This is a genomic window from Lysobacter sp. H23M47, from assembly GCF_015209765.1.
Taxonomy (GTDB): Bacteria; Pseudomonadota; Gammaproteobacteria; order Xanthomonadales; family Xanthomonadaceae; genus Novilysobacter; species Novilysobacter avium.
Window position 1 is genome coordinate 2,280,653 of record NZ_CP063658.1, and the last position, 115,343, is coordinate 2,395,995.

A 115,343-nucleotide genomic window follows, 5' to 3' on the forward strand; every position below is an offset into this window, starting at 1 on the left:
CGAGCCTTATCCGCCGCTGCCGCAGACCGACGACAACCCGGACATCCTGCATGTCACGCGGACCTGGGCCTTCCTTGCCGGCGGCGAGCTGGTGGATCGGTGACGCCTGCGCTCAGCCTCGGTGTTTTTCCGCGCGCAGCGCTTTCTGCTCGCTGATCGTCAGTGCTACCTGGTTGCGCAGGTACGCCGGCTCGACCCGCTCGGGCGCGAGCGCCTCACCGCGCAGCCACATTCTTGCCGCCAGCCGTGCGACATCGCCGGCGCGCGGGAGTGAGTCCGCATCGACCGCCGCCAGCTGTGCCGACAGGCGCGTGCGCAGCGCGCCCTCGGCGGCGACGAAGCCGGTACCGGCACCCAGCCAGCCGGCGTCGCCATCGGGCAGCGTAACCGCATCGGGGGCCAGCACGGCCTCGCTGCCGATCAGGACCGCGTCGCCGTCGTGCACGCGAAACGCCCCCACGTAAACCTCGCCCATGCGCGCATCAATCGACGCCAGCACGCGATGGGCGACACCCTCCTCTACTTGGTCTGCCCTTGGTTGGTCGGGATGGTGGTCAGCGCGGACCGCGCCCACGGCGAGGGCGGCAAGCGTCGATACGGGCAGTATCGGACGGTCCAGCGCCAGGGCGATGCCCTGCCCGATCGCGATCGCCAGCCGCACGCCGGTAAAGGCGCCCGGGCCCCGCCCGACCGCAATAGCGTCCAGTTGCGCGCGGGCGATACCCGCCTCCGCGAGCACCGCATCCGCCCACGGCAGCGCGAGCTCGGCATGGCGACGCGGGGCGATCTCGAAACGCTCAAGCACCTCGCCGTCGACCCACAGCGCGACCGAGCACGCCTCAGTGGCCAGCTCAAACGCCAGCAGTTTCACAGCAGCATCCCCGTCTCCTGCGCCGCGGCCGGCGCGGACGCCGTTTCGCCTGGCTGACTGTCATGGAAGAAAGACTGCACGTCCGCAATCTGCCGCGTGCGTGGCAAGGGCGGCAGGGAATCGAGAAACACCTTGCCGTAGCTTTTGGCCACCAGCCGCGGATCACACAGCACGAGCACGCCGCGATCGGTCTCGCTGCGGATCAGGCGCCCGGCGCCCTGCTTGAGTGCGATCACCGCCTGCGGCAGCTGCTCGTCGCGGAACGGATTGCCGCCGGCGCGCCGGATCGCCTCCAGCCGGGCCTCGAACACCGGATCGTCCGGCGCGCCGAAGGGCAGCTTGTCAATGACCACCACGCTGAGCGTATCGCCGGCGACATCCACGCCCTCGCGGAAGCTGGCCGCACCCAGCAACACGCCATTACCCGAAGCGCGGAAGCGCTCCAGCAAGGTGGAGCGCGGCGCTTCGCCCTGGACGAACAACGGCCATGGCCCGTTTCGCAGCAGGTCGGCCACTTCGCGCAACGCGCGGTGCGAGGCGAACAGCACGAACGCCCGGCCACCGGAGGCTTCCAGCACGGGCCGGATCGCGGACACGAGTGATTCGGTGTAGTGCCGGGCCGACGGCTCGGGCAGGCCGGGCGGCAGGTAGCACAGCGCCTGTTGCGCCCAGTCGAAGGGGCTGGGGGCAAGCAGCGTGGCCGGTTCGCGCAGGCCGAGCTTGATCGCGTAGTGCTCGAAGCGTCCGCCGATGGCCAGTGTCGCGGAGGTAAAAACCCAGGCCGCATGCGAGCGCGCGCGGTGCTGCGCCAAGGGGCCGGCCACGTCCAGCGGGGTGCGGCTGAGGCGGAAGCCGCGCGCGGTCAGCTCATACCACAACACGCTGGGCGCATCATCGGCGTTCAGCGGTGCGCGGTCATCGGGATCGGCGGGAGCGATGGCGTCGTCGCCTTCATTGGCGGGAAGCGGTGGAACCGTTTCCTCGAAGGGGTCGAAGTCGGCATCCGGCACCGCGTGGACGTCCGCGGCCGCATCGGCCCCGCCGCGCCAGCGCATCAGGCGCATCTCGAACTCGCGGGCGCGCGCCGTGCAGCTGTCCAAGCCCGGGGCAGCTTCGCGCAAGGGCAGCAGCGCAGCGTGCAGGGCACGCAGCGCCTCCAGCAACGCATCCAGCCCGGCCTCGGCGACGGGGTCTTCGGCGGCACGCAGGCGGGTACCGCGCACCGGCAGATCATCCATGGCGGCACGCAGTCCGCGCACGGCCTGTTCCAACGCGCGCGCCGGCTCCTGCAACACCGCCAGCGCAGCAGGAACCTGCCTGCATTCGGCCAGCGCGTCGCGGGCCAGCTCGACCAGCGGCCGGGCGCTGAGCGCATCGCCGAAAAACTGCGCGGCCAGCTCGGGCAACTGGTGGGCCTCGTCGACCACGAAGGCCTGCGCACCGGGCAGGATCTCGCCGAAACCTTCCTGTTTCAAAGCCAGGTCGGCGAGCAGCAAGTGGTGATTGACGACCACCAGATCCGCCGCCTGGGCGCGCTGACGCGCCTGGACGACAAAGCACTCGGAGAAAAACGGGCACTCGCTGCCCAGGCAGTTGTCCGCGGTCGAGGTGACCTGCGGCAGCAGCGGCGAGTCATCGGGCAGGGTCTCCAGCTCGGCCAGATCGCCCATCCGGGTTCGCCCGGCCCACGCGACGATGCGCTGGAACTGCGCGGCCGTCTCCCGGTTCGCGAACCGGCCCTCGCCCTTGGCCTGTTCCAGGCGGTAGTGGCACAGGTAGTTCGAGCGCCCTTTCAGCAGGGCCGTCTTCAGGCCGATGCCCAGCGCCTCGCGCACCCGGGGCAGGTCGCGGTGGTAGAGCTGGTCCTGCAGGGCGCGCGTGCCCGTGGAGACGATGGTCTTCTGCCCCGACAGGATCGCCGGCACCAGATAGGCGAAGGTCTTGCCGGTGCCGGTGCCGGCCTCCGCCAACAGGACGCCGCGGGTATCGAACGCGTGCGCAATCGCGGCGGCGAGGTCCTGCTGCGCCTCGCGCGGAGCAAACGCGGGGATGTTGCCAGCCAGGTCGCCGCCCTCGCTGAGCGCGGCGCGTGCGGCCTGACCGAGGCGGCTGGAGGCGGCGCTCATCTCAGTACCGTGGCGGTGCGGCAACGGTGCACGCGTCACGGCTGGCCTCAGCCTCGGCGAGGGCGTCGCCGTCCGCCGGGTTTGCGTGCAGGACCTGGACCACGGTCTCCCAATGGCGCCGGCAGTGCGGGCCAGCCTGGGCGCCGACGGCGGCGGCGCGGCGCGCCATGCGTTCCGCGGTGGCCAGGTCACGCTGCAGGATCGCGTTCTCGGCGCGGGCCTGCAGCAGTTCGGCATCGTCGGGATGGGTGTCCAGCGCAAGGTCCAGTTGTCGCGCGTTTTCCGCCAGGCGATCCGGTGCACGCAGGTCGCCGAGGTCCTCCTTGAGTCCGGCGATATTTCCATCGCTGAGCGGCCGCACCACCAGCTCGCGGCTGTCCGCAACACCAGCGTGGTCGATGGCTGCGATCATCGCCGCCGGATTGAAAGTGGCGGCGGCCGGCGTTGGCGCAGGCGGCGCCGAGGCGCAGGCCGACAGCAGCAGGAGCGCCATCGCGGCGCCGGACCCGGAACGGCTCATGGCGAATCCTGCGGCTCGGTATCGGTGTCTTGCGAGTCGTTGCGACGGCCACTGCCAAAGCCGAACCACTCCCGCCAGCCTCCGCGGCTACCGGATTCCCCGGCGGAGGGTGCGGCTTCGGCTGGCATTTCAGGTGCCGCCGGCCGGCAGGGCATGTAGGCCGGTGCATAACCGTTGGCGAAGGCGAAACGGCTCGCACCCGGGCAGCTGGCATCACTCACATTGCTTCCGCTGACCCACTGCCAGTCGATCCCTTCATCGCCCACCTTGAGCGGCGCGCTGGGCAGCAGCTTGAACAGGTTGGACCACACCCGCATGCCGCCGGTAGCGCCGAACAACCCGGTGGCCTCGTTCTGGTCGTTACCGACCCAGACCACGGCGAGGTGGTCGCCGGTGTATCCCGCAAACCAGCTGTCCCGACCGTCGTTACTGGTGCCGGTCTTGCCCGCGGCGTTCAGGTGGCCAAGGCCGTCCGCCACCAGCTGCCGGCCGGTGCCGGCGGTGACCGCCCGTTGCAGTGCGATGGTGACCAGACGCGCGAATACCATGTCACCTTCCTGCGCCGCGTCGGGACGATCGTCATAACGGTTGAGCGCCTTGCCCTCGGTGTCGAGCACGCCGCGCACCGAGTGCAGCGGCTGGATCTCGCCCCCGGACGCGAGGAACTGGTAAAGCTGGGCCATCGCATAGGGACTCTGGTCGAGCGATCCCAGGATCAACGCCGGATTCGGCTCTGCGGTGATGCCGGCAAGCGTGTGCACCAGCTCGGCGATGCGTGCCGGCGCGACCTGCATGCCCACGCGGACGGTCGCCTGGTTGTAGGAACGCGCGAGGGCATCGATCAGACGAACAGTGCCGTGACTGCGGCCATCCGAGTTGCCCGGCGTCCAGCGCTTGCCGTTGCCAAGGATCACGGTGACCGGTGAGTCATCCACCCAGCTGGCCAGCGACCATTGCTGTGGACTGGCCAGCGCCAGCAGGTAGACAAAGGGCTTGAGCAGCGAGCCAACCGGCCGCTGCGCCTCGACCGCGCGGTTGAAGCCCGGCTGCGCGGGGGTGCCGCTGCCGACCACCGCCAGCACGTCGCCGTGCTCGACGTCCGTGACCACCACACCGGCCTGCAACGCGGGCCTGTTCTTCCCCTCCAGCCCTTTCAGCGTCTTGATCACCGCGCCTTCGGCGTACGCCTGCGCCGAGGGCGCCATGGCGGTCATCACGCTCAGCCCGGCGCCGGCGAGGGCTTCGGAGGAATAGTCGCGGGCGAGTTGGCGCCTGACCAGGTCGACATACGCCGGGAAACGGTTGGCCGAGGTGCGTCCCGGATCGGTGCTGATTCCCAGCGGTGCCTCTTGTGCGCGCGCGTGTTCGGCGGCATCGATCAGAGTGGACTCAAGCATCCTGTCGAGGACGAAATTGCGCCGCTGCGTCGCCCGCTCCGGGTTGCGTCGCGGGTCGTAGTAGGACGGGCCGCGCACGATGCCGATCAGCAATGCGATCTGCTCGGTGTTGAGGTCGGCCAGGTCCCGCCCGAACCAGAACTCGGATGCCGCGGCCATGCCGTGGATGGCCTGGGCCCCGCGCTGACCCATGTAGACCTGGTTGAAGTAGGCCTCCAGGATCAGCCGCTTGTCGTAGCGCGCCTCCATCAGCAGCGCGTAGATGATCTCGTTGAACTTGCGGGTGTAGGTCTGTTCGCGGCCGATGCCCAGCAGGCCGCTGCGGGCCAGTTGCTGGGTGAGCGTGCTGGCGCCCTGGCGCGCTTCACCGGAGCGCATGTTGATCCACGCAGCCCGCACGATGCCCGACAGGTCGATGCCGTGATGGCTGGCGAAGTCGCGGTCCTCCACGGCCTGCAGGCCCGTGACCAGCAACTCGGGCACCTCGTCCAGCTGGACCAGGCGGCGCTCTTCCTGCTTCTGCCCGTACAAGGTGGCGATGCGGGCGGGATCGAGTCGCAGCCGGGGCGGCGCGCCCTTGCCGCCGGTCGCCTCGAGCTTCGCTACCCGGCCGCGGCCCAGGGTGAGCTGCGCCATCCGGGGGGCAACCGCCCCGTCGACGTCATTGAAGCCACGACTCGAGATTTTCCAGTTCGCGTCGTCGTGGAGGTACGTGCCTGGACGCACACCATCGCCGGCGTGGTAGCCCGCGGCGCGAAGCTCGACTTCCAGCGTGCCGGCATCCATCGCCACGCCCGGGGCCAGCTCCAGTGGACGGCCGTACACGCGGGTGGGCAATTGCCAGCGCAACTGATCAAAGCGCTGCCCGACCTCGTGGTTGAGGTAGAGCGAGTAGGGAATCAGGAAGCCCAGGCCCAGCCCGATGGTGGCCAGAATCGCCGTGGACAGCAGGCGCGGCCAGCGCGGCCCGGGCGAATCGCCCTGTTCAACATCGTCTTCGTCGTAATCGATTCGGGCCACGGCATGGGACAATGACAGGGCTGCGCCCTCACAGACCCGAGTCTAACGCAGCCGGAGCGGACGGCCCTGTGGGTCCGCGCCGGCCGATTCGTTGCAGGTTCAGCGCCCGACCGGACGATGGCCGCACGGATGTCCCTCACCAACGGAGTTGCAAGATGCCGATATCGCGGGCCGAACTGCGGTTCCTGTTCAACCGTGGCAGCGGCCTGCTCCAGCGCGGCCTGACCAGCCTGCGCACGCGCGGCCTGCGGGCGTCGGTGAGCCGGGCGATCACCCAGCTCCAGCCGGTTCCGAAGGCGCAGCGGGCCGCGTTGTATCTGCCCGAGCAATCCCTCGCCGCACCTGCTCGCGTCCCCGCGAGCGCGCGCCCTTTTGCGAGCGTCATCGTCCCGGTCTTCAACCAGCTCGAGCACACCCTGGGGTGCCTGCGTGCGCTGGCCGCATATCCGCCAAGCATGGAAATAGAGATCATCGTTGTCGACGACGGCAGCAGCGATGACAGCGGCACGGTTTTGCCGGTCATCGAGGGACTGCGCTACCACCGGCGTGCGGACAACCAGGGATTCATCGCGGCCTGCAATGACGGTGCGTCATTGGCCCAGGGCGAGTTCCTCGTATTTCTCAACAACGACACCGTGCCGCAGCCCGGCTGGCTGGACAGCCTGCTGGGCACCTTCGAGCAGTTCCCCGATACGGGCCTTGCCGGCGCGCAACTGGTCTATCCCGATGGTCGTCTTCAGGAAGCTGGCGGAATCGTCTTCGCCGATGGCAGCGGCTGGAACTACGGGCGCTTTGAGGCGCCTGACGCGCCGCGGCATGCCTTTGTGCGGGAAGCAGACTATTGCTCCGGCGCGGCCATCGCCATCCGTCGATCACTGTTCGCGAAGTTGGGGGGGTTCGACCCGCGCTACGCGCCCGCCTACTTCGAAGACACCGACCTGGCGTTTGCCGTGCGCGATGCGGGCCTGAAAGCCCGCTACCAGCCGGCGTCGCGGGTTGTCCATCTGGAGGGCGTCAGCGGCGGTACCGATGTACGCCATGGCCCGAAGGCCTACCAGGTGCGCAACCAAGCGACGTTTGCGGAAAAGTGGCGGGCGGCGTTGGCGTTGCAGCCTGCGTCGGGCACTGATGCGGATCGTGCTGCGACCCATCGTGGCAACAGCACCCTTTTGATCATTGATGCCTTGACTCCCCAGCCCGATCGCGACTCGAGTTCACTACGTCTGTTCAACCTGATGCTGATGCTGCGCGAGGAAGGCGCGCATGTCGTGTTCCTCCCCGCCGACCGTGGCCACGCGGGGGACTACACGCGGGAGATGCAGCAGCTGGGCATTGAAGTCTGGTACGCCCCCTTCGCGCAGCCACTGCCCATCTGGCTGCGCAAGCACGGCCCACGCTTCGACAGCGTGCTGGTTTGCCGTCATTACGTGATGCGTGAGGTGCTGCCGCTCCTGCGCCGGCACGCGCCGCAGGCGCGGGTGATTTTGGACACGGTGGATCTGCACTACCTGCGCGAGCAGCGTGGCGCCGAACTGGCCAACGATCCGGCGCGCGCCCGCGCCGCGTTGCGCACGCGGCGCAGTGAGCTGGACGTGATCGCCCGCAGCGATGCCACCTTCGTGGTCAGCGAGGTGGAGCGGGACCTGTTGGCCAACGAGCTGCCCGGGAGCCCGGTGGAGGTGCTGTCCAACCTGCACCGGATGGGCGGCGAGGGCCTGCCGTTTGAGCAGCGCCGCGACCTGATGTTCGTCGGTGGTTTCCGCCATCCGCCCAACGTCGATGCGGCGTGCTGGTTCGTCGACGAGGTGTGGCCGTTGCTGCGCGAGCAGGAGCCGGAGCTGCAGTTCCACTGCATCGGCGGCGATGTGCCGCCGGAGGTGCAGGCGTTGTCGACGCGGCCGGGGGTGATCGTGCACGGTCACGTTCCCGACCTGACGCCGCTGCTGGCCGGGGTGCGCCTGACCGTGGCGCCGCTGCGCTACGGCGCCGGCGTCAAGGGCAAGGTGAACCAGCCGATGGCCCACGGCCAACCGGTGGTCGCGACCGCGTGCGCGATCGAGGGCATGCACCTGCGGCCGGGTGTTGACGTGCTGGTCGCCGATGACGCCGCGGGGTTCGCCGCCGCGGTGCTTCGTGTGTACCGGGAGCCCGACCTGTGGCAGCAGCTGGCACGCAATGGTCGGGAGAATATCCAGCGCCATTTCTCGCTGGATGCCGGACGCGCGGTGGTGCGTCGCGTGCTGCTCGGACGTGGCTGACGCATCCACGCGCTAGCGCGGCGGCAGCGAGGCGCGCTCCAGCCGGCGCGAAAACGCCTCCAGTCCCTCGGCGGAGGGATCCAGCGAACGGGCCATGCCCAGCGCGCGCCGTGCCATCTGCAGGTCGCCGGCCCCCACGCGCTCGTCGCCCACCGCGATCCAGCGCAGCGCCAGCTGGCGACGGGACGCCTGCACGCTGTTCTCCTCACCTTCCAGCACCGCGTAGGCATCCAGGCATCCGCCTGCGGTGGCCAGTTGGTTGCGCCGCAGGGCCGTCACGAAGCACGCGTGCGCCGCCGGCCGCAGGCGTCGCGTCATCGCGATCACGTCCGGGTCATCGGCTGCGATGGCGCGGGCGGTGCGCAGCTTGTCGTAGGCGCTGTCGCCGGGCGGCGAGAGCAGGTCGCCGCGCGTCTCGGCAGCCGCGGCGGCCTCGAGCAGTTCGCGCACACGCTTCTTCCGTTGCACCGGCGGCAGGCCACTTTCCAGTCGCGCCTGCAGCAAACGGGTCTGCGCCAGGTGCTCGTTGGCCTCGATCACCGCCGGGGCGTCCGGCGCGATGGCCGCGGCGGCACCGAGCTCCTGTTGCGCTTCGCGGATCCGGAAATCGGCGGCGTGGCGCTGGCTCAGCGCCGCGTGGGCATTGGCGACCCGCAACCGACCGCGCGCGGCCGCCTCGTTGCCGGGCTGGATTGCGGCGACCATGTCGTAGCCCTCCAGCGCACGCTCCAGGCGCGCCCGCCGCAGGTCCGCGTCGGCTTTTTGCAGGCGCTGGTCGACCCGGCCGGCCAACAGGGAGACCACCCGCGGCAGGTCGATATGGCCCGGATCCAGCTCGCTTGCGCGCTCCACCATGGTCGCGGCAGCGAGCAGGTCGCCGGCCTCGCCCGCCTGGCTGGCCCTCTGCAGCAGGTCCGACAGCGCATCCTCGCGTCCTTCCAGGGCACCCACGTCATTGGGTCGCAAGGCCAGCGCCTTCTGGTAGAGCGGGAGCGCCGCGTCATCGTCGCCGTCGAGCCGGCCCGCGGCGCGCGCGGCATCGGCGCGACGCACCAGTCGCTCGACGTCAACGGCGCTGTCGCGGGTGAGCTCCAGCCGGGCGGCGATTCCGTCGATGGCCGCGCGCGGCATCGCCAGTTCGCGTGCCAGTTGCAGCGAGGCGCGCGCGTCATCCAGCCTGCCGGCCTCGATTTGCGCTTCGGCACGAGCAAGCGCCGCCTCGCCGACCTGCAGCAATCCCTCGCGGGTGTCGCCCCGATCCGGATCCAGCGCCAGCGCGGCCTCGTAGAGCTCGCGTGCGCCGCGGCCGTCGGGCCGGCTCAGCTCGCCGGCCTGCAACGCGCGCGCGGCATCGGATTGCAGTTGCTGGATGCGGGTATCGGGCCAGATCGCCTCCGAGATCGGCTTGTGCCACCACAACAAAGCCGCGGCGAGGAGAGCGCTCAGCGCCAGCGAGCCCCAGCGCCGCGCGCCACGGTCGCGCGGGTCAGCAGCGGCGCGCATGCTCCACTCCCGGCACGGCGCCCAGCTTGCCCAGCAGCTGCGTCAGCTGGTCGAAATCCTCGACCTTGACGCGCATGCGGATGCGCATCCGGTTGTGCTGCGAATCGCTGCGGATGCCGCCCATGTTGACGTTGGCCTGGGCGATGACGTTGGTCACCTCCTTCAGCAGCCACTTGCGGTCCACCGCCAGCACTTCGATGTCGACCTCGTAGCCGCCGCTGGCACCCCACTCCACCGTGAGCACCCGGTCGGGATCCTTGTCGGCCAGGCGTTGCAGTGTCGCGCAGCCTTGCCGGTGGACCGTCACCCCGCGCCCCCGGGTCAGGTAACCGGCGATCGGCTCCCCCGGCAGGGGCTGGCAGCAGCGTGCGGGTTGCACCAGCAGGTTGCCCAGGCCCTGCACCGTGAAGTCGCGCGCCTTGCTGGCCGAGCGTCGCCGCGGGCGCTGCGTCGCGGGCGCAGTTCCGGTCACCGCAGGAGCGCTCTGCGCACGCTGATGGTCCTGCAGCAAGCGGCCCACCTGATGCGGCCCGACGTCTCCCAGTCCCACCAGAACGTACAGCTCGCCGTCGCTGGCCAGGCTGAAACGCTCGCGCGCCGGCGCGAGGTCCGTACCCAGCAGGCCCATCCGGCGCAGTTCCTTGTCCAGCAACTCCCTGCCGGCGGTTTCGTTGCGCTCCCGGTCCAGGCGGTGGAACCAGTTGCGGACCTTCTCCCGTGAGCGGCTGCTGGCGAGGAAACCGTTGGATTCGATGAGCCAGTCGCGCCGCGGCTCGCCCGTCTTGGCGGTCATGATCTCGACCCGGTCCCCGCTGTGCAGGCGGTGGTCCAGCGGCACGATCCGCCCGTCCACCTTGGCGCCACGGCAGCGATGACCGACCTCGGTATGCACCCGGTAGGCGAAATCCAGCGGGGTGGAGCCGGCCGGCAGGTCGATCACCTCGCCCTTGGGCGTCAGCACGTAGACGCGGTCCTCAACCAGTTCGGTATCCAGCTCGCGCGCCAGCGCCGCATCGTCGGCGCCGCCTTCATCGGCCTGCTCCAGCAGCTTGCGCATCCAGGCGATCTTGCGGTCAAACGCCGCATCTCCGCCGGAGCCTTCCTTGTAGCGCCAATGCGCGGCGACGCCGAGTTCCGCCTGGCGATGCATCTCCACGGTGCGGATCTGCACTTCCAGGGTCTTGCCTTCCGGCCCGATCACGGCCGTATGCAGGGAACGGTAATCGTTGCGCTTGGGCCGGGCGATGTAGTCGTCGAACTCGCTGGGGATCGGAGTCCATGTGGCGTGCACGACCCCCAGCGCGGCGTAGCAGGCGGCGACGTCGTCCACCAGGATGCGCACCGCGCGCAGGTCGTAGAGTTCGCTGATCGGCGCCTGTTTGCGCTGCATCTTCTTCCAGATGCTGTAGATGTGCTTGGGCCGGCCGGCGATGTCGGCCGCAAGACCCTGCGCGTCCAGCGCCTCGCGCAGGGTCTGCTGGACCTGCTCGATGTAGCGCTCGCGGTCGCCGCGCTTCTCGTCCAGCAGGCGGGCGATCTGGCGGTAGGTATCGGGATGCAGGTAGCGGAAGGCGAGGTCCTCCAGCTCCCACTTCAGCTGCCAGATGCCCAGCCGGTTGGCCAGTGGTGCGTGGATGTCGCGGGCCAGGGTCGCCAGCGCGAGGCGTCGCTCCTCCGGCAGGCTGGCGGCCTGCTGCATCCGCGCCAGCTGGCGTGCCAGCAGGATCGGCACCACCCGCATGTCGCGGACGATCGCCAGCAACAGCCGGCGCAGGCCCTCGCTGCCGCTGCGACCCTGCTGCTCGGCGTGCAGGACCCACACCTGGGCGGAGGCGCGCTGGCCGTCCAGCAGCGTCGCGATGGACGGGTGTTCCGCCTCGAACTTCGGCCCCAGCGCGGCCAGCAACTGCGGGTAGGTGTGCAGAATCGCGGCGGCCAGGCTGTCGCTGTCGGCGTCCAGACGCTGCAACGCGCGCAACATCCCGCGGACGACGTCCGCCGGGTCGCGCGGCTCATCGGCGACGTTCGGCGATGTATCCGCTGCGTCCCGCAGGCGTTGCAGCAACGGCGCGGCAATGGCCTCCGCCGGAGGCTCGTCGAGCAGCGCGCGCAACGCATCGACCGGGCCGGCGCGCGGCCCGATGGCTGCCGTCGGACCGGCGGTGGCCGGGGAGGAGCGCGCGGGCGGCTTCATTGCAGTGCTTCGTATCGACCTGGAGGACTGACTACACTATCGACCAACCGTCTGCAGGAACAGCCCATGTACGCCATCCTTCGCGCCCCACGCCTGGTTCCACTCGTTTTTGCCACCGCGATGCTTATGGCCTCTGCCGCCATGGCGCAGGAACCGGCACGCATTGAGCAGCAGATGACTCCCGAGCAGTTCCGCGCGGCTGGCCTGGACCGGCTGGACGCCGCGCAACTGGCCAACCTCAACGATTGGCTGAACCGGACCATGGATATCGAGGTGACCAAGGCCGCTAAAGCCGCCGAGGAGAAGGTCAACCGCTGGAACCTCGGATTTGGCGGCAGCGCCGCGCGCGAGCCGGTGGAGGCACGGTTGCAGGGCGCATTCAACGGATTCGGCAAGGGACGCAGCTTCGCCCTCGACAACGGCCAGGTCTGGCGCCAGACCGACGATTCGACCCTGTACGGCGTGAAGCTCGACAACCCGCAGATCCGGATCACCCCGAGCCTGGTCGGCACCGCCTGGTATATGCAGGTTGAGGGATACGGCAGCCGGGCCAAGGTCGAGCGCACCCAGTAAGCCTCACCCGCGCAGCCGGGCCAGCTGCGCGGCCAGTTTCTTGGCCGAGACGCCGCGTGTGCCCAGTTCCTGGGCGAACAGCGACACCCGCAACTCCTCCAGCTGCCAGCGCAGCGCCTGCCATCCGGATTGCCCCAGGTCACCGCGCGCGGCAGCCTCTGCCAGCGCATCGCTGAACGGCGTCAACTCCAGCATGCGCGCCTGGTCGCGGGTGGGATCGCGCAGCGCGCGCTCGCCGCGCAAGGCCAGCGCCTTGAGGTAGCGCGGGTACTCCTTGAGCACGTCGGCCGGCACGTCGCGCAGGAAGCCCGCTGGCGTCAACGCGGCCAATTGCGCACGCATGTCGTCGAGATTGCCGCTGGCCCACCCCATCAGGGGCGACTCCAGGCTGGCGCGGGCGTGCGAGACCGCGGTCAGGATCTCCTCGGCCTGCTGCAGACGCCCCATGGCCTCGCCGAACAGTGCCTTGGCGACCTCGGCACGACGTGCCTCGAATGCCGCCGGATCGCGGATGCCGGCGACGTCGTTGGCCACCAGGGCGGCGAAGGCGCCATCGACGAGATCCGCGCGCAGACGATCGCCTTCCGGCGGCGCCTGCGTGCGCGGGGCGGCGGCCTCGATCGCGGCGTACAGCAATCCGACCTTGGCCGACACCGGCAGCTGCTTGCGCGCCTGCTTGCGTGCGTCACCCAGGGTCAGCCACAGGAGCCTGCGGACGCCGCCGGGATGCGCGCGCTCGGCCTTCGCGCGGTCCGCGTGGACCTGCAGCGAGACGCTGTCGCCGTCATCGTGCAGCGCCGGGAACGCCGGCATCCCCGCGACCCCCGGAACGCTGGCGGGGATCGGTTCGTCGGGAAAGCGCACCAGGCCGCGCTGACCCATGCCTTTGGCTGCGCGTGCGGCAAAAGCCCTGGCCGCGCGCTCGCCGAAGCGGGAACGGAGCTCCTGCAGGTCGCGCGACTCGGCCAGCACCACGTCGGCACCACGCTGGCGCTCGTCCTCAGCGTCCAAAAGGCGCAGGTTGACGCGCAGGTGCGGCTCAAGGACCGACTCGTCGAGTTCACCGGCCTCCAGCGCGCTGCCGGTGACCTTGCCGAGGAAGCGCGCGAGCACCTCCGTCATCGGCGCGTCCTGTGGTTCGGGGAACGCCTCGTGGAAGGCCCGCGCAAAATCCGGCGCGGGCACGTAGTTGCGCCGCTGCGCCTTCGGCAGGCCCCGGATCAGCGCGGTCGCCTTGTCTTCCACCAGCCCCGGCACCAGCCATCCCAAGCGCACCGGATCGAGTGCATTGAGCAGGTGCAGCGGCACCGACACGGTCATACCGTCGTCGAGCGCGCCCGGCTCGAAGCGGTAGCTGACCGCCAATTGCACGCTGCCCAGCGCGATTGATGACGGGAAGCGGCGACCGTCGGTGCTCTCGCCGACCATCAGGTCATCCAACGTCCACTCCAGCGCGGCTTTCTGCGGGGCGGGCAGGCGGGCGTACCAGGCATCCAGTGCCTGCGCGTTGTGGACGTCGGCGGGCAGCCGCTGCAGGTACCACTCGGCCATCCACGCCTCATCCACCACCAGCCCGGCGCGACGCTGCTTGGCTTCCTCCTCCAGCGCCTTCTCCAGGGTCGCCAGGTTGCGCTGCAGGAACACGCTGCGGGTGTTGATCTCACCGGTCACCAGGGCGTCGCGGGCGAAGATCACCCGGCTCTCCTCCGGATACAACGCCCCGTAATGAACCGGGCGCTTGGGCGCGAGCACCAGGCCGAACAGGCTGACCTGCTCGCTGCCCAGCACCTTGCCCTGCGAGCGCGCCCAGCGCGGATCGTGATGGCGGCGCGCAAGCAGGTGCGGCAATTCCTCGATGACCCAGTCCGGCTCGATCGCGGCGTTGGTCATCGCCCACAGCTGGGCGGTATCCAGCAGCGTCGCCGACAACACCCACGGCGGCGGTCGCCGCGCCAGCGCCGATCCGGGAAACAGCTGGAAGCGGCGGCCGCGCGGGCCTTCGTAACCGCCGGACTTGCGATCAACGACCTTGCGCTCGCCCGGCTTGGTCGTCGCCGCAGGCTGTGGCGCGTCGGCCGGTTTGATGCGGTGACCGATCTGGGTTGGCAGGCCGGCGATGAGGGCTCGGTGCAAGAGCGCATAGGCGCCGCGGCCCAGGCGTTTCGCTTCACCCTCAGTTGTCGGCGCCACCTGGCCGTCCCCTGCCGTGGCCGGCTGGTCAACCGGCGGGCGGCCGCCGCGGCGACGTCGCCTCGCGCGCGGCGCCGGTGTGGACGCTGGCACCGCGGTCTTGTCCTTGCCTCCGGTGCCGCCGGCGGCGACAGCCGACGCGCCCGGATCCCAGTCCAGTTCGACCGCCATCAACTTAAGCTGGCGGTGCAGTTCGCGCCACTCGCGCATGCGCAGGAAGCCGAGGAAGTGCTTCTCGCACCAGCGTCGGAGCTGCGACTGGGTGGACGCCTCATGCGCGTCCTGGTAGGCGTCCCAGAGCTTGAGGATGCCGGCGAACTCGGACGCCGGATCGGCGAACAGCGCATGCGCGTTGTCCGCCGCCGCGCGCTGGTCGGCCGGGCGCTCGCGCGGGTCCTGGATGCCCAGGAAGGAGGCAATCGCGAGCATCTCGCGCATGCAGCCGTGGGCGTTGGCGGCCACCAGCATCCGCGCCAGCTTCACGTCCACCGGCATACGCGCCATCAGCCGGCCGATCGCGGTCAGCTTGCGCTTCTCATCGACCGCGCCCAGCTCGGCCAGTTGCTGCCAGCCGTCGGCAATCGCGCGCGTATCGGGTGGCTCCAGGAACGGGAACTGCTCGATGTCGCCCAGGCCCAGCGACAGCATCCGCAGGATCACGCCGGCCAGCGCGGCGCGGTGGATCTCCGGGTCGGTGTATTCCGGACGCGACTCGAAGTCCGCCTCGCTGTAGAGCCGGTAGCAGATGCCGTCTGACACCCGCCCGCAACGACCCTTGCGCTGGTTGGCGCTGGCCTGGCTGATGGGCTCGATGTGCAGCCGGTCCAGTTTGCTGCGCGGGCTGTAGCGCTTGACCCGTGCCAGCCCCGGATCGACCACGTAGCCGATCCGCGGCACGGTCAGCGAGGTCTCGGCGACGTTGGTGGCCAGCACGATGCGGCGCTGGGTCCCGGGCTTGAACACCCGGTCCTGGTCGCGCACCGAAAGGCGCGCGTACAGCGGCAGCACCTCGGTGTGCCGATACTTTCGCGCCTCCAGCGCCCGGTGGGCGTCACGGATCTCGCGCTCGCCGGGCAGGAACACCAGCACGTCGCCACGCGGATCCTCGCGGCTGATCTCATCGCAGGCGGCGACGATTCCGTCATTGATCGTGCGTTCGCCGTCGCGCGCCGCGGCGCCATCATCGGTCTCGCCGCCGCCTTCCAGCGGCCGGTAACGCACCGACACCGGATACCCGCGCCCTTCGACATCGACCACCGGCGCGTTGTCGAAATGCGCCGAGAACCGCGCGGTGTCGATCGTCGCCGAGGTCACGATGACCTTCAGGTCCGGCCGCTTGCGCAGCAGCTGCTTGAGATACCCCAGCAGGAAGTCGATGTTGAGGCTGCGCTCATGCGCCTCGTCGATCAGGATCGTGTCGTAGCGCGACAGCCAGCGATCCGACTGGATCTCCGCCAGCAGGATGCCGTCGGTCATGAACTTGATCGCGGTGTCGTCGCCGACGTTCTCGCTGAAGCGGACCTGGAAGCCGACGGTGGTGCCCAGTGGCGTGTTGAGTTCTTCGGCGACGCGCTTGGCCACCGCGCGCGCGGCAATCCGTCGCGGCTGGGTGCAGCCGATCATGCCCGCCGCCCCGCGCCCTGCCGCCAGACACAGCTTGGGCAACTGGGTGGTCTTGCCCGAGCCCGTCTCGCCGGCGACCACGATCACCTGGTGCCTGCCGATCAGCTCGACGATGCGCTCGGCCTGGCTGGCAATCGGCAGAGACGGGTCGACCGGTGCGCGCGGCAGGGTTGCGGCCCGCGCCTCGCGGCGGGTGATCGAGTCCTTCAGCGCATCCTCAAAACGCGCCTGCAGCGCCGCATCGGCCGGGGCATTGCGCCAGCGCGACCACAGGCCATGCAAGCGCCCGCGATCACGCGTCAGCGCGTCGTCGATGTTGCGACGCGCGGCATCCAGCCCGGCACCGTCGGGGCTGCGCGGTCGTGACGCGGCGTTGCCATGGGAGTTGCTACGGTTCATCGGGTTGATTCAAAGAAACAGCGCATTGGTGTGTCACCCGATGCGCCATTGTCATCGCACTTGTCGATCAAAGGAGAACCTCCATGGCCAAGACAGCACCGGCTGCAACAAAAAAATCCACCGACTCCAAAGCCAAGGGCAAGGACAGCGGGACGCGTCCCAGCCCGGTGGCATCGCCGGCCAAGGGTTCCGGGGCTCCGCCTGTGGATATCGGGATGAGCAGCACCGATCGCAAGAACGTCGCCGACGGCCTCTCCCACTTCCTCGCCGACGCCTACACGCTGTACCTGAAGACGCACAACTTCCACTGGAACGTCACCGGCCCGATGTTCAACACGCTGCACGTGATGTTCGAGACCCAGTATGCCGAGCAGTGGGTGGCGCTGGACGAGATCGCCGAGCGCATCCGCGCGCTGGGCTTCAACGCCCCGGGCTCCTACAAGGAGTTCACCAAGCTCTCCTCGATCCGCGAAGAGCCGGGCCTGGCGGATACCGCCGACTGGCGGGAGATGGTGCGCCAGCTCACGGTCGGCAATGAGGCAGTCTGCAGGACCGCCCGCTCGGTGCTCACCACCGCCGATGACGCCAGCGACGATCCGACCGTCGACCTGCTGACCCAGCGCCTGCATACCCACGAGAAGTACGCCTGGATGCTGCGCTCGCTTCTGCAGTAGACGCAGCAGCTGAAGATCAGCCCCCGGTCGCGTTGGAAGCGCCGGGGGCATTTTTTTTGGTTCTTCCCGCATCGGATGGGAAAGTGCGGCCCCAGCCGTGTGGCCTGAGCGGCTGGGCACCGGGAGTGAATGCCCTTGGTGCGAATGTCCCCCGGCACCGATGAGACCGGTGCCTCCTCCTTTATTTCGCGCCAAGGGCATTCACTCCCGTCCTCGCAGCATCGCGATGGTCCCCGGTGCCGCCGGCACCTGCGTGTGCGGCCTGCAGACCTTCGGGGCGAAATAAAGGAGGAGGACCCGCCGCAGGCGGGGGCCGGAGGACATTCGCCCCGAAGGTCTGCAGGCCGCGGTCAAGGGGTCAGCGCGAGACTGCCACTTGCTACCCTGTGCGCCATGAACGACGCCGCCCTCGACCTGCTCCGCACCACCTTTGGACACCCCGATTTCCGCGGCGAGCAGGCCGCGATCATTGACTGCCTGGTCAAGGGCGACGACGCTCTGGTGCTGATGCCGACCGGCGGCGGCAAGTCGTTGTGCTACCAGTTGCCGGCGTTGCTGCGCGAGGGCTGCGGGATCGTCGTCTCACCGCTGATCGCGCTGATGCAGGACCAGGTCGAAGCGCTGCTCCAGCTCGGCGTGCGCGCCGCCTACCTTAACTCGACCCTGGACGCGGCCACCGCCGCCGACGTGGAGCGCCGCTTGCTCGACGGCGAGCTGGACCTGCTGTACGTCGCTCCCGAGCGCCTGCTCTCGGGGCGCTGCATGAACCTGATCGACCGCGCCCATGACGTCGGCGGGATCGCCCTGTTCGCCATCGATGAGGCGCATTGCGTCTCCCAGTGGGGGCATGATTTCCGCCGCGAGTACCGCGAGCTGACCGTGCTCCACGAGCGCTGGCCCGACGTTCCTCGCATCGCCCTGACCGCGACCGCGGACGAGCCGACCCGGCTGGAGATCGCCGAGCGCCTGGCGCTGGAAGATGCGCGCAAGTTCGTCAGCTCCTTCGACCGTCCCAACATCCGCTATCGGGTGGCGCAGAAGGACGGCAGCGGCCAGCGCGCGCTGCTCGACTTCCTTGCCGGCCACTGCGGCGAGAGCGGCATCGTCTACGCCTTCTCGCGCAAGCGCGTGGAGAAAACCGCCGAGCAGCTGTGCGAGGCCGGCGTCAACGCGCTCGCCTACCACGCCGGAATGCCGGCCGAGGTCCGTGCGGCCAACCAGCGCCGATTCCTGCAGGAGGACGGCATCGTGATGGTCGCCACGATCGCCTTCGGCATGGGCATCGACAAGCCGGATGTGCGCTTCGTCGCCCACGTCGACCTGCCCAAGTCGGTCGAGGGCTACTACCAGGAGACCGGCCGCGCCGGCCGCGATGGCCAGCCCGCCGAGGCCTGGCTCAATTACGGGCTGGGCGACGTGGTCAACCTGAGCATGCTGATCAAGCAGGGCGATGCCAGCGAGGAGCGCAAGCTGCTGGAGCTGCGCAAGCTGGACGCGCTGCTGGGCTACTGCGAGTCAACCCAGTGTCGGCGCCAGGCCTTGCTGGGCTGGTTCGCCGAGGAGCATCCCGGCAACTGCGGCAACTGCGACAACTGCCTGCAGCCGCCGGAGAGCTGGGACGGCACCGAGGTCGCGCGCAAGGCGCTGTCGTGCGTGTTCCGCACTGGCCAGCGGTTCGGCGCGGGGCACGTCATTGATGTGCTTCGCGGCGTGCCAACCGACAAGGTCGCCCAGCACGGCCACGACAAGCTCAGCACCTGGGGCATCGGCACCCATCTGGACACGCGCCAGTGGAGCAGCGTGTTCCGCCAGCTGGTCGCATCCGGCCTGCTGGCGGCCAATCACGAGCGCCACGGCGCCCTGTACCTGACCAGCAAGGCCGGCCCGGTGCTGAAGGGCGAGCAGACCCTGCGCCTGCGCCGCGATGCGCCCAGGCCGGCGGGCCGCCGCGGGCGCACCGGCTCGGCACCACCGCCGATGGACCTGGCGCCCGAAGCGGCCAGCCGTTTCCGTTCCCTGCGCGGCTGGCGCGCGGAATTGGCCAAGGAGCAGAACGTGCCGGCCTATGTGATCTTCCACGACGCCACCTTGCGCGAAATCGCGGAGAGCGATCCGGCCGATCTGGACGAGTTGGGCCGGATCGCCGGTATCGGCAGCAGCAAGCTGGAGCGTTACGGCGAGGCGGTGCTGCAGCAACTGCTGGATTGCGACGTCGCCTGACGGCTCGCGCTTTCAGCTCGAGGGCGTGTCGCCCTCGCCCGCTTCACCGGATGCGGCATCGACCCGTCCGATGTGATGCACATGCACGTCGCGCTGCGGAAACGGAATCTCGATCCCCGCCTCGTGCAACGCCGTCGTCAGTGCGACAAACAGGCTGTGCGTGGCCGCGCGGCGGTCGTCGATCTGGGCCACATAGAAACGCACCTCGAACTCCAGCGCGCTGTCGCCCAGGCTGGTGAACAGCACATCGGGCGCCGGGGACCGCAGGACCTTGGGATCCGCCGCCGCCACACTCTCCATCACCGCGCGCGCCTTGCGCAGATCACTGCCGTAGCCGATTCCCACCTTCAACACCACCCGGGTGATCGGACTGGTCAGCGTCCAGTTCTGCACCGTGTCGGTGATGAAGGCCTTGTTGGGCACGAGCACCTCGAAATTGTCGAAATCGGTGATGGTGATGGAACGCATCTTGATGCGGCTGACGGTACCGGTGGTGTGATTGATGGTGACCACGTCGCCCACCCGAACGGGACGCTCGAACAGGATGATCAGCCCGGAAACAAAGTTGGCGACGATCTCCTGCAGGCCAAAGCCCAGTCCCACGCCCAGCGCCGCCACGACCCACTGGAGTTTCGACCAGTCCAGACCGATGCGCTGGAGCGCGATGACCAGACCGATCGCGGTGATCACGTAGCGCGCGATGGTCGCGATCGCGTAGCGCGTCCCGGAATCAACGCGGGCGCTCGGCAGCAGCATGATCTCCAGGAAGCCGGGCAGGTTGCGCGCCGCGATGGCCGTCAGTCCCACTATCAACAGGCTTATCAGCACGTCACTCAGTGTGACTGCGACAACGCTCTCGCCAATGCCCTCAACCACTCGCGACCACAACACGACATCGTTGAACACGTTGAGCGCCGGGATCATCTCCCGCCACAGCCCCACAATCAGCACCGCCAGCGCGACGCCGAATGCGGCACGCAACAGCGCCCGCGTCTGCTGGTTGACGGTCACCGCGTCGATCTCGGGCTGCTGGTTCTGCAGTGCCAACACCTCGCTGCCGTCCTGACCGTCCTCGCCGCCTGTCGCCGCCCGTGCCTCGGCCAATGCCCGGGCATGAACCGAGTCGGCCTGGAGGTACGCGGCGCGGCGGCTGGCCACCATCACTCCACGTATGACGATGTAGTAAACGATGACCACCGCCAGGATGATCCAGCCTGAAGTAAACAATCGCGACTGCACCTCTCTGGCACTGGTGTAGTAGCCGACCGCGGCAAGCACGGCGAAGACCACTGGAACCGCCACCAGGACGCGCGCCCAGCCTGCGGATACGCGCCGGATCCATGCCCCTGGCGCGCGCATGGTGGTGGGAGCGCCATCGGAGGGTCGCAGTAGCCGGTACAGGAACCACGCCGACGCCAGCGATCCCACCATGAAGCCGAGGCGACCGATGCCATCGATCAGTTCCGGGTCTCCACTGGCGTCCGTCATCCCGGTCAGCACGGCCGTTGGGGCGATCATCAGCAGGAGCATCCGCAGCGCCCGCGCCAGCCGCTTGGTGCCCTGCGGACCCCAGTGGAAATGGGCGACAAACAGACCCTTCGGGCGGCACATGTCAATGAACAGGCCCAGCATCAACCAAAGCAGCGCCAGGCTGAGCAGGCCCTGGCCGAGGAAGCTCGCGAAACCGCCGCCGGACCAGCCGAGGAACCAGCCAACGGTTGCCACGGCAAAAGGCCACGCCAGAGCGAGCAGGAACGTTGCAGCCCAGGCCAGCAGTGTGGTGCCGAAGTTGTCATCCCGGTGACCGACGGATCTCGCCAGCCGCGGCAAGGCGGCTTGCAGTCGCCCACGTGCGCCGAACAACGCGGCCACTGTCAGCAGCATCAACAGCAGCCGCACCGGATGGGCGCGCAGCGCGGCAAGCAGTGCCCGCGGCATCGCGGACCAGTTGGAGGGCGCGAGCAGCCAGCCAACGCCGACGCCCAGTTGCTGCAGCCAGTCATCGCCCAAGGGAGCCGTGCTGGGCAGCCACAAGAGGCGCTTGTCGAGCACCCCATGCAGTTGCTCGCTGGCACTCAGCAGTTCTGCATCAATCGCGTTGTTTTCCGATAGCGCGTCGATCAGCTGTTGCTGGACGTCTGCCATGTCGGCCACTCCGGCGCGGCGGTGCTCGACGAGTTGCTCCAGCAGATGCTCCCGGGCGTCGATGGTCGCGATGCTCACCCGTTGCCCGTCGGACGCCGGCAAGTCGCGAAGCGCCTGCTGGGTCTTGAAATGGAGTACGCGCAGGTCGACGAGCGTCCGGTTCCGCTCCCCCATCCGCCGCTTGATCTGCTCGCCGCTGACCAGGCTCGTCTGCAGGCTGCGCAGCAATCTCGCCGCATCGTCGCTGATCGCACCGATGGCGAGAATCTGATCGGCGTTCCTGCGCGCCTCGACGGCGTCGTCGAGCAGCATCCTCGATCGACGTTGTTCATCACGGGCACGATCCAATCGCTGGACCAGTTGCGAGGTCTCCGTTCGCAACGCAACGCTATCGCGGGCCAGCTCGCGTATCTCCGCCGGCTGGCCCGCCAGGCTTAGTTCGAACTCGCGCGCGCGCGCCGCGTCCGCCTCCACCTGCTGCCTGCGCCTGCTCACCAGCCGCGCATCCAGCTCTTCGATGGCCGCGTCCACCTCGTTGGCGCGACGCTCCACCAGCTCATGCTGGGCGGTCGCAATCGACTTGCGCGTCGGCAGGCTGGACAACTCCTGCTCGATCATCTCGATGCGCGCGGACAGTTCCTCGCGGGCAGCCTCCTGCCGCACCCTGGTGGCCTCCGCCAGCAAGGGGGATGCGGTGGCGGCGACGGGGGTCGGGGCACGATCAAGCTGCGTGCGCAATTCGCCCAGTTCGGCGCGGGCTTCCGCTGGACGGCTCTCCATCGCGCGCAACTGCTCGGCGAGCTTGCGTTGCCTGCCGTGCAATGACACCGATTCGGTCTGCAGTGCTGCCAATCGCAGCTGCGTTGCCACTGGATCCGCGTCTTCCGGCAAAGCGTCAAGCTGGGGTGGCATTGCGGACTGTGCACTCAACGCGGCGATGGTCTCCGGCGCAGACTGCAGCCCGGCGGCATACTCCGCCGCGCTCCTGCGCGCCACCTCCGCGGCCTCTGCTCGCGAAGCGGCGGCACGGAGTTGTTCAAGCACAAGCTCGCGCTCGGTGGTGGAAAGATCCGTCCGGGTTTCAATGACGTCGATCCGGCTGGCGAGATCCGCGGCGCCGATGCCGGCGATCGCGTCAGTCGACTCCAATGCGGGCGTGTCCACCTGCGCGATCGCCGCGGTCGACGCGAGCGCCAGGACCAGCCAACAAGCCAGTCCGGGCCAGATTGTCCTCCCGCAAAAGCGTTTGGCGATGGCGGCGACCTGCCTCATGAGCGAGTGCGGCGTGCGCCGGATGCGCCCCATGAGGAGCACGAACAGGGATCGAATTTCGCCCGGTCGAAAACACGAGCGACCATTGACGCAATTGAATCGGCGTTGATGAACTGCCTGAGGCTCAGCATCTGTCGCCCCCGGCGATCAGTGACAACCCGCCAATGCGGGCGATCCACCATAGCGCCAACGTGGAGAACGCGGCGCCAATACCAGCGGAAGTCGGCGTGCACAACAGAAGAGAGATATGGGCCGTGATGGATTCGAACCATCGACCAGCGGATTAAAAGTCCGATGCTCTACCGACTGAGCTAACGGCCCACAGGCCCCGACGTTGCGCCGGGGGCGTGAATTCTAACGCAAGTACGCGGAGCTGTGCGAAGCCGCTTCATCCGCAGCGTCGATGTTCCGTGTCCAGGTTCAGGCGTAGCGAGTCGGGTCGGCGATGCCGGCGGCGGCAAAGCCATCCGCGCGCAAGCGGCACGCGTCGCAGTGGCCACACGCCCGGCCTTCGCCGTCTGCCAGGTAGCACGACACCGTCCCGGCAAAATCGACACCCAGCCGCGCGCCTTCGCGGGCGATGTCCGCCTTGCTCAGGTGCTGCAGCGGCGCGTGCACGCGGATGCCGGCGCCTTCCACGCCTGCCTTCGTCGCCAGGTTGGCGAGGCGCTCGAAGGCGTTGATGAACTCGGGACGGCAATCCGGATAGCCCGAATAATCGACCGCGTTGACACCGCAGAACAGGTCGGACGATCCCAGGACTTCCGCCCAGCCCAGCGCCACCGACAGCATGATGGTGTTGCGTGCGGGGACGTAGGTCACCGGAATGGCATCGTCGCCTGCGACCTCGTCCAGCGGCACGTCGATGTCGTCGGTCAACGCCGACCCGCCGATGCTGCGCAGATCGATGCGCACCGTCTTGTGCGCGATCGCCCCCTGCTGCGCCGCCACGCGCGCCGCTGCCTCCAGCTCCGACGTGTGGCGCTGCCCGTAGTCCACGCTCAATGCGTACGGAGCGAAGCCCTGCTCGCGCGCCATCGCCATGACGACCGCCGAATCCATGCCGCCGGAGACCAGGACGACTGCTTTCTTCTTGTCTGGTGACCCGTGCATGTCAGCGCCCCGGCTCGTCATCCCAGAGGATCTTGTGCAACTGGAGCTGGAAGCGGACCGGCAGCCGGTCGGCGACGATCCAGTCCGCCAGATCGCGCGCACTGACCTGGTTGAAGCTGGGTGAGAACATGACGTCGCAGATCGCGGTCAGGCCATGCTCGTCGATCACCCCGCGCGCCCAGTCGTAGTCCTCGCGCGAGCAGATCACGAACTTGACCTGGTCATTCGCAGTGAGCTGGCCGATGTTGCTCCAAAGGTTGCGCGAGACCTCCGCCGATCCGGGCGTCTTCAGGTCCAGTACGCGCGACACGCGGGTATCGACCGGACTGATGTCGATCGAGCCGGAGGTCTCCAGCGATACCTCATAACCGCCATCGCACAGGCGCTCCAGCAAACCAATGCAACGCTTCTGCGCGAGCGGCTCGCCACCGGTAACACAGACATGGCGCACCCCATGCCGCGCGACCTCGGCCAGGATCGCGTCGAACTCCCACCACTGCCCGCCATGGAACGCATACGCGGTGTCGCAGTATTGGCAGCGCAGCGGGCAACCGGTCAGGCGCACGAACACGGTCGGCCAGCCGATGCTGCGCGACTCGCCCTGCAGGGACAGGAAAATCTCGGTCAGGCGCAGGCGATCAGGCGCCAGTACGCCCGCCGCGGAGGTAACAGGGTTCATGCCACCATTTTAGCCGACGCGGCTCCTTGCCGTGCCGACTTGCCTAGCGCAGGCGGCCCAGTTGGATCGCGCCCAGCCGGTCGGTGGCGATGCGCGCGGCATCGCTGCCGGCGAATCGTGTCGTCACCTCGGTCAGGGTGCGCTCGGCGGCGTCCTCATCGCCCTGCCCGTATTGGGCCAGGCCGACCTTCAGCAATGCGCCGGGCGCCTTGTCGTGGGTCGGATAGCGATCCAGCAGGGTCTTGAACTGGGTTACGGCCAACTTGTAGTTCTGGGTGACGTAGTAGCTCTCGCCCAGCCAGTACAGCGCGTTGGGCGCGTATACACCTTCCGGATAGTGACCCAGGAAGGAGTGGAACAGGCGCGCGGACTCGACGTATTCGCCGTTCTTCAACGCGTTGAAGGCGGTCTCGTAGGCCTCGCGCTCGTCGGCACCCATCGCCAGCGTGCCGGCATCGCCATGCACGCTCGGCGCGCGCTCGACGACAGGATTTGCGGGCGGTGTTGGCGGTGCATCGGAGCCGACCGCCGCCGCAGGCCGCGGTGCCGCGCCGCCGCCCTCCAGATCCTCCAGGCGCTGGTCCATATCGAGGAACTGCGCCCGGCTGTTGTCCTTGAGCTGCCCCAGCGAGTGATTGAGCTCCTCGACCTGGGAGCGCAGGGACGTGACCTCTTCTTTGAGCATGTTCACCTGCCGCAGCAGGTCGACAGTCGCGTCATTGTTGCCGGCCTGCTGTTCCAGCACTCCAACCCGTTCGGCCAGGCTCATGCGCTGGGCCGAAACAGGTGCGGCGGCCACCAGGGCCGCCGCTGCAACCAGCGATGTCGCAATTGTGATGGACAATTTGCGCATCATCATCGTTACCTTTTACTTGGCGGTGTAGATGATCTCGACGCGACGGTTCTTGGCCCAGCAATCTTCGTTGGACGCCGTGCAGACCGGGCGCTCTTCGCCGTAGCTGACCACGTTCTGCTGGCCGCCCGAACCACCGTTGGCCTGGATCGCGGAGGAAACCGAATTGCCGCGGCGCTCGCCCAGGCCCATGTTGTATTCACGGCTGCCGCGCTCGTCGGCGTGGCCTTCCAGGGTCATGCGCGAGGACGGACGGTCACGCAGATACTTGGCGTGGCAACCCACCAGGGCCTGGAACTCCGGACGCAGGGCGTCGCGGTCCAGGTCAAAGTAGACCACCCGCTGGCGCAGGCAGGAGTCAGTGTCCAGATCGTTGGGACCGTAGACGCCGGCGGCGGTGCCCGGAGTGGTCTGCGCGCCGGGGGCGGTGGTGCCGGTATCGACCGGAGGGGTTTCCTTGACCTTCTTGGAGCAGCCGATGGCGGCTGCACACAGCAGTGCGACCATCAGGACACGGGTGGTGTTGTTCATGGTTGTTTCCTCGTCTTGGCGGAATGGGAGGGTGGAACGATGGAGCGGAGCGGTGGTAGAAACACTGGAACGGAACGGTTGAGCTGGAAACGGTCCAACGGGTACTGCACGGCCAGCGACGCCCACTGATCAGGACGGCATCACTGCGGTTTCCGGTATGGACCCCAGGCCGGTTCACGTACATCGCCATCGGCCAGCACCAGGCGCTGACGCACGCGGCCGTCGGACGACACCGCATAGAGCACACCCCGGGTGCCTTCCCGCGCAGCATAGATGATCATCGCGCCGTTGGGTGCGAAATCAGGCGACTCATCCAGCGAGCCCGGTGACAGCGTGCTCCAGCGCGGCGAACCGAGACTGGAGTCGGCCATGGCGATGCGGTAGGTATTGCCCGCGCCTTGCGCGGTGGCGAGCTTCTTGCCGTCGAAGGACAGCGACGGGCTGGCGTTGTAGGTGCCCTGGAACGTGACCCGGCTCGCGCTGCCACCACCGGCGGCGACCTTGTAGATCTGCGGATTGCCGCCGCGGTCGGAGGTGAAGTAGATCTCGCTGCCGTCCGCGCTCCACTCCGGCTCGGTGTCGATGCCGAAGTGGTTGGTCAACTGGTTGAGCGCCTTGCTGCCCAGATCCATCACGTAGATTTCGGGGTTACCGCTGCGCGACAGGGTGAGCGCCAGGCGGCGGCCATCCGGGGAGAAGGCCGGAGCACTGTTGATGCCGCGGAACTTGGACACCACCTCGCGGCTGCCGGTGCTGATGTTCTGGATGTAGATCGCCGAGTTGCCGCTCTCGAAGCTGACGTAGGCCAGACGGTTGCCGTCCGGGCTCCAGCTGGGCGAGAGCAGCGGCTCGGGCGAGCTCACCACGGTCTGCGGGTTGTACCCGTCAGAGTCGGCGACCATCAGCGAATAGCTGGTGGAACGGCCCAGGCCCTTGGCGGTGATGTAGGCGATGCGGGTGAAGAAGGCGCCCGGCACCCCGAGGATCTTCTCGTAGACCGCATCGGCAATCTGGTGCGACACGTCGCGCATCGCAGTGCCGCGCGCGGTCATGGCAAAGCCGAGCAGGCGCTGCTGGCTGGCGACGTCGAACAGTTCGTACTCGACCCGGTCGCCACCGCTGGCATCCACCACGCGGCCAACGAGCAGGTAGTCCTGGTTGAGCGCGCGCCAGGTCGGGTAATTCACCTCGCTGCCGCGGGTCGGCCGCTCGACCAGATCGGCCTCGCGCAGGGTGCGGAACTGGCCGGAACGATTGAGGTCGGCGGCGATCACCGCCGCGACGTCGGTCTCGGGTGCCGCACCACTGCCCTGGTAGGGCATCGGAACGATGGCGATCGGCAGGGCCGACGCGCTGCCGCCGACGATATCCAGCTCCAGGCCGCGTTGCTGCGCCATCGTTGAGAAGGGCAGCACGAGCAGGAAAGCCAGGATCGCGAACAGCGCAGGCAGTCTCGGGGTGATTCGTTTCATTCGGCAAGTCCCGTGGTGAGGCTGAAGGTGTACCAGCATCCGTGTGAACGCTTTCTCAAAGCTGAACGCGCGAAGCGGGCGAACGCGGAGGAAACTAGCGGTCGGCGGCCTGGAAATTGAGCGTCAGGGTGCGCGCGAAGACCGATTCAAAGCCGGTATACGGCAGCGGTTGCGCCTTGAGGACAGCGGCCTCGATCGAGCGCCTGCCCTGTTCATCGTAGGCGCACGGCGACGACACTTTCGCGCTCGTCACCTCGCCACCGCGCAGTTGCTTGATGACGATCGTGCATTTGGAACCCAGTGGCACGGTTTCCGGACGCGTCCATTTGGACACGATCGCCTGTTGCAGGGCCGCCGCATATTGCGATTCCAGACCGGTATCGCGACCGTTGTTGCCCGGCGGCGGGCTGGCGCTTGACTCGCCGCTGCTCTCGGCGCTGCGGCTGGCAGTACGCGCCTGCGCATCGGCGACCTGTTTGAGTCTCTGCTCGGCCAGCTTGATCTCGCGTTCGGCCTCGGCGCGCTTGCGCTTGATTTCGGCGAGCTTCTTCTCGCGCTCCTCGTTTTCCCTGGCTTCCTTGGCCTGCTCGGCCAGCCGGCGCTTGCGCTCGGCCTCCTGCTGGCGCTCGCGCTCGGTCAGGTCGACCTGGGCCTGGCGGCGCTTTTCTTCCTGCAGTTTCTTCTCGTCCGATGGCGTGGGCGTCGGTGTGGCGACCACTTCGGCCTGCTCGGTAGTATCGGGCTTGGGGATGAAGTCCTGCGGCTGCGATTGCGGCGGGGTCGGCGAATCCTCCGGGACCGGCGAGGGCAGCGGCTGCGGTTGCGGCGTCGGCGCAGGAGACGGCTCGACGGGCTCGTCAACAGGCTCATCGATCGGTTCGGGCAGCGGCTGCGCCGGCTCCGGGCGATCCTCGAGCACGCTCTGCATGGCAGCGGAGAGCGCGTTGGCATCCACCAGGTCGGCTTCCACCGGCGCACCTGCGGCCGACTGTGGCGCAGCGCTGCGCGTCCAGAGCATGCCGGCGAACATCGCGGCGAACAGGATCACGTGCAGGACGATCGCCAGCACGATGGCCTGTTGGGTGTCGGCGCGCGTTTCCCTCACTTTGGCGGAGTCTCCGCCTGCCGGGTCAGCAGGGAGACGCGTGGCACGTTGGCCGACTGCAGCAGTGCCATCGCATTGAGCACCACCTCGTAGTTGGCCGCGCGATCACCGGCCACGTACACCGGCACATCGGGGTTGTTGTTGACGAACGCGGCGACGCGGGCAGTGAGTTCCTCGGGCTGCATCGCTTCCTGCGGCGCGCCCTGCAGGGTCAGGAAATAGTTGCCTTCGGCGTCCACGCTGACCACCACCGGCTCCTGCTTCTGCGCCAGGCTCTTGGCGTTGGAACGAGGCAACTCCACGCCCACGCCCAGGTTCATCAGCGGCGCGGTGACCATGAAGATGATCAGCAGCACCAGCATCACGTCGATGTAGGGGACCACGTTGATCTCGGCCTTGAGCTGGCGCTTGCGGCGTCGTCGGTAGGGGGCGGACATAGGGGGTTTCCGGGTTCTTGGGGCGGCGGAAGGTCAGGACCGGCGGGGGCGCGCATGGGTGCGGCGCGCGCCGTCGATCACTCCTGCGGCACCTGGCGCTCCAGGATCGAGGAGAACTCCTCGGAGAACGCGTCGTAACGCACGGCAATGCGCTCGACCTTGGTCGCGAAGCGGTTGTACGCCCACACCGCCGGGATCGCCGCAAACAGGCCCATCGCGGTCGCGATCAGCGCCTCGGAGATGCCCGGGGCGACGCTGGCGATGGTCGCCTCGGTGACGTTGGCCAGGCCCTGGAACGAGATCATGATTCCCCAGACGGTGCCGAACAGGCCAACGTAGGGCGCGATTGAACCGACGTTGGCGAGGAACTCCAGGTTGCGCTCCAGACCGTCCAGTTCGCGCGCGCTGGCCACGCGCATGCCGCGCTGGGCGGTTTCCAGTTGCATGCGGGTATCGGCGACCCGTCGCTGGCGGGAGAACTCGCGGAAGCCGCTCTCGAAGATCGACTCCATGCCGCCGGTGTCGCGGTTGCGGCTGGTCGCGCCGGCGTAGAGCTTGCTCAGTTCGGTCCCCGACCAGAAGCGCTCCTCGAAGGTCTCGGCCTCGCGCTCGGCGCGGCTGAGCACCTTGGTCTTGCGGAAGATGATCACCCACGAGGCGATCGAGGCGCCCAACAACAACACCATCACCAGTTGCACCGGCAGGGAGGCATGCAGGATCAGCTGCAGGATATCCAGCCCGCCGTCGCTGGTGATCGCCGGCGGCAGCGTCGCGGCCAGGTTGGTGCTCGCGTTGGCGGCCTCCTCGGGCAGGGGTTCGACGGCGGTGGCGGCCTGCATCAGGCTCAGCATTGGGGTCATGCCTGGATCTCCGGTGCCCGGTGCGGGGCGAAATGGCTGTGCGTTGAGTTGGGAGTAAAAGCGTGTCTGTACATCTGTCGCGGAATTTCCGGGCAGTCAGCCTGCCGGAACCTGTTGCGCCTGCAACGCCTCCAGCAGTGGCGAGGGGATCGCCCGTGGCCGGAAGCCGCCGGCATCCAGCGCGGCGATCCGTACCGTCGCGGTCAGCAGCAGGCGGCCTTCGCAGCGCACCTCCTGTACGAACACCGCGCTGGCGCGGCGGCATTCCTGCAACCCGACGCCGACCTGCAGGACGTCGTCGAGCCGCGCCGGCTTGAGGAAATCCATCTCCATCGCCCGGACTGCGAACACCAGACCATGCTCATGGCGCAGGAGTTCCTGACCGTAGCCCTGGTCGCGCATCCACTCGCTGCGCGCCCGCTCCAGGAAGGCGACGTAGCGCGCGTGGTAGACCACGCCACCAGCGTCGGTATCTTCCCAGTAAACACGGACGGGGAGGCTGAACGCAGGCATAGCGAAGGACTCCAGTGACATGCGGTGGGAACGGACCGGTTACTGGCCAGGAGAACCCGGCATGGCATCGCCGGAAACCGGGTCGTCGAAGAGCTCGCCCACCGGCGAGCGTGGGGTCAGGCCGATGTGGCGGTAAGCCTTGGGCGATGCGATGCGGCCGCGGGCGGTCCGGATCAGGTAGCCCTGCTGGATCAGGTAGGGCTCGATGACATCTTCCAGCGTACCTCGCTCCTCGCTGAGCGCGGCGGCGAGCGATTCCACCCCGACCGGGCCGCCATCGAAGGACTGGATGATGGTGCGCAGCAGGCGGCGGTCCAGCTCATCGAAGCCTTCCGGGTCGACCTTCAGCATCTCCATGGCGGCGATCGCGGTGGCATGGTCGATGATGCCGCCGGCGCGCACCTGGGCGAAGTCGCGTACGCGCCGCAGCAGGCGGTTGGCAATGCGCGGCGTGCCCCGCGAGCGCCGGGCGATCTCCGCCGCGCCTTCGGGCGCGCACGCGATGTCGAGTATTCCGGCCGAGCGCCGCACGATCCGGGTCAACTCCTCCGGGCTGTAGAACTCCAGCCGCTGGACGATGCCGAAGCGGTCGCGAAGGGGCGCAGTCAGCAGGCCGGCGCGGGTCGTCGCGCCGATCAGGGTGAACGGCGGCAGGTCGAGCTTGATCGAGCGCGCAGCGGGACCCTCGCCGATCATGATGTCGAGTTGGTAGTCCTCCATCGCCGGGTACAGGACCTCCTCGATCGCCGGCGACAGGCGATGGATCTCATCAACGAACAGCACGTCAAACGGTTGCAGGTTGGTCAGCAGCGCGGCCAGGTCACCGGCCTTCTCGATCACCGGGCCGGAGGTCTGGCGCAGGCCGACGCCCAGCTCGTTGGCGATGACGTGGCTCAGGGTGGTCTTGCCCAGGCCGGGCGGTCCGAAGATCAGGACGTGGTCGAGCGCCTCGCCACGCCCCTTGGCTGCCTCGATATAGATCTTCATCTGCTCGCGGACGGGCACCTGGCCCAGGTACTCGTCCAGCCGCCGGGGCCGGATCGAGGTCTCGAGGGCTTCGTCCTCGGAGGTGGCGTCGGCGGCGATGATGCGGTCCTCGTTCATCGCGCTATGGTCGCATGGTGCGCGGCGCCCGGCATGGGTCGCTCACTGACGGAACATGCGCACAGAGAACACCGCGCCAGGCAGTCAGATCTCCACCTGCGAGCCAAGCTCGACCAGCCGGTTGCCCGGGATGCGGAAGAACCCGGTCGCCGGCGCGGCATTGCGGTGCATGAAGGCGAACAGTTTGTCCCGCCACACCGGCATGCCTCCACGCGCTGCGGCCACCACCGTCTCGTGACTGGCGAAGTAGGTCGTCTCCATCGGATCGAAGGCGATGCCGTCTTCCTGATCGCACGATCGCATCAGCGCCAGCGGCACGTCCGGGGTTTCCATGAACCCGAAGCGCACCACCACGCGATAGAAATCATCGCCGATGGCGTCGATCTGCAGGCGCGCCTCACTGGGGGCGTAAGGCACCTTCAACGTGTCCACTGTCAGGAACACGTTGCGCTCGTGCAGCACCTTGTTGTGCTTGAGGTTATGCAGCAGCGCATGCGGGGCCACGCCCTTCTCGGCGGTCAGGAACACCGCCGTGCCCGGCACCCGCACCGGTGGCGCCAGCATGAGGCCGGGCAGGAAGCTTTCCAGCTGGATGCCGCCCTTCTGCATCTCCTCGCGCAGCAGCTCGCGACCGCGGCGCCAGGTGCGCAGCAGGGTGAACAGCACGATGCCGAGCGCCAGCGGGAACCAGCCGCCCTGCATGATCTTGGCGCCATTGGCGATCACGAAACCGATGTCGCCGATGATGAAGACCACGCACAGGGGCAGCACCCACCGGCGCAGGCTCTTCCACGTGGCCTGGGCGACGATCGCCAGCAACAGGGTGTCTATCAGCATCGTGCCCGACACCGACACGCCGTAGGCGGTCGCCAGCGATGACGAGTTGCCGAACGCCAGCACCAGGGCGATCACCACCACCATCATTCCCCAGTTCACCGCGGGGATGTAGATCTGGCCGATCGTGTCGCGTGAGGTGTGCTTGGTGTGCATCCGCGGGATGTAACCCAGCTGCATCGCCTGGCGGGTGACCGAGAACGCGCCGGTGATGACCGACTGCGATGCGATCACCGTGGCCATGGTCGCCAGCACCACCATCGGCATCCGCGCCCACTCCGGCACGCCCACGTAGAACGGGTTGCGGATCGCGGCCGGATCCTCCAGCACCAGCGCGCCCTGGCCCAGGTAGTTGATCACCAGCGCCGGCAGCACGAACCAGTACCACGCGTAGCGGATCGGCTTGGCACCGAAGTGACCCATGTCGGTATAGATCGCCTCGCCACCGGTCACCGCCAGCACCACCGCGCCGAGGATGAAGATGCCGTGCCAGTGGTGGACCGCAAAGAACTCCACCGCCCACATGGGATTGACCGCGTGCAGCACCTGCGGCGCGTGGGTGATGTTGAGGATCCCAAGCGCGGCCAATGACAGAAACCAGATCCCGGTGATCGGCCCGAACACCTTGCCCACGCGCCCGCTGCCAAAACGCTGGCTGGCAAACAGCGCCACCAGCACGACCACGGTCAGCGGAACCACCCAGGCCCCGAACTCGGGGGCAATGACCTCCAGCCCTTCCAGCGCGGACAGCACCGAGATGGCCGGAGTGATGACCCCGTCGCCAAAAAACAGCGCCGCGCCGAACACGCCCAGGATGCCGACGCCGTAGGCCGACCGCGAGCCTTTGGGCAGGGTGCGCTGGGCCAGTGCCATCAGCGCCATGATGCCGCCCTCGCCCTCGTTGTCGGCGCGCATGATGATGGTCACGTACTTGACCGTGACCACCAGCATCAGCGCCCAGAACACCAGCGAAAGCACGCCCAGCACGGTGTCGTGGTTGGCGGTCAAGCCGTAATGCGGACTGAAGGCCTCGCGCAGGGTGTACAGCGGGCTGGTGCCGATGTCGCCGAAGACGACACCGATCGCGCCCAGCATCAATCCCGCCAGGCCGGCTTTTCCGTGGCCCGCAGCATCGCCACGGGTGCCGTTGCGCGGAACGGGAATCTTGGGTGTCGACATGGGGCGGTCGGGTCAGGTCTGGAGCGTTGGAAACTTCACGCTCAACGAAGCGCGGACTGTAACGCCTTGCGGATGATGGCGGCGGCGTCGTCTGCCGCGCCGGGGGAAGCGTCACGCACCATACGCGCAGCTTCGGCCGGTTTGTAGCCCAGTTGCTGCAAGGCAATGACCGCCTCGCTCTGCGGATCGCGGGGAATGTCGGAGGGCGACAGGATCACGCCCTCCCCGCCCATGTCGCCGGCGCGGTCGCGCAGTTCGACAACCATGCGCTCTGCAGTCTTCTTGCCGATGCCGGGGATGCGGCACAAGGCAGCCACGTCGCTGGCCTGCACGGTGCGGACGAAATCGTCGACGCTGATGCCCGACAGGATCGCCAGCGCGATCTTCGCGCCGATGCCCTTGACCTTCTGCACCTCCCGGAACAGCTGGCGCTCGGAATCGCGCAGGAAGCCGTACAACGACACGCTGTCCTCCTTCTGCGCGTAGTGGGTGAACAGCGAGACTTCCCGGCCCAGCTCGGGCAGGTCGTAGAAGGTGCTCATCGGCGCCTCCAGCTCGTAGCCCACGCCATTGACGTCGACCACCAGCCAGGGCGGCTGCTTGTGGATGACGTTGCCTTTCAGTCTGCCGATCATGTGCCGCGTCTCCGTAACTGGGTCACCGCCAGCCCGGTGCGGGCCGCGGTGGCACTCATGTGCGCGTGGGTCAGGGCGACCGCCAGCGCGTCGGCGGCGTCCGCCTGCAGCTTCATCGCCGACAGGTTCAGCAGCAGCCGGACCATGTGCTGAACCTGCAGCTTGTCCGCCGCGCCCTTGCCGACCAGCGACTGCTTGATCACCCGCGGCGCGTATTCGCTGATCGCCAGCTTGCGCCGCACCACCGTCGCCATCGCCGCGCCGCGCGCGTGGCCAAGCTTGAGCGCGGACATTGCCGACTTGTCCATGAACACCGTCTCGATGGCGACCTGATGCGGTTGCCACTGGTCGAGTACGCGCTCCAGGCCTTCGCAGAGAAGCCCCAGCCGCGCCGGGAAGTCCGGCGCCGACAGCAGTTTGAGCGCCTCGCAGTGCACGTAACGGCAGCGCCCGTCGCTGCCCACGTCGATCACCCCGATCCCCGTCCACTGGGAACCGGGATCAATGCCCAGGATGCGGATCACGTCGCCGGCCCGCGCCCTCAGGCGTAGGCGTCCAGGCCGAGGTCGGCGTTGGAGTAGACGTTCTGCACATCGTCGAGGTCTTCCAGCCAGGCCAGCAGCTTGACCACCTGCTCGGCCACGTCGCCCTCCACGGCGATGTCGTTGTCGGCGCGCCAGGTCACCTCGGCGTGGCCGGGCGGATGACCGGCGTCCACCATCGCCTGCTTGACCGCCTCATAGGCGTCCTGGGTGGTGAACACCTCGATCGCGCCGTCCTCGGGGTAGACCACGACATCGTCCGCGCCCGCCTCGATGGCCGCGTTGGTGATGCCGTCCTCGTCGGCATTGGCCGCGTAGGTCAGCACGCCCAGCTTGTTGAACATGAAGGCGACCGAGCCGTCGGTGCCCAGGTTGCCGCCGAACTTGCCGAAGGCGTGGCGCACGTCGGCCACGGTGCGGACCTTGTTGTCGGTCAGGCAGTCGACTATCACTGCGACTCCGCCGGGCGCGTAGCCCTCGTAGCGGATTTCCTCGTAGTTGACGCCTTCCAGCTCGCCGGTTGCCTTCTTGACCGCGCGCTCGACGACGTCCTTGGTCATGTTGGCGCTGTAGGCCTTCTCGATGGCCGAGCGCAGGCGCGGATTGCTGGTCGGGTCGCCCCCGCCGGCACGCGCGGCGACCGAAATCTCGCGGATGAGCTTGGTGAAGATCTTGCCGCGCTTGGCGTCCGAGGCGTTCTTGCGACCCTCGATTGACGGTCCCCTACCCATGTGCAGTGTCCAATTGAGTGAACGGTGACAGCCGGATACTTTACTCCAACCAGTGAAGCCGGGCCGCCGGTGGGCGAACTCTGTCGGCCCGCCCCAATGGGCTTGGCACCTCATCGGCCATGGTCGAAGCGACCGCTGCGCAGGAACGCGATGACCTGGCGCGACACGGGCGCGGAGAGCAGCATGCCGCTGTGGCTGGTCGGCAACACGATGTGATCCGCCAGCCCCGGTACCCGGGTCTCCGCGATCGCCACGGTGCCGTCGCTGGAGCCGCCGAAGTCGCCAAAGAAACGTCCGAGACCGCGACCCGAGTTGCCGGCCACCATGCCCAGCTCTGCGTCGCCGTCCCACGCCTGGCAGCCCCGGCGCAACAACCGCGCGCTGCGGCCCAGAAAGCGTCGAAGCACCGGCAGTTGCGCGATCCCTGTGGCCGCCGCGCTGCCGGCCAGCGGCGTGCCCAGACAGACGACGCGCCGCACCGGCAAGCCCGGCTCGCGCTCCAGTGCGCGCACGGCGATCAGCCCGCCGAGGCTGTGGGCGACGATGTCCGCCGGTTCGCGCAAGGCCTCCGCCAGCTCGGGGACGGCCCGTGCGGGGCCGCCGCCAACGGTGTCATAACCGAAAAATTCGGGCGCAAACCCGGCGCGCCGCAACCGACGCGCATGCCAGGCCATGCATGCACTGGGCATCCAAAGGCCGTGCAGCAACAACACGCGACGGCCCGGCGCACCCGCATGATCGGAACTGGCGGGATTGCCCTCGGCGTCTGCCGCCACGCTCAGGGCGCCGTGAATTCCCGGCGCAGCCAGTCGTCCAGCACGCGCTTCTCGTAACGCAAGGGATCGTTGTCGCGGCCGATGCCGGAACGCGACAGGTAGGCCATGTCGGTGAGCTGTCGGCGGCCTTCGTCGATCACCTGCCCCGCTGCATCAAGACGGCGGAACTCCAGGGTGATCCGCGGCGGGTAGATGTCGCGCATCATCCGCACATCGTCATAGCGCGGGCCCTGCCACGGCTCGTACTCGCCGGCGCGGTCCACGTCGAGCAAAGTCACCTGCAGTTGTTCACCGGCGGGCAGGCGGCGCTCCGCCTGGGTCCGCAGGTAGGTCGCCAGCTGCTCGATCCAGACGCCACGCCGGGTATCGATGAGGTCGCGGCCGTAGCTGATTTCGCGGAACGTGGCCGGATCGTTCCATGCCACCTGGACCGGTCCCACCGCGGGAAGCTGGCCGGGCCCCGCACCGGCCACCGGTGTGCTTGCGCAGGCGGCGAGGCCAAGGGTCAGAACGCATGCGGCGATGCCCGCAGTCATGGCTTTCATGGTCGAACTCCCTGTGCCGAATGAGCCTCCATTCTGCCTCGTTGCAGGGGGCAGCACCGTGTAGGTGCGGGTTGGCTGGCGAAGCCCGTTCAGGCCAGCGGCACGGGCGGGCGGCGCAGGATGAACTCGTGATCGCGAACGCGACCGACCGGGAATTCGTAGTCGCCGACGTGCTGGAAGCCGCGACGGGCGTAGAACCGCTGGGCGGCGAGGTTGCGCGACCACACTCCCAGCCACAGCGTGCGTGGACCGTCGCGCAGCAGCCACTCCAGCGCAACCCGGCACAGCTCACCGCCGAGCCCGCCGCCCTGCATGTGCTCCAGCAGGTACAGGCGCTTCAGCTCGCCATCGCCTGGACGGACGTCCGGATGCGGCAACCCGCACGGGCCGGCCGCGGCATGGCCGACCGCCTCGCCGCGGTGCTCCACCAGCCACACCGCATAGCCCGGTTGGGCCAGGATGGTCCGCTGCCGATCGACCGTGTAGTTCTCGCCCAGGAACGCAGCCAGATCCTCAGCCGGATAGAGGTGGCCGAAGGTCTGGGTGAAGGTGCGCGTGGCCAGCTCCGCCAGCGTTGCCGCGTCGGAGACCGTGGCCCGGCGGATCACCGGAGTCATGGCTGAAACCTACTTTTTGGGGCGCACCGCAATGTGGATCTCGGCCAGCTGCTCTTCGGCGATCGGCGATGGCGCGCCGGTCATCATGCATTGCGCACCGGTGGTCTTGGGGAAGGCGATGACGTCGCGGATCGACTCGGTGCCGGCCATCAGCGCGGCGATGCGGTCGATGCCGAAGGCGATGCCGCCGTGCGGGGGCGCGCCGTACTTGAGCGCGTCCAGCAGGAAGCCGAACTTCGCCTGCTGCTCGTCGGCGTCGATGCCCAGCAGTTCGAACACCGCCGCCTGCATCGCCGGGCGATGGATACGGATCGAGCCGCCGCCGATCTCGTTGCCGTTGAGGACCATGTCGTAGCCGCGCGAGACCGCCGTGTGTGCATTGGCCCGCAGCGAATCGACGTCGTCCACGGCCGGCGCGGTAAACGGATGATGCAGGGCGACGTGGCGCTGGGCGTCCTCGTCCCACTCGAACATCGGGAAGTCGGTGACCCACAGCGGCGCCCAGCCTTCGCGGACCAGCCCCAGGTCCTTGCCGACCTTCAGCCGCACCGCGCCCATGAAGTCGGAGGCGGTGTTCCACGCGGCCGCGCCAAACAGCAGCAGGTCGCCGGCGCTGGCAGCCGTGGCCTGCACGATCGCCGTCAGCGTCGCATCGTCGAGGAACTTGGCGATCGGCGAATTGACGCCCTCGCGGCCCAGCGCCGGGTCGGTGACCTTCATCCACGCCAAGCCCTTGGCGCCGTATTTGGCAGCGTGCGCGCCGACCTCGTCGATCTGCTTGCGCGACAGGGTTGCGCCCCCTGGCACGCAAAGGGCGACCACGCGGCCCTTCGCATCGTTGGCCCAGTCGGTGAAGACCTTGAACTCGCAGTCCTTGACCAGCTCGGCGATATCGGTGAACTCCATCGCGATGCGCAGGTCGGGCTTGTCGGAACCGAAGCGACGCATCGCCTCCGCCCAGGTCATGCGCGGGAACGGCTGCGCCAGCTCGACCTCCATCACCTCGCGGAAGGCATCGCGGATCATCGCCTCGGCGGGGTCCTGGACGTCGGATTCCTGCACCCAGGCGAATTCCATGTCGAGCTGGGTGAACTCGAGCTGGCGATCGGCGCGCAGGGCCTCGTCGCGGAAGCAGCGGGCAATCTGGTAGTAGCGGTCGAAGCCGGCCACCATCAGGATCTGCTTGAACAGCTGGGGCGATTGCGGCAGGGCGTAGAACTCGCCGGGATGCATCCGCGCCGGCACCAGGAAGTCGCGCGCGCCTTCCGGGGTCGCCTTGGTCAGGATCGGGGTTTCGATGTCCTGGAAATCCCGCTCGTCCAGCCAGCGGCGCAGCGCGCGCACCAGCCGGGTGCGGGTGCGCATCTTGCGCTGCATCTCCGGGCTGCGCAGATCCAGGTAGCGGTACTTGAGGCGGATGTCCTCGCCCGGGTTTTCATGGGCGTGGAACGGCAGCGGCTCGGCCTTGTTCAACACCTCGATGGCCGTTGCCACCACCTCGACCTGGCCGGTCGGGATCTTGTTGTTGACCGATTCGCGCCGGCGCACCTGGCCGGTCACGCGCAGACAGTCCTCGTAGCCCACATCCGCGGCGGTGGCGATGACGCGGTCGTTGCCTTCCACGTCCGCCGGCTCGGCCACCACCTGGACGATGCCCTCGTGGTCGCGCAGATCGATGAAACACAGGCCGCCCAGGTCGCGGGCGACGTCGGCCCAGCCGCACAGGGTCACGGTCTGGCCGATCAGGCTTTCGTCGATCAGGCCGCAGAAATGGGTACGCATGGTGACTCCGGAAACGTTACGCGCCGGGCGGTCCCGGCTGGACCGGCTAGTTTAACGGGCTGGCCGCCGGTTCCGGGAACCCGTTCAGGCGCCGGCGGCTGGCGCCGGCTTGGCTGTGGCCGGCGCACCCGCGGTCGCTTTGGCTTCCGCCGGCTTCGCCTCGGGCTTGGCTTCGGGCTTGGCCTCGCCGCTCTTCGCTGTCGCATTCGGCGCTGCACCGTCGCCGGCCAGGTTGCGCTTCGTGTCGCCGTCCTTCTTGAAGTCGGTCTCGTACCAGCCGGTGCCCGACAGGCGGAACTGCGGCGCGGTCAGCTGGCGCTTGAGTTCGGGCTTGCCGCACACCGGGCAATCGATGGGATCGGCATCGGACAGTTTCTGCAGGCGATCAAAATCGTGACCGCAGGCGGCGCATTCAAAAGCATAGATCGGCATGGGAACAGAACCCTTGAGTGAGCAAACGCGTCGGATCGACAGTCGGTGAGCTGCGCCGGCCGGGAACCCCGCTTATCGGCGATATTTGCGGCGCGGTGCGCGAGGTAGCTGGAATGGGGACGAAAGCCGCCCGTTCAAGTCGCGCCTGGAAGTGCCCATGCGTCCGGGCACTTATATAGTTGTGTTTGGGCCGTGCGACACCGCAGGCGCCTCGCCCGCGTCGCCCGCGGTGCCCATCCGGTCCTCCGGATGCGGCGGCAGCGCAGCGTCGAACAGGTCGACATCGAACGGAGAGCGGAACACCAGCGACGGCAGCAGCGTGTTGAGCGTGGTGTAAAGGATAAGCGCGCCAAACAAGGTGGCGGACAGATCGAACTCCTTGTGCAGGATATTGGCCAGCACCAGCGTGAAAACCAGCGTCGGGGCCAGCGCGACGGAGACCTTCAGGCTGCTCTTGTGTCCCTCGCCAAACATCACCCGGCGCTGCAACCAGACCAAGCCGATCCGCAGCGGCACGATCACCAGCGTCAGCACGACACCCAGGCCAGCGGCCTCCCAGGTCAGCGCATCGCGGGAGATCTCGGTGCCGGCGTGGAAGAAGTAGAAGGGCACGAAGAAGGTCGCAAACAGGCGCAGGGCGTGGATGTTTTCGTCCGAGGCCAGCAGCGGCATGCGAAAGCGCAGCAGGCGCGCGACCAGGCCGGCGATGAATGCGCCCACCAGGTAATACACGCCAAGGCTGTAGGTGATGTACGCCGCCACCATGCCGACCATCACCAGCAGGGAAAATTCCGAGCCCGGCGCGTGCGGCATCACCCAGCGGCCGAGCGCGATGAACACCAGCGGCAGGCCGACCATCATCAGCACCATCGCCCCGGAGGAAATCGCCAGCTGGGTGGGGTCGCCCGCCTGTAGGACCACGAACAAGGCCGTCAGCGCCAGCAGTTCACCGGCAATCGCCTTGCTGGTCACCCAGAACCGCTCATCCGCGTTCAGCCCCAGGCGCTCCAGCGTGTCGACGATGAAGCCGGTGGACGGCGTCAGCAGCGCCAGTGAGACCAGCGCCGCGGCCTGCCATCCCAGCTCGGCGTACTTCCACCCCAGCCAAGCGACGCCGACAAGGCAGGCGATCTGGGTGGTGAGGTAGACCAGCAGCCGGCCGACCTCCTTGCGCAGCGCCGTGACCTCGACCTCGAGCCCCGCGAACAGGAACAACGAGGAGATGCCCAGGGTGGAGAGCAGCACGATTACCGAGTCGTTCATGCGCTCCCCCCACAACAACACCGCTCCCAGGCCCAGCAACAGGCAGGTGATCGGAGCCGGCAACTGGAAGCGTTGCAGCGCGCGGGGGATGACCAGCAGGCCGAATATCAGCAGCAGGTAGATCAGTTCGTTGTTCATGGCAGCAGCCGTGGGCGCACGCGACGTCGGCGTGCATAGTCGGCGCCCCGGGGGCCACTGACAACCCCGACCGGTCTTGGGGAGTCAAACCTGCTGAAGAGATCCGGGTTGTGTACGCTTGCCTGACACCACGTCGGAAAACCCGAAGATGTCCAATATCACCGTCCGCCCCGCGCTCCCGATCATCGCCGCCGCCCTGTTGATGGTCGGCCTGGCTGGCGCTGGCTGGTTCGCCGCCAAGGGCATGGAACGTCTCAAGACCGCCGACCGCTACGTCGTGGTCAAGGGCTCGGCCGAGAAGATCGTGGATGCCGACCTGGTGGTGTGGCCGCTGCCTCATACCGTCGGAGGCAATGACCTTGGCGAGGTCCAGCGCCACCTGGACGCGAACACCGCGATCATCCGCGGGTTCTTCGAGGCCGCCGGGTTCAAGCCCGATGAGATCGTGGTATCGCCGCCGCGGCTGGAGGACCGCTGGGCGTGGGCCTATGGCGACAGCCGGCCACCGGAGCGCTACCGTTATGCGACCACGGTGAGCCTGCGCACGACAAATGTGGCGGGCGCGCTGGAAGCCGTCCGGCGCACCGGCGAGCTGGTGACCCAGGGCGTGATGATCGGGGAAAACAGTTCGCCGGAGTTCGACTACACCAAGCTCAACGACATCAAACCGGCACTGATCGCCGAGGCAACGGCGGCCGCGCGCGACTCCGCGGTCCAGTTCGCCAAGGACTCCGACTCGCGGCTGGACGGGATCCGCAGTGCCAACCAGGGCGTGGTCAGCATCAGCGACCGTGACCAGAGCAGTCCGCAGATCAAGCGGGTGCGCGTGGTGACGACGGTGGAATACTTCCTGCGCGATTGAAGCCGGCACGCGAGCAACGGTCGCCGTGCAGGCGCCGCGTGCAACAATCCGTTCCCCTTATTTTTGCGTCGCGCATGGCGCGTCCGCACCGTCAGGAACCTCCATGAAGCGACTCCTACTTGCCGCGGCGTTCGGCATGCTCAGCATCTCCGCGTGCGCCAAGGCCCCCGCCACCGCCGACGATGTCGAGGCGGCACAGGCCGCTGCAGCGAACGCCCCCGAGTCCACGAAGCCGGCGCCCGGCTCCCCCGAGGAGCGCGCGGTCGCCGCCATCGCCGCGCTCAACCCCGAGGTCAAGGTCGAGTACGTCGGCAAGGCCCCCATGCCCGGCTTCCGTGAGGCGGTCGTCGGCGGGCAGGTCATCTACGTCAGCGACGACGGGAATTACCTGCTGTTCACCGGCGCCGGCGGCGCGCTGCTCGACACCCGGACCCAGAAGAACCTCAGCGAAGCCACCCTGGGTGGCATGCGCAACAAGCTGTTGAAGACGATTCCGGCGAGCGAGCGGATCGTGTTCGCTCCGCCCAACCCCAAACACACCGTCACCGTGTTCACCGACGTGGAATGCGGCTACTGCCGCAAGATGCACGAGGAGATCAAGCAGTACAACGCCGAAGGCATCGCGGTGGAGTATCTGGCGTTCCCGCGGATGGGGATCGGCAGCGAAGGCTATAACGACATGGTCTCGGTCTGGTGCTCGCCCGACCGCAAGAGCGCGCTGACCAGGGCCAAGTCCAAAGGCGAGGTGGAAAGCCGCAACTGCAGGAACACGGTCGCCGACCAGTACAAGGTCGGCCAAAGCGTCGGACTGACCGGCACGCCGATGATCATCGCCCGCGACGGCAGCCAGCTCGGCGGCTATCTGCCTGCCAAGGCACTGCGCGCCGCGCTGGACAAGCTGGAAGCCAGCGACGGTTGACCACCCGCTGATGACCGTGTCGGCGCCGCCTGCGGGCGGCGTCATTGCATCTGGCCCGCGACCATTGGCCGAACGTACGCTTCGGCCCGCAGCGGGCGTCGCGCTAGACTGGCGCCATCCCGAACAAGGAGTTTCGTCATGGCCCAGGCCAGTGCCGTGTCACCGCCGGTCGGCGGTGCAACAAGCAAGATCTATCCCGATGCAAAAACCGCCCTGCAGGGTGTCGTGGCCGATGGCCAGACCCTGGCGGTTGGCGGATTTGGGCTGTGTGGCATCCCCGAGGCACTGATCGAGGCCCTGCGCGACTCCGGCGTGACCCGGCTGACCGCGATCTCCAACAACGCCGGCGTGGATGGCTTCGGCCTGGGCCTGCTGCTGGAGACGCGCCAGATCCGCAAGATGGTGTCGTCCTACGTCGGCGAGAACAAGGAGTTCGAACGCCAGTTCCTGGCCGGCGAGCTCGAACTGGAATTCACCCCGCAGGGCACCTTGGCCGAACGCCTGCGCGCCGGCGGCGCCGGGATCCCGGCCTTCTTCACCGCCACCGGCTACGGCACCGTGGTCGCCGAGGGCAAGGAAACCCGCGAGTTCAACGGCAAGCATTACGTCATGGAGACCGCACTGGTCGCCGATGTGGCGCTGGTCAAGGCATGGAAGGCGGACAAGGCGGGCAACCTGCTGTTCCGCAAGACCGCGCGCAACTTCAACCCGGCCTGCGCCATGGCGGGCAAGGTCTGCATAGTGGAAGTGGAAGAAATCGTCGAGGTCGGCCAGATCGACCCCGACCAGGTGCACCTGCCGGGCATCTACGTGGACCGGATCGTGCACAACCCGAACCCGGAGAAGCGCATCGAGCAGCGCACCGTGCGCGAAGGAGGAAAGTAATGGGCTGGTCACGCGAGCAGATGGCGCAGCGCGCCGCGCAGGAACTCACCGACGGCGCCTACGTCAACCTGGGCATCGGCCTGCCGACCATGGTCGCCAACTACATCCCCGACGGCATGGACGTGTGGCTGCAGTCGGAGAACGGCTTGCTCGGCATCGGACCGTTCCCGACCGAGAACGAACTGGACGCCGACCTGATCAACGCCGGCAAGCAGACCGTCACCGCACGCCCGGGCGCCAGCTATTTCGGCAGCCACGATTCCTTCGCGATGATCCGCGGCGGCCACATCAACCTGGCGATCCTCGGCGCGATGGAGGTCACCGACAAGGGCGACCTGGCCAACTGGATGGTGCCGGGCAAGATGGTCAAGGGCATGGGTGGCGCGATGGACCTCGTGGCCGGCGTGCAGCGCGTGGTGGTGCTGATGGAGCACACCACCAAGAAAGGCGAGCCGAAGATCCTGCCCGAATGCACCCTGCCGTTGACCGGCCTGGGCGTCGTCAGCCGCATCATCACCGACCTGGCGGTCATGGACATCACCGACGACGGGCTGAAGCTGGTCGAACTGGCGCCGGACGTGACCGAGGACGAACTGCGTAGCAAGACCGGGGTCGAGTTCAGCCAGGCCTAAGCGCTGCCGAATCTGAACGACGAGGCCGCCTGAGGGCGGCTTCGTTGTTTTGGCGTGCTTGCCGGGAAGGGGCGCACGGCCCATGCAGTAGCATCAAGCGTTGTCCCGCCCTGCCCGGGCCCAACCCACACCGCACATGCCCGAGTCGACCACCCTCACCCACCTTGACCGCCTGGAAGCGGAAAGCATCCACATCCTGCGGGAGGTGGCGGCCGGGTTCACCAGGCCCGTGATGCTGTACTCGGTCGGCAAGGACAGCTCGGTATTACTGCACCTGTTGTTGAAGGCCTTTCATCCCGCCCGGCCGCCGATCCCGTTGCTGCATGTAGACACCGGTTGGAAGTTCGCGGAAATGATTGCCTTCCGCGATCGTCGTGCCCGCGAGACCGGCGTCGAGCTGCACACGCATATCAATCCCGAGGGACTGGCTGACGGGGTTGGACCGCCGACCCACGGCGCGACTGTCCACACCGACGTTATGAAGACCCAAGCCTTGAGACAGGCGCTTGATGCTGGTGGCTTTGATGCCGCGATCGGTGGGGCCCGGCGCGACGAGGAAAAATCCCGCGCCAAGGAACGCATCTTCTCGTTCCGCAACAACAACCACCGCTGGGACCCGAAAAACCAGCGCCCGGAACTGTGGAATATTTACAACACCCGCATCCACCAGGGCGAATCGGTGCGGGTATTTCCAATCTCCAACTGGACCGAGCTGGATGTCTGGCTGTACATCCTGCGCGAGAGCATCCCGGTCCCGTCGCTGTATCTCGCTGCGCCGCGCCCGGTGGTGGAACGCGACGGCACTCTGATCATGGTCGATGACGATCGCCTGCCACTGCGCCCCGACGAAACGCCGGTGATGAAAATGGTGCGTTTCCGGACGTTGGGCTGCTACCCGCTGACCGGTGCCATTGAGTCCAATGCCGACACGCTGGAAAAGGTGATCGCCGAGATGCTGGTGACCACGACGTCGGAACGCCAGGGACGGGTGATCGATCACGATCCTGCGGCATCGATGGAGAAGAAGAAACTGGAAGGCTATTTCTGATGGGCCCCACACGTGATGGAACGGACGTCCACATCCTTCGCAAGGCGGACCGGGCAACCGAGGGTGGCGACCCATCCGGCGCGATAGCGGAATATCTGCAACGTCACGAAGCCAGGGGCTTGTTGCGCTTCATTACCTGCGGCAGCGTGGATGATGGCAAAAGCACCCTGATCGGCCGGCTGCTGTACGACGCACGGGTGCTGTTGGACGACCAGGCCGCAGCGCTGGTCGCCGACGTCGCCCACACCGGCGTCAACGGTAATGGGATCGACTTCGCATCGCTGGTGGATGGACTCAGCGCCGAGCGCGAGCAGGGCATCACAATCGACGTCGCGTACCGCTACTTCGATACCGACCGGCGCAAGTTCATCGTCGCCGACTGCCCCGGGCATGAGCAGTACACCCGCAACATGGCCACCGGCGCATCGACCGCCGATCTGGCCGTCGTACTGGTGGATGCGCGCAAGGGCCTGCTCACCCAGAGCCGCCGACACACCTACATCCTGTCGCTGCTGGGGATCCGTCACGTCGTGCTGGCCGTCAACAAGATGGATCTTGTCGACTATCGCCAGGACGTATTCGAAGCGATCGCAGACGACTACCGGCAGCTGGCCACACAGCTCGGCATCGATCATGTGACCTGCATTGCACTGTCGGCGCTGGAGGGCGACAACGTGCTGGAACGCTCCACGCATATGCCGTGGTACCAGGGACCGCTGTTGCTGGACCACCTGGAAAGCGTCGTAGTCGATGCTCCCCGCGCTGCCGGAGCGTTCCGGGTGCCCGTCCAGTGGATCTGCCGCGCGGATCAGGACTTCCGAGGTTTTGCGGGCACCGTGCTGGCAGGCTCCGTGGCGGTCGGTGATGCGATCGCCGTCGCCCCCTCGGGCAGCGCGTCAACGGTCACACGCATCTTCAGCGGCGACGATGACGTGGCCCAGGCGCGGCCCGGCCAGCCCGTCGTGCTGGGCCTGGCCGATGAGATCGACATCAGCCGTGGCGACGTCATCTGCGCGGCTGATGCGCCGCTGGCGACCGCCGACCAGTTCGCCGCCAATCTGTTGTGGCTGGACCCGCAGCCCCTGCTGCCGGGTCGCCCCTATTGGCTCAGAACCGGCGCCCGCACCGTCGGCGCGACCGTCAGCGAATTGAAGTACCAGATCGACGTCAACGCCCAGACCCACCTTGCGGCCAAGTCGCTGGAGTGCAACCAGGTCGGCTACTGCAACCTGTATCTGAACGAGCCGATCGGCTTCGAGCCGTACGCGCAAAGCCGCGAACTGGGTGGCTTCATCCTGATCGACCGGCAGACCAACGCGACGGTGGCCGCGGGCACCCTGGACTTCGCGCTGCGCCGTGCCGGCAACATCCGCTGGCAGCACGTCGACGTGGACAAGACCGCACGTGCGCTGATCAAGCACCAGCGGCCGCGATGCCTCTGGTTCACCGGGCTGTCGGGTGCCGGAAAATCCACCATCGCCAATCTGGTAGAAAAGCAGCTTCTGGCGATGGGCCGGCATACCTACCTACTGGATGGCGACAACATCCGCCACGGCCTCAACAACGATCTTGGCTTCACCGACGAGGACCGCGTAGAAAACATCCGTCGCGTGGCGGAAGTGGCGCGCTTGATGGTGGATGCGGGACTGGTGGTGCTGGTGAGCTTCATATCGCCGTTCCGCGCGGAGCGGAAGATGGCACGGCGCATGTTCAGTGATGGCGAGTTTCTCGAGGTTTTCGTTGACACGCCCCTTGCGGCAGCCGAGAAACTGGATCCCAAAGGCCTCTATGCGAAGGCCCGCGCCGGCGAGCTGCGCAACTTCACCGGCATCGATTCGCCGTACGAGGTACCGGAGAACCCGGACATCGTGCTTGACACGCAGAAGCACGACGCTGAAACCCTTGCCGGGATGCTGGTGCGCGCCTTGGAAGAATGAGCAGAAACTGGATCAGTCGCGCTTGGCGTACTGATACCGTCCGTTGTCGACGTGGGCCCCGCCGCACAACGTGGCAGCGTCTTCCACCTGTAGTCCGTGCTCGCGAACACACAGCGCAAACACCCGCTCCACGGCATGAGCGAAGGTGCCGTCGAGCTGGCCGGATTCGGTTTCAAACTCCCACTCATCCAGGTGCGCGTCCAGCAGCGGTCGCAACGCTTCAAGCCTTACCCAGAACATGCTTCCTGAAACAAACTGATCCGTCTCCGCATCCGGTTGTCTGATTCCCAATCGGGTGGCCAGATAACGGACGTTGTCGCGGTTGGCGCCCCAGTAGTAATGCAGGGGCTGGACATGGCCCTCCGGAGCCACCATCCCGAGAGACGGGTATTCCTGGAACGCTGCCACGATCTGCCCGACCCGTGCCGGGGATGCGAGCCGGTCGAGCAACTCGCCGCGCCAGTTCGCGCCATCCCTGCGGTGGGGCGACTGTTTGGTATGCAGCTTCAGTACCAGCGTCTCGCCTTCGTCGAGCAGGCGGTCGGCGACACGCAGGAACGGCAAGATGTCGCGTCCGCGGTTCTCATGGACTTCCACTTCGGCTGACATGCCGCGCCGCGCCAGCTCCGCGGACACGCTCTCCGCCTGGCCTTTTCCGGTGGTGACCACCAATCGCATCTGCGTTGTAGTCTCACGCAGCGCATCAAGCAGGTCACCGAACGCGTCGGGATACCAGGCGTGGATAACCACGCAGGGACGCAATGAAGCAACCGCGTCCGTGGCCTTCGGCGTCGCGACCGACGCGCGCAATGCTTCCGAAGTCGCGTGAAGCCAGGCATGACCAAGACGCGCATCGGGCTCGAGCACAGCGCCCTCGGCCCATTCGTTCCAAGCGTTGATGAAGACGAGCGGCGCGTCACGTTGCGCTACTTCCAATGTATCCGCGCTGACGCGGGCGATCGCAGCCACCAGCCAGTCGCGGTAGCGGCGTGGCGAGGCGTGCAGGTAGGTGCGCCCCTGCGCCGGGCGGCGCGGCTCGTTGTCCCACCCGCAGTTCACCGCCGGGAACACCCGGTAGGCAGGAGGAGGTCGTCGGCTGTAGCCGGCGGCCAGCTCCCGCCAATCCAGTACCTGACCGGTGTACCCGTCGTTGATAAGCACCTGATCCGCAGTGATGTCGGCAGGCGTGGACAGGTTGGGTGGAAATTCCACCGCCGCATCGAATCCCAGCGTCGCCGGATCTGGACGCTCGAAGCCTTGGACGTAGGCAATGAAAATCTCGCCCAGTCCGTTGTTGGCGCACCACTGGCGCCAACGCGCAGCCGTCGCGGCCGGATCTGGCATCAGCCCCGGGCGGTAGACCAACACGACGGGCTTCCCATCCACCCGCAGGTAGCGTGGATCACGCAGATACGCCGAAACGTGCGAGATGAAGGCAACATCGTCGTCGGGGTTGTGCTGCTGCTGCATCAGGATCTCGCCTGCGCGCCCGTCCCAGCGCCTGGCCCAGCTCTCGTTTGCCCAGCACAGGCAGATCGGCAATGTGATGGACTGATCATCCAGCCACTGCCGCAGCGGTGCCTCAAACAGGGTCTTGCCCTGAAACCAATAGAAATAGCAGCAGAAGGCGGCCACACCGTACGCCTGTGCAAGCGTCGCCTGTGCGCGCAGGGTCTCTGGATGGGTGAGGTCGTAATAGCCCAATGCACCGGGCAAACGCGGCTGCGCATGTCCCTGGAACTGCGGCAGGGCGCGGCCGACATTGCGCCATTCGGTGAAACCCTCGCCCCACCATTCATCGTTCTCGGGAATGGCGTGGAACTGCGGCAAATAAAACGCCACCAGCCTCGCCGGAGGTGTCGCCGGCAGGGCTCCGGTTTGGTGGGAACGGTATCCAACAGCTTTGCCGTTCGCTGTCGCGCGCGCGCGTCGCAGCGGAGTTGCACCCGACGATTGGCCTTGGACCGCTGCGGGTCGGACGTCAGGAAAGTGTTGCAGGAACCACTCCCTCCAGCGATCACGCCTGGACTCGCCGAGCGGCACCATGCGGAAACCCGTGCGCAGAACTAGGAACGACCGTTCGCGCAATGAGCGGATCAGATGTCTGGCATTCAGCATGGCGCGCAGCTTACAGGCCTGGGCGGGTGTCCCATACCCATGGGCGCTTCACCCCCCACAGCTCACCCAGCGCGAGGCGGGTCGTTGGCGGCATTGCCACTGGCCAGCACCCAACCCACGATCTCGCCGGTCACCGCGTGCAGCGCCTGGTCGAATGCCTGCACCACGTCCTCGATCGAGGTAGTGGCGGTTGGCGCCTGCTGCAGGAACGTGCGCGAATCGACAACGCTCTGGCTGGGGATGTGCAGCAGCTTGGCGCTGACCTCGATCACCACCGTCGGTGACATCCCCGGCGCGGCATAGTCGGACTCGAAGCGACGCAACTCCAGCATCAGCCGGTATTTGGCACTCATCCCGCTGCGCTGCCGGGCCACCGCGCCGATGCGCCCGGAGTCTTCCAGGGTGCGCAGTATCGCGCCTTCCAGCATGTCGGTCGGAATCCGGGCCCAACTGGCTCCCTTGTAGATCTGCAGCTCGTTGGCGGCCGGGCGCACCGCGATGCGCAGGCTGTCGCCGACCCTTGTTGCGTTCACCTTGGCCAGCGAGAGCTGCCAGTCCACTTTCGGCCAGGCGGGATCGGCCTGCACCCGCGGGTCAAGGTCGTACACCGTCGCCCGATCCCGCGTGTTGTTGCCCAGCACCGAACACGCCGAAAGCAGGATGCAAACGACAATCATCAATGACGCGCGGGCCCATCGAAGCCAACGCGAGCGCGACGGGAAGGTTGGCATGTGCGAATTCATTCGGGTTCGAACTCCTTGAGCGCGTCGCGGCCGAGCAGGTAGCGGGCCGGGTTGCTGTCGAGGCGGTCACTCACGCGCCGCAGGTCGCGCACCAGCCCGCGCAGTTCGCTCAGCGTGGGTCCAAGCTGGGACAATCCGTCATTGGCGAAGCTGTTGATGGCGGCGCGGTTTTCATTGATGATTCCATCGGCCCCGGTCGCGGCCGAGTCGAGGCGGGTCAGCGTGCTGTCCAGCCGCGCGACGAGCTCGGGCAGCTTGCTCACCAGTTCGCGGTCGATGCTCAGCACGGCCTTGTTGGCATTGCCCATGGTCGCTTCCAGCTGCTCGCTCGACGCGCGCGCATTGGCGATCAACGCCCTCAGGTCTTCGCGCTGGTCGGAAATCGCGCCGGTCAGTGTCTCGATATTGGCCAGCGTCTGCGCGACGCTCTCGACGTTCTCCTCGCTCAACAACTGGTCCATGCGCGCGACCAGCCGGTTGGCGGTATCGGCGATGTTCTGCAGCGCGGAGGCCTCGGTCTGGATTACCGGAATATCGCTTTTGTCCTCATCCACCAGACGCGGACTGGCAGGATCGCCTCCCGTCAGCTGGATGATGGGGCTGCCGGTAATGCCGGTCATCGACATCTTGGCGCGCGTGTCCGTCTTCACCGGCGCGCTGGCCTGGACCTTGAGCGTGGCGATCACCCTGCGCGGATCATCTGGTGCCAGCCGCAGCTTCTCCACGGTGCCGACGGAAATGCCGTTGTACTGCACGCTGCTGCCTTCGCTCATGCCCGTGACCGGCTCGTTGAAGATCACCCGGTAGCTTTGCCAGCTTTTGTCGGTCGAGTACTTCGCCGCCCACAGGGCGAAAAACAGCAGGAACAGCGTCAGCACGATGGTGAAGGCACCTATCAGGACGTAGTTGGCCTTGGTTTCCATCAGGGGGAGACCTCGTTGGGCGGGCGGGCTGCCGCGCCGGCGTCCTGCGCGGCGCGGGCACGGGGGCCGTGGAAGTATTCACGCACCCACGGGTGTTCGCATTGTTCAATTTCATCGATCGGGGCGCAGGCCACGACCTTGCCGTCAGCGAGCACGGCGATGCGGTCACATATAGCGTAGAGGGTGTCGAGGTCGTGTGTGATCAGGAACACCGTCAGTCCAAGCGCCTGCTGCAAGGTGCGGATCAGCCGATCGAAGGCGGCCGCGCCAATCGGATCCAGGCCCGCGGTGGGTTCGTCGAGAAACAGCAGCGGCGGATCCAGCGCCAGGGCACGTGCGACACCCGCGCGCTTGCGCATCCCGCCCGACAGCTCTGAGGGAAACTTCTCCAGCGCATCGCCGGGTAGGCCCGACAGCTTCACTTTCAGCAGCGCGAGCTCGTAGCGCAGCGAGTCCGACAGGTCTGGACAGTATTCCTTCAGCGGCACCTCCACGTTCTCCCCCACCGTCAGCGAAGAGAACAACGCACCGTCCTGGAACAGCACGCCGGTGTTCTGCTCGATATGCCGGCGCGTCGCGTTGTCGTTGCTGCGCGCATCCACGCCCAGTACCTCGATGCTGCCTTCGTTGGGGCGGCGCAGGCCAAGGATGGAGCGCATGAGGACGGACTTGCCGGTACCCGAGCCACCCACGACGCCGAGGATCTCTCCGGGCATCACGTCCAGGTCCAGGCCGTCGTGCACCACCTGCGCACCGAAGCGGTTGACCAGTCCGCGCACGCGGATGATCGGCGCGGCATCCGCAGCCGCCGTCACCAGCCCATCTCCATCAGCCAGATGGCAAAGAACGCGTCCAGCACGATCACCAGCGATATCGATTGCACCACGCTGGAGGTGGTGCGCTCGCCCAGGGATTGCGCGGTGCCCTTCACCTGCAGGCCTTCCAGGCAACCGATCAGGCTGATGACCAGGGCAAACACCGGCGCCTTGCCGAGCCCGACCCACAGATGCTTCAGCGACATCGTGTCCTGCATCCGCGTCAGGTATTGCTGCGGCGGGATGTCAAGGTTGAACGCGCCGACGGTCAGCCCTCCCAGCAGTCCGGCCATCATCGCCACGAACGTCAGCAGCGGGAGGGTCACCAACAGCGCGAGCACGCGCGGAATCACCAGTAAATCGACCGGATCCAGGCCCAGGGTCCGCATGGCGTCGACCTCCTCGCGGCCCACCATGGCGCCGATCTGGGCGGTGAACGCGCTGGCGGTGCGGCCGGCAAGGATGATCGCGGTCAGCAGAACGCCAAACTCGCGCAGGAAGGCGATGCTGACCAGCTCGACCACGAAGATCGTGGCACCGAAGTCACGCAGGACGTTCGCGCCGAGAAACGCGACCACCGCGCCCACCAGAAAGCACAACAGCGCCACCAGCGGCACCGCGTCAAGACCCACCTGCTCCATATGGAAAACGGTGGCGATCGGGCGGAATCGCCTTGGATCGCGGACCAGCCGCAACATCTTGACCAGCACCTCGCCGAAGAATCCCAGCAGCGAACGCGCCTCACGCCAATTGCTGGCCACGGCGCGACCCAGCCGCGCGAGTGCTTCGCGCACGCCGAACTCGCGCGGACGGGGCAGTCGCTCATCGGTGACATCGTCGATCACCGCAACCAGTGCGCGATGGTCGGGGTGGAATTCAAACTCCTGGAACTCCAATTCGCGCTCCCGTGCGAAGCGCAGCAACTGCAGCACGCCCAAGGAATCGAGCCGGTCCACGCCGGTGGCATCCAGCACGCGGGTGTCTTCTGACATCGAGGCGAGCTGATCGCCGACCGCCTGCGCCTGCTCAAGTGTCCATTGGCCGGTGAGCACCTGGCGACCGGCGTCGCGGTCATCGGGGGCGAAGCTCGGCGGAGAAGGGTCGGATTCACTCATGGGTGGTCGAAGGATACATGCGTGACCCATGCACGGCGCGTGTGGTCCGGGCGTATTCAAGAGCTCCCTGCGGGAGCGCGCATGCGATCCTAGGGCGATGATCAGCACGCCATCCCACGCCACTGCGGCCATCCCGCTGAGCAACGCCAGCTATCCGGACCGCATCGCCTTCATGGTCGAGCTCGCCGAGCGCCTGCACCTGTACGGCACGACCGCGCAGCGACTGGAAGGCGCCCTGCTGTCAGTCGCCGATCGCCTGCGCGTGGACTGCGAGCCATGGGTCAGCCCCACGGCGCTGATCATGTCATTCAGCGACCCGCAGCAGTTGCCCGGCCATAGCGACATCACCCGCGTGATCCGCCTGCCTCCCGGCGACACGGACCTGCAGCGGCTGGTGGAGACAGACCGCATCGCCGAGGCGGTGATCGCCGGGGAGATGGGGCTGGCAGCCGCGTTCGAGGCATTGAGCGAGTTGGACACCCCACCCTCCCGCTGGTCCCAGGCCTTGCATGTCATGGCCTTTGGACTTGTGGCGGCGGCCGTTGGTGGACTGCTGCGGCTGCCGTGGCTGGACATCGCAGTGGCTGGATTCAACGGGCTGCTGATCGGCCTGCTCAGCCTGCTGGCGGCGTCCCGGCCACGACTGCGGGAAGCGTCCGACGCGCTGCTGGCGATGGTCGCCACGCTCGTGGTCGTGCTGGTGGCCACCTTCATTGCACCGCTCAACCAGAACACGGTGATCATCGCCTCGCTGATCGTGTTGCTGCCGGGTCTCTCGCTGACCAACGCCATGAACGAGTTGACCAGCCAGCACCTGGTGTCCGGGACGGCGCGCGCGGCGGGAGCGCTGTCCACCGTGCTCAAGTTGACCTTGGGGACGGTGATCGCCCTTTACCTGGCCCACCTAATTGGCCTGGAGCCGGCGGTGCGCGCACTGCGCCCGCAGCCGCCGTGGGTGGAATGGCCCGCGCTGGCCGCCGCGTCGCTGGCGTTTGCGGTGTTGTTCCGCGCGCACGTGCGCGATTACCCGCTGGTGATGTTGTCCGCCGCGGCGGGCTATCTCATCTCACGCTACGGGGGGCTGGCCTGGGGCAGTCCGGTCGGGATCTTCCTGGCGGCGCTGGTATTGACGGTCGCTGGGAACGGCTATGCGCGCTGGTTTGACCGCCCCGGCGCGCTGGTCCGGGTGCCCGGAATTATCCTGCTGTTGCCGGGCAGCGTCAGCCTGCGCGGGATGATGGACCTGATCCAGCGCCAGGATGTCGCCGTAGGCCAGGATGCACTGATGGCGGTGGTGAACATCCTGTTGGCGGTCATTGCCGGACTGCTGTTTGGCAACCTGCTGCTGCCAACCCGCAAGAACCTGTAGAAAATCGAAAAGAAAACGCCGGCATTCGCCGGCGTTCTCCTTTGCTACTCCAATTGCCTGGAACAGCAGCAACCAGGCTGCACCCGAGCATCAACCCTCGGGGTTGATCAGGAACTCGTCGCGGTTACGGCCGGCATCGGTGAATGCGGTCAGCCAGCGCGGCTGGCGGCCACGGCCGGTCCAGGTCTCGTTGGCGTTTTCCGGATTGCGGTATTTCGGCGCCACCTTGCCCGTGGTCTTGCGCGCCTTGCGCGGCGCACTTGTGCGCGTACGCGTTTCAGCGCGAGCCGCGCCACTTCCGCCGAACAACTCGGCAATCGTGTATCCCTCGTTTTTCGCAGCCTGCATCACGCGCTTACGCGCCTGGGTGATCGGCTTGCGCTTGCTGAGCGTGGTCTTGCGCTTCTTCGCCTCGTTGATCAGGGCGGTGAGCTCTTTTGCCGACAGGGATTCAATATCAACTGACATGGGGGGATTCTCCGGGAAGTGATGGAACTCGACCGTGGCACGGCCGACGAGGTAATACTAGGCCGATCAGCTTGCTTAGTAAACGCAGCTTATTATCGAAACCGGCCCTGCCCTCGCTTTTTGAACCCGGGTTTGCCGAATGAGCGGTTAGATGGCCGCTCCAACCCGCGTCAGCAACGCGTCGAGCCCGATGTTTTCAGACGCTTCAGCCAGGCGATGACGGTATTCAAAGGTGCCGGCAACAATACCGCGCTCTGAAACCACGATCCTGTGCGGAACACCGATCAACTCCATGTCGGCAAACATCGCCCCCGGCCGCAGGCCCCGATCATCCATGGCCGCTTCGATGCCCATCCCGTTCAATTGACGATGCAGCGCTTCGGCCGCCACCACCACCGCCGGATCCTTTTTCGGATTGATGATGCATATCACCGCCTGCCAGGGCGCCATTGCCTCGGGCCAGACGATCCCGCTGGCATCGTGATTCTGCTCGATCGCTGCGGCCACGATGCGTGACACGCCCACGCCGTAACAGCCCATGGTCGGCGTCACGGCCTTGCCATTGGCATCCTGGACCGTGCAATCCATGGCCTTGGCGTAAGTGCGACCCAGCTGGAAAATATGGCCCACTTCGATACCCCGGGCAATCTGGAGGTTGCCACTGCCGTCGGGCGAAGGATCTCCGGCCACGACGTTGCGGATATCGGCCACCACGTCCGGTTCCGGCAAGTCGCGGCCCCAATTGACGCCCGCTAGATGGAATCCCTTTTCATTGGCGCCGACGACGAAGTCGGCCATTGCCGCGACGCTGCGATCGGCGATGACGTGCACCGGTTTCCCGGGCATTAGCGGACCAATGAAGCCGGGCTCCGTGCCGAGGTTCTCGAGAATCTCGGCCTCTGTCGCCATCCGGTATTCGGCCAGTCCGGGAAGCTTCGCCAGCTTGATCTCGTTGATCTGGTGATCGCCGCGCACGATCGCGAGAACGAAACCCTGCTCACCGACCACGGCAACGGACTTCACCGTGCGCTCCAGTCCGACTTTCAGCAGTTCCGCCACTGCCTCGCAGGTGCGCTGATACGGGGTTTCCACCCGGGTCATGTTCTCGACGGCGGCCGCCCGTGAACCCGGCGCCAGTGCTTCGGCCAGCTCGACATTGGCGGCATAGCCGGAGGCATCGGAGAACGCGATCGCATCCTCACCGGATGCGGCCAGCACATGGAACTCGTGCGAGGCGCTGCCGCCGATCGCGCCGGTATCGGCAAACACTGCGCGGAACTCCAACCCCAGTCGGGTGAATATGCGGTTGTATGCCTCGTGCATCACCTCGTACTGGCGGTCCAGGTCGGCGTCATCGAGATGAAAGGAGTAGGCGTCCTTCATCAGGAACTCGCGCGCGCGCATGACGCCGAAACGCGGCCTGATCTCGTCGCGGAATTTGGTCTGGATCTGGTAGAAACACGCGGGCAGCTGTTTGTAGCTGGCAAGTTCCTGGCGCGCAAAATCGGTGATGACTTCCTCGTGGGTCGGGCCGTAGCAGTACCAGGCTTCCTTGCGGTCCTGGATTTTCAGCAGCTGGCCACCGAACTTTTCCCAGCGCCCGGTCTCTTCCCACAACTCGCGCGGCTGCACCGACGGCATCAGCATCTCGATCGCACCGGCCGCGTCCATTTCCTCACGCACCACGCGCTCGACCTTGCGCAGCACGCGCAGGCCCAGCGGTGTCCAGGTGTAGAGGCCCGACGCCAGCTTGCGGATCATGCCGGCCTTGAGCATCAGCTTGTGGCTGATGATTTCCGCCTCGGCGGGGATTTCCTTGCTGGTGTGGAGATGGAATTGCGACAGACGCATGGCGGGACCGGCAGTAATGTGCGGGCGCCTATTCTGCCTCAAGCGCCCGCGGCCGGCGGTGCCGGGCTTACGACCGCCCGTACACATCCTCCAACCGCTCGATGTCATCCTCGCCCAGATAGCCGCCGGACTGCACCTCGATCAATTCGACCGGTTCGGTGCCGCGGTTGCGCAGACGGTGCACGCTGCCCAGCGGGATGAACGTGCTTTCGTTCTCGTGCAGATCGAACACGCGCTCGCCGCAGGTGACCTCGGCGGTGCCCGACACCACCACCCAGTGCTCCGCGCGGTGCCGATGCTTCTGCAGGCTCAGCGCCGCGCCGGGCTTGACCACGATGCGTTTGACCTGGAAACGCTCGCCCACGCCGATGGAGTCGTAACTGCCCCACGGCCGATACACCTTGCGATGGAACAGATGCTCGCTGCGCCCGGCCGCCTTGAGCCGGTCGACCACGAGTTTCACGTCCTGGACCCGGTCCTTGCGCGCGACCAGCGTAGCGTCCGGCGTATCGATGATGATCAGATCCTCGACGCCGATGGTCGCAATCAGGCGACGTTCGGAGGCCTTCACCAGACTGCCGGTGGTGTCCACCGAGATCACGTCGCCTTCCTGGCGGTTGCCGTTGGCGTCGTGCTCGGCCACCGACCATAGCGAGGACCACGAGCCGATGTCGCTCCAGCCGCAACTGACCGGGACAACGGCGGCGCGGTCGGTCTTCTCCATGACCGCGTAGTCGATGGAGTCACTGGGACTAGCCGCGAAGGCGGTCTCGTCGATCCGGATGAAATCCAAGTCGCTGGAGGCCTTCGCCCAAGCCTGCTCCACCGCATCGACGATCGCCGGAGCATGCCGCGCAAGCTCGTCCAGATACGCCCTTGCGCTGAACAGGAACATTCCCGAGTTCCATGCGTAGCCGCCGGCGTCCAGATACTGCTGCGCGGTTTCCAGATCGGGCTTTTCCACGAAACGTTCGATGCGATAGCCGTCAGCCCCCAGCGCGTCACCTTGGCGGATGTAGCCATAACCGGTTTCCGCATAATCGGGCGTGATACCGAAGGCGACCAGCCAGTCCTGCTCCGCCAACGACAGCGCGCGGGCGACGGCGTCGCGAAACGCCGCCTCGTCCTCGATCAGGTGATCGGCGGGCATCACCAGCAAGGTGGCATCGGGATCCGAGCGCAACGCCTGCAACGCCGCCAGCGCGATCGCCGGCGCGGTGTTGCGTGGCACCGGCTCCAGCACGATGCCGCCATTGCCCATGGCGATTGCCTGCAACTGCTCGCCGACCATGAACCGGTGCAGCTGGCTGCAGATCGTGATCGGCGGCTGGGCACCGGGCAGACGGCTGGCCCGCAGGACCGTCTCCTGGTAAAGCGAGCGCTCGCCGATCAGGGTCAGGAACTGCTTGGGCTGGTTCTGCCGCGACAGCGGCCACAGGCGGGTACCGCTGCCACCGCTGAGAACGACCGGATGTAACATGCCGATTCCTTTGGATTGAACCCGGACAGAATAGCTCGTCAGACGAGGCGGCGGAGGCCCCGCTCGGATAGAATGGGCGTTCTTTCGGCCCCCGATCCATGGTGTTCCGGGCACGGCCGCAGACGTAATGCAGACTCATCAAGGACCCCCCACAACGATGAAAATCCTGGTTGGTTACAAGCGCGTCGTGGACTACAACGTCCGCGTCCAAGTGAAGCCGGACGGCTCCGGCGTGGTGACCGATGGCGTGAAGCTGTCGGCCAACCCGTTCGATGAAATCGCGTTGGAAGAGGCGCTGCGTTTGCGCGACAAGGGCATCGCCACCGAGGTCGTCGTCGCCACCATCGCACCGGCCAACGCCCAGGCGCACCTGCGCAACGGCCTGGCGATGGGCGCCAATCGCGCGCTGCACGTGGTCATCGAGGATGGTCAGGACATCCAGCCGCTGACCGCCGCGCGCACCTTCCTCAAGTTGATCGAGAAGGAGCAGCCGGATCTGGTGATCCTCGGCAAGCAGGCGATCGACGATGACGCCAACCAGACCGGCCAGATGCTGGCGACGATCTGGGGCCGCCCGCAGGCGACCTTCGCCTCCAAGCTGGAGATTGCCGACGGCAAGGCCACGGTGACGCGTGAAGTGGATGCCGGACTGGAAACGCTGGAAGTCGAGCTGCCCGCCGTGGTCACCACCGACCTGCGCCTGAACGAGCCGCGCTTCATCAAGCTGCCCGACATCATGAAAGCCAAAAGCAAGCCGATGGAGACCATCCCATTCGCCGATCTCGGCGTCGAGTCCGGCAACGGGCTCAAGACCACCCATTACGCACCGCCGGCCCAGCGCAGCAAGGGCGTGATGGTCAAGGATGCGGCCGAACTGGTCGCTGCACTCAAGTCGAAGGGGTTGCTGTAATGACCAAGGTACTGATTGTTGCGGAGCACCACGACGGCGCGTTGAATGCTGCCACCGCGAAGTGCGTGACCGCCGCCGCCGCGCTGTCGCCGGACGCGATCGATATCGTCGTGCTGGCCGCCGACCCCGCTACGGTCGCCACCCAGGCCGCCGCGATCGCCGGTGTGAGCCGGGTGTTGACGGTCGCCAATGCCGCCAACGCGCAACCGGTCGCCCAGGTGCTGGCACCGCAGGTCGCCAAGCTGGCTGACGGCTACACCCATGTGTTCGGCCCGTCGACCACGTTCGGCAAGGACCTGATGCCCTGCGTGGCCGCGCTGCTCGGCGTGGCGCAGGTATCCGACGTGATGGAGGTCGAGTCCAGCCACGTGTTCAAGCGTCCGATCTACGCCGGCAACGCGATCATCACGGTCGAAGCGCCAGCAGCCGACACGGTGGTGGCGACCATCCGCACCGCGTCGTGGTCGGAAGCCGCCCAGGGAGGGGAGGCTCCAGTTGAAGCCGTGTCAGTGGAAGCCTCGCTGCCGCAGCACACCCGCTTCGTCGGCTTGGCCGGCGCAAGCTCCGACCGTCCCGACCTCCAGAGCGCCAAGCGCGTGGTGTCGGGCGGGCGCGGCGTTGGCTCGAAAGAAAACTTCAAGATCGTCTACGAATTCGCCGACAAGCTCGGTGCCGCGGTAGGCGCCTCACGCGCGGCGGTGGACGCGGGCTATTGCCCGAACGAGATGCAGGTCGGCCAGACCGGCAAGATCATCTCTCCGGAGCTGTATGTCGCCATCGGCATCAGCGGCGCGATCCAGCACCTGACCGGCATCAAGGACGCCGGCACGATTGTCGCGATCAACAAGGACGGCGACGCGCCGATCTTCGAGGTTGCAGATATCGGGCTGGTGGGGGATTTGTTTCAGATATTGCCGGAGCTGGAAGCGGCGTTGGGCTGAGGTTCCGCCGTTGGCATACGCGCGACGACAACACAGGCGAAGTGGATGCGCATCGTTTTGTGGGGCACCCATGACACCGGCAAGCCCCGTACGCGGATCCTGATTGCCGGCCTGGGTGCAGCCGGCGTTGACCTGGAGCAGATCCATACCCCCGTCTGGGAGGGTATCGAAGACAAATCGCAGCTAAGTGGATGGCCAGCCAGGGTTGTGACCGGGCTGCGTTGGCTGATGGCTTACCCCGCTTTGGTCTGGCGCCTGTTGCGCGCACCGCGTCCGGACCTGTTACTGGTCGGTTACCCGGGCATCGTGGATATCCTTATCGCCGCGCCGATCGCACGCGTGCGCGGGATTCCGCTTGCTTGGGACGTGTTCCTCTCGTTGTATGACACGATCTGCGAGGATCGCAAGCTGGTCCCGCGTGGCAGCCTCGCAGCGCGCACTCTGTACCGGATCGAGCGGTTTGCACTGAAGCGTGCGGATGTGCTTTTCATGGATACTCGCGCGCACGCCCGACGGTTGGAGCACCTGTTCGACCTGTCCGAGGGAAGTTGTGGTGCTGTCTGGGTCGGCGTGGAAGCCGAGCGCTTTCCCGCGCGTCCGACGCGTCCATTTATCGATGCAACGGCAATGCAGGTACTGTTCTACGGACAGTTCATCCCGCTCCACGGCATCGAGACCATCATCGCCGCCGCCAGGCTGCTCCGCGAGGCGCCGATACGCTGGCAACTGATCGGTCACGGTCAAGAGGCCGCGCTCATACGACGCCTGCTCGACGACGATCCGTTGCCCAACCTGAAATGGACGGAGTGGGTGGACTATGCGGATCTCGAGCGCCGGATCGCCGAGGCCGACCTTTGTCTGGGCATCTTCGGGACATCGGAGAAGGCTGCCAGCGTCATTCCCAACAAGGTATTCCAGATCATCGCTGCTCAACGGCCGCTCGTGACGCGTGACAGCCCCGCGATCCGTGAGCTGCTATCGCCGTCACCGCGCTGCGTGCGACTGATCCCGGCGGGCGACGCCCGCGCACTGGCCGACGCGGTTCTGGCACAGCGACAGACCATGCTCGACAACAGCACGCCTGCGGGCTGCCATGCTGCCGTCCTCGGGAAAATCGATGCCACCGCTATCGGACGGCAGTTTCTGGCCATGATCCAGCAAAAGCAGAGCCGTCAATGACCGACACCCTCGTCCACGACCGCCTACTCGGGCCCGCCGCCCCCAAGCTGGGTTGGGTACCGGCGCCGCGATACCTGCTACGTCGTCGGCGCATTCTTCGCCAGTTGCGAAACCAGGCTCCGGGGGGGGTGCTTGAGATCGGCGCCGGTGCCGGCATGTTGCTGCAGGAACTGGCCGCCCGTGGGCACACGTGCACCGCCCTGGAGACATCGCCGCAGGCGCGGGCACTGATCGAATCACTGGGACGGGACTCCGGTCACCGCATCACCGTCGAGCAATCGCCGCAGGTGTCGTGGAAGGACCACTTTCCCCTGGTCATGGCCTTCGAGGTCCTCGAACATATCGAGGATGACCAGGCCGCACTCGCACTGTGGGCGAACTGGCTGAAGCCCGGCGGCACCCTGCTGATGTCGGTCCCTGCGCACCCACGACAGTGGAACCCCGCCGATGTATGGGCCGGCCACTACCGGCGCTACCGTCGACACGAGCTGCTGGACCGCATTGCCGGGGCCGGATTGCAGGTCAAGCACGTCGAGTGCCTCGGCTTCCCTCTGGGCAACCTGACCGAACGCATGCAGGCGCGCGGCATCGAACGCGCCACACGTAACAGCGGCGACACCGGGCAACGCCAGGCGAACAACGACCGCAGCGGAGTGGATCGCAGCCATGTGCTGCGGTGGTATCCGGCGATGCGTTCCATGCCGGGCAAGTTCGCCCTGCGCACCGCTTTCGCGCTGCAAGCCGCCACCAGCCGGTTGCCACTCGGCAATGGCTGGCTGGTTCGCGCAGTCAGGCCGCGATGAATTCCCCACTCGCGAAACGGGTGTTGCGACTGGTCGGGATTGCCGTCGCGATCGCCGCAGCCGTGTACTTCCTGATGCACGCCCATCGGGCACTCTCCGGGCAGGACCTGAGCGGGTTGCTGCAAGGTCGCGCCATCGCTGCCGGGGGCGCGCTCACGATCGCCTATATGGCACTGATCCCGATTACCGCCCTGGCCTGGACCTGGTTGCTGCGTGGCCTCGGGCAGCCTGCCACGATCTCAATCACCGCGCCGATCCTCGCCACAACCCAGTTGGCCAAGTACCTTCCCGGCAACGTCGCCCATCATCTGGGTCGCGTGATGGTTGCGCGGGCGCGGGGGCTGAATACCGGCCCCACGGTCCTGTCCATGGGGTACGAGACGCTGCTGGTGGTGGTCGCCTCTGCCCACATCAGCAGCCTCACCTTCCTGTGGAGCCCGCCACCGGCACTCGCCGAGTGGCCACTTGCCCGTCACCACGGAGTTCTCGTGGCGGCGATTTCGCTCGGCGCCGTGATCGTGATTGCCGCGGCCCCCACATTCGCACGCCTCCTCATGCGGCTGCGGGGTTCCGGTACGGCGGCCCCGTCGACACGGACGATACGGCCTGACTGGTCGGTCTGCCTTGGCTGCTACCTGCTGCATGCGCTGAACTTCGTTGTCGTCGGCGCCGGCCTGTGGCTGGTGGCTGGAGTACTGTCACCCGATCCGGTCACCGCGGCCGACTTCGTGCTGTTGACGGGCGCATTCGCGGGCAGCTGGATCCTCGGCTTCCTTGCTCCGGGTGCACCGGCGGGCCTGGGTGTCCGCGAGGCTATCCTGAGCTTGTGGCTGGGAACCGCACTGGACGCGACCGTCGCGGTCTCCCTGATCATCATGCTGCGTATCGCCACCACCGCCGGTGACCTGCTCAGCTTCCTGTGGGGCAGCGTTGCCCTCGCCCGCGGTCAACATTCACAGTAACGCCCGGTCGGCGACTGCATTCAACCTGGAACCGCTCGCATGAAACTCATCATTCAAATTCCCTGCCTCAACGAAGCCGGCACCCTGGCTATCGCGTTGGCCAACATGCCGCGACAGGTTCCCGGCTTCGACCAGGTCGAATGGCTGATCATCGACGACGGCTCCACCGATGGCACCGGCGAGCTCGCCCGCGAACTGGGCGTCGACCATGTCATCCGGCATCCAGTGAACCGTGGTCTGGCAACGGCCTTCATGACCGGACTCGACGCATGTCTGAGGCGCGGCGCGGACGTGATCGTCAATACCGACGCGGACAACCAGTACGAAGCGTCCGACATCCCGAAGCTGACTGCGCCGGTACTGGCCGGCGAGGCGGACATGGTCATCGGCACGCGTCCAATTGACCAGACCGAACACTTCTCATGGATCAAGAAGAAGTTGCAGCACCTGGGTAGCTGGGCGGTGCGCATGGCCAGCAAGACCTATGTGGAGGACGCACCCAGCGGCTTCCGTGCAATCTCGCGTGGCACCGCGATGCAATTGAACGTTTTCAACGCCTATACCTACACGCTGGAAACCATCATCCAGGCGGGCCAGAGCAATCTGCGGATTGTTTCAGTCCCGGTGCGTACCAACCCCGACCTGCGCCCGTCGCGACTGGTCAAAAGTATTCCGAGTTACGTCAAGCGCTCGCTGCTGACCATCATCCGGGTGTTCGTGATCTACCGGCCGCTGGCGCTGTTTGTCTATATCGGCTCGGTTTTTCTGGCCATCGGCGTCATTGCCGGCCTGCGCTTTGTCTACCACTACCTGCAAGGTGCCGGCGATGGTCACGTGCAGTCGGTCATTTTCGCCTCGCTGTTCATCACCCTGGGGGTGCTGCTCTACATGATGGGCCTGATCGGCGATCTGATTGCCACCAACCGGAAACTGTTGGAACGGATCAGCCTGCAGATGCGGCGGTTGGACCTGTCGCAGAAGTGACCTCCATGCTTCGCCGGTGGCGACCGCTGTCTTCCGGGTTGCTGTTCCTGCTTTTTTACGCCGCGGTGGCCGCAGCAACCCTTGGCGCCAATCCCTTCAAGGGCGAGACCATAACGCCATTCGACGTGCTGGTCAGCCAACGGGCCTGGGAGTTCGTGGATCCTGAGGTAGAGGTACGCAGCTACCAACGCTCGGACATCCTGAACGCACTCCTTCCACAATGGGAGGTGGCCAAGACGCAGATCCACCAAGGGCAGTTGCCTCTGTGGAACGACAAGGTCGCCGGCGGTGGCACCTTCCTGAGCCTGAACACGAACATGTTCACTCCGGCCTTCGTCATCTTCGCGGCCACGCCCGAGCCGGCACTGGGCTTCTACCTGGCAACACTGTTCAACCTGACCCTTGCAGGCCTGGGAATGCACCTGTTCCTGCGCCGGCATGTGGGCTGGCTGGCCGCCATCGTCGGTGCGATCACTTTCGAACTATGCGGCTTCAATGCCGCCTGGCTTTACTGGCCCCACGTATTCACGCTGATGTGGGCCCCATGGGTGCTGTGGGCGATTGATCGGTGCGCGCACAAACCGGGCATGGGCAACAGCCTGCTGGTCGCCGGCTCGTCGGCGCTGGTCTGGCTCGGGGGCTTTCCGTTCCTGAGTGTGCTGGTGATGGAGATGAGCGCGCTGTACGCGCTGGTCCTGCTGGTCGCGCGTTGGCGCGGCACTAAACCACCGTGGGCATTCGCGGGGTGGTGTCTTGCAGGTGCCACGGCTGGGTTGTTGCTCGCCGCATTGCCGCTGCTGGGCCTGATCTACTGGTTGCAACAGTTTGATTTGGACTACCGCCACGGACGCGGCAGCTATCTTGACCTGGGCCACTGGAAGCAGCTGTTTCCGCCATGGGCATATCAAGTACAGCGGGTGGAGGAAACCATGTACGTGGGCGCCGCCATGATGGCGTTCGCCGCTATTGCCGTGGTGGCGATGCTGGCCCGGTGGCGCCGTCTTGCGGCGTTGCCCGTCTTCGCCCTGCTGGTGCTGGCTGTCTCCGCGGGTCTGGTCTTCGAGCTATGGCCGATGTGGATGATTGGCTGGCTGCCCGGCATGGCGTTCAACTCATGGTCGCGCGCGATTGGCCTGCTGGACCTGGCCCTGATCATCCTCGGGACGTTGGGGATCGATTTACTGTGGCGCGCTGGTCGGGAAAAGTGGTCGCTGCTGCGAATCGCGTTGGTAAGCGCAGCCCTGCTGCAGGTCATCGAGATCTCGATGTTCTTCCGCGATTTCAACGGACCTGTGGATTCCGACTACTACTTTCCTGAAACCGGGTCCATCGGGTACGTGCAGAACCATGTCGGACCGTTCGACTACGTGATCACCGACAAGTCGTTCGTCATGTCCGGGACGTTGGGTGTGTACGGGCAACGCGAATGGCTGGCGCATTATTTCCGCACCCCGGCGTTGCAGGACGCGCTTCATGAAATGGCCGGCCATCCCTTCAATTCGCATCGCGCATCCGCATCACGTTTTCCTGCCTCGGACATCAAGTACGAGGCGACGGCAATGGCCGACTTCAACGTCCGCTACGCCCTGATCGATTCACGCCACGGTCCGAATGCGCCCGTGACCATCGATCCCGGACTGGAAGGGAAACATCAGGCACTTCCCGCGATGCCGGAGCACTCCTACGTACAAGGGTTTTCACTGGCTGACACGACCCAGTTAATCGGCATATCCATACGCTTGGCTACCTATCGCCGCACGGATCTGCCCGGCCAGGTGAGCGTGCGTGTAATGGACAGCGCGGGCACACCGGTGGCAGAGGGGGCCGTCGCCGCGACCCGTGTCGCCGACAACCAGTACGCCGACTTCCATTTCTCGAAGCCAGTGACACTGCAACCGGCCGAGTATGCTTTTTCACTGACATACGACCCCGGTTCCGGACCCACGCCTCGCTTGAGTGCTTGGGCGGTGGAAACACCGCGAGCACAGAGTCAACTGGCCTTAAGCCAGGAACCGCATGCGGGAACCATCCAGTATCGACTGCTGGCGAGCGGACCCGGAAAAAGTCAGTTCCGACGTATGTTCACCGCCGATGGCACCGCTGTTCTTGAAAACAGCGCCAGTCCCGGTGGCCCCTATTTCATCGCCGATGTCCAGGACCACGCGAATTCCGAGTCGGGCACTCCCGTCACGATTCAGAGTTATCGCTCGGACGCGTTTGCGTTGCGATACACGGGCCACGACAGCGGATTCGTCGTGGTGCCGATGAGCATCAATGGAGATTGGCAAATCACCCGGGATGGCGCGCGAGTGGATCCGGTCCTCAAGGATGGCGTGATGCCGGCCGTGGCCGTCTCATCGCCGGCCACGATTCGCTTCCAATACAGTCCGCGGGTGCTGCACTGGCTGCTGCCTTGGCTGGCAGCCGTCCTGGCCGCCTTGCTGGCGATGTACTACGCCCATCGACGAACATCGAGGCCCGAAGCGTGAAACAAGCTGCACGGCGACTGCCGTTCCTGCACATTGCCACGTTGATCGCCGCGGTCTTCCTGCTCAAGTTCGTGGCCTACGCTTGGCTGGTCACGCCCTTGTGGGACATCCCCGACGAATCGGGACACTATTCCTACGTGGAAGACATCGCTCGCGGGAAATGGCCCGTGATTGGCGAGGCCAGAATGGGAGTAGAGGTTACCCACTCCTGGAAAACTCCCTCGGCCAAGCCGGGCATGAACTGGATCGCGCAGCATCCGCCGATGTTCTATGTGCTGGACGCGCCCGTGGTGATGGCGGCGCAGGCCGCCGGACTCGACTTCGAGCAACAGGTCCGCTCCGCACGCATGCTCGGCGCGGTGTTCGGGGCGTTGACGATCCTGGGGCTGGCATTGTTCCTGGCGCGGGCAACCGGTCGCGAAGAACTGGGCCTTGCTGGCGCGATTTTCTTCGCCGCCATGCCGATGTTCACCCACCTGAGCACCGGCGTCAGCCACGACACCATGGTCGCGTGTACCGCTACCTGGGCCGCCTATTGGTTGATCCGCTGGCAGGAATCAAACAACTTCCGCCACCTGCTCTATCTCGCCGCGTTGGTCGCGGTATGCACCGTTACCAAGTTGACTGCGCTGGCCATGGCAATCCCGCTGTTCTTTGCCCTCGCTTGGCAACTATGGCGCAGCGCAGTGCCTGCCAGCGGCCCGCAACGGCTATCCCGCGTCATCGCGTTGTGGTTGGTGATGTTTGTGCCCATGTGCCTGTGGATTGCACGGAACCTGATGACACTGGGCCAGATGTTTCCCGATGCCAGCGTCATCTACGACAACTACGTGATAGTGCCCATCGGTTTCTTCCACCTCATGCGTGAATTTCCGTTCTGGCAGCACACCCTGCTGAACCTCATCGCGCTGATCGGGTGGAATGGTTCGGGCAACGGCGCACTCATTTGGGTACACGCGAACGGCTGGATGGCGCGGTACTTCCTGGCCTTCTTCGGCATCGCAGCATTGGGTGCGGTGGTCCACCCGATCGTTCCTCGTACGCCGGAACGATTCCGGCCAGTCATCGTTGCCCTGAGCGTTGCCGCCGTTGCCTGCGCAAGCCTCTGGTGGCCGCTGACGCAACTGGCGGTCCTGGTGTGCCTGTTGTTGCTGGGCGCCCTGGTGGGCACGCTGCTCGTGCATATCAAGCCTTTCATCCGCGGCGACAACAACCCGGGATGGCTCCTCGCCACGGCTGCGGCCTGCACGTTGTTCTTCGCATTCGTCTATTACGAGCATCTTTGGGCCGGCTTCACCGGCGTCATGCGCGCCACCCACGGCCGATACCTTTATCCGGTCATTCCGTACCTGTTGCTGACCTTGCTGTGGCCGTTCCGCGGCCGCATCGCCGCACGCGGCCTGCTGTGCGGCGCGGTCGTCGCCATGGTCTTCGCCGACGGCTTCTACCTGCACCAGGTATTCAACTTGTATGGGCAATTTTGACGATGAAGATTCGTGCACTCGCCATCGTCTTGTTCATCACCGTGGCATGCGTGCCCTGGCTGCCCTTCCACACCCAGACCACGCTCTACAAGACCGGCGCGACCGGCTCGGTGCCCGCCGGCGAGATTCGCCGGGGATTTTCCCTGAGCCAGACCGTTACCCCTGGCCCAACCGCAGACGGCATGAAGTCTGAAGGGTTGCAGCATTGCTTCGGTCTCAAGTTCGCGACCTACATGAGAACCAACGGCGGCCAGTTCGATATTGGCTGGCAACAAGGCGGGCAAGACCAGCAATGGCGCGTTGCCGCCGCCGACCTTGCGGACAACTCATTTCGTTATTTTTGCCCGGATGCCGACTTCATGGCGCGGGACCCGTTCCATTTACAAGTCACCGCCGTGGACGGTGAACCCGGTCGCTCGGCAACGCTGTGGCTGGTCGGCGACACACGCCTGGGACAGGTCGATGCCGAAGCCGACAACATCGCTGGCAAGGCATTGGCGCTGGACGTCACTGCACGTGAGCGCATTGCCTTCGGCACCATGCTGCGCGTCAACCACGGCGCCTTCCTGCTTGGCTGGATCTGCACGGTGCTGGTGGGCGTGCTTGCGCTGCTGTTCGGCTTCAGCCGCGTGGCGGAACCGACAGTTCACAGTGAAGACTGGCCAGCGACAGATTGACGTTGTAGGCCGGATCGCGCGGTAACCACTCACCCCACCGCTGCTGCATCAACTCGACCTCACCGGCAAAGCGTTGCTTCTTTTCCTCGGTGTCCTCGCTGCCGCGCGATGCGGACTCGTGGTGATACAGCTCTGCGAACGGCGTCCAGATGTTGCGGTAGCCCGCTTCACGCAGCCGCAGGCAGAAGTCGATGTCATTGAAAGCGACCTGCAGCTGCTCATCCAGACCGCCCACCTGCTCGAACACGTCGCGCCGCACCAGCAGGCAGGCCCCGGTGACGGCCGACATCGACTGCGCGACGCGGGCCCTTCCGCCATGGCCGGGATAGCCGCGCGGCAGTCCGGCGTAGATATGCCCGGCCACGCCGTGCAGGCCGAGCATCACACCCGCATGCTGGATGGTTTCATTGGGGTAATAGAGCATCGCACCGACCGCACCGACCTCCGGCCGCATCGCGTGCGCGACCATCTCGTCCAGCCAGTCCGGCGAGATCATCTCGATGTCGTTGTTGACCAGGCCGATCACCGCGCCGTCGCATTGCGTCACCGCCCAGTTGTTGATCGCCGAATAGTTGAAGGGCGCATCGAAGCGCAGGACCTTGACCTGGTCACGCTGCTGGAGCTCAGCCAAATACGCCAGCGCATCAGGATCGGTGGACTGGTTGTCGACCACCACCAGCTCGAAATTGGGGTAGGTGGTGCGCGCGAGGATGCTCTCCACGCACATCCGCAGCAGCTCGACCCGATCGCGGGTGGGAATGACCAGACTGACCTTTGGCGCGCCCCCCGGCAGTGGCCAGTGAACGCGGTAGTGGCCGTGCGAGAGCTCCTCCACCCGGGCACCCGGATGACAACGCTGCAGATGCCCTTCCACTGCGCGCGCACCCGCGGACGAGGCGTAATCCTTGGCATCACGGGTGAGCGCGGTCGAGCCGGGAATCGCCCGCCAGTGGTACAGCACGCGCGGGATATGGATGACCTGATCCGCGCGCAGACGCTCGGTGCAGCGCAGGATCAGGTCGTGGTCCTGGCTGCCCTCGAAGCCGGCCCGGAAGCCGCCGACGTCGCGCACCAGATCCGCCCGGATCGCGGTGAAGTGGCAGATGTAGTTCTGGCTGCGCAGCAGGTCCGGATCGAAGTCGGGCTTGAAGTAGGGGTCGAAGCGACGACCGTCTTCATCGACCTTGTCCTCGTCGGAGTACAACAGGCCGACATCCGGATTGAGCGAGATGGCCTCGGCCACTTCAAGCAGCGCGTGGGGGCGCAACTCGTCGTCATGGTCCAGCAGCGCGACGTAATCACCCGCAGCAAACTCCAGTGCGCTGTTAGACGCTTCCGATATGTGACCGTTCTGGCTGCGGCGCATGATCTGGGTGCGGGCGTCGGCGTTTGCGTACTCCTGCGCGACCTGTATCACTCGTGGATCAGGGGAGGAATCGTCGACGATGCACAGCTGCCACTTTGGATACGCCTGGGCGAACACGCTGTCGATGCATCGGCGTAGCCAGCGCTCGGGTGTTTGATAGAGCGGCAGCAGGATCGAGATCAATGGGGCGTCGGGGCCAAGCCGCTGCACGCGCTCACGCAGCTCGTCCATGTCTTCGGCCCCGATGGTGTCGAATCGCGCGCACCAACCGGCATAGTCGTTCAACTGCGTGGGAGCTACGCGCCGTCGATAACCACGATACAGGCCATCCGTAGCTTGCGAGATGCCACCGCGCAGTGCATCGGCAACGAAGCCGGATGCGCGCCTGAGCACGCCAATGCCACCACCATCCACCGCGGATGTGGGTCGCAGCATATGTGCCAAAGCCCGGGGGCGGGTCACTCTGCGCATGCAGAACTTCCCCATGCGAAAGCGCACCCGTCCCGGCGCAGGTGAGAAACGCAGGTCGGTGACGTGGTACTTGAACAGGACAAGTGCCCTGATCCGCCCATCTTTGCCGGGGTCTGGCAGGTTGATGCACCCATCGCCGTCGGCGCCGCGGGCATAGCCTACATACAGGGCCGGTGTCAGCAAGCTCCCATCCACCGGCTCGATCGATCCACCTATCTCGTACCATCCAGGTGGAAGGGTATTATTTTCTTCGGGGAGGCGAACACGGAAACAGGGCCGCTCGCCCCTCGCAATCCATTCGACCTGACCAGAGTCGACCTGCGGATGCAAACTGGCGTCGGGCAGCATTTCGTGGCTTCGCAATGCTTCCCCGGGCTGCGCCGCAATATCCCAGCGCGCTGCACCCCTATTGCCTGCTTGTGGGAGGGGCTGCGACATCAACTTCTCCATATCCGGGATCGAGCTGGATCCTCATTGGTCTGTGGAAGGCAACGCGCCCCTCGACGTCTTGGCTGGCAGGTTGGGATTGTAGCGGGATAATCCCGCCACCCAACGCTCATCCGGGGCTTGCGCGACCGACGGAAACGCCTCGATCCGAGGACGTCGGCCCACGGCGCGCTTACGCACCTGCCAGCCATGAGCTGGAAGATCCGCTGCACCGTGTTCTTGTTCATGCCCTGCAATCCCGCCACCGTGCGGTAGCCAAACGACGGTTCGGCCTCGATCAGGGCCTTGATCGGCTCAGCCCGCTCCGGTCTGACAACGGGTGCCGCTTTCGTCGGCCCGTAGTACACCGTGCGCCGTGCCATGCCGAGCCAGCGGCACAGCTTCACCATCGACACCTCGAATCCGTCCTCACGCAGTCCTTGCTGGAGCAAGACCACTAGTCTCGTCCTTGCCCAACAGGGACGGCATTTTTTCTTAGCGCGCAACTCCAGAATCGCATTGCCATAGGCTTCCTGGCGGTCCTTCAACTGCCGCTCGTACTGCTCGCGCACGTCCTCGGGCTTGGCCCGCAGCGCGTTCTCCATCCCGCGCTTGCCATCATCAACCCAGCTTTCGACTTCCGATGGTGTCAGGTCGAATTGTCGACTTGCCTCCGATACCGTGACCTTGTCTTGGATGATTTCCAGTACCAGCGCCGACTTGCGACGAGCCATCCAACGCATGATCTCTTCTTCCATTACTGCGCTCATTTGGGTCTCCTTCAAAAGGTTACACCCTGAGCAGGAAATCACTGGGTCGTTACATAGTCGGTCTAGCTGACTTCGAAGGTCTGACAGGCATCCCGCATGCCCGTGTCCCCGCCCTCAACCGCACTTCCGGTTACCTCCCTGCCTTGAGATGGCCCCACCATTTTTTGAGATGGCCTCATTGAGCAGGTCGGCACTCGGCCAGAATATGAAGCTTGGAAAGCTTGAGACCGTGAGAATAGGTGCTTCAGGCGGCTCTCGTAAAGTTCCGCAGGAAGAATCGCTCCGAAATTTCCTCAATCACAAAATCAGCGCGGCTGTAAAAATCTGCGATCTCATCCGCCGCGTCTCCGTAACCATTAGCCCGGGTGCCCCAAAAAAAAGTCACACGACTGAAGTAATGTGACATGATTTGGCTCATTGCTGAGTAAGAGTGCGAATCGCCAATCAATAGAAGATGTGCCTTGTTCGGTGCATCATCGTTCACAAAAATACGGTTTCTTCCGCTGTTCGAAATACACAATTTTTCGGAACTTAAATGTCGATTGAAAACAAACAGCGACGGCGAAGATAACGCTGAGAACTTCGATGCTAGATCGCCCTGATACATGCGAAAGGTGCACTCTAGAGCTTCCAGCTTGTCGCTTAGTCTCAGCCGCCTCAACAGCTCCAAGCAGATCGTCCAATAACTCGGGATGCTCAGGTGACTATCATAATACCGCGCGTATGACTCAAAACTCATTCCTGCAACAGACGCGATCACGATGTCGTCTGGTATTAGGTTAGTGAGAGATTGCAGGGCAGTTCCACAGTCCCGCGCGAGTCCGTGAAGACGATCGGAAGCCAAGCAAGGAGTCTCGGGGATCACCAGGTAAGCAGAGGTATTGCCTACCCCCCGAGCATACGATTCCTCAACGAACCGACGCCCGGTGCGGGAAATATCAAAATACCCATTTGCACCATTCTTCAATAACGGTACGCTTTCGCCATTCGGCAGATCAACGCGGAGCAAATCCAACTCATCGATTCGAGCCAGCGACTGACTGAATTCCGTCGCATAGATGGCAGAGGCGAGGGCATTACTGGCGAAAGCCAGCTTGTATGCGTCTGCAGGGCTACACACTTCCCAGAGTTGCTGCGGGGCACTGATGACTTGTGTGCCACTGGTTTCGCAATGTGTCATGTGATGCTCCAAAACTCCACGCCAGTTCCAACTGCCTTACGTCCTAACTGCCTCTGCTTAGACGCAAACACGGTGATTACAAAGCAACAAACACCTGCTTCACTAGTAATTAGCATTTCACCAATTTTATGATGTTTCACGGCGGTCCGACTGACTGATAGTCACTAAAATATCCATATCGTATGTGCCGCTCCCATCATATCGATGAGAAGCTCATTGCAGAATTAACTGCATTTTTCCACCTGTGATACAGATCTTCCCTCTTGCAGGCATTCATTGCCGGCCGAAACTCACGATCCACTTGCCATTGCGCGCTTATTTCCTGGCGGCTTCCCCAGAATCCAACCGCCAAACCAGCCAAATAAGCTGCTCCCAATGCCGTCGTTTCTTGTACGCGCGGCCGCAATAGTGGTACCCCAAGGATATCGCTCTGGAACTGCGCGAGGAAATCATTGGAAATAGCGCCCCCATCAGCCCGCAGTCCATGGACCGTGATCGCGGAGTCAGCCTCCATCGCCGTGAGTACATCCCGGGTTTGATAGGCGATCGATTCCAAAGACGCACGTACAAAATGCTCCCGCGTCGTGCCTCGCGATAATCCGAACACGGCTCCGCGCACTTCGCTCCGCCAGTACGGCGCACCCATCCCTACGAACGCAGGTACGATGTAGACACCGTCGGTAGATTCGACACTGTCAGCATACGATTGTGATTCTGCCGCGCTCCCGAGCATACGGAGCCCATCCCGCAACCATTGCACCACTGAACCCGCAACAAAGATGCTTCCTTCCAATGCATAGTCGACTTCACCATCGACATCCCATGCAATCGTGGTCAGCAAGCCATGCTGGGATTTGACTGGCTCCCTCCCCGTGTTCATCAGCATGAAGCACCCGGTGCCGTAAGTATTCTTCACCATTCCTGGTTCGAAGCAGGCTTGACCGAACATTGCCGCCTGCTGGTCGCCCGCGATTCCGGTGATCGGGATTCCCGACTGCAGCACGGCGGAGGCAGCAGTCACGCAAGTTGCGCCGCTGCTCCGGCAAACCTCGGGCAGCATGCTCGGCGGCACGTCGAGCATCGCCAGCAGGTCTGGATCCCAAGTCCTTGAGTGAATGTTGAACAGCAAGGTGCGTGATGCATTACTGACGTCGGTGACGTGGCAGCGGCCACCCGTGAGGTTCCAGATCAGCCAGGAGTCAACGGTCCCGAACAGTAGATGCCCCTGTCGCGCCTGATCCTTCGCACCAGGCACGTTGTCTAGAATCCACTTGATCTTGGTGCCGGAGAAATATGGATCGATGACGAGTCCCGTCCGCTGCCGGACGATTTCCTCATGCGCCTTGATCGCATCGCACACCAACGCCGACTGGCGGGATTGCCAAACGATGCCATTATGGATGGGCTTGCCAGTGCGCCTGTCCCAAACAACGGTCGTTTCGCGCTGGTTCGCGATGCCGATCCCGGCCAGTTCGCCCGAATGTGCTCCCGCCTTCGCCAGAACCTCGGTAACGACGGTGACCACGCTCGACCAAAGTTCAATCGGATCGTGCTCCACCCACCCGGGGTGCGGATACATCTGTCCAAACTCACGCTGCGATATCGCCACGACGCTTCCGTGCCGATCGATCAGCAGAGCCCGGGAACTCGTCGTGCCCTGGTCGATGGACAGTATGTACTTGTTAGACATGCGCGACCGGGTCGAATGCAGGGCTACTGAACCGTGACGCGTGCCGCACTTCCGCAGGTCACATACTGACCATCCGCGAATTGCAGCAGCGACACCGAATACTCGCCCGGCGCAACGGCGGTGAGCGGTTTCTGGGAAAGGAACCCGGCATCGGCGAGCAGTTCCGACTTCAGCGCCGAGGCCACGTCGGCGCGCTTCCGGCCTGCCGTGGCATTGGTTGCGTAGGTTCCATGCGGACTACGCAGAACCAAGAGGAATCGCGCCGGCGTATGCAGCAGTGGATCGGCAATCCAGCCAGACACGGACAGGTCTTTGCCCAAGGGAAGGACGATCGGCTGCCCTTTTACTGGCTTCTCGCCATTGACGCGTTCGATGGCGCACCGGGTGAACTGCTTGGCAACCGCCATCGTTTCGCGATCGTTGAGCCGGAACCAGCCCATCTCATTAGCTGAATCGGCGAACGCCCTGGGTCCGGACGACACCGCCGCCGACGCAACAGTTTCGGTAGGTCCCTGCGACGGCGCCGTGGCCTGCTGCGGAGACTGCGCCGCGGCATCCGACACTTCCTTTTCACCGCAGGCGGACAGCGCGAGGGCCAGAATCGTACAGATCAACAACTTCTTCATCTTTTTTTTCCTTGGTGGAATGTTCAAGCAGATTTGGTGCGTTTGTACTGCCGACCTTCTCCGCAACCGTATGCACTCCAGTGCGCACGGGCAGAATTTGCGGCGCTGACTCCTGCCCGTTTCAATCCGGGGTTCAGGTCCAGGTATTCCATGTAGTTGAAATCCCCCGGAACAGTGCACTTGGCCCGGCGCCCTTCAGTCTTCCCGAATTTTAGGTAGTGCGCGGTGGCCGATATCTGGTTGTCACAACCGGCTTGGACGAGCCCGGGATTGAGGAATAGATAGTCAATCCAACGAAAATCTCCCAGCGACTCGCTGAACTGGTAATTCTCTGAGTAGGCATCGGCGAACAGGCCCAAGTTCTTGCGCATTATCTCGGGATACTTCGCCAGGGGCGCGCCATGTATGTATAGCCGCTTCCAGAAGCTGAAGAACTCGAGAAACTCCGGGTACTCGTAGCTGGGCCGATCCAGATGGTGATTGATGTACGGAATTGAAATGCCGACGACCAAATGCTCGTTGATCGCCAGGCAATGGCGGATGAAATCGCGCGTTTTCTCGCCGACCGGGTCCTTGTAGAAATATTTCCAGACCGCGAGCAACGTCCTGCGAAAGCCCTTGCGGGCGGCATACTCGAAATCCGCGTTGCAGTAACACTGCAGCACGATCCTATCGAGCACGCCCTTGTGGGTGGCGAGCTCGAACACTTCGTCGGCAACGCGCCGGTATTCCTCGCCGGTCGCTTTGATGTCGCAGACAAGGGCCTTTCCCTTCTTAGCACATAGATCGACTGCACGTTCAAGTGGAATTGGCTTCAACACACCGTCGAAACGGGCATCCATGAATTCGCTGACGGTCGTTTCGGCGAATGGCTTCGACAACCCGTATTTTGGCTCAAACCCGTCATGGGCCACGATCAGTCCATCCTGTGCTCGGACGATGTCCAACTCCACCACATCGACCGCGCCTAGCGCCGCCGAAACTGCTTCCTCGGAGTTCGATGCATGGTGAACACCAACATTACCCGCCGCGTGCGCGATGAGCCGGTTCCTGGCAAAGAACAAGTTGTCGTGCACATGGTCCAAGTTAACGTCGCGCTGCTTGACCTGATCATCGCCATTGGCCGAAGCAGCCTTGGGCAATTCGCAGGCACGCTCGATTTCCGCGACGATCGCGTCAGTGCTATCTTCGCGGATGTAAGTGCCCGCCAAGATGCGTTCATGCATGGCTTTCATTGCGGTATCGACGTGCACATCGCCGCCCAATGCAGCCCGCACCGCGTCGGCAATGCCATCCGGCCTCGCATACAGTCCGCCACAAAACAGCTCGGCCGTGCCGGCGACGTAGGGGAAGTCGAACAAAATCGCGTTGTTGTCGGAATATTCGCGCAAACCGACCTGGACCACCGGCTTGCCCAGCGCTGCTGCCTCGAAGATGGTGGACGATGTATCAGAAATGACGCAATCGGCATGCTTTAGCAGTTCGGAGGTGATCCCATTGATGTTATCGACGAGATTGAGTCCCTCGGTGTCGAGATGCGCGGTCTCCGGGTGCAATGAGGCAACGTGGTTCTCGATGCCGGCAATATTCCTGATCGCAACGACCATGTCGCGGTTGTTGGTAATGTGCCACGTGGGCGCGAACAGGATGATCGGCTTCGCCGGGTCCAGGTTGAAGCGAGCCGCGATCTCTTCCCGGCTCGTCGTGGGACTGGCGAGCAACAGTTCCGACTTGATAAAACCGGCCGACCTGACCTTCTTATTGGCTTCCTTATCCTCCGCGAAGAATGCCAGCAGGGATTGGGCATGCGCGGGACCAGCCGTCACGATCCAGTCGAAGAAGTCGTAACGCATGCGGTTGGCCAGGAACCACTTCAAGTTGCTTGCGCCATGGTCGATGACGAGCCTGGGCTTATCGTCATATTCGGCCGGAGGCGGGTTGGCGGGGCGGTTGAAATAGACAAGCAAGTCGCAATCGATGTTCGCTGGAATCGTCTTTCCCGTGGTGATGATCGGCGCAATATTTGCCGCGGTCATCTTGTTGATCAGCGCCAGCGCACAGTCATAGTGTTTCTTGACGTAGGTATCGCCGAACAAAACTTTCTTACAGCGGAGCAATTCGCTGATGCTGAGCTTGGCATCGGTGGAGGACACGCCTGGCGTGCGCTCCAGATAACGGACGGGGCAGCTTACCCAGTCGAACTTCCCCACCCAGTCGTCACCCATCACGAGCAGGTCTGCTTGGTGCTGTTTGATGTATTCGTCCTTGAACTCGAGCGAATCCTCGAGGAAGACCTCATCGACATACTTGAGCGCAGCAACGCACTGGGCGCGCTGTTCTTGCGAAAAGAAGGAGCGCTTTCCCTTTTCCGCATTGAGCCGATCGGTGGACACCCCGACGATGAGATGGTCCCCCAGTTCACGGGCGCGCTGGAGCAGCCGGAGGTGCCCCTCGTGCAGCAAGTCGAAAGTGCCGAACGTGATGATTCGCATCGTTGCCTGTTCCTTCCTATAGCCGTGGATGCGTTTGGCCGCTACCAAAAGCGCGATGGAGCAAATCGATCGTGGCTGAAATCGGCGATATGGCCGACCAGCGCCGGATCCATAGTCATATCCGGTTCGATTAACGCAGCCAGTTGTGAGGGTTGCAACTCCCGCGACAGACTTGCAAGGCAGGACTCGGCCTTTTCCTTCGCTCCCCATTTACGGGCGAGGTAATAGGCACCCTGCAGCATGGAGCGACGGCGGCTGGTGACAACCGATTCGCCCTCTTCCTTGTAGAACCGGGGCGTCACGTCATGCATGTAACGGGCGACCGGGCAGACTTTCAGTTTGCCGCCGGCCAGCCGGACCCGCCAAGACAGGTCCACATCCTCGCAATAAAGGTGGATTTTTTCATCAAATCCCTTGACCTTCTCCCAGACGCCACGAGAGAGGGCAAAACAGGCCCCTGAGACCCATTGCGTGTCGAACGTGAGCGGATCGTGCCACTTGGGGTGGTCAATTGGCATCGCAGACGCTTCGATCAGGGCACTGCCTTCGAAGTAATCATCGAAATCCACGAGTGCCTTGATGCAGCCGGGAACAAAATAGCCGTCCGGATTGGCACCGATGTACAGGCGGTCGCGACCGAAGCATTCGTCCATTAGTAAATTATGGGCGCGACCGAAACCGATGTTTTCGGAGTTGGGCAGTGCCACGACGTGCTCTCCGAGCAATCGCCGGTAACGTTCCACATCCCCGTCGTTGGCCACATACTGGAATTCGATCTCATACCCGTCGGCGTTCTGGATCTCATGTTCGATCGACGCACGTAGGCGCCTGACTTCCTCGTCGGTGTTGCGATAGAACACAACCCCGATGAATGCCGCCCGCCGTTCCCGCTTGGCGACATGCGCAAGCGCGGGAATCGACCGTTGGGCATACGGCGTCGGCCAGAACGGGCCCGGAAGATGCATGTGAGTGTCGGTACATTCGAGCAGACCCGCGAGTGTCTCCATCCTTTTGTCCGCGAACAACACTGCAGAATTGTTGAGGAAATCCGCACTGACGGTTTCAACCTTGTTGAATTTTCGGCCTTCACCCAACCCATGCAGAAGCAGATGCCTCAGGGGAATCACGCCCGCCAAAAGCAGATCGGGATACTTGGTCATGTAGTAGTTGAATGAAGCCAGTGACGTGCACTCGAGGAAACTGGCCTGTTCGGGTGCTCGTCCGCGTCGCCTGAAGTAGTCCTCGAGCGGAATCCGCCCCTCCTCCATGGCCAAGCCTTCGTTGGCCTCCAAGTAATAGCGGTTGCTGAAAAAGGGACACGGATCGCAACCGGTCTGCGCAAGCAGGTCGCGCAGCCCGGCATACTTGGACAGGATTGCGCGGCTGGCTGCGGCTAGGTCATCGCCTTCAACGGGCGCCTGCTGTGACAACTGCTGCAGGATGAACCTGATGTCGACCATCGGCGACGGATTGCGCCCTTCAAGATATCCGTGCTGGAGGTAGTGCAGCAGCGGATTCATGCCCGACTTGGTGACGTCGTCGTTTTTCGAAAGGTAATAGCCACCATCGAAAAGCGCGGACATCGGCAGCCACCATTTACGCCGGTCCTCCAGGATCGATTCTTCCAGCAGATCGCCCACGGGGATGTCGCGCTTTTTCGCGAACCACAGGAATACCTCCGGATCCAGCAGGCCCGAATCGTGGATGAGTTCAATTTCACTGACTGTCTTCACATTCATCCCCGTCACCTCAAAAGTCGCACGCAAAAAACCTGACCTCGTAGGTCGAGCGCAATGCGCCAAGCCGTGCGGCGCTGTCCTTCCAGTGGGTTCCCTGCTCCCGCAATGTCACCGGCCCATCCCCGTGTGGCGTGGAGTTGGTTCCATCGCTCCGCATCACGTACAGACCCACGCTCGTGCCTAGCTTGGAAAAATCGCACGGATTGCTGCCGGCCACCCTGAGCAGGAAGTCGTAGTCCTCCAGGCGATTGAGGTCTGCCCGGAAATACAGTTCTTCCGGGTTCAACCGGCTGCAGTCGAGCAGGTAGGAATGCAAAGGGCAGAAGTTTTCCTTGATCAGGTCTAGCTTGTTTCGACCCCGGTATGGTTTGGTCAGCCCGTAGACGAACTCGTAGTCCTTCAGCGATACGACATTTGCAACCTCGACCGTCGCGAACGCCAAGGCCGCGCCGCTGGCGTTCAGCGCCCCGACCAAGGTGCGGTAGGCGTGCGTGTACATCACGTCGTCGTAGTCCAGGAATCCGAGATACCTATTGCCGAGCTGCAAATGGCACTGGACGCCCATGTTGAGCAGATCCGAGCGTGCGTCGTGCGCACTTCCATCGTCCAGGTTCAGGATCTGCGGCGTCGGCAGGTTGCTGAAATACCATTGCCTACGGACTGCCGCCTGCAGAATCTCTAATTCCGGCATCGTAAATCTTTGCGTTACGATGATCGGCTGCAGCACAACGCCCACCTGGGCGTGCAGACTCTGGATCGCCCTTTCCAGAAGCATAAGCTTGCTTACGTCGTGAAACCGCATGATGACGCTAATCGCTTCCTGATTCAATATCTTAACCCCCCGTACCTTGTTTCTGGCTTACGTCGCCCGACGCGCAGCCCCCGCCCTCGCGTATGCCGGTATCGATGTAGTGCATCAATGGATTGAGCCCGGCGAACCACACGTCCGGGTTACGCTCGAGATAGCTACCCGTATCGAACGCAGCGCTTGGATTGCGCGATTCCTCCGCGCCATAACGCAAGTAATGCTCGACAGGGTCCATACCGCTTTTCACGACATCCGGATACCTGTCCAGATACCACTGCCGATCGAACAAGCCAGAATCCCGGATCGTCGCGGCGTCGCTGGCGAGAACGCTCTGCGTGCGCTGTGGTTCGCCCCGGCCGACGACGCGTCGCAGCAGGCCCAAGAATTTCCAGCCCTTACTGTCGCGCAGCGTGTCAACCTCGTGCGCGAGATTCTCGGCTGCGCGTTTTTGCCTCGCGATCTCCTGCCTGAGCATCGCGGAACTGCTTGCGTGGGTCCGCTTCAGCTCGTCAAGCTGACGCTTGAAGCGATCGGTTTCGCTCGATGCATCGCGCAGCTTCTCTTCATGGGCGTGGATCGTGGCTTTCTGGTTCAATACGGCCTTTTCGAGCTCCACGTTGATGGCCTTCCGCCTGATGGATTCCTGTTGGTAAAGCCCGGTCGATTGCTCGAAGCCGCGACGGAGGGCGACAAGCTGGTCGCGCTGTGTGCGAAGCTGTGATTCCAGTGCCTGCACCTGCTCGCTCTTGGCCCGCAACTCGCCAGCCAGCGTGGCCAATACTGCATGATGCTGCTCCGTGCTTGTCCGCATCGATTCAGCAAGCTCTGAAACTCTGGCGAGATAAGCGTCCTGGTCCTGCCGCATTCTTGACTCCATTTCTACCAATTTCTTTTCCAGCGGCGCAACAATTTCTACGGGAGCGGGCGAAGAGGCCGCAGACTTGACCTTCAATTGCTTACGAAGCTTCGCCATCGCGTCGACGTGCACCGCCTCGGCCTCGCGGAAAGCCTGGGCGAACGTCGATGTGACACGGTTGAATTCGGATCGGATATCGTCCAGGCGCTGCATGGCGCTATCCTCGTCCTTCTGGCCGATCTGCTGCAGTAACTCGTGGGCTTGGCGAACCCAGCCATCGAGTTGGCCGTGCCCACTTGGCTCGAATCCTTCCGAGTGGTGGCGGAGCTCGGCGTCTAGGAACTGGTCGATGTCCGGCCCTGCCTGCGCCGGCGGGTTCGGCCACTCCAGCGACAGTCTACCAGCGATCCGCTCGACTTCTACCCGCCAAGACGCCATAAGCTTCGGATATTGAACAACGACCCTGGGAATCTCCCGGGTTCCATGCTCCGCATCGAGCACATGCCTCAGCCAGATCAGGTACGAACGGGTCATGTCAAAGCGATTGCGCGCTTGCAGCGAGCGAGCGACTTCGGTCGGATGCCGGATCGGCATGATGGCCTTCGCTTCGATTTCTTTTTCGGTCAAGACGCGCAGCCACACATCAGTGAGACGACACATCCGCGGGTCCTTGACAAAGAAGAGACTCGCATCACCGAACTCCTGGTCGATGAGAGCCGACAGCGATGTCTGCCCACTGGCCGGTTCCGCCCCGGACCAGTCACGGTCAATCTCCGACCAGTCCGACCAAGCGCTGCCGATCGACGCCAGTAATCGCTCGTGGTAAGCCACGATTTCCTTGGACTCCCAGAACCCGCTCGGATTATCGCTTGCAGGTTGTATCAACGTCTTCGGGGGCTGGACACCGAGACGCGCCAGCACACCGCTCATAGCGGACGTGCCTGATCGATGCATTCCGAGGATTATGATGGATTCGCGAGAGAAAAGGCGATCGGTTGACATGATTGTTTCTCGTGGGCGGAGCAGGGCGACCGCATTTTTGGATTGGCTTACCGGTCGCGACTTCAGGCGCCGGCGTAGATGAGCCACTGTGGTCAAAGAACAGACTGCGCCCAAGGCGCCAACACGGGCTGCCAACCGCCACCTGCCAGTAGGCTATTGGACGGCATGCCACGCCAACGGCTGGGGAATTTCGCCCAAGACAGCGGCAGGGTATCTCGGTCCATGCATCAGGCCTCCGTTTCGATATAAAGATTCTTCACCCGCTTCACAACACGCCAAGCGTTGCCGTCGTCAAGATGATCGAAAAACAGGCGTCGCTTCCACGCATAGCCAGCTTCCTGCATAGGCGTTCTGGCCTTGAACACGTTTCCCAGGGCATCCATGAACTGGGGAAAGTTATGGCATACCGGCCCGGGGAAGACATGCTCCATGTCATAAAACAGGCCGCGCTCGGCATTCGCATAATTGTCATAATCGTATGCAAAGCTGACCATGGGGCGCCCTGTCAGCATGAAATCGATGAAGCAGCTTGAGTAATCGGTGACCAGTGCGGCCGCCTTCCGGTACAGCACTTCGACATCCGTGAAGCGTCGATCCGACAGGTCGATGGTGTGGGGACCGCGCAGAAGATTGAAATACGTACGCGCGTGATCGGCCATGTGCTCACGGACTCCGAGTACCGCATTATTCTCGTGCAGCCACGCCCGCAGCGCAGCTACCTCGTCGGGCTGGAAGTGATAGTAGGCATCTTCTTGTCCAGCCTTGAAAGTGGGCACGAACAGCACCAGGCGCCTCCCGTCGCACAAGGCCTCCAGCTGGTGGAGCTCGGCGCGCAGGTCTCCAGGGAGGCGGTCAGTATCCCGCACGATGAAATCGTTGCGCGGCAGGCCGGTGTTCCACACTTTGTCGTAGCTCAGCGGATAGAACGCCGAAGCCATCGCCATGCTGTCGATCTTCGACGAACTGATGACGGCCCGACATTTGGCATGCTCGGCACCAATCGCCTTTAGGCAGCGCTGCATGTCCAGAGAGGCATAGCCGATACGCTTGAGCGGGATGCCATGCCAGAGGTTGATCAGATTGTGCAGCTCGGGCGAAACTGGAAACAACAGATTACGCGTGGGGCTGTGCTTAATGAATATCTGGCGTGCACGCAGCAGGTGGTATTGCCCTTCGGGGCTGCTTAATGGCACCACCACCACGTTTTCACCGTCGACGTGAACGGCCTTTCGGCGCGTGAGCACGATCTTCTTGATGGACGGGTCGTTGCGCACTTCCTCAAACAGGGCGCGCTCGTTGCCGGCGAACGTATCGTTGAAGGCGCATGCCGGAAACGCCCACCAATGATCGAAGGTGGGGGTTTCTTCATCGGCCTTCCTAAACTCGTCGTCGTTCAGTAGCACCGGGACGACCACGTCGCCATCTTCGTTTTCGGTGATAGAAAAACTGCGCAGCAGCTTGTCGTGGTCAGCCACCCGCCATAGATTGCGCTCCATGGCGTCGACGTCGGCGTCAGGAACCAGTCCAAGCAGCAGGTCCTTCCAGCGCGCCAGTCCCGGCGTGTTGTAATGGTTCTGCGACAGGAAGTAGCGCTTGAACAACGGGAAGCCTTCGCGGATCAAGTCAAAGTGGTAACCCGTGTAGATGGGATGAAATGGGTACAAGTGGTCGATGAAGGTGTCGAACGCGAACTGCTTGCTGATCAGATAGTGCGTGAATCCGATCTCGTACTTCTGGATGATGCGCAGCTTGCATTTCTGCGGATGCACGGCCTCGAGCTGTCGACGGAAACCAGTGTCGCGTATCACGGGCTGCCGGTAGGCCACAAAATACGAACCGACAAGGAAGTCATAGAGGCCGTCGTCCTCATACCTGTCGATGAGCTTGGCCTTCACCTCGTCCATCGGAATGGGTTGCGCGAACTGGTTGGCCTGATTGCCGCGGGTCCGCGCCAGTCCCTTGGTCGCCTGCAGGCCCCACCAGTCGCAGGCCTTGGCATCCATCTTCGCGAACACGTGATCCAGCGGACCCAGCAGGTAGCTGCTGTCGTTGACCAGGATCAGCTCATCGTACTGCGCGATCTCATCCCAGCCCACATATTCCCGGGCCAGCGCCGACCATGAACCAAAGTCATAGGCACCGTGGCGGCAGGCCCAGCGACCCAGCGTGTGCGGACGCAGCTTGTCCAGTTCGCCGTCCTGCATGACGCCGTCGGCAAGATAATAGACGTCGGCATGCCGGCTCAATTCGCGCAGGTACGCGACCACGTAGTCGTCGACGATGCCGTCGGGGTCGTAACCGGCAAACAGGCAGATGCGGCGTACCTTGGCACCAGCGGGGAACACATGGCCCGCGCGCGGTGCATACGGTGCCGGCGCAGTCGCATAGCCCGCGTGTTGCCCGACCAGGGAATGGTGCAGCAGCGGATTGATGGCCTCCCGCGCCGGATCCAGGTAGTTGATCCAGTACCACCACACGTCAAAGCCGGGATGAGGTTTTCGCAGGTCGCGCCAGCCATACCGGCAGAAGTGGTGCAGTGGGTCGATACCGCTCGCCGCCACGTCGGGGTTGTTGTCAAGGTAGTACTGCTCGTGGAACAAGCCGCTGGCGGCGATCAGCTCGATCTCGGCCTGTAGCTGTGGATCGTCGTTGTCGGGGATATCTTCCGCGGTGGCGTTCGGTAAAGGAGCCGCATCCTTCAATCCATCGATAAAGCCGTTCGGACCAATGCCCGCAAGGACGCCGCGTGTCAGATAGTGCTGCAGCGGGTCGAGTCCGCTGACAGCGGATTCCGGGCATCGAGACAGATACCAGTTCTCGTCAAACCAGTCTGTCCTCCGCAAGAACTCCAAGCACTCTATCGGTACTGGCGACTCGACCGAGACACTGTAAACGGATTCATCGACGGTCATGCTGCTGTGGACTGCAAGCTGTGGACAAGCGGATTAACCCCTGACTGCGCCAGCTCCGGGTACCGCTCCAAATAATCCCGCGTGCTGAATTCAGGTCCCGGATCCCGACCCTCTGCCGCACCACAATGGAGGTAATGGGCGGCGGGGTTGATGCACGCCAGGGCCACGTCGGCATGTTGTTGCAGATACCACGCTGGCTGGAAGAATGGCGACGCTTCGATCAACCTTATGTGCTCGGCCTCGACCATCGCGGCAGTGGGTCGCCAGCGCGCGAAGAGCTTACGCAGCCGAGGCCAACGCGAAGTAACGAATCTGCGCCAACCGATTGCGGCGCCGGGTTCGCGCTGCTCCCAAAATGCGCGGGATAGATGATCTGCGAGGCTTGCCGCTAGGTGCGACGAGATAGCTTGCGCAGTGGCACTTTCAGCCCGCCACGCGCTGCATTGCTCCATCAGCGGCTCCTGATCCTCGCGCACTTGCGCAAGTTCACGCTGACAGAGCAATAGCGCCTCGGAAAGTTTGAGGACTTCACGGTAGGCGGTGTCGGTTGATTGTTGCACTGGCTTCTCCTGCCGACGAAGGTTCAGACCGCTTGTAGTCACAGCTATTCCATTCCGGTCAGGATGACGGACTTCCGGCCTCATCCGGCTCAGCCGCACCCTGCATCGACTCGATGACACGTTGTGCCAATCGCAGCGGCCGACCTGACGCCAAGGTCACCGAGAACCCCTGCCGGGCAAGGCCCGCGAAATCAGTCTCCACCGGGACTGGCAACTTTATTACATAGCCCAGCTTGGCATGCGGCAATTCGAGGTGGCGTTGCACGTCCTTGCGTTCCTGTGGGTCGCCGACCTCCACAAAGGTCCGATCGGCCCCGATACCCAGTACCAGTTGCTCCGGCGCGCTCCCGGTTGCATCGATTGCCCAGCCACGCACGACGACATGGCCATCCTGTATTTTAACCTCGTCAACGTAGCCCGCCGATGACTGTCGGGCACCTTTGTCGGCATTGTCGCCGGCTTCCCGCCCGGCCACGGACAAGCTGCGATTGAATTCCGCAGTCTGCTCGTTCAGTGAATCCAGGGGCACCAGTGAAGGCGCGACCCGCTCCCACCGCAACGTCACCGGCATATAACCGGCTTCGGCAAGTTGTGCTTCCACCTGCGCCTGATATTTGGCCGGAACGAAACCGTCCACGGCGAAATCCTCGTCGCCGCCTTCAGCCACCCACACTTGCACCAGTTCGCCACCCATCTTCTTGTCGAAGACGCGCTGGATGGTCTTGTCGATGGAGAACGGTGAATAGTCTTTTTCGATCAAGTCCTGCAGCTTCCCAGGTGCGCTCAGTTCACGCTTGGCAATACGCTGGATGATCTCGTCACCCGAGACTATTGGCACCTTCGCAGGCGGGAACAAGCGCGATGCGACACTGCTCTTGCCGTAGGCCGGCGGCTGCATTAGCAGATAGGCAATTGGCTTCCGGTGAGACACATGGATGACATGCCGCGGCACCGGATCGCCGTCCTGGTTGACACTGGGACCCATCCATTTCCATGCGTAATCAATCAACGTCCGCTTGAGCTGCGCCATGGTCGGGAAGTAGCGCTCGTCGATGCCGCGCTTGACCTTGACCCATTCGGCTCTTGGCGAGGAGACGATGCCGAGTTCGAGAATCAGCACACCATCCGGCGTCAGCTTTTCCACCAGTCGATCGATCAGCCCGGGCTGGTCGTCGGCATAATGCAGTGCCGAAGCCAGCAGGATTACATCGAATTCGCCCTCGGGCAGATGATCCCAGGTACGCGCGTGGAATTCACACTCTGGAAAGCGCGTTTGTGCCCGGTAGATGAACTCGGGCGAATGGTCAATGCCAACGGATCGTGCTGCACCCATGAAATGGGAAAAACCACAGAAATATCCTTCGTTGCAGCCGATATCCAGAAAGGACTTTCCTTCGATGGCCGGCAATCGCAAGGCTTTCAGTTTGTCCGATGTGCGCGAGTCACCTGCAGCATCGGGGAATGATTGGTATTGGACCATTGTCTAGCTATTTCCTCAGGAATTAAGCGCAGCAGTAACTGCTGCGCCGAGGCGCAAGGGTGCGTCAGCATGGTCAGCAGACAAGCCGCCGAGAATCCGCAGTTCCGACCCCAAGCCGGAGAGTTGAAGAACGCCCGGGACGCTGATTTCGGCATGGAAGCCGCAATCGCCATTGCTCAGACCAAGATGGTTCATGACATCCGGGCGCTTTATACGAACGAGCGTTTGCGCCACATACCGGTGTCCGTGCACCTCCAACGCTATCCCGCTGGGCAGTGCGCCCTCGGTGTCGACCATCCAGCCTTTTATCAGGAACACGCCCTCACGTCCGCCGCACCGTATTTCCTCGATCACACCATAAACTTGCGCACCAACGGGAACCTGCGCCTGCAGGCTTATCGTCTTGTTCGCGCGCAACTCCGCCATCATTTCGTGGTAGCACTTCAAGGACGAGGTGATGTCACCCGCGTAGGCAAGCTTGCCGCCTTCCAGCACGATGCCCTTGTTGCACATGTCGCGCAGCAACCCGACGCTGTGGCTGGCAAGCACCACGATCTTGCTCCCGCCTACCCGGCTCTGCATGCGCTCCTTGGCCTTGGCCATGAAGTCCGAGTCGCCAGCGCCGACCCACTCGTCCATCAACATGATGTCGTGCTGGACCGAGGTTGAGATCGCGAACCCGAGGCGCATTTTCTGGCCCGATGACAGGGTACGTAAACGGTGGTTGATCTTGTGTTCGAGACCGGCGAAGTCGAGGATCGATTCGACCTGTGGCCGCAGGAATGCCGCCTTCAACCCCATGGCGACGCCGCGCAGGTAAATATTCTCACGCACGGTTGCTTCGCCGTTGAAGCCCAGCGACATGTTCAAGAGGGCCTGACAGGTGCCCTGAACTGTCAATTGCCCGCTGGTGGGCTGATAGACCCGGTTGAGCACGCGCAACAAAGTACTCTTGCCGGCGCCGTTGCGGCCGAGGATCGCGAGGCGATCGCCTTCGCGGATCTCGAAGCTAAGGTCGTCCAGCAGCCGGACCAGACTTCGCTTGGGCGTATCCATAGCCGCGCCCATGAACATGCCGCCCCAGCCATTGGCCGCGCGTTCGCGCTGCAGGAAGATCGGCACATCTAGGGTGAGCCGGTCGGCACGTATGAAGACGCTCATCGGCTCAGATCCACAGCGGCACGAAGCGGGCGTAGCGACGATAGACGAGCGTGGCCAGCAGCAGACCGAGGACAGTCATCACACCCACGTAGTAAAAAGTGATCGGTTCCACCGGATTGCCCATGATCGGGGCGCGGAACAATGCAACGAAGTGGTAGAACGGGTTGAAGCGCATCAGCTGGCCGCGGATACCATCGGCCGGCATCAGTTCCGGATACCAGATGATCGGTGTCAGCAGGAACAGGAAGATCGAGGTGTGACTGAGCAACTGACCGAAGTCTGAAAAACGTGCGCCGATCAGCGAGAACACCACGCTGATCCACAATCCGTTGACATAGATCAGGCCGACGACAAGTGGCGCGACGGCCAAACCACGCAGCGATACGTCCCCAAACAGGAACAGTGCTACGAGCGTAACCGGGATATACATGCAGAAATCGAAGAACGACTTGGCCAGCGACTGCAGCAGATAGTCGGTCAGGCGCATGTGCCCGTCCATGATGAACGACTGGCTCGCGACCAGCACGTTGGCGCTGCCGATCACCGATGACATCAAGGTCCGGAACACCATCGCACCCAACGCGACGTGGACGGCAAACGCCGGGATCGTTCGTCCCTGCATGCTCGCGAAGAACGAGCCCAGACCGAACACGTAGATGATCGCCGGCGCCATCAGCCACAGCATGCCGAAGCGTGACTTGCGCGCACGCACGAGGATATCCAGCCAACTGGAGAGCGCCCAGAATTCCGGGTTGCGCAGACTCTCGCGCAGATCGCGCCAGAAATTGTTGGTCGCCGCCGAACGCGTTGAGGTCGAAGTCGACACCATCTCCTGCGTCGCGGTCACGACAAGGCCCGCTCCAGATCTTTCCGCAGATCCTCAACCGCCTCCACCCCAACACTCAAGCGCACAAGATTGTCGGTAATCCCCAGCGCCGCCCGCCTTTCCGCCGGCACCGACGCGTGGGTCATGATCGCCGGGTGGTTCACCAGGCTTTCCACACCGCCCAAGGACTCGGCCAGCGCAAACAGTTTGGTGCGCTCGCAGAAACGGTTCGCCGCTTCGGCACCGCCCTTCAGGTAAATACTGACCATGCCGCCAAATCCGTCCATCTGACGCGCGGCCAGACCATGTTGCGGATGCGACTCCAGGCCCGGGTACAGAACCTTCTCCACCGCCGGGTGGCCTTCCAGCCATTCCGCCAGCCCCTGCGCATTCTCACAATGCGCTTTCATGCGCAGATGCAGGGTCTTCAGTCCCCTCAGCGCGAGGAAGCTGTCGAACGGACCCTGCACGGCGCCGGTGGCGTTCTGCAGAAATGCCACCTGCTCAGCCAGCTCGGTGTTATCGCCAACCACCACGATGCCACCGACGATGTCGGAGTGGCCATTGAGGTACTTGGTGGCCGAGTGGACGACGATGTCCGCACCCAGCTCCAACGGCCGCTGCAGGATCGGCGAGCAGAAGGTGTTGTCGACCACGACGATCAGGCCGTGTTTGTGCGCGATCTCTGCGATGCGGGCGATGTCGACCAGCTTCAGCAACGGGTTGGTCGGCGTCTCGATCCAGACCATTTTGGTCTCGGGCCGGATCGCGGCCTCGAAAACGGCGGCATCGGTGAGGTCCACCCAGCTGAAATCCAGCCCGGCACTGCGGCGGCGCACGCGCTCGAACAGGCGGTAGGTTCCGCCGTAGACATCGTCCATCGCGATGACGTGGCTGCCACTGTCGAGCAGCTCCAGCACGGTCGAGCTCGCGGCGGAGCCGGACGCAAACGCGAACCCGCGCGTTCCGCTTTCCAGCGCGGCCACGCAGCGCTCGTAAGCGAAACGGGTCGGGTTGTGGCTGCGCGAGTACTCGAAGCCCTGATGCACGCCCGGGCTGGTCTGCACGTAGGTGGAGGTCGCGTAGATCGGCGTCATCACCGCGCCGGTACTGGGATCCGGCGACTGCCCCGCATGTATGGCGAGAGTGCCCAGGCCCGGCTTTCGGCCAGCGCCATCGGAATTGTCACTGCTCATTGTAGGCACTCCCATAACCGCGACGAATCAGCCGGCAAGTTTATCACCGTCGGCTGAAGAGTCCCTCACCGCCGTCCGCTATCGTCACCTGGAAAATCCGCATCGCGACGGGCGCGCGCGGACGACCAAGCGGCGCGCCTCGACCGCGTTCCTGCCCTACTCCACCCGCCTGCGCAAATGGTTCAGCAAGTCAATCCGTGTGATCAGTCCCAAGAAACTGTCGCCATCCACGATCACCGCCACATGCCCGCGCTCGAACACCGGCAGGAGCGCCTCGACCGCCGCGCCCTTGTCGATCTTCTCGACCTTGCCCACCATCGCCGTCGATACCGGGTCGCGGAACCCGGCTTCATCGCCGTACACGTGCAGCAGCAGATCGGACTCGTCGATGATGCCGACCAGCTGGTCGCCGTCCATCACCGGCAACTGGCTGACGTCGTAGAGCTTCATGCGCTGGTAGGCGGTGACCAGCAGGTCGTCGGGGCCGATGACCACGGTGTCGCGGCGCGAGAACGGGCGCAGGATGAGGTCGCGCAGGTCGCCGTGGCGCTCGGCTTCCAGGAAGCCGTTGTCGAGCATCCAGTAGTCGTTGTACATCTTTGACAGGTATTTGTTGCCGGTGTCGCAGACGAACACCAGCACACGCTTGGGCACTGTCTGCGCCGCGCAGTATTTCAGCGCCGCGGCCAGCAGGGTGCCGGTGGAGGATCCGCCCAGGATGCCCTCCTTCTCCAGCAGCATGCGCGCGGTCAGGAAGCTCTCCTTGTCGCTGATGGCGTAGGCCTGCTTGACGCGGCTGAAGTCGGAGATCGACGGCAGGAAATCCTCGCCGATTCCTTCCACCATCCAGCTGGCGGACTTGTCGCTGAGCGTGCCCTCGTTGATGTACTCGGTCAGGATCGAGCCCACCGGGTCGGCCAGGATCAACTCGGTGTGTGGGGATTTTTCCGCGAAGCAGCGCGACAGGCCGGTCATGGTGCCGGAGCTGCCGCAGCCGAACACGATCGCGTCCAGACCGCCGACTTCCGCCATCTGGGCGAGGATCTCAGGGCCGGTGACCTGCTCGTGCGCGGCCGGGTTGTCCGGGTTGCCGAACTGGTTAATGAAAAACGCGCCGGGCGTCTCGCTGGCGATGCGCGCGGCGAGGTCCTGGTAGTAGTCGGGGTGGCCCTTGGCGACGTCGGAGCGGGTCAGCACCACCTGCGCACCCATCGCCTTGAGGTTGAAGATTTTTTCCCGGCTCATCTTGTCCGGAACAACGAGCACCAGTTTGTAGCCCTTCTGCTGGGCGACCAGCGCCAGGCCGATGCCGGTGTTGCCCGCCGTGCCTTCCACAAGGGTGTCGCCGGGAGCGATATCGCCGCGCGTCTCGGCGGCCTCGATCATCTTGAGGCCGATGCGGTCCTTGATCGAGCCACCGGGGTTCTGGGATTCCAGCTTGAAATACAGTTCGCACACACCGGTATCGAGGTGTTGCGCCTTGACGATCGGCGTGTTGCCGATCAGGTCTAGTACGGAGCTGGCAATTTGCATGCAGGTAACGGGCTTCTGGCGCCGCAATCGCGGCTGACCCGGGGATTCTAAGGGATGCCGGCACCGGCGGCCGGGTACGCGGCAGCCGGCGTCGGCAGCGCAGCGCGGCTCAGGTGCCCTGGGCGGCGTACATCCTGACCAACTGGTCCTTGGCCGCGAGCTTCTCGCGCTTCATCTGTGCCAGCGTGGTGGGGTCGATCGGCAGCACGCCCAATTCGGCGTCCATCACCTTCTTGTCGAGCTTCTTGTGGCGCTGGTACAGCTGCTTGAACTCGCGGTTGGAATCGATCAGGGCATCGATCTCGGGCTGGGATTGATCATCGAACATTGAAGCCTCCTTCAGCACAGGGGAACCGCCGGGCGGGAATCGACCGCCCGGTGATTCGACCCTACTCCGCACGTCCGGCAGCGGCAATATGCGTTGGTCGGGCCGAGGGCGCGCCCGAGGCAAAGGGCTGACAAGAGCCTTGTCCCCGCACGCTATGCGGACTTAAACCGCTGACAACCAACGATTTATTGACAAAACGCCCGGGACGCCGTGGCGCGACTACTTCTTCTTGGGCTTCTCGTCGGGCTTGCCGCCCATCAGCTCGGCTTCCTGACGGGCCAGTTCGGCCTCGCGCGCCCTTGCAGCTTTCAGGCGGGCCGCCTGGGCGCCGGCGACATCCTTCAACGCCGTCTCCACATCGGCCATGGCGTCGGCATCGCTCAGGGACTGCATACGCAGGCGCTCGGCCTCCTCGGCCCGGACCTGGGCCTCGATGCGCAGGCGCTCGGCTTCGGCGCGCGCGGCGGCGGCATCGCGGCGACTGGCTTCCAGCAGCAGCTCGGTGCGCTCCCGGTCCAACTCGCGCAACTGCTGCTGCATCGCTGCCGTCTCCGCGGCAGCCTCGGCGATCTGCACCCGGCGGTCGGCAACGTAGTACGCCGCCTCGTATTGACTCTGGCGGGCGTTGGCCAGCGCATCCACGGCGTTGCGCGCCTGCAGTCGCTCAAACGACGCGGCATTGGCGTAGTCCGGATTGGCATCCAGTGCGACCAGCTTGCGCCCCAGTGCCTCGACGCCGGCATCGGTGCGGCTTTGCGCGTGGGCGGGGACGATGGACGCGGCCAGCAGCAGCCCGATCGCCAGGCAACGGATATCCGTGGAAATCCTCATCGGCTGCTCCCTCCCTCGAAGCGGTCGCGCAGTTCGCGCACTTCGCGTCGTCGCTGGGCCAGCTCGGCGGCGGTCTTGGCGTTGGCGCTCAGTGCGATCGCCAGATCGGCATCGGCGCTGGCGGCATTGGCGAGCGCGCGCGCTGCGTCATTGCGACCTTCTGACATCGCCACCTGGGCCCGCCCCAGGCCATCGCGTGCCGACGCAAGCTGCTCGCTCGCGTACTGGTCCGCGTCCAGGTCGGTCGCCCTGGAAACGGCCTGTCGCGCATCGGCCAGCTCATTGGTCGGCGGCGGCAGCGTGGCGCATGCGCCGAGCACGCAAGCGAGAACTGTGCACGCGAGCAGGCTGCGGAATTGTGAGAAGCTTGTGAGCATATGGGGAGCCGTGGCGGAGGTGTATCGCCCGGCCATTGTGGGCAATCCGGCGTCAAGGTTGCAATGACGGCGTCCGGTCAACGGGGAGTGGGCGCATGGACATCGGCTATTTCTTGAAGCTGATGACGGAGAAGAACGCGTCGGACATGTTCTTGAGCACCGGCGCGCCGGTGTACATCAAGATCGAGGGCCGGCTGCATCCGTTGGGAAATACCGGCCTGCCGCCCGGCATGGTCAAGAAGATCGCCTACTCGCTGATGGGCGACGGCCAGGTGCCGCAGTTCGAGCGCGAGCTGGAACTCAACATGGCCTATTCGCTGTCCGATGCGGGTCGCTTCCGCATCAACGTGTTCAAGCAGCGCGGCGAGGTCGGCATGGTGATCCGCGCGATCCGCAGCGTGATCCCGTCGATCGAGGAACTGCAGCTGCCGCAGGTGCTCAAGAACATCATCCTGGAGCCACGCGGCCTGGTCCTGATCGTCGGCTCCACCGGCTCGGGCAAGTCGACCACGCTGGCCTCGATGATCGACCACCGCAACAGCAGCGTCTCCGGGCACATCCTCACCATCGAGGATCCGATCGAGTACCTCCACCGGCACAAGCGCTCGCTGGTCAACCAGCGTGAGGTCGGTCTGGACACCCACGCCTTCGGCAGCGCGCTGAAAAACGCGATGCGTGAAGCACCCGACGTGATCCTGATTGGCGAGATCCTGGACCAGTCGACGATGGAGGCGGCGATCGCCTTCGCCGAGACCGGTCATCTGTGCCTGGCCACGCTGCACTCCAACAACGCCGACCAGACGATCGAGCGCATCCTCAATTTCTTCCCCGAGGCGGCGCACAAGAACGTGCTGATGAACCTGTCGCTGAACATGAAGGCGGTGATTTCCCAGCGCCTGGTGGTCGGCGTGGACGGCCGCCGCGTGCCCGCCGCCGAGGTTCTGATCAACACGCCACACATCCGCGACCTGATCCGGCGTGGCCGGATCCACGAGATCAAGCAGGCGATGGAGGAGTCGCTGGAGGAAGGCATCGAATCCTTCGACCAGTGCCTGTTCCGGATGCAGAAGGAAGGCAAGATCGATATCGACGAGGCGTTGCGCGCGGCCGACTCACGCGACGGGCTGGCGCTGAAGTTCCGCCTCTCCGAAGGGGCCGATGCCGAGCACGACCAGTATGCGTCGGTGTTCTGAGCCGAGCCGGCCCCGCTGGGAGCGCCAGGCGGGCTGACCTTCTCAGTCGGAAGCGGGCTCCGGCGCAGGCGCGTCGGGCTGGTTTTCCGGCCGTGCCGCGTCGAACTCGGGCAGCGCCAGGCAGGCCTGCTCGACCCGGACCAGGGTGGGATACGGCGTCAGGTCCACCGCAAATCGGCGCGCGTTGTACATCTGCGGTATCAGGCAGCAATCGGCCAGGCCGGGGATGTCGCCTTCACAGAAAACGCCGGTGGACGGGTGGTCGTTGAGCATCGTCTCGATCGCCGCGAAGCCCTCGGCCACCCAGTGCCTGACCCACTCCTCGCGCTCGGGCTGGGGCACGCTCCAGGTGCGGTCGAAATACTGCAGCACGCGCAGGTTGTTGAGCGGATGGATGTCGCAGGCGAGCACCTGGGCGATCGCTCGCGCACGCTGCCGGTCCCGGCTGGCCGCGGGCAGCAGCGGCGGCGACGGCCAAGTCTCGTCAAGGTACTCCAGGATCGCCACCGACTGCCGCATCACCCGGTCCCCGTGCATCAGCACCGGCACCAGTTCCTGCGGATTGAGCTGGCGATAGGCCTCCATGTGCTGTTGGCCGCCGTCCCGGACCAGGTGCACCGGCACGGTCCTGTAGGGCAGCCCCTTCAGGTTCAAACCGATCCGGACGCGGTACGCCGCGCTGGAACGCCAGTACGAATACAGCGTCAACTGCTCGGACATGCCTCTCTCCTGGGCGTGCGCGTGATCAGCCGTCGTGGCGTTCGATGCGCTGCTCGATGGCGCCAAAGATGCTGGCTCCCTCGCTGTCCAGCATCTCGATACGGACGGTGTCACCGAAGGACATGAACGGGGTGCTGGGCTTGCCGTCGCGCAGCGCCTCCACCGTGCGCAGCTCGGCAAAGCACGATGCGCCCAGGGACGTGTCCTCGTTGGCGATGGTGCCCGAGCCGACGATCGTTCCCGCCGACAGCGGGCGGGTGCGGGCGGCATGCGCGACCAGTTGGGCGAAGTTGAATTGCATGTCGACACCCGCCTCGGGCGCGCCGAACCATCTGCCGTTGACGTGGGTGAGCATGGGAAGGTGCAGCTTGGTGTCGCGCCAGGCATCGCCCAGTTCGTCGGGAGTGACGAACACCGGGCTCAGCGCGGAACGCGGCTTGGCCTGCAGGAAGCCGAAACCCTTGGCCAGCTCCCCCGGAATCAGGTTGCGCAGCGACACGTCATTGACCAGGCCCACCAGCTGGATGTGGCCGGCAGCAGATTCGGCGGACACCGCCATCGGCACGTCGTCGGTGATGACCACCAGCTCGGCCTCCAGGTCGATGCCGAATTCCTCGCTGCCCACCCGCACCGGATCCCGTGGCCCCATGAAGCCGGCACTGACCGCCTGGTACATCAAGGGGTCGGTGTAGAAGCTCTCCGGCACCTCGGCGCCGCGTGCGCGGCGGACGCGCTCGACGTGCGGCAGGTAGGCGCTGCCGTCCAGGAATTCGTAGGCGCGCGGCAGTGGCGCGGCAAGGCTCGCCACGTCCAGGTCGAACGCGCCCTCGGCGTTGCCGGCATTGAGGGACTCGTACAAGGTGTTCAGCCGCGGCGCGATGTTGCTCCAGTCCTCCAGCGCGCGCTGCAGGATGTCGGCGATGCCGGTGGCGCGGACCGCCCGTGTCAGGTCGCGCGAAACCACCACCAGCGTGCCGTCGCGGCCGCCTTCCTTGAGGGAACCAAGCTTCATCGGGAACTCCTTATAACGGCGCCGCGGCGCGATGGTTTCAATTGTAACCGCTTGCGCGCAGGCAACAAAAAACCCGCCACGTGGGCGGGTTCTTTGTTGTATGGCAGCCCCGGATGGATTCGAACCACCGAATGCCTGAGTCAGAGTCAGGTGCCTTACCGCTTGGCGACGGGGCTATAAAGCGGATTGTAACGCAAGGAATCTTAGCGCTTGGAGAACTGGGTCGCGCGGCGTGCCTTGTGCAGACCGACCTTCTTGCGCTCGACTTCGCGGGCGTCGCGGGTCATGAAGCCGGCCTGACGCAGCTCGCTCTTCAGCGACTCGTCGTACTCGACCAGTGCGCGCGAGATACCCAGGCGGATCGCACCGGCCTGGCCGGTGGTGCCGCCGCCGGCAACGGTGACGTTGACGTCGAACTTGTCGGTGGACTTGGTCAGTTCGAGCGGCTGGCGCACGATCATGCGAGCGGTCTCACGACCGAAGAACTCTTCGATGCTGCGCTTGTTGATCGTGATCTTGCCCTCGCCCTTGCGCAGGTACACGCGGGCGGTGGAGGACTTGCGGCGGCCGGTGCCGTAGTTCTGCTGGATTGCCATGTCGTTGACCTTAGAGTTCCAGCAGCTGTGGCTGCTGGGCAGTGTGCGGATGCTCGGAGCCTGCGTAGACCTTGAGCTTGCGGTACATGGCGCGGCCGAGGGGATTCTTCGGCAGCATGCCCTTGACCGCGATCTCGATGACGCGCTCGGGATGGCGCTCAAGCGCCTGGCCCAGGGTCTCGGACTTCAGGTTGCCGATGTAACCGGTGAACCGGTAGTACTTCTTGTCGGCCAGCTTGTTGCCGGTGACCACGATCTTCTCGGCGTTGATGACTACCAGGTAGTCGCCGGTGTCGACGTGCGGGGTGTAGACCGGCTTGTGCTTGCCGCGCAGGCGGTGGGCAAGCTCGGCGGCCAGGCGGCCCAGGGTCTTGCCGGAGGCGTCGACCACGTACCAGTCACGCTGGACGGTCTCGTTCTTGGCGCTAAATGTCTTCATGACTGATCTTCTTGGGTACCTTGCCGGGCTTGTTGCGCCCGTGACCCGCGGAAGGGATACGGCCGGAACTTCGCCACGCGTTGTGGTGAAAGATGCGCTGTGGAGCGTAAAGAGGCGGAATGATAACGGTCGCCGCAATTCAGCGCAAGCCACCGAGCCGCACATGCTAGCATCCGGCAATGCCCGCTGCCAGCCGTCCGCTTGCCTCCGACCCGCTGGTCGCACTGGCTGACCGGTGTGTCCAATGCGGACTGTGTTTGCCGGTATGCCCGACCTACGGCCGCGAGGGGATGGAAGCCGAATCGCCGCGCGGTCGGATAGCCCTGGCGAGGGCGTGGGCACTGGACACGATCGAGCCGGGCCCGCTCGGCGATGCCCATCTGGACCACTGCCTGGGGTGTGGCAACTGCGAGGCCGTCTGCCCGGCCGGGGTGGAGTATGACGCGCTGCTGGTTTCCGCGCGGGGTCGCCAACGCGAGCGGCGTGGTGCGAGCTTGCTTCAAAAGGCGCTGGAAGGCCTCGTGGTCCGGCCCCGGCTGCTGGGCGCACTTGTGGGCCTTTACCGCCGCACCCGCAGCCTCCTTCCTCACCGACTGCAGCTGTTGCCTGCGCCGCCGGCACTCGCAAGCGACGGCATGCTTCCGCTGCGCGATGCAACGGCGGCGCAACCCGCGACGTCGACGCCATCGGCCGCCCTCTTCGTCGGATGCATTGCGGACTCCTACGAGGGTCCGGCCCGGGACGCGCTGACCCGGCTTTGTGCCGCGGCGGGCATTCAACTGGTGATGCCGGACGCGCAGACCTGCTGCGGCGCCCTCCACGCGCACGCCGGCAATCTCGACGGCGCGGCGCGCCTGGCGGCATGCAATCGCGAGGCCTTTGCGGGACACGCGCAGGTTCTCACTCTCGCCAGCGGCTGCCACAAGGCCCTCGCGGGCGCCATCGACGGGGAAACGGTGGATGCGCTCTCGCTGCTGGACGCGCGCAGCGATGAGCTCACTTTCCGGTCAAGACCCGAACGCGTTGCCCTGCACCTGCCCTGCACCCAGCGCAATGCCAGTGGCAGCGTGCCGGCACTGCGTCGCCTGCTGGCACGGATCCCGGAGCTGACGGTGATCGAGATCGATGCCGGCTTCGGCTGTTGCGGCGCCGCGGGCAACCAGATGCTGATCGATCCGGTGCGCGCCGGCGAGTACCGCCAACCCCTGCTGGATCAATTGGCGACCAGTGGTGCGACGCGCCTGCTCAGTGCCAACATCGGCTGTCGCTTGCACCTGGGCAACGGAACGATGCTGCCGGTGCAGCACCCGCTGGAGTTTCTCGCCGAAAGACTGGCCACGCCGGATGCCGCCGACCCGGCACACGGCCGCCCCGGTGCCAGCAGCGCGCGCTAAACTGGCGGCATGCAAACCACCCGCCGCCTCAGCCGGATCGACCGTGTCCTTGACGATGCCCAGCGTGCGCTGGAAACCGTCCTGGGTTCCCCTGCCGCCATGCGCCCCAACCCGGCCGCTGATCGTGCGGATGTCGTGCTGGAGGAAAGCGAGCGGCGCCATGCCGCCGGCCTCATGCGCGTCAACCACGTCGGTGAGGTCTGTGCACAGGCGCTGTACTGCGGTCAGGCTGCAGTGGCTCGCGACCCGTCCACCCGCGCCCATCTGCTGGAGGCCGCGCAGGAGGAGACGGACCACCTGGCCTGGTGCGCCGACCGTCTGGTTGAGTTGGACGACCGTCCCAGCCTGCTCAACCCGCTGTGGTATGGCAGCAGCTTCGCGATCGGTGTCCTGGCCGGCCTGCGCGGCGACGGCTGGAACCTGGGCTTCGTGGTGGAAACCGAGCGTCAGGTCGAGGCGCATATCGACGAAAACCTCGCCTCGCTGCCAGCGGCCGATTCCCGCAGCCGGGCGATCCTGGAGGTGATGAAGGAGGACGAGGCCCGGCATGCGGACAATGCCGAGGCCGCCGGCGCGAGGATCCTGCCGCCGCCAGTGCCGTCCATCATGTCGGCCGCCTCGCGGGTGATGAAGGCGATCGCCTACCGGGTCTGAGCCCGATCAGTCGACCAGGTTGCGCCCGTGGTAGAGCTCTTCGATCTCGCGCTTGAGGCGCGCCTCGATCTTCATCCGCTCCTTGAACGAGAGGTTGCGCGCCTTCTCCTCGAACAGGTACTGGTCCAGGTCGAAGTCCTTCAGGTGCATCTTGGTGTGGAAGATGTTTTCCTGGTAGACGTTCACGTCGAGCATCTCGTAGCGCGACTTGATGTTCTTGGCCAGGTAGTCCTGGATCGAGTTGATGCGGTGGTCGATGTAGTGCTTCTTGCCCTTCACGTCGCGGGTGAAGCCGCGCACGCGGTAGTCCATCACCACGATGTCGGACTCGAGCGTCTCGATCAGGTAGTTGAGCGCCTTCAGCGGTGAGATCACACCGCAGGTCGCCACGTCGATGTCGGCGCGGAAGGTCGCGATGCCGTTGTCGGGGTGCGTTTCCGGATAGGTGTGCACGGTGATGTGCGACTTGTCCATGTGCGCGACCACCGCCTCGGAGATCACGCCCTTGGCATCGGACTTGTCGATCACCGGCTCCTCGGAGATCAGGATCGTCACCGACGCGCCCTGCGGATCGTAGTCCTGGCGGGCGATGTTGAGGATGTTGGCGCCGATGATGTCCGCCACATCCGTCAGGATCTGGGTCAGGCGATCGGCGTTGTATTCCTCGTCGATGTACTCGATGTAGCGCTGCCGCTCCTCTTCGGAGTAGGCAAAACTGACATCGTAGATGTTGAACGAGAGCGCTTTGGTGAGGTTGTTGAACCCCTGCAACCTCAGACGCGGCAACGGCTTGACCACTAGGCTTTATCCGGACAATGACAAGATGCCGGATTATGCGGCAATTGGCCGCGGGTTGAAAACGCGCGTCCAGCGACGGTTCACCGGAAGTGCCCCAGATGGGCAAAGTTTGCCACTCAGCGCCCATTCACCCTAAGCTGGCTGAATCCGAATTTTTTCCTACACGACGCCATCCCGGTGGACCAATTGACTGCTTTGCGCAAATTCAACAGCCCCCTGACGCCTGACGGCCCCACAATCGAACGCTTCCTGGCTCACTGCCACCGTCGTCGCTACCCGACGCGGACGGACGTGTTTCGGCCCGGGGATCCCGCCAGCACGCTGTATTACATCATTTCCGGATCGGTCAGCATCATCGCCGAGGAGGACGAGGACCGCGAGCTGGTGCTGGGCTATTTCGGCCCCGGCGAGTTCGTCGGCGAGCTTGGCCTGTTCGTGGAAAGCGACCAGCGCGAGGTGATCCTGCGCACCCGGACGCCCTGCGAGCTGGCCGAAATCGGCCACGAACGCCTCTACGACCTGATGCTGACGCGTCTGGCCGACGACGCGCCCAAGCTGCTGTATTCGATTGCCTCGCAGATCTCACAGCGCCTGCTCGACACCAGCCGCAAGGCCGGCCGGCTGGCGTTTCTGGACGTCACCGACCGAATCGTCCGCGCGCTGCACGACCTGGCCCGCGAACCCGAAGCGATGAGCCACCCCGACGGCACCCAGTTGCGGGTCTCGCGCCAGGAACTGTCGCGGCTGGTGGGCTGCTCGCGCGAGATGGCCGGGCGGGTCCTGAAGAAGCTCGAAGCGGACGGCAAGCTGCACGCCCGCGGCAAGACCATCGTGCTCTACGGCACGCGCTGAGGCGCGGTTTCGACTGACCCGGGCACCGGTTCGCCGGCCCGACCCGGGCAACCCCAGTTGAGGATCGGCGTGCTCGGCGGCAGCACCTTGCGGAACATCGCGACGTTGGCTTGCTTGGGGTTGACCACGACCGGCCGCTCCGCCGCCAGCAGCAGCGGCAGGTCCGCGCTGCTGTCCGAGTAGGCCACCGCCACCGGTGCGGTGAAGCCGGCCTCGCGCAGCATCGTCATCTTCATCTGGAAGTGGCAGTGGCGCGCCGCCCCCAGCCCGCCAAGGCGCGGCCCGACCAGCGTTCCCACTACCGGCACGTCCTCGTGCGCGACGAAGGCCAGGATCGCGCGTGCCAGTTCGGGCGGCGCACCGGTCGCCACGACGACCTGGTCGCCAGCGAGGCGGTGCTGGTGGAACACCTCCAGCGCCACCGGCAGCAGGCGCGAGCGTATCTGCCGGGCATGCAGGTCGACGTAGCGGTCGATCAGCGAATCCAGTTCGCGCGGACCGTGCAGACCGACGGTACCGGCCCAGACGAACCCGGAGATGCCGACACGCCGGGTCGGCTGGTACGCGACCATCGGCCCGAACAGGGGCGCCAGCAGCAGGGCCAGTGCCGTTCGCCACCAGCGACGCCGGATCATCCAGGCAAACAGGTGGCTGCCCGAATCGCCGTCGTACAGGGTGTGGTCGAAGTCGAACACGACCAGCGGCGGCGTGTGGCCTGCGGCTGGCGGAACGGCCCCGCTCACGCCTGGAACATCCGCCGCAGCGCCGCCCCGGGGTCGGCTTCGCGCATGAAGCTCTCGCCGATCAGGAAGGTATCGATGCCGGCGCCGCGCATTTTCGCGACGTCGTCCCGCGTGGCGATGCCGCTTTCGGTGATCGTGATGCGGTCCGGCGGCACCGCGGCCTTCAGGTCGATGCTGGTCTGCAGCGAGACCTCGAAGGTGCGCAGGTTGCGGTTATTGATGCCGATCAGTTCGCAGTCGGTCTGCAGCGCGCGCTCCAGCTCGTCGATGTCGTGGACCTCCATCAGCACGTCCATGCCCATTTCGTGGGCGAGGTTGGCCATCTCGATCATCGGCCCGTCCTCCAGCGCAGCCACGATCAGCAGGATGCAGTCGGCGCCGATCATCCGCGCCTCGTAGACCTGGTAGGGATCGACGATGAAATCCTTGCGCAGCGCCGGCAGCGAGCACGCCGAGCGTGCCTCGCCCAGGTAGCGGTTGCTGCCCTGGAAGAAATCCACGTCGGTCAGCACCGACAGGCAGGCCGCACCGCCGGCCTCGTAACTGCGCGCGATCGCCGCCGGATCAAAGTCCTTGCGGATCAGTCCCTTGGAGGGGCTCGCCTTCTTGATCTCGGCGATCACCGCCCCTTCGCCGGCCAGGTGCCGCCGCTTCAGTGCATCCACGAAACCGCGCGTGGGCGGCTGCGAGTGGGCGCGCGCGCGGACGCTGTCCATGGTGCGGATCTGGCTGCGCTGGGCGATCTCCTCGTGCTTGCGGGCGAGGATGGTGTCGAGGATGTCACTCATGGTGTGCAACGAACTCCGGAAATGGGGGACATCACGGCTTCGCCAGCGCGCGCGTTGCGGCCACGAACTCGTCCAGCTTGCGCCGCGCCGCGCCGGAGGCGAGCACTTCGCGCGCCAGCGCCACACCCGCAGCGATGGTTTCGGCCACCCCGGCGACGTACAGCGCGGCCCCGGCGTTGAGGGCGACGATGTCCAGCGCCGGGCCGGGCCGGTTGTCGAGCACCTCGGTGAGCATCGCAATCGAGGCCTGCGGGCTGTCCACCCGCAGGTTGCGACTGGCCGACATGGCGATGCCGAAATCCTCCGGATGCAGCTCGTACTCGCGCACCTTGCCGTCACGCAGCTCTCCTACCAGCGAGCCGGCGCCCAGCGACAACTCATCCATGCCGTCACGCCCCCAGACCACCAATGCCCGCTCCGCGCCCATCTTCTGCAGCACGCGGATCTGGATGCCGACCAGGTCCTCGTGGAAGACGCCCATCAGGATGTTCGGCGCACTGGCCGGGTTGGTCAGCGGGCCGAGGATGTTGAACAGGGTGCGCACGCCCATCTCGCGGCGCACCGGCGCCACTACCCTCATCGCCGGGTGGTGCATCGGCGCATACATGAAGCCGATACCGGTGTCGGCGATGCACTGCGCGACCTGTCCGGGCGTCAGCTCGATCGCTGCGCCCAGGGCCTCCAGCGCGTCGGCGCTGCCCGACTTGGACGACACGCTGCGGCCGCCGTGCTTGGCGACCCGGCCGCCCGCCGCGGCAATGACGAAGATGCTGGCGGTGGAAATGTTGAACGTGTTGGCGCCATCGCCGCCGGTACCGACGATATCGACCAGACGGGTGCGATCGGCGACCTCGACGGGAACCGCGAACTCGCGCATCACCTGCGCGGCGCCGGCGATCTCGCCGACGGTTTCCTTCTTCACCCGCAGGCCGGTCATGATCGCGGCGGTCATCAGCGGGCTGACTTCGCCGCGCATGATCATGCGCATCAGCTCGACCATCTCGTCGTGGAAGATCTCGCGGTGTTCGATCGTGCGTTGCAGGGCTTCTTGCGGGGTGATGGGCATTGCTGGCTCTTATTGTCGAGGTGGACGCGGCCTCAGCCGTCGAGGAAGTTCTTCAGCAGCGCGTGGCCGTGCTCGGTCAGGATCGACTCGGGATGGAACTGCACGCCTTGCACGGGGTGCTCGCGGTGGCGCAGGCCCATGACCTCCTCCATCGAACCGTCCTGGTTGTCGGTCCACGCGGTGATTTCCAGGCAGTCCGGAATACTGGCCTTGTCGACCACCAGCGAGTGGTAGCGCGTCGCGGTGTAGCCATCGGGCAGCCCGGCGAACACGCCGGTGCCGAGGTGGCGGATCGGCGAGGTCTTGCCGTGCATGATCCGGCCGGCGCGCACGACCTGCCCGCCGTAGACCTGGCCGATGCCCTGGTGACCCAGGCACACGCCCAGCAGCGGCGTGCGCGGGCCCAGCTGGCGGATGACGTCCAGCCAGACGCCGGCCTGATCGGGTGTGCACGGGCCGGGCGAGATCACGATCCGCTCCGGCGCCAGCGCCTCGATCTGCGCCACTGACAGCTCGTCGTTGCGGATCACCTTGACCTCCGCGCCGAGCACCTGCAGGTACTGGACGAGGTTCCAGGTAAAGCTGTCGTAGTTGTCGATCATCAGCAACACGTCACAGCCCCCTTGCCGCTTGCGCGACCGCGCGGAACAGCGCCCGGCCCTTGCTCATGGTCTCTTCCCATTCCTTTTGCGGGTCAGAATCGTGGACGATGCCGGCGCCGGCCTGCACGTGCAGGCGGCCGTCCTGGATCACCGCGGTGCGGATCGCAATCGCGGTGTCGGCATCGCCATGCCAGCCCAGGTAACCGATCGAGCCGGCGTAGACGTTGCGCTTGACCGGCTCCAGCTCGCGGATGACCTCCAGCGCTCGGATCTTCGGCGCGCCGCTGACGGTGCCGGCCGGGAAGGTCGCGCGCAGGACGTCGGCATAGGACAGCCCCGGTTTCAGCGTGCCGGTCACCTCGCTGACGATGTGCATCACGTGGCTGTAGCGCTCGATCACGAATTGCTCGCCGACTTCCACCGTGCCCGGCTGGCTGACCCGGCCGACATCGTTGCGGCCCAGGTCGATCAGCATCAGGTGCTCGGCGCGCTCCTTGGGATCGGCCAGGAGCTCGGCTTCCAGCGCCTCATCCTCGGCCGGGGTGGCGCCGCGCGGTCGCGTGCCCGCGATCGGGCGCACCGTCACCATGCCCTGCCCGGCCTCGTCGAACTGCAGGCGCACCAGGATCTCCGGCGAGGAGCCGACCACCTGCATGTCGCCGACGTCGAGGAAGTACATGTAGGGCGACGGGTTGAGTGCCCGCAGCGCGCGGTAGACGTCCACCGGACGCGCCTTGAAGGGGACGCTCAGGCGCTGGCTGAGGACCACCTGGAAGATGTCGCCATCGAGGATGTATTGCTGGGATTGCTCGACGGCCTTGATGAAGCCCTCGCGGGTGAAACCGGAGACGAAGTCGGCCTCGTCCAGGCCGTAGGAATCCAGGGTTTCCGGATACGCGGTGCCGCTGTTGCGCAGGCGGTGGACCAGCTGGTCCAGGCGCCGGTTGGCGCGCGCCCACGCCTGCGGTTCGGACGGGTCGGCATGCACGATCAGGTAGAGCCGGCCCTTGAGGTTGTCGAACACCGCGACTTCCTCGCTGAGCATCAGCAGGATGTCGGGGGTGCCCAGCTCGTCGGTCTTGGCCTCGCCGTCCGCGCCGGGCCCGCCCAGCCGTGGCTCGATGTACTGGATGCACTCAAAGCCGAACCAGCCGACCAGGCCACCGGTGAATCCGGGCAGGCCGTCGATGCGCGGCACCGAGTGTTGCGAGCGCAGGCGCTCGACCTCGGCGAACGGATCGGCCACATCGCGCGCCTCGACCAGCTCGCCGTGCTCGGTGACATACAGTGTGTTGCCGGCAAACGCGTACACGCGACGCGCCGGTAGGCCGATGATCGAATAGCGCCCGAAGCGCTCGCCGCCTTCGACCGATTCAAACAGGTAGGTGTGCGGCCCGTCGGCCAGCTTCAGGTACACCGAAAGCGGCGTGTCCAGGTCCGAGAGGACCTCGCGCACCACAGGGACGCGGGTATGCCCGTCAGCGACGTGCTGCTGGTACTGCTGGTACTGCGGACTGTCTGGGGTGGAACTGTCTGGCGGGGTCATGCGGCATTTCCTGCAGATGCGACGGGACGGGAGCGACGGCGACAAGCGACCATCGCCAACCGGTGTCGGCATTGCGGAAATGCAGGTTCGCCCTTGGAATCATCCCGGTACTGTAGCGGGTTGCCGCGCACTGTGCGACAGGGTCGGGACCGCTGCGGGTTGTTTAAACCGCTTCTCGGCGCTGACCCACCGCGGGTAGATAAACGACCAACTCGGTCCCCTCACCCGGCTCGCTGGTGACCTGGATGCTCCCGCCTGCGTCGCCGATCATCGAAGCGACCAGGGACAGCCCCAGACCCGTCCCTTCTCCCCGCGACTTCGTCGTAAAAAAGGGTTCCAGCAGCTGGCGGCGAACGTTCTCGTTCATGCCGATACCTGTGTCGGAAAACCCGATCCGGGCCTGCCCATCGCTGGCGTCCACGGCGACGCTGAAGTGCCCGCCCCCAGGCATCGCGTCGCCGGCATTGGCGGCGATGTTCAACACCATCAATTCGAACTGCGCCGGGTCGAACAAGATATGGACCGGGACGATCGGCCCTTCGATATCGATCGCGATGTCGGGGCTCAGAAGTTGCCGCAACATCGGCCGCAGGTCATTCACGGCGGCTGCCACATCAATGGTTTCAAGGGAGCGGGCATCGGCGCGACCGAAGTCGAGCAGTCGGGTGGCCACCGCGGCAGCCCGACGCGATGCGCCATCCACACCCTGCAGTGCTTCACGCATGGCAGCCGGCTCCGCACTCTGCAGCCCTTTCCCGGCGTATCCCTGCACCAGACCGAGGAGATGGTTGAAGTCGTGCGCAAGCCCGCTGGACAGTCGCCCCACCACCTCCATCTTGCGGGCGTGGATGAGCTGCTCCATCACGCGCTCGCGCTCAAGAATTTGCGCTTCCAGCAACTCGTTTGACACGACAAGTTGATCGCTGCGCTGCTTCTCAGCGGCAAGGCTCTCGCGCAACGCCGTGGCAGCCCGGTCCACCACCGCCGTGATGAGCACGAACATCAGGCCACTGACGATCCCGTCGGTGACCATCCCGCTCGCCGGCTCGCCGGACAGGATATCCACCCGCACCCCGAGCGCGAACGCTCCCAGAACGGCGATACACATTGACCATACGGCTCCGCGGCCAATCATCAGCCCGGTGGTGACGATCCAGACGGTGAGCAAGGGTTGCTCGAACCGGTTGCCGGTGAAGCCGACGTTTGCGTGGGACACCAGCATCATAATTGCCGTCACCACCATCAGCTGCCGCACCGCCCACTGGAACCTGCCAGTGCGCACGAGATACAGGCTGAAGCCCGCGAGCGCATAAAAACCCATGCTCAATGCAAAGCCGAGCGTCTCGTCTTCGCGCCAGGGGATGTCTTTCAGCAGGCTGAATCGGTACGCCCAGATTGGTGGTGCCGTGCCGAGAATGACCAGCATGACCACCTGGAGGACCGGCGCGTTGCGCCGGTCGACGGGGTCGACGATCGGCACCTCGCCAAGCCATCGCATGAACGCCTTCCAGGGCGATACGCGTGGGGATCTGACGGAAGCAGCCTCAGACGTTGCAACGGGATCCATGAGTGGCTCGGATGGCGGTGGATGCGGCGAGCCCAACCTCGCGCCGGCCTCGCAGCACGATAGGCTATCGCGGCCGCGCGATGCGGTCATCCGTTGCCGATCGGGTTCAGGCGCCGCGGGAACCCATCGCAGAGCCCGCGGCGTCCACCCTCCCCCGTCAGTAGCTGCCCACCAGATTGATGAACCAGCCCTTGTGGTGGTAGTCGAAGTTGGTCAGGTCATCACTGAAATCGGTGAAGTTGTAGCCCACACCCAAGCGGAAGTTTCGGTTGATGTCGCGGTCCACGCCCGCCAGCCAACCCTGTTTGGTGCCGCCGTTGTCCACATCCAGCCAGCGGTACTCGGCCAGGGCGTGCCATTTCTGGATCAGCTCGTAACGCACCTGCCCGGCGGCAAAGGTCGTTGCCGAATCGGCCCAGGCACCGGTACCGCGACCGTAGCGCACCTCGCCTTCGCGACGGGCCAGCTTTGCGGCGTACTCCCAGTGCTGGTCGTGCTTGTACACGCCTTCCAGAGACAGGACCTGAGAGCGCTGGTCGTAATCGGCACCACCGACCTGACCCAGCGTGGACAGGTCGTACAGGTAGGTGTATCGACCGAACAGCCCCCACCGAGTGCTGTTCCACGGACGGTAGGCGAAGCCCAGGTTGGCTTCGGCAAAGCGGGCACCGGCGGCGGAATCAAGCTTGTCCGTGGTCTCGGAATAATTCGCCCGCGCGGCCAGGCTGAGGCTTTCATTGAGCTTGTGCATCAGGCGGTTCGTGGTCACCCACTGCTCGCGCTGCTCGGCACCGGTGTCGCGACGCCACTCCAGCTTGCTCTGCCAGTCGGTGCCCGGCGAGGTGCGCCCGCCATTGATGCTGACGGCGCGGCGGTCGACGTTGCCACCCTCGGCATTGGTCAGGTCACCCTGTTGCAGTGTGAAACCGGTGTTCCAGCCCTGGGCCGGATAGAGATCCATCCCGAATGTGTGCGCCAGGCCGGACGCGCTGGGCGTCTTCAGGAACTGGCTCTCGTTGAACAGGTTCACCTGGTTGGACAGGCGCCAACGCTGGCCGAGCGTCCAGCCGTTCTGCCGGTTGGTGTTGAACAGCGGGTCGTACTCGGTGCGGTCGGTCGAGTAGGTGTAGGCGCCGTAGAGGCTGTGATCGGTATCGATGCGGTACTCCGCATCAACCTGCGCGGAGTCGCCCCGGTCGCCGGTGGTGATTTCTGCGCCCACCGTCGAAAGGTCGCCAAACAGATACTTGCCTCCAAGGGTGAGCGCATCGTTATCCGCATAGCGCCCGCTATCGTCTTCCAGCGTGAACTGCGCGGTTCCGTAGAGCTCCAGCGCGGTACCGATCCGCTGCGCGTACTTCACCGCGCCCAGCGTGCCGACGGAGTCGCCACTGCTGCGTTTCTCGTCAACCCGGCGCACCTCGCCACTGAGGGTGCGGTCCTCATCGATCCGCCACTCCGCGGTCAATTGGGCCTGGGTGAGGCTCTCAGCCGCACGTTCGGCGCGGCTGGCGCGGGCGTAGATCCCCAACGAGCCGGTCAATTGGCCCGTCAGTTCAGCGCCGTACTCTTCGACGTCGGCGCCAGTGTCATAACGCGACACCGAATAACCGGCATCGACGCGACGCCACCACGCACCCGCGGTCCAGTCCCGCTCGATCAGGCCCAGTTCCTTGAAGTTCACGCGGGCATCGACCGCGCTGGCCTCACCGCTACGTGGACCCACCGGATTGAGCTGGGTGAAGGTGAAACCGCCGTTGTCGGAGAAGAACACCGGCGCGCTGGTGGACTCGGTGCGGGTGTGCTCCAGCTTCAGGTACGTGCCCTTGCCTGCCTGCAGCGTCAGATCGGCGCCGGCGAGCGTGTAGTCGTCGCCCGCACGGTTCTCATCGACGTAGGTCAGGCCCAGGCCGATATGGTCCCCGAACCAGTGCTTGCCGCGGAAACCCGCCGCCACCTGGTCGGCATCAAAGCTGGTGGGCACCCACTCATAGTCGACCAGCAGGCGCTGCTCGAAGCCGTCCAGGGGATGGTCACGGGTCAAGGTGGGAATGTTTTCGCGGGTCATCTGGGCCAGCGGCCGGGTCAACAGCAGGCGACCCTGGATCTCGTCGATCTCGTAGTCCGCGCCACGCAGCAGGTCGATGCGGTTCTCCACACGACCGGTCGTGCGATCGCGTACCTCAAGCACAACGACGTCCGAGCCTGGCAAGACGTCGGTGTGCCTCAGGTAGTACAGGCTGCCGCCGGTGCCGGTGAACTCGCTGTGGCCCGGCGCGGTTTGCGCTTCCGAGCCGAACACGCGCACCTGGGTGTTGGGATCGCCCCAGACGTTGTTGCCCAGCGAACGCCAATCCAGTGCCGCGCCATACAACGAGCGCACGTACTGGCCGTACTCGGTGCCGGTGAAACCGGTGGTGTAGTTGCCCCACAGGGCCTGGTTCTTGTCCCAGTCGGCGCGCAGGTAGAAACGGCCCATCGTGTCCACGTCACGGTAGGCGGTCGAATCGTCGCCGTAGGTCGGGTAGTACATGTCCGGGTCAAGGCGGCGGAAGATATCCTGCGGCTCGGCCCGGGTGAAGCCCGAGAAAAGACGCTTCACGTCGCGCTGGGTGGTGTCGGCCTGCGCGGTGACCAGGTACTTGCCGTCAAACTTGCCCTTGGCATAGAACGCCAGCCGGCCATCGGCCAGCACGTCGTCGTTGTACCTGCGATCGTTTTGGAACGGCGTTGTTGAGCCACTGATGCTGTTCTGCGAAATCGTGACATCGGCCAGGGCGACCGCAAACAGGTACTTGCCCGAGACGTCTACATCCAGGGTATGCCGCAGCGGCTCAGCGCCGCCATCCAGCTCGATCTCGAACGGATGCTGCCCCACCGGCGCCAGAAACTCGGCGACGAACTTGCGCTCCATATCCACCGGGTAGCGCTCGCCGTTGATCTTCAGCGCGTAATCCTGCGGCAGGTTGCGCCCCTGCAGGCGGATGCGTGAACCGCGGATGGGGATGTTCTGCTGACGCAGTCCGTCGCCGGCAAATACCCGATCGACGAGACTCTGCGTTTGCGCCTGCTCCACGCTCATGGCGCTACCCAGGGATTTTTCCAGGCTGTCCCGGATCTGGCTCGCTCCGCGCGAGGCTTCTTCCTCGCTGACCAACTGCAGGGTGCGCGGTTGGGTTTCGTCGAAGCGGCCGTCCTTGTCGTAGGCACGCAGCACGTAGACCAGCTCGTCGCCCTTGCGGAAGCGGAACTTCGAGGGCAGCGCTCCGTCCCAGTCGGTATTGGAAACGGCAGCGACATCGATCGGGATCTGCGTCAGCGGATCGATCAGGTCGCCGTCGGCAGCCCGGTAGATGGTCAGCTCGTAGCGATCGATGAACGCGGGATAGTTGCTGCGCACGTAAAACGCGACCGGCTTGGTGATGCGCTGGCCGTCGAAGGGCACCATGGACGGCGCGGAGATCGACAGTTCCGGCTGGCCCAGCGCCGGGTCCTCGGTAGCCCAGATCACGCCGCCATTGGGCAGCGTCATGCTGAACTTGCCGGTCACCGTCGCCCTGCCCGGCGAGACCAGGCCCACCGAGACGCGGCGGTCGGGTTGAAGCGCGCCCGACGAGGAACGCTCGCCGGTACCGGTGGTCACCGGCTGGGCCAGACCGCGGGTGCGCAGCTTGAACAACACGCCTTCCCCGACGCGGCAAGCTTCCGGACCGCAATCCATTGCGGCTGGCACGGCGTCGACGACATCGGTGGCAGCGGGCACTGGCTGCTGCGCGGCGGCCGTGCCGGCCATCCCTGCAAGCAGGCTGATCAAGGTGTAGTCCAACAATTTCATTTGCATGCTCATGATCCGCCCCTCACTTGTTGCCGGCGGCAGGGGCTGCCGCGTCATTGCTGGCCTCGACCCGCAGACCAGCGCGGACCTCCGGACTCAGGTGGTGGGCTATCGCCTCGTAGACCGCGGTGGCACGGCGCAGGCCAAGAGCCCGGTTGTAGGCGGCCGATCCGCGTACGTCGGTGTGCCCGACCAGCACGACCGTGCCTCCACGGCGCTGCTCCAGCGTGGTTGCGACCTCCTCGATCAACGCGTTGTACTGCGGTCGGATAGCGGACTTGTCCGTATCAAACAGGACCGTTCCCAGCAGCACCTCGTCACCCTTGAAGCCGACGAGTGTGCTGTTTTCGTCTGCCGCGTCTTCGCGCACCGAAATCGTGGTCTTTTTCGCCATGTCCTCCGGCAGCGGACCCATCAGCAGGGCCTTGAGCGCCGTAGCGCGTGCCAGTGCAAGGTCCTCGCCGTCGGCTGTGAAGCCACCGGTGGTCTGGATGGCCAGCGATCCGCCGTCGTGCTTGAGCAGCTTGTCGCTCAGCTCCCTGATCGCCGGCAGATAGACATCGCGAACCTCCGCACTGCCCGGAGCGAACAGGATCTCCTCCAGAGTCACCTCCAGCTCCTGCGCACCACCGGTGATCTCTTCGACCGGCAACTTGACCCCAAAGTCGAAGCGCACCGGAAGCCCCGGGGTGATGCGTCGGACCAACGGGTTGTCGGTGGTGAACTGCGCACCGGCCGGCAGCGTCGATGGATCAACCTTCAGGATGAAGTTGCGTCCGCGCGCCCAGTCGCCACCGGCCACTCCGGCCAGGTGGTAGCGACCGTACTGATCGGTCTCGATAAGCAGGCCCTCGACCGAGGCGATGCGCACGCCCGGAATGCCACGCTCGTCGATCCCGGTATTGGTGATCACGTAATCCACCGCATACCCGTCACCCACCTGCGCGACCCGCCGCTCAACCGTTGGAGCGGCTGAAGTCAGGCCCTTGGCGGCCTCACCCTGGTGCTCGACCGTGGTATTGCCCGCGGCATCCATACGCACCGTGACGCCCTGCTTGCTGGTCAGGACGAAGTCTCCGGTGAATGCCAACTCCGACAGACGCTGGCTGATCACCACGCGGTGGTCCTCGAGCGGATCGGCCTCAGACGCACGCCCGCTGATCTGGCCAACGCTGATGCCATGGAGCATCGGCGCGCTGGCATCGCGCTGCGTTATTGGCCCCTGGCCGCGGTCGACCGTGGTCGAACCGGCAACGTAGGCAGTGCCGGCAAATCCACCCTGCACCTGCACGTTGTCGAGTGTCGCGCTGTCTTGCCAGCCATCGCCATCGCGGTCGTCAAAGACAGTGCCCAGCAGCAGGCTGTCGTCGACCATGGCATCGGCCACGAGCGCCACTTCAGCGGTGGCGATATTGGACAACGGGGTCTCACCGTCAGCCGCGTAGGCCTGGGCCTGGTTGATGTGGCTGCCCGGACGGACGCCCGCGCCAACCCGCATCAGGTACACCAGCGTGGCATTTCGGCCCGCCGCGATATCCAGACCGTCAAAGCGCAGCGGATTCTGACCACTGACCGTGCCCGCATTGTCGCCGTCGGCCACCGTCAGCGAGCCTTCCACATAACTGAATCCAGCCGGCGGTGTATCCAGCACCGAAGCTGCCGCGACGTTGGCGGAACCCACGTTTTCCACCGTCAGCGTGTAGCGGACAAGATCGCCGATCTTGACCTCGCGGACGCTGGCGGTCTTGACCAGGCGCAATGCTGCCTCGCCAGTTACCGTCACGACCACGGTGGCCTCGTCGCAGATCGCGGCCGGCACCGAGGTGTCGCAGATCCGATATGCGAAGCTGTCCTCCCCCGTAAAGCCCTGGTTGGGCGTGTAAACGACGCTGCCATCGGGGTTCACGCTGATGCTGCCGTTGGACGGGGGGCTCACTTGCGTGACGGAGCCCGGATCCAGCGGCGCACCGGTTGAGGTGTCATTGGATGGCACCGGAATGGTGACTGGTGTATCCACCTCGGTCCTGCTCTCGTCGTCGATGGCTTCGACCACGTTCGGCAGGATCGTGATCGTCACCGTAGCGATGGCGCAGTTGCCCGGGTTGAGCGCTTCGCAGATCTGGTACTCGTAGGTGTCGATGCCGGAATAGCCCGGATCCGGCGTGTAGGTGATCGTGCCGTCCGGATTGACCGCCACCTCGCCATGCTCCGGCTGGCGCAGTAGTTCTATCTCGACATCGACCGGGTTGATCGGCGCACCATTGAGTTTGTCGTTGCCCAGCACCGGCGTCGTCACCGGCGTGTTCTGAGGCGTGGTGTCGCTGTCATCGTCCGCGTCGATCTGCGGCTTGGCGACAGGCACCTCGACGCTCGGGTTGCACTCCTGGGCGGTGGATCCAACCGGGCAAGCGTTCCCGGCTGATACCAGTGCGGTGTTGACCACCACACCCGCATCAGCGTTGACCGCGGTCACCACATAGCTACCGGCAAGCACGCAGGCGGCACCCGGCTCCAGGCTGGCGCAGGTGATCGATCCCGGCGTGATCAGGGCATCGGTGATTTCCACGTCCGTCAAAGTCACGTTGCCGGTGTTTGTTGCGGTGATGGTGTAGGTCAGCGTGTCGCCGACGGTCACCGAGCCGCTGCCATCTTCATCGGCATTGCCCGACATCACCTTGGTGGAGGCGATGGACGGATCACCTTCGATGACCGTGGTGGTCGATGAGGGCGGGCTCTCGACCGGCGGACTGTTGGGCGGGGTGCCGCCAGCGGTCGCGGTGTTGACCACCTCACCGGCATCCACATCGGCCTGGGTCAAGGTGTAATCGGCGTTGCAGGTCGTGCTTGCACCCGGAGCCAGTGTGGTCACCGGGCAGGTGATCGCACCGGCCAGCAGCGGATCGGTCACGACCAGATCTTCGATCGTCACGTTGCCGGTGTTGGTCACCAGGAAGCTGTAGCTGATCGTGTCGCCCACGGCGTTGCCGTTGGCGGTGCCGGTCTTCACCAGGCTCAGCGACGCGGCCGGGGTGATGGGGGTGGTGACCGTGGAGGGCGGGCTGTCGATCGGGTCATCGCCCGGGGTCTTGCCGCCGGCGGTCGCGGTGTTCTCGACCTCACCGGCATCGACATCGGCCTGGGTCAGGGTGTAATCGGCCGTGCAGGTCGTGCTCGCACCCGGGGCCAGCGTCGTCACCGGGCAGATCGGGGCAACCGACAGCAGCGGATCGGTGACGACCAGGTCGGTGATCGTGACGTTGCCGGTGTTGGTGACCTCAAAGCTGTAGGTAATGGTCTCGCCCACGGCGTTGCCGTTGGCGCTGCCGGTCTTCACCAGGCTCAGCGACGCAGCCGGGGTGATGGGGGTAGTGACGGTCGACGGCGGGCTGTCGATCGGGTCATCGCCCGGGGTCTTGCCGCCAGCGGTCGCGGTGTTGACCACCTCGCCGCCATCGATATCGGCCTGGGTCAGGGTGTAATCGGCGGTGCAGGTGGTGCTTGCACCCGGAGCCAGCGTCGTCACCGGGCAGGTGATCGCACCGGCCAGCAGCGGATCGGTCACGACCAGATCTTCGATCGTCACGTTGCCGGTGTTGGTCACCAGGAAGCTGTAGCTGATCGTGTCGCCCACGGCGTTGCCGTTGGCGGTGCCGGTCTTCACCAGGCTCAGCGACGCGGCCGGGGTGATGGGGGTGGTGACCGTGGAGGGCGGGCTGTCGATCGGGTCATCGCCCGGGGTCTTGCCACCGGCGGTCGCGGTATTGACCACCTCACCGGCATCGATATCGGCCTGGGTCAAGGTGTAATCGGCCGTGCAGGTGGTGCTTGCACCCGGAGCCAGCGTGGTCACCGGGCAGATCGGGGCGACGGCCAGCAGCGGATCGGTCACAACCAGGTCGTCGATCGTCACGTTGCCGGTGTTGGTCACCAGGAAGCTGTAGCTGATCGTGTCGCCCACGGCGTTGCCGTTGGCGCTGCCGGTCTTCACCAGGCTCAGCGACGCAGCCGGGGTGATGGGGGTAGTGACGGTCGACGGCGGGCTGTCGATCGGGTCATCGCCCGGGGTCTTGCCGCCAGCGGTCGCGGTGTTGACCACCTCGCCGCCATCGATATCGGCCTGGGTCAGGGTGTAATCGGCGGTGCAGGTGGTGCTTGCACCCGGAGCCAGCGTGGTCACCGGGCAGATCG

92 protein-coding genes, 2 tRNA genes and 1 pseudogene (2 of these 95 running past the window's edge) are annotated in these 115,343 nt (G+C 65.1%); 25 read left to right on the forward strand and 70 right to left on the reverse strand.

Annotation, left to right across the window (positions count from 1 at the left end; translation table 11 throughout):
* Positions 1 to 103: the end of an energy transducer TonB gene (locus tag INQ43_RS10370; RefSeq protein WP_194034185.1), read on the forward strand. It extends 773 nt beyond the left edge of the window; 103 of the gene's 876 nt are visible here — the last part of the coding sequence; the start codon falls outside the window, past its left edge; it ends in the stop codon at positions 101 to 103.
* Positions 104 to 112: 9 nt separating this feature from the next.
* Here INQ43_RS10370 and tsaB read toward each other — a convergent pair whose 3' ends face one another.
* Genes tsaB through mrcB form a run of 4 tightly spaced genes read right to left on the reverse strand, consistent with a single transcriptional unit; the run spans position 113 to position 5,934 of the window.
* Positions 113 to 871, reverse strand: coding sequence for a tRNA (adenosine(37)-N6)-threonylcarbamoyltransferase complex dimerization subunit type 1 TsaB (gene tsaB / locus INQ43_RS10375; protein ID WP_194034186.1), 759 nt, complete (start codon positions 869 to 871; stop codon positions 113 to 115).
* The gene (locus INQ43_RS10380) at positions 868 to 2,997 is read right to left on the reverse strand and encodes an ATP-dependent DNA helicase (protein WP_194036388.1); all 2,130 of its coding nucleotides are present in this window, start codon (positions 2,995 to 2,997) and stop codon (positions 868 to 870) included. Before INQ43_RS10380 ends, tsaB begins: the two co-directional genes overlap by 4 nt.
* A 1-nt stretch (position 2,998) precedes the next feature.
* Positions 2,999 to 3,517 (reverse strand): hypothetical protein, encoded by a 519-nt coding sequence (locus INQ43_RS10385; protein ID WP_194036389.1) that lies wholly within the window; start codon positions 3,515 to 3,517, stop codon positions 2,999 to 3,001.
* Entirely contained in the window at positions 3,514 to 5,934 is a 2,421-nt protein-coding gene (mrcB, locus tag INQ43_RS10390; protein ID WP_194036390.1) for a penicillin-binding protein 1B, read from the reverse strand. Before mrcB ends, INQ43_RS10385 begins: the two co-directional genes overlap by 4 nt.
* Before the next feature lie 155 nt (positions 5,935 to 6,089).
* Between mrcB and INQ43_RS10395 the strand changes: the two genes are divergently transcribed.
* The gene (locus INQ43_RS10395; protein ID WP_194036391.1) at positions 6,090 to 8,192 is read left to right on the forward strand and encodes a glycosyltransferase; all 2,103 of its coding nucleotides are present in this window, start codon (positions 6,090 to 6,092) and stop codon (positions 8,190 to 8,192) included.
* Positions 8,193 to 8,204: 12 nt separating this feature from the next.
* Here INQ43_RS10395 and INQ43_RS10400 read toward each other — a convergent pair whose 3' ends face one another.
* Together INQ43_RS10400 and INQ43_RS10405 are read right to left on the reverse strand one after the other, a co-directional pair.
* Positions 8,205 to 9,695, reverse strand: coding sequence for a hypothetical protein (locus INQ43_RS10400; protein WP_194036392.1), 1,491 nt, complete (start codon positions 9,693 to 9,695; stop codon positions 8,205 to 8,207).
* Positions 9,679 to 11,889 carry a bifunctional (p)ppGpp synthetase/guanosine-3',5'-bis(diphosphate) 3'-pyrophosphohydrolase gene (locus INQ43_RS10405; protein ID WP_194036393.1) on the reverse strand — a complete coding sequence of 737 codons (2,211 nt, stop codon included), beginning with the start codon at positions 11,887 to 11,889 and terminating at the stop codon, positions 9,679 to 9,681. Before INQ43_RS10405 ends, INQ43_RS10400 begins: the two co-directional genes overlap by 17 nt.
* 66 nt (positions 11,890 to 11,955) lie before the next feature.
* Between INQ43_RS10405 and INQ43_RS10410 the strand changes: the two genes are divergently transcribed.
* A complete protein-coding gene (locus tag INQ43_RS10410; protein ID WP_194036394.1) occupies positions 11,956 to 12,462 on the forward strand; it encodes a hypothetical protein in 507 nt (168 codons plus the stop codon).
* Between the two features lie 3 nt (positions 12,463 to 12,465).
* Here the strand turns inward: INQ43_RS10410 and hrpA are convergent, their stop codons facing one another.
* Positions 12,466 to 16,674, reverse strand: coding sequence for an ATP-dependent RNA helicase HrpA (gene hrpA, locus INQ43_RS10415; protein WP_194036395.1), 4,209 nt, complete (start codon positions 16,672 to 16,674; stop codon positions 12,466 to 12,468).
* An 83-nt stretch (positions 16,675 to 16,757) separates the two neighbouring features.
* Here hrpA and INQ43_RS10420 point away from each other — a divergent pair, with 83 nt between their 5' ends.
* Together INQ43_RS10420 and recQ are read left to right on the forward strand one after the other, a co-directional pair.
* Entirely contained in the window at positions 16,758 to 17,348 is a 591-nt protein-coding gene (locus INQ43_RS10420; RefSeq protein WP_194034195.1) for a Dps family protein, read from the forward strand.
* Between the two features lie 393 nt (positions 17,349 to 17,741).
* The gene (gene recQ, locus INQ43_RS10425) at positions 17,742 to 19,568 is read left to right on the forward strand and encodes a DNA helicase RecQ (protein ID WP_194036396.1); all 1,827 of its coding nucleotides are present in this window, start codon (positions 17,742 to 17,744) and stop codon (positions 19,566 to 19,568) included.
* 12 nt (positions 19,569 to 19,580) lie between these two features.
* Here recQ and INQ43_RS10430 read toward each other — a convergent pair whose 3' ends face one another.
* The 22 genes from INQ43_RS10430 to INQ43_RS10535 form a co-directional block, all read right to left on the reverse strand.
* Positions 19,581 to 22,985 (reverse strand): mechanosensitive ion channel domain-containing protein, encoded by a 3,405-nt coding sequence (locus INQ43_RS10430; RefSeq protein WP_194036397.1) that lies wholly within the window; start codon positions 22,983 to 22,985, stop codon positions 19,581 to 19,583.
* Between the two features lie 248 nt (positions 22,986 to 23,233).
* Positions 23,234 to 23,306: transfer RNA gene (locus INQ43_RS10435), tRNA-Lys, on the reverse strand.
* 99 nt (positions 23,307 to 23,405) lie between these two features.
* Positions 23,406 to 24,098 (reverse strand): 7-cyano-7-deazaguanine synthase QueC, encoded by a 693-nt coding sequence (gene queC, locus INQ43_RS10440; RefSeq protein WP_228062489.1) that lies wholly within the window; start codon positions 24,096 to 24,098, stop codon positions 23,406 to 23,408.
* A gap of 1 nt (position 24,099) precedes the next feature.
* A complete protein-coding gene (gene queE, locus INQ43_RS10445) occupies positions 24,100 to 24,777 on the reverse strand; it encodes a 7-carboxy-7-deazaguanine synthase QueE (RefSeq protein WP_194036399.1) in 678 nt (225 codons plus the stop codon).
* A gap of 43 nt (positions 24,778 to 24,820) precedes the next feature.
* A complete protein-coding gene (gene ybgF / locus INQ43_RS10450; protein ID WP_228062693.1) occupies positions 24,821 to 25,546 on the reverse strand; it encodes a tol-pal system protein YbgF in 726 nt (241 codons plus the stop codon).
* 99 nt (positions 25,547 to 25,645) lie between these two features.
* Complete coding sequence (gene pal, locus INQ43_RS10455; RefSeq protein WP_194034205.1) at positions 25,646 to 26,161, reverse strand: peptidoglycan-associated lipoprotein Pal; 516 nt, start codon at positions 26,159 to 26,161, stop codon at positions 25,646 to 25,648.
* Positions 26,162 to 26,301: 140 nt separating this feature from the next.
* Positions 26,302 to 27,633 (reverse strand): Tol-Pal system beta propeller repeat protein TolB, encoded by a 1,332-nt coding sequence (tolB, locus tag INQ43_RS10460; RefSeq protein WP_194036401.1) that lies wholly within the window; start codon positions 27,631 to 27,633, stop codon positions 26,302 to 26,304.
* A gap of 94 nt (positions 27,634 to 27,727) precedes the next feature.
* Positions 27,728 to 28,738 carry a cell envelope integrity protein TolA gene (gene tolA, locus INQ43_RS10465; protein WP_194036402.1) on the reverse strand — a complete coding sequence of 337 codons (1,011 nt, stop codon included), beginning with the start codon at positions 28,736 to 28,738 and terminating at the stop codon, positions 27,728 to 27,730.
* Positions 28,735 to 29,175 carry a protein TolR gene (gene tolR / locus INQ43_RS10470; RefSeq protein WP_194034208.1) on the reverse strand — a complete coding sequence of 147 codons (441 nt, stop codon included), beginning with the start codon at positions 29,173 to 29,175 and terminating at the stop codon, positions 28,735 to 28,737. Before tolR ends, tolA begins: the two co-directional genes overlap by 4 nt.
* Before the next feature lie 77 nt (positions 29,176 to 29,252).
* Positions 29,253 to 30,026, reverse strand: coding sequence for a protein TolQ (gene tolQ / locus INQ43_RS10475; protein ID WP_193987350.1), 774 nt, complete (start codon positions 30,024 to 30,026; stop codon positions 29,253 to 29,255).
* A 105-nt stretch (positions 30,027 to 30,131) separates the two neighbouring features.
* Positions 30,132 to 30,569, reverse strand: a complete 438-nt coding sequence (gene ybgC / locus INQ43_RS10480; RefSeq protein ID WP_194036403.1) for a tol-pal system-associated acyl-CoA thioesterase — start codon at positions 30,567 to 30,569, stop codon at positions 30,132 to 30,134.
* A gap of 18 nt (positions 30,570 to 30,587) precedes the next feature.
* Positions 30,588 to 31,652, reverse strand: a complete 1,065-nt coding sequence (gene ruvB / locus INQ43_RS10485) for a Holliday junction branch migration DNA helicase RuvB (protein WP_194034210.1) — start codon at positions 31,650 to 31,652, stop codon at positions 30,588 to 30,590.
* An 84-nt stretch (positions 31,653 to 31,736) separates the two neighbouring features.
* Positions 31,737 to 33,581, reverse strand: a complete 1,845-nt coding sequence (locus INQ43_RS10490) for a potassium transporter Kup (protein ID WP_228062694.1) — start codon at positions 33,579 to 33,581, stop codon at positions 31,737 to 31,739.
* A gap of 125 nt (positions 33,582 to 33,706) precedes the next feature.
* A complete protein-coding gene (gene ruvA / locus INQ43_RS10495; RefSeq protein WP_193984421.1) occupies positions 33,707 to 34,300 on the reverse strand; it encodes a Holliday junction branch migration protein RuvA in 594 nt (197 codons plus the stop codon).
* Complete coding sequence (ruvC, locus tag INQ43_RS10500) at positions 34,297 to 34,824, reverse strand: crossover junction endodeoxyribonuclease RuvC (protein WP_194036405.1); 528 nt, start codon at positions 34,822 to 34,824, stop codon at positions 34,297 to 34,299. Before ruvC ends, ruvA begins: the two co-directional genes overlap by 4 nt.
* A gap of 17 nt (positions 34,825 to 34,841) precedes the next feature.
* A complete protein-coding gene (locus INQ43_RS10505) occupies positions 34,842 to 35,573 on the reverse strand; it encodes a YebC/PmpR family DNA-binding transcriptional regulator (RefSeq protein ID WP_194036406.1) in 732 nt (243 codons plus the stop codon).
* A 110-nt stretch (positions 35,574 to 35,683) separates the two neighbouring features.
* Positions 35,684 to 36,349, reverse strand: a complete 666-nt coding sequence (locus INQ43_RS10510; protein ID WP_228062490.1) for an alpha/beta hydrolase — start codon at positions 36,347 to 36,349, stop codon at positions 35,684 to 35,686.
* Positions 36,350 to 36,351: 2 nt separating this feature from the next.
* Positions 36,352 to 36,894 carry a DUF3016 domain-containing protein gene (locus INQ43_RS10515; protein WP_194034214.1) on the reverse strand — a complete coding sequence of 181 codons (543 nt, stop codon included), beginning with the start codon at positions 36,892 to 36,894 and terminating at the stop codon, positions 36,352 to 36,354.
* A gap of 89 nt (positions 36,895 to 36,983) precedes the next feature.
* Positions 36,984 to 37,511: a GNAT family N-acetyltransferase gene (locus INQ43_RS10520; RefSeq protein ID WP_194036407.1), complete on the reverse strand. Its 528-nt coding sequence runs from the start codon at positions 37,509 to 37,511 to the stop codon at positions 36,984 to 36,986.
* Positions 37,512 to 37,520: 9 nt separating this feature from the next.
* Positions 37,521 to 39,293 (reverse strand): aspartate--tRNA ligase, encoded by a 1,773-nt coding sequence (gene aspS / locus INQ43_RS10525; RefSeq protein WP_194036408.1) that lies wholly within the window; start codon positions 39,291 to 39,293, stop codon positions 37,521 to 37,523.
* Between the two features lie 84 nt (positions 39,294 to 39,377).
* The gene (locus INQ43_RS10530; protein ID WP_194034217.1) at positions 39,378 to 39,725 is read right to left on the reverse strand and encodes a zinc ribbon domain-containing protein; all 348 of its coding nucleotides are present in this window, start codon (positions 39,723 to 39,725) and stop codon (positions 39,378 to 39,380) included.
* Between the two features lie 171 nt (positions 39,726 to 39,896).
* Entirely contained in the window at positions 39,897 to 41,126 is a 1,230-nt protein-coding gene (locus INQ43_RS10535; protein WP_194036409.1) for a cation:proton antiporter, read from the reverse strand.
* A gap of 148 nt (positions 41,127 to 41,274) precedes the next feature.
* Between INQ43_RS10535 and INQ43_RS10540 the strand changes: the two genes are divergently transcribed.
* From INQ43_RS10540 to cysN, 6 genes are all read left to right on the forward strand, one after another.
* On the forward strand, positions 41,275 to 41,988 hold the full coding sequence (locus INQ43_RS10540; protein WP_194036410.1) for an SIMPL domain-containing protein: 714 nt from the start codon (positions 41,275 to 41,277) through the stop codon (positions 41,986 to 41,988).
* Positions 41,989 to 42,091: 103 nt separating this feature from the next.
* Complete coding sequence (locus INQ43_RS10545) at positions 42,092 to 42,907, forward strand: DsbC family protein (RefSeq protein ID WP_194036411.1); 816 nt, start codon at positions 42,092 to 42,094, stop codon at positions 42,905 to 42,907.
* 138 nt (positions 42,908 to 43,045) lie between these two features.
* Positions 43,046 to 43,792: a CoA transferase subunit A gene (locus INQ43_RS10550; RefSeq protein ID WP_228062491.1), complete on the forward strand. Its 747-nt coding sequence runs from the start codon at positions 43,046 to 43,048 to the stop codon at positions 43,790 to 43,792.
* Positions 43,792 to 44,424, forward strand: a complete 633-nt coding sequence (locus tag INQ43_RS10555) for a CoA transferase subunit B (protein WP_194036412.1) — start codon at positions 43,792 to 43,794, stop codon at positions 44,422 to 44,424. The genes INQ43_RS10550 and INQ43_RS10555 overlap by 1 nt, the downstream gene beginning before the upstream one ends.
* A gap of 136 nt (positions 44,425 to 44,560) precedes the next feature.
* Positions 44,561 to 45,472: a sulfate adenylyltransferase subunit CysD gene (gene cysD / locus INQ43_RS10560; protein WP_194036413.1), complete on the forward strand. Its 912-nt coding sequence runs from the start codon at positions 44,561 to 44,563 to the stop codon at positions 45,470 to 45,472.
* A complete protein-coding gene (cysN, locus tag INQ43_RS10565) occupies positions 45,472 to 47,409 on the forward strand; it encodes a sulfate adenylyltransferase subunit CysN (RefSeq protein WP_194036414.1) in 1,938 nt (645 codons plus the stop codon). Before cysD ends, cysN begins: the two co-directional genes overlap by 1 nt.
* Before the next feature lie 12 nt (positions 47,410 to 47,421).
* Here cysN and INQ43_RS10570 read toward each other — a convergent pair whose 3' ends face one another.
* From INQ43_RS10570 to INQ43_RS10590, 5 genes are all read right to left on the reverse strand, one after another.
* Positions 47,422 to 49,527 carry a glycoside hydrolase family 99-like domain-containing protein gene (locus INQ43_RS10570; protein WP_194036415.1) on the reverse strand — a complete coding sequence of 702 codons (2,106 nt, stop codon included), beginning with the start codon at positions 49,525 to 49,527 and terminating at the stop codon, positions 47,422 to 47,424.
* A gap of 62 nt (positions 49,528 to 49,589) precedes the next feature.
* Complete coding sequence (locus tag INQ43_RS10575; protein ID WP_194037665.1) at positions 49,590 to 50,258, reverse strand: ABC-type transport auxiliary lipoprotein family protein; 669 nt, start codon at positions 50,256 to 50,258, stop codon at positions 49,590 to 49,592.
* A gap of 8 nt (positions 50,259 to 50,266) precedes the next feature.
* Positions 50,267 to 51,193 (reverse strand): MlaD family protein, encoded by a 927-nt coding sequence (locus INQ43_RS10580; protein WP_194036416.1) that lies wholly within the window; start codon positions 51,191 to 51,193, stop codon positions 50,267 to 50,269.
* The gene (locus INQ43_RS10585) at positions 51,193 to 52,008 is read right to left on the reverse strand and encodes an ABC transporter ATP-binding protein (protein WP_228062492.1); all 816 of its coding nucleotides are present in this window, start codon (positions 52,006 to 52,008) and stop codon (positions 51,193 to 51,195) included. The genes INQ43_RS10580 and INQ43_RS10585 overlap by 1 nt, the downstream gene beginning before the upstream one ends.
* Positions 52,005 to 53,123 (reverse strand): MlaE family lipid ABC transporter permease subunit, encoded by a 1,119-nt coding sequence (locus tag INQ43_RS10590; RefSeq protein ID WP_194036417.1) that lies wholly within the window; start codon positions 53,121 to 53,123, stop codon positions 52,005 to 52,007. The genes INQ43_RS10585 and INQ43_RS10590 overlap by 4 nt, the downstream gene beginning before the upstream one ends.
* 97 nt (positions 53,124 to 53,220) lie before the next feature.
* Between INQ43_RS10590 and INQ43_RS10595 the strand changes: the two genes are divergently transcribed.
* Positions 53,221 to 54,492: a threonine/serine exporter family protein gene (locus INQ43_RS10595; RefSeq protein ID WP_194034225.1), complete on the forward strand. Its 1,272-nt coding sequence runs from the start codon at positions 53,221 to 53,223 to the stop codon at positions 54,490 to 54,492.
* A 90-nt stretch (positions 54,493 to 54,582) separates the two neighbouring features.
* Here INQ43_RS10595 and INQ43_RS10600 read toward each other — a convergent pair whose 3' ends face one another.
* From INQ43_RS10600 to INQ43_RS10610, 3 genes are all read right to left on the reverse strand, one after another.
* Positions 54,583 to 54,960: an H-NS histone family protein gene (locus INQ43_RS10600; RefSeq protein WP_194036418.1), complete on the reverse strand. Its 378-nt coding sequence runs from the start codon at positions 54,958 to 54,960 to the stop codon at positions 54,583 to 54,585.
* Positions 54,961 to 55,107: 147 nt separating this feature from the next.
* Entirely contained in the window at positions 55,108 to 56,811 is a 1,704-nt protein-coding gene (locus tag INQ43_RS10605; protein WP_194036419.1) for a proline--tRNA ligase, read from the reverse strand.
* Positions 56,812 to 56,878: 67 nt separating this feature from the next.
* Positions 56,879 to 58,297, reverse strand: a complete 1,419-nt coding sequence (locus INQ43_RS10610; protein WP_228062695.1) for a mannose-1-phosphate guanylyltransferase/mannose-6-phosphate isomerase — start codon at positions 58,295 to 58,297, stop codon at positions 56,879 to 56,881.
* A gap of 151 nt (positions 58,298 to 58,448) precedes the next feature.
* Here INQ43_RS10610 and INQ43_RS10615 point away from each other — a divergent pair, with 151 nt between their 5' ends.
* From INQ43_RS10615 to INQ43_RS10655, 9 genes are read left to right on the forward strand one after another with little or no spacing between them, the layout of a single operon-like run.
* Positions 58,449 to 59,201, forward strand: a complete 753-nt coding sequence (locus tag INQ43_RS10615) for an electron transfer flavoprotein subunit beta/FixA family protein (protein WP_194036421.1) — start codon at positions 58,449 to 58,451, stop codon at positions 59,199 to 59,201.
* Positions 59,201 to 60,142 (forward strand): electron transfer flavoprotein subunit alpha/FixB family protein, encoded by a 942-nt coding sequence (locus INQ43_RS10620; protein WP_194036422.1) that lies wholly within the window; start codon positions 59,201 to 59,203, stop codon positions 60,140 to 60,142. The genes INQ43_RS10615 and INQ43_RS10620 overlap by 1 nt, the downstream gene beginning before the upstream one ends.
* A gap of 45 nt (positions 60,143 to 60,187) precedes the next feature.
* Positions 60,188 to 61,321, forward strand: a complete 1,134-nt coding sequence (locus INQ43_RS10625) for a glycosyltransferase (RefSeq protein ID WP_194036423.1) — start codon at positions 60,188 to 60,190, stop codon at positions 61,319 to 61,321.
* Positions 61,318 to 62,124 (forward strand): class I SAM-dependent methyltransferase, encoded by an 807-nt coding sequence (locus INQ43_RS10630; RefSeq protein ID WP_194036424.1) that lies wholly within the window; start codon positions 61,318 to 61,320, stop codon positions 62,122 to 62,124. The genes INQ43_RS10625 and INQ43_RS10630 overlap by 4 nt, the downstream gene beginning before the upstream one ends.
* Positions 62,121 to 63,086, forward strand: coding sequence for a lysylphosphatidylglycerol synthase domain-containing protein (locus tag INQ43_RS10635; RefSeq protein WP_194036425.1), 966 nt, complete (start codon positions 62,121 to 62,123; stop codon positions 63,084 to 63,086). Before INQ43_RS10630 ends, INQ43_RS10635 begins: the two co-directional genes overlap by 4 nt.
* 39 nt (positions 63,087 to 63,125) lie before the next feature.
* The gene (locus tag INQ43_RS10640; protein ID WP_194036426.1) at positions 63,126 to 64,070 is read left to right on the forward strand and encodes a glycosyltransferase family 2 protein; all 945 of its coding nucleotides are present in this window, start codon (positions 63,126 to 63,128) and stop codon (positions 64,068 to 64,070) included.
* Between the two features lie 38 nt (positions 64,071 to 64,108).
* Positions 64,109 to 66,559, forward strand: a complete 2,451-nt coding sequence (locus INQ43_RS10645; RefSeq protein ID WP_194036427.1) for a hypothetical protein — start codon at positions 64,109 to 64,111, stop codon at positions 66,557 to 66,559.
* The gene (locus INQ43_RS10650; RefSeq protein ID WP_194036428.1) at positions 66,556 to 68,043 is read left to right on the forward strand and encodes a glycosyltransferase family 39 protein; all 1,488 of its coding nucleotides are present in this window, start codon (positions 66,556 to 66,558) and stop codon (positions 68,041 to 68,043) included. Before INQ43_RS10645 ends, INQ43_RS10650 begins: the two co-directional genes overlap by 4 nt.
* A gap of 2 nt (positions 68,044 to 68,045) precedes the next feature.
* Positions 68,046 to 68,720, forward strand: coding sequence for a hypothetical protein (locus INQ43_RS10655; protein ID WP_194036429.1), 675 nt, complete (start codon positions 68,046 to 68,048; stop codon positions 68,718 to 68,720).
* Here INQ43_RS10655 and INQ43_RS10660 read toward each other — a convergent pair.
* The 19 genes and pseudogenes from INQ43_RS10660 to INQ43_RS10755 form a co-directional block, all read right to left on the reverse strand.
* Complete coding sequence (locus tag INQ43_RS10660; RefSeq protein WP_228062493.1) at positions 68,665 to 70,521, reverse strand: glycosyltransferase family 2 protein; 1,857 nt, start codon at positions 70,519 to 70,521, stop codon at positions 68,665 to 68,667. The genes INQ43_RS10655 and INQ43_RS10660 overlap by 56 nt on opposite strands.
* A gap of 891 nt (positions 70,522 to 71,412) precedes the next feature.
* Positions 71,413 to 71,753: pseudogene (locus INQ43_RS13045) on the reverse strand (DUF1153 domain-containing protein).
* Between the two features lie 244 nt (positions 71,754 to 71,997).
* On the reverse strand, positions 71,998 to 72,933 hold the full coding sequence (locus INQ43_RS10675) for a hypothetical protein (RefSeq protein WP_194036431.1): 936 nt from the start codon (positions 72,931 to 72,933) through the stop codon (positions 71,998 to 72,000).
* Positions 72,934 to 73,129: 196 nt separating this feature from the next.
* On the reverse strand, positions 73,130 to 74,623 hold the full coding sequence (gene glpK, locus INQ43_RS10680; RefSeq protein ID WP_194036432.1) for a glycerol kinase GlpK: 1,494 nt from the start codon (positions 74,621 to 74,623) through the stop codon (positions 73,130 to 73,132).
* Positions 74,624 to 74,646: 23 nt separating this feature from the next.
* The gene (locus INQ43_RS10685) at positions 74,647 to 75,249 is read right to left on the reverse strand and encodes a hypothetical protein (protein ID WP_194036433.1); all 603 of its coding nucleotides are present in this window, start codon (positions 75,247 to 75,249) and stop codon (positions 74,647 to 74,649) included.
* Between the two features lie 23 nt (positions 75,250 to 75,272).
* Entirely contained in the window at positions 75,273 to 77,741 is a 2,469-nt protein-coding gene (locus INQ43_RS10690) for an adenylyltransferase/cytidyltransferase family protein (protein ID WP_194036434.1), read from the reverse strand.
* A gap of 41 nt (positions 77,742 to 77,782) precedes the next feature.
* On the reverse strand, positions 77,783 to 79,480 hold the full coding sequence (locus tag INQ43_RS10695; RefSeq protein WP_194036435.1) for a hypothetical protein: 1,698 nt from the start codon (positions 79,478 to 79,480) through the stop codon (positions 77,783 to 77,785).
* Positions 79,481 to 79,490: 10 nt separating this feature from the next.
* Positions 79,491 to 80,309 carry a hypothetical protein gene (locus INQ43_RS10700; protein WP_228062495.1) on the reverse strand — a complete coding sequence of 273 codons (819 nt, stop codon included), beginning with the start codon at positions 80,307 to 80,309 and terminating at the stop codon, positions 79,491 to 79,493.
* Between the two features lie 4 nt (positions 80,310 to 80,313).
* Positions 80,314 to 82,146, reverse strand: a complete 1,833-nt coding sequence (locus INQ43_RS10705) for a sulfotransferase (protein ID WP_228062496.1) — start codon at positions 82,144 to 82,146, stop codon at positions 80,314 to 80,316.
* Positions 82,147 to 82,373: 227 nt separating this feature from the next.
* Positions 82,374 to 85,058: a CDP-glycerol glycerophosphotransferase family protein gene (locus tag INQ43_RS10710; protein ID WP_194036438.1), complete on the reverse strand. Its 2,685-nt coding sequence runs from the start codon at positions 85,056 to 85,058 to the stop codon at positions 82,374 to 82,376.
* Positions 85,055 to 85,618, reverse strand: coding sequence for a hypothetical protein (locus INQ43_RS10715; protein WP_194036439.1), 564 nt, complete (start codon positions 85,616 to 85,618; stop codon positions 85,055 to 85,057). Before INQ43_RS10715 ends, INQ43_RS10710 begins: the two co-directional genes overlap by 4 nt.
* A 58-nt stretch (positions 85,619 to 85,676) precedes the next feature.
* Complete coding sequence (locus INQ43_RS10720) at positions 85,677 to 87,098, reverse strand: class I SAM-dependent methyltransferase (protein WP_194036440.1); 1,422 nt, start codon at positions 87,096 to 87,098, stop codon at positions 85,677 to 85,679.
* A gap of 15 nt (positions 87,099 to 87,113) precedes the next feature.
* Entirely contained in the window at positions 87,114 to 88,259 is a 1,146-nt protein-coding gene (locus INQ43_RS10725) for an ATP-binding cassette domain-containing protein (protein WP_194036441.1), read from the reverse strand.
* 4 nt (positions 88,260 to 88,263) lie between these two features.
* On the reverse strand, positions 88,264 to 89,106 hold the full coding sequence (locus INQ43_RS10730) for an ABC transporter permease (RefSeq protein ID WP_194036442.1): 843 nt from the start codon (positions 89,104 to 89,106) through the stop codon (positions 88,264 to 88,266).
* Positions 89,103 to 90,281 (reverse strand): cystathionine gamma-synthase, encoded by a 1,179-nt coding sequence (locus tag INQ43_RS10735; RefSeq protein ID WP_228062497.1) that lies wholly within the window; start codon positions 90,279 to 90,281, stop codon positions 89,103 to 89,105. The genes INQ43_RS10730 and INQ43_RS10735 overlap by 4 nt, the downstream gene beginning before the upstream one ends.
* Positions 90,282 to 90,437: 156 nt before the next feature.
* Positions 90,438 to 91,814, reverse strand: a complete 1,377-nt coding sequence (locus INQ43_RS10740) for a pyridoxal-phosphate dependent enzyme (protein ID WP_194036444.1) — start codon at positions 91,812 to 91,814, stop codon at positions 90,438 to 90,440.
* Positions 91,815 to 91,923: 109 nt separating this feature from the next.
* The gene (locus tag INQ43_RS10745) at positions 91,924 to 92,142 is read right to left on the reverse strand and encodes a YdcH family protein (protein ID WP_194036445.1); all 219 of its coding nucleotides are present in this window, start codon (positions 92,140 to 92,142) and stop codon (positions 91,924 to 91,926) included.
* Positions 92,143 to 92,361: 219 nt separating this feature from the next.
* A complete protein-coding gene (locus tag INQ43_RS10750; protein WP_194036446.1) occupies positions 92,362 to 92,973 on the reverse strand; it encodes a hypothetical protein in 612 nt (203 codons plus the stop codon).
* On the reverse strand, positions 92,970 to 93,293 hold the full coding sequence (locus INQ43_RS10755) for a DUF4398 domain-containing protein (RefSeq protein ID WP_228062498.1): 324 nt from the start codon (positions 93,291 to 93,293) through the stop codon (positions 92,970 to 92,972). The genes INQ43_RS10750 and INQ43_RS10755 overlap by 4 nt, the downstream gene beginning before the upstream one ends.
* A gap of 152 nt (positions 93,294 to 93,445) precedes the next feature.
* Between INQ43_RS10755 and INQ43_RS10760 the strand changes: the two genes are divergently transcribed.
* Positions 93,446 to 94,543 carry a PilT/PilU family type 4a pilus ATPase gene (locus tag INQ43_RS10760; RefSeq protein ID WP_194036448.1) on the forward strand — a complete coding sequence of 366 codons (1,098 nt, stop codon included), beginning with the start codon at positions 93,446 to 93,448 and terminating at the stop codon, positions 94,541 to 94,543.
* Positions 94,544 to 94,585: 42 nt separating this feature from the next.
* On the opposite strand, the gene maiA is transcribed toward INQ43_RS10760, so the two are convergent.
* The 5 genes from maiA to rplM all read right to left on the reverse strand — a co-directional run bounded on the left by maiA (position 94,586) and on the right by rplM (position 97,310).
* Complete coding sequence (maiA, locus tag INQ43_RS10765) at positions 94,586 to 95,263, reverse strand: maleylacetoacetate isomerase (RefSeq protein WP_194036449.1); 678 nt, start codon at positions 95,261 to 95,263, stop codon at positions 94,586 to 94,588.
* 25 nt (positions 95,264 to 95,288) lie between these two features.
* Positions 95,289 to 96,275 (reverse strand): fumarylacetoacetate hydrolase family protein, encoded by a 987-nt coding sequence (locus tag INQ43_RS10770; protein WP_194036450.1) that lies wholly within the window; start codon positions 96,273 to 96,275, stop codon positions 95,289 to 95,291.
* 101 nt (positions 96,276 to 96,376) lie between these two features.
* Positions 96,377 to 96,451 (reverse strand) — tRNA-Gln (locus INQ43_RS10775).
* 27 nt (positions 96,452 to 96,478) lie between these two features.
* Positions 96,479 to 96,871 carry a 30S ribosomal protein S9 gene (gene rpsI / locus INQ43_RS10780; protein WP_193984504.1) on the reverse strand — a complete coding sequence of 131 codons (393 nt, stop codon included), beginning with the start codon at positions 96,869 to 96,871 and terminating at the stop codon, positions 96,479 to 96,481.
* Positions 96,872 to 96,881: 10 nt separating this feature from the next.
* Positions 96,882 to 97,310 carry a 50S ribosomal protein L13 gene (rplM, locus tag INQ43_RS10785; RefSeq protein ID WP_043958007.1) on the reverse strand — a complete coding sequence of 143 codons (429 nt, stop codon included), beginning with the start codon at positions 97,308 to 97,310 and terminating at the stop codon, positions 96,882 to 96,884.
* A 179-nt stretch (positions 97,311 to 97,489) separates the two neighbouring features.
* Between rplM and INQ43_RS10790 the strand changes: the two genes are divergently transcribed.
* Both INQ43_RS10790 and coq7 read left to right on the forward strand, forming a co-directional pair.
* Entirely contained in the window at positions 97,490 to 98,704 is a 1,215-nt protein-coding gene (locus INQ43_RS10790; protein ID WP_194036451.1) for a (Fe-S)-binding protein, read from the forward strand.
* 9 nt (positions 98,705 to 98,713) lie between these two features.
* Positions 98,714 to 99,358: a 2-polyprenyl-3-methyl-6-methoxy-1,4-benzoquinone monooxygenase gene (gene coq7, locus INQ43_RS10795; protein WP_194034260.1), complete on the forward strand. Its 645-nt coding sequence runs from the start codon at positions 98,714 to 98,716 to the stop codon at positions 99,356 to 99,358.
* A gap of 6 nt (positions 99,359 to 99,364) precedes the next feature.
* Here the strand turns inward: coq7 and speD are convergent, their stop codons facing one another.
* Positions 99,365 to 100,156 carry an adenosylmethionine decarboxylase gene (speD, locus tag INQ43_RS10800; RefSeq protein WP_194034261.1) on the reverse strand — a complete coding sequence of 264 codons (792 nt, stop codon included), beginning with the start codon at positions 100,154 to 100,156 and terminating at the stop codon, positions 99,365 to 99,367.
* 186 nt (positions 100,157 to 100,342) lie between these two features.
* On the opposite strand from speD, the gene crp reads away from it, so the two are divergent.
* Positions 100,343 to 101,008, forward strand: a complete 666-nt coding sequence (gene crp / locus INQ43_RS10805) for a cAMP-activated global transcriptional regulator CRP (RefSeq protein ID WP_194034262.1) — start codon at positions 100,343 to 100,345, stop codon at positions 101,006 to 101,008.
* Here crp and INQ43_RS10810 read toward each other — a convergent pair.
* The 8 genes from INQ43_RS10810 to INQ43_RS10845 all read right to left on the reverse strand — a co-directional run.
* The gene (locus INQ43_RS10810; protein ID WP_194036452.1) at positions 100,993 to 101,751 is read right to left on the reverse strand and encodes a haloacid dehalogenase-like hydrolase; all 759 of its coding nucleotides are present in this window, start codon (positions 101,749 to 101,751) and stop codon (positions 100,993 to 100,995) included. The genes crp and INQ43_RS10810 overlap by 16 nt on opposite strands.
* On the reverse strand, positions 101,748 to 102,539 hold the full coding sequence (gene trpC, locus INQ43_RS10815) for an indole-3-glycerol phosphate synthase TrpC (protein WP_194036453.1): 792 nt from the start codon (positions 102,537 to 102,539) through the stop codon (positions 101,748 to 101,750). Before trpC ends, INQ43_RS10810 begins: the two co-directional genes overlap by 4 nt.
* 31 nt (positions 102,540 to 102,570) lie before the next feature.
* Complete coding sequence (gene trpD / locus INQ43_RS10820; RefSeq protein WP_194036454.1) at positions 102,571 to 103,605, reverse strand: anthranilate phosphoribosyltransferase; 1,035 nt, start codon at positions 103,603 to 103,605, stop codon at positions 102,571 to 102,573.
* Between the two features lie 32 nt (positions 103,606 to 103,637).
* Positions 103,638 to 104,216: an aminodeoxychorismate/anthranilate synthase component II gene (locus INQ43_RS10825; RefSeq protein ID WP_194036455.1), complete on the reverse strand. Its 579-nt coding sequence runs from the start codon at positions 104,214 to 104,216 to the stop codon at positions 103,638 to 103,640.
* A 1-nt stretch (position 104,217) separates the two neighbouring features.
* Entirely contained in the window at positions 104,218 to 105,753 is a 1,536-nt protein-coding gene (gene trpE / locus INQ43_RS10830) for an anthranilate synthase component I (protein WP_194036456.1), read from the reverse strand.
* Positions 105,754 to 105,916: 163 nt separating this feature from the next.
* Positions 105,917 to 107,251: an ATP-binding protein gene (locus INQ43_RS10835; RefSeq protein ID WP_194036457.1), complete on the reverse strand. Its 1,335-nt coding sequence runs from the start codon at positions 107,249 to 107,251 to the stop codon at positions 105,917 to 105,919.
* A 226-nt stretch (positions 107,252 to 107,477) separates the two neighbouring features.
* Positions 107,478 to 111,167 carry a TonB-dependent receptor gene (locus INQ43_RS10840; RefSeq protein ID WP_228062499.1) on the reverse strand — a complete coding sequence of 1,230 codons (3,690 nt, stop codon included), beginning with the start codon at positions 111,165 to 111,167 and terminating at the stop codon, positions 107,478 to 107,480.
* Between the two features lie 10 nt (positions 111,168 to 111,177).
* Positions 111,178 to 115,343: the 3' portion of an Ig-like domain-containing protein gene (locus INQ43_RS10845; protein WP_194036459.1), read on the reverse strand. It continues 6,448 nt past the right edge of the window; 4,166 of the gene's 10,614 nt are visible here — the last part of the coding sequence; its start codon lies off the right edge, out of view; the stop codon is at positions 111,178 to 111,180.

Bases quoted from the DNA above. Each gene is read 5' to 3' on its own strand.
- INQ43_RS10380 (WP_194036388.1), bottom strand. From the start codon at position 2,997: ATGAGCGCCGCCTCCAGCCGCCTCGGTCAGGCCGCACGCGCCGCGCTC.
- INQ43_RS10385 (WP_194036389.1), bottom strand. From the start codon at position 3,517: ATGAGCCGTTCCGGGTCCGGCGCCGCGATGGCGCTCCTGCTGCTGTCG.
- INQ43_RS10395 (WP_194036391.1), top strand. From the start codon at position 6,090: ATGCCGATATCGCGGGCCGAACTGCGGTTCCTGTTCAACCGTGGCAGC.
- INQ43_RS10400 (WP_194036392.1), bottom strand. From the start codon at position 9,695: ATGCGCGCCGCTGCTGACCCGCGCGACCGTGGCGCGCGGCGCTGGGGC.
- INQ43_RS10405 (WP_194036393.1), bottom strand. From the start codon at position 11,889: ATGAAGCCGCCCGCGCGCTCCTCCCCGGCCACCGCCGGTCCGACGGCA.
- INQ43_RS10410 (WP_194036394.1), top strand. From the start codon at position 11,956: ATGTACGCCATCCTTCGCGCCCCACGCCTGGTTCCACTCGTTTTTGCC.
- hrpA (WP_194036395.1), bottom strand. From the start codon at position 16,674: ATGAACCGTAGCAACTCCCATGGCAACGCCGCGTCACGACCGCGCAGC.
- INQ43_RS10420 (WP_194034195.1), top strand. From the start codon at position 16,758: ATGGCCAAGACAGCACCGGCTGCAACAAAAAAATCCACCGACTCCAAA.
- recQ (WP_194036396.1), top strand. From the start codon at position 17,742: ATGAACGACGCCGCCCTCGACCTGCTCCGCACCACCTTTGGACACCCC.
- INQ43_RS10430 (WP_194036397.1), bottom strand. From the start codon at position 22,985: ATGAGGCAGGTCGCCGCCATCGCCAAACGCTTTTGCGGGAGGACAATC.
- queC (WP_228062489.1), bottom strand. From the start codon at position 24,098: ATGCACGGGTCACCAGACAAGAAGAAAGCAGTCGTCCTGGTCTCCGGC.
- queE (WP_194036399.1), bottom strand. From the start codon at position 24,777: ATGAACCCTGTTACCTCCGCGGCGGGCGTACTGGCGCCTGATCGCCTG.
- ybgF (WP_228062693.1), bottom strand. From the start codon at position 25,546: ATGAGCCTGGCCGAACGGGTTGGAGTGCTGGAACAGCAGGCCGGCAAC.
- pal (WP_194034205.1), bottom strand. From the start codon at position 26,161: ATGAACAACACCACCCGTGTCCTGATGGTCGCACTGCTGTGTGCAGCC.
- tolB (WP_194036401.1), bottom strand. From the start codon at position 27,633: ATGAAACGAATCACCCCGAGACTGCCTGCGCTGTTCGCGATCCTGGCT.
- tolR (WP_194034208.1), bottom strand. From the start codon at position 29,175: ATGTCCGCCCCCTACCGACGACGCCGCAAGCGCCAGCTCAAGGCCGAG.
- tolQ (WP_193987350.1), bottom strand. From the start codon at position 30,026: ATGCTGAGCCTGATGCAGGCCGCCACCGCCGTCGAACCCCTGCCCGAG.
- ybgC (WP_194036403.1), bottom strand. From the start codon at position 30,569: ATGTCACTGGAGTCCTTCGCTATGCCTGCGTTCAGCCTCCCCGTCCGT.
- ruvB (WP_194034210.1), bottom strand. From the start codon at position 31,652: ATGAACGAGGACCGCATCATCGCCGCCGACGCCACCTCCGAGGACGAA.
- INQ43_RS10490 (WP_228062694.1), bottom strand. From the start codon at position 33,581: ATGCTGGGCGCGATCGGTGTCGTCTTCGGCGACATCGGCACCAGCCCG.
- ruvA (WP_193984421.1), bottom strand. From the start codon at position 34,300: ATGATCGGCAGACTGAAAGGCAACGTCATCCACAAGCAGCCGCCCTGG.
- INQ43_RS10505 (WP_194036406.1), bottom strand. From the start codon at position 35,573: ATGGGTAGGGGACCGTCAATCGAGGGTCGCAAGAACGCCTCGGACGCC.
- INQ43_RS10515 (WP_194034214.1), bottom strand. From the start codon at position 36,894: ATGAAAGCCATGACTGCGGGCATCGCCGCATGCGTTCTGACCCTTGGC.
- INQ43_RS10520 (WP_194036407.1), bottom strand. From the start codon at position 37,511: ATGACTCCGGTGATCCGCCGGGCCACGGTCTCCGACGCGGCAACGCTG.
- aspS (WP_194036408.1), bottom strand. From the start codon at position 39,293: ATGCGTACCCATTTCTGCGGCCTGATCGACGAAAGCCTGATCGGCCAG.
- INQ43_RS10530 (WP_194034217.1), bottom strand. From the start codon at position 39,725: ATGCCGATCTATGCTTTTGAATGCGCCGCCTGCGGTCACGATTTTGAT.
- INQ43_RS10535 (WP_194036409.1), bottom strand. From the start codon at position 41,126: ATGAACAACGAACTGATCTACCTGCTGCTGATATTCGGCCTGCTGGTC.
- INQ43_RS10540 (WP_194036410.1), top strand. From the start codon at position 41,275: ATGTCCAATATCACCGTCCGCCCCGCGCTCCCGATCATCGCCGCCGCC.
- INQ43_RS10545 (WP_194036411.1), top strand. From the start codon at position 42,092: ATGAAGCGACTCCTACTTGCCGCGGCGTTCGGCATGCTCAGCATCTCC.
- INQ43_RS10550 (WP_228062491.1), top strand. From the start codon at position 43,046: ATGGCCCAGGCCAGTGCCGTGTCACCGCCGGTCGGCGGTGCAACAAGC.
- INQ43_RS10555 (WP_194036412.1), top strand. From the start codon at position 43,792: ATGGGCTGGTCACGCGAGCAGATGGCGCAGCGCGCCGCGCAGGAACTC.
- cysD (WP_194036413.1), top strand. From the start codon at position 44,561: ATGCCCGAGTCGACCACCCTCACCCACCTTGACCGCCTGGAAGCGGAA.
- cysN (WP_194036414.1), top strand. From the start codon at position 45,472: ATGGGCCCCACACGTGATGGAACGGACGTCCACATCCTTCGCAAGGCG.
- INQ43_RS10570 (WP_194036415.1), bottom strand. From the start codon at position 49,527: ATGCTGAATGCCAGACATCTGATCCGCTCATTGCGCGAACGGTCGTTC.
- INQ43_RS10575 (WP_194037665.1), bottom strand. From the start codon at position 50,258: ATGCCAACCTTCCCGTCGCGCTCGCGTTGGCTTCGATGGGCCCGCGCG.
- INQ43_RS10580 (WP_194036416.1), bottom strand. From the start codon at position 51,193: ATGGAAACCAAGGCCAACTACGTCCTGATAGGTGCCTTCACCATCGTG.
- INQ43_RS10590 (WP_194036417.1), bottom strand. From the start codon at position 53,123: ATGAGTGAATCCGACCCTTCTCCGCCGAGCTTCGCCCCCGATGACCGC.
- INQ43_RS10595 (WP_194034225.1), top strand. From the start codon at position 53,221: ATGATCAGCACGCCATCCCACGCCACTGCGGCCATCCCGCTGAGCAAC.
- INQ43_RS10600 (WP_194036418.1), bottom strand. From the start codon at position 54,960: ATGTCAGTTGATATTGAATCCCTGTCGGCAAAAGAGCTCACCGCCCTG.
- INQ43_RS10605 (WP_194036419.1), bottom strand. From the start codon at position 56,811: ATGCGTCTGTCGCAATTCCATCTCCACACCAGCAAGGAAATCCCCGCC.
- INQ43_RS10615 (WP_194036421.1), top strand. From the start codon at position 58,449: ATGAAAATCCTGGTTGGTTACAAGCGCGTCGTGGACTACAACGTCCGC.
- INQ43_RS10620 (WP_194036422.1), top strand. From the start codon at position 59,201: ATGACCAAGGTACTGATTGTTGCGGAGCACCACGACGGCGCGTTGAAT.
- INQ43_RS10625 (WP_194036423.1), top strand. From the start codon at position 60,188: ATGCGCATCGTTTTGTGGGGCACCCATGACACCGGCAAGCCCCGTACG.
- INQ43_RS10630 (WP_194036424.1), top strand. From the start codon at position 61,318: ATGACCGACACCCTCGTCCACGACCGCCTACTCGGGCCCGCCGCCCCC.
- INQ43_RS10635 (WP_194036425.1), top strand. From the start codon at position 62,121: ATGAATTCCCCACTCGCGAAACGGGTGTTGCGACTGGTCGGGATTGCC.
- INQ43_RS10640 (WP_194036426.1), top strand. From the start codon at position 63,126: ATGAAACTCATCATTCAAATTCCCTGCCTCAACGAAGCCGGCACCCTG.
- INQ43_RS10655 (WP_194036429.1), top strand. From the start codon at position 68,046: ATGAAGATTCGTGCACTCGCCATCGTCTTGTTCATCACCGTGGCATGC.
- INQ43_RS10660 (WP_228062493.1), bottom strand. From the start codon at position 70,521: ATGCTGCGACCCACATCCGCGGTGGATGGTGGTGGCATTGGCGTGCTC.
- INQ43_RS10675 (WP_194036431.1), bottom strand. From the start codon at position 72,933: ATGACACATTGCGAAACCAGTGGCACACAAGTCATCAGTGCCCCGCAG.
- glpK (WP_194036432.1), bottom strand. From the start codon at position 74,623: ATGTCTAACAAGTACATACTGTCCATCGACCAGGGCACGACGAGTTCC.
- INQ43_RS10685 (WP_194036433.1), bottom strand. From the start codon at position 75,249: ATGAAGAAGTTGTTGATCTGTACGATTCTGGCCCTCGCGCTGTCCGCC.
- INQ43_RS10690 (WP_194036434.1), bottom strand. From the start codon at position 77,741: ATGCGAATCATCACGTTCGGCACTTTCGACTTGCTGCACGAGGGGCAC.
- INQ43_RS10695 (WP_194036435.1), bottom strand. From the start codon at position 79,480: ATGAATGTGAAGACAGTCAGTGAAATTGAACTCATCCACGATTCGGGC.
- INQ43_RS10705 (WP_228062496.1), bottom strand. From the start codon at position 82,146: ATGTCAACCGATCGCCTTTTCTCTCGCGAATCCATCATAATCCTCGGA.
- INQ43_RS10710 (WP_194036438.1), bottom strand. From the start codon at position 85,058: ATGACCGTCGATGAATCCGTTTACAGTGTCTCGGTCGAGTCGCCAGTA.
- INQ43_RS10720 (WP_194036440.1), bottom strand. From the start codon at position 87,098: ATGGTCCAATACCAATCATTCCCCGATGCTGCAGGTGACTCGCGCACA.
- INQ43_RS10725 (WP_194036441.1), bottom strand. From the start codon at position 88,259: ATGAGCGTCTTCATACGTGCCGACCGGCTCACCCTAGATGTGCCGATC.
- INQ43_RS10735 (WP_228062497.1), bottom strand. From the start codon at position 90,281: ATGAGCAGTGACAATTCCGATGGCGCTGGCCGAAAGCCGGGCCTGGGC.
- INQ43_RS10740 (WP_194036444.1), bottom strand. From the start codon at position 91,814: ATGCAAATTGCCAGCTCCGTACTAGACCTGATCGGCAACACGCCGATC.
- INQ43_RS10745 (WP_194036445.1), bottom strand. From the start codon at position 92,142: ATGTTCGATGATCAATCCCAGCCCGAGATCGATGCCCTGATCGATTCC.
- INQ43_RS10750 (WP_194036446.1), bottom strand. From the start codon at position 92,973: ATGAGGATTTCCACGGATATCCGTTGCCTGGCGATCGGGCTGCTGCTG.
- INQ43_RS10760 (WP_194036448.1), top strand. From the start codon at position 93,446: ATGGACATCGGCTATTTCTTGAAGCTGATGACGGAGAAGAACGCGTCG.
- maiA (WP_194036449.1), bottom strand. From the start codon at position 95,263: ATGTCCGAGCAGTTGACGCTGTATTCGTACTGGCGTTCCAGCGCGGCG.
- INQ43_RS10770 (WP_194036450.1), bottom strand. From the start codon at position 96,275: ATGAAGCTTGGTTCCCTCAAGGAAGGCGGCCGCGACGGCACGCTGGTG.
- rpsI (WP_193984504.1), bottom strand. From the start codon at position 96,871: ATGGCAATCCAGCAGAACTACGGCACCGGCCGCCGCAAGTCCTCCACC.
- rplM (WP_043958007.1), bottom strand. From the start codon at position 97,310: ATGAAGACATTTAGCGCCAAGAACGAGACCGTCCAGCGTGACTGGTAC.
- INQ43_RS10790 (WP_194036451.1), top strand. From the start codon at position 97,490: ATGCCCGCTGCCAGCCGTCCGCTTGCCTCCGACCCGCTGGTCGCACTG.
- coq7 (WP_194034260.1), top strand. From the start codon at position 98,714: ATGCAAACCACCCGCCGCCTCAGCCGGATCGACCGTGTCCTTGACGAT.
- trpC (WP_194036453.1), bottom strand. From the start codon at position 102,539: ATGAGTGACATCCTCGACACCATCCTCGCCCGCAAGCACGAGGAGATC.
- trpD (WP_194036454.1), bottom strand. From the start codon at position 103,605: ATGCCCATCACCCCGCAAGAAGCCCTGCAACGCACGATCGAACACCGC.
- trpE (WP_194036456.1), bottom strand. From the start codon at position 105,753: ATGACCCCGCCAGACAGTTCCACCCCAGACAGTCCGCAGTACCAGCAG.
- INQ43_RS10835 (WP_194036457.1), bottom strand. From the start codon at position 107,251: ATGCGATGGCTTGGCGAGGTGCCGATCGTCGACCCCGTCGACCGGCGC.
- INQ43_RS10840 (WP_228062499.1), bottom strand. From the start codon at position 111,167: ATGAGCATGCAAATGAAATTGTTGGACTACACCTTGATCAGCCTGCTT.